Source organism: Cupriavidus sp. SZY C1 (genome assembly GCF_032190535.1).
In the GTDB taxonomy this organism is placed as follows: Bacteria; Pseudomonadota; Gammaproteobacteria; order Burkholderiales; family Burkholderiaceae; genus Cupriavidus; species Cupriavidus pauculus_C.
On record NZ_JAUANU010000002.1, the window covers coordinates 338,744 to 451,794 of the forward strand.

Sequence of the window (113,051 nt, forward strand, 5' to 3'; positions counted from 1 at the left end):
GGCGCGGTGATGATCCCGATGATGAAGCGCGAGGGCTACCACGCCGACTACGCGGTCAACGTGACCACCCACGCGGCCCTGGTGGGCGCGCTGATGCCGACCAGCCACAACATGATCATCTACACGCTGGCGGCGGGCGGCAAGGTGTCTATCGCCGCGCTGATCCTGGCGGGCGTGCTGCCGGCGCTGATCCTGACGATTTGCAACCTGGCCGCCGCGTACTTCGTGGCGCGCAGCCGCGGCTACCCGTCGGGCACGTTTCCGGGCTGGCAGATCGTGGGCCATTCGCTGGCCGCCGCGCTTCCCGGGCTGTTCGTGGTGGTGCTGATCCTGGCCGGCATCCTGTCGGGCGTGTTCACGGCCACCGAGTCGGCCGCCGTGGCCGTGCTGTACGCGCTGACGCTGACCGTGTTCCTGTACCGCTCGCTGACCCGCGAGCAGTTCATCAAGGCCGCGGCCAAGGCGGTCAAGACGACCGGCGTGGTGCTGCTGCTGATCGGCATCTCGGCGACGTTCGGCTACATGATCAGCCTCTATGGCGTGGCCGAGCTGACCGGGCAGTTCCTGAGCTCGGTGTCCACCAGCCCGTGGGTGATCTTCCTGATGGTGAACGTGATGCTGTTCATCCTCGGCACCTTCCTGGACATGGCCGCCACGATCCTGATCTGCACGCCGATCTTCCTGCCGATCTGCATGCACTACGGCATGAGCCCGGTCCAGTTCGGCATGCTGATGCTGATCAACTGCGCGCTGGGCCTGAACACCCCGCCCGTGGGCACCACCCAGTTCGTCGGCTGCGCCATCGGCGGCGTCTCGGTGGGGCAGGTCATGCGCACGATCTGGCCGTTCTACGGCGCGCTGCTGGCGGCGCTGCTGCTGGTGACGTACGTGCCGGCGTTCTCGCTGTGGCTGCCGGAGACGTTGCTGAAGTAGCATGCGCGTCGATCTGCGCGCGGGTGGCTCCCCTCTCCCACGCCGTGGGAGAGGGGCCGGGGGTGAGGGCAAGGCGGTGCAAGACGCGGTCTCGCATCCTGACGCGCCGGCCCTCACCCCCAACCCCTCTCCCGCCGTGCGGGAGAGGGGAGACCACCGACAGTGCATGATGCGGACTGGTGTCCAATCCCGCAGGAGCTCCTGACATGTTGTGGCTGCCGCACGGCCCCACCCACACCCTCACCGCCACCCCCCACACCCTCACCATCGCCCCGTCCCTCGGCGGCCGCATGGCCACCCTGCGTACGGCCCGGGCCGATGGCACGGTGATCGACTGGCTGGCGCCGCTCGATGCCACGCAGGGGTTCGATGCGCATCAGTGGCCCAAGGCGGGCAGCTATCCGCTGCTGCCGTTCTCGAACCGGATCCGCGAGGGGCGCTTTCGCTGGCAGGGGCGCGACATCGTGGTGCCGGCCCATCCGGGGCAGGCCCATGCGATGCACGGCCTTGGCCACGCGCGGCCGTGGACCGTGGCTGAAGCCGGCGCCGACCAGCTCGTCATGACGCTGGCCCATGCCGGGTGCGATGGCGGCTGGCCGTGGGCGCTCACGGCGTGGCAGACGCTGCGGCTGTCGGCCACGGGGCTCGACGCCGAGCTGGCCATCCGCAACGATGGCGACTCCGACATGCCCGTGGGCGGCGGCTTCCATCCGTTCCTGGCGCGCGTGCCGGGGCTGCGCGTGCAGTTCGATGCCGCGTACGTCTGGCCGGCCGATGCGGGCGGCGTGGCCACGGGGCGCACGGCCGTGGCCGATGGCGAGCGCTTCCTGCGCGAGCGCGACCTGCCCGAGGGCGATTTCAGCCGCTACTACGGCGGGTGGAAGCGTACGGCGACGGTCAAGCGGCCGGACGGCGCCACGCTGACGATCCGCGCCGGCGAGGGGCTGGACCACCTGGTGCTGCACGCGCCGGGCGGCTGCGCGTTCTTCTGCCTGGAGCCGGTGTCGCACGTGGCCGATGCCGTCAACCTGGCGGCGCGCGGCTGGGAAGGCACGGGGTTGCGCACGCTGGCGCCGGGTGACACCGCGCGCTGGCGGATGCAGTGGCTGCTGGCCGCCTGACGGGCCTGACCCCCCAATGAAAACAGGGCGCCGAAGCGCCCTGTGTCGTGCTGCCGGGATGGCCGCTGGTCAGCCCTTGTCGGCCTCGCGGTGGTAGCGCGTCACGCGGTCCACCTCGTTCTTCGAGCCCAGGATCACCGATACGCGCTGGTGCAGCTTGGTCGGCGTCACGTCCAGGATGCGCTCCTGGCCATTTGTGGCCGCGCCGCCGGCCTGCTCGACCAGGAACGCCATCGGGTTGGCTTCGTACATCAGGCGCAGCTTGCCCGGCTTCTCGGGCTCGCGCTTGTCCCACGGATACATGAAGATGCCGCCGCGCGTGAGGATGCGGTGCACGTCCGCCACCATCGACGCAATCCAGCGCATGTTGAAGTTCTTGCCGCGCGGGCCGTCTTCGCCCGCCAGGCATTCGTCGATGTACTGGCGCACCGGCGGGGCCCAGTGGCGCATGTTGGACATGTTGATCGCGAATTCCTTGGTGTCCTCCGGGATCTTCACGTCCGACTGCGTCAGCACGAAGCTGCCGGCCTCGCGGTCCAGCGTGAACATGTGCACGCCGTTGCCCACGGTCAGCACCAGCGTGGTCTGCGGGCCGTACACCGCGTAGCCGGCGGCCACCTGGTGCGTGCCGGGCTGCAGGAAATCGCTCTCGGTCACGGTTTCGCCCGGCTTGTGCATGTGCAGCACCGAGAAGATCGTGCCGATCGACACGTTGACGTCGATGTTCGACGAGCCGTCCAGCGGATCGAACAGCAGCAGGTACTCGCCCTTCGGGTAGCGGTTCGGGATCTCGTAGAACGAGTCCATTTCCTCGGACGCCATGGCCGCCAGGTGGCCGCCCCATTCGTTGGCGTCCAGCAGCACCTCGTTGGCGATCACGTCGAGCTTCTGCTGGGTCTCGCCCTGGACGTTGCCGGTGCCGGCCGACCCCAGCACGCCCGCGAGGGCGCCCTTGCTGACGGCGTTGGAAATGGCCTTGCAGGCGCGGGCAACCACCTCGATCAGCAGCCGTAGCTCGGGCTGGATCGTGTTGTGCTTGCGCTGCTCCTCGACCAGATAGCGGGTGAGGCTGATGCGTGTCATGGTGGGTTCTCCTTGGATGGCCGCCATTCTACAGGGCCAGCGCTGCGGACAGGCCGTTTTGGCCCGCCGCGCGCCTTAATCGGCCCATGTCCTGGTGCGGCGGCGCACCGAAGGGGGAACGGTCAGCTCGCCAGCGCCTTGCCGACGATCTCGCGCACGTCGCGCGACAGCGTGGGCGCGGCCGCCACCTGCTCCAGCGCCGCGCGCATGCGGTCGCGCAGCGGGATCTCGTATTTCTGCCAGCGGTCCATCACCCGGGCCAGCCGCGCGGCCACCTGCGGGTTGATCGCGTCCAGCGCCAGCACCTGCTCAGCCCAGAACGCGTAGCCGGAGCCGTCCTCGGCATGGAACTGGGCCGGGTTGCCCGAGCAGAAGCTGAAGATCAGCGAGCGGGCGCGGTTCGGGTTGCGCAGGTTGAACGCCGGGTGCGCCATCAGCGCGCGCACGGTGTCGATGGTGCGCTTGCCGGCGTGCGGGCCCACTTCGCCACGCTGCATGCCCTGGAGCGAGAACCACTTGTCGATCACCAGCGCGTCGCCCTCGAAGCGGCTGTAGAAGTCAGCCAGCGCGTGCTCGCGGCCCGGCGCGAAGCTGTTGACCAGCGCCGACAGCGCCGCGAAGCGGTCCGTCATGTTGTCGCTCTGCTGGTAGTGCTGGTCGGCCAGCGCCTGCATGTCGGCGTCGCCGGTGTCGGCCAGGTAGCCCAGCGCCAGGTTGCGCAGCGCGCGCCTGGCCATGGATTCGGCGTCGGGGCTGTAGGTGCCCGGCGTGGCGTTGGCGTGATAGGCGGCCAGCCATTCGGCCTTGAGCGCGCGGGCCAGGCCCTCGCGCAGGAACAGCCGGGCGCGGTGGATGGCGGCCGGGTCGGCCACGCCCATGCGCTCGGCCAGGTACGCCTCGGCCGGCAGCATCAGCGCCTGTTCGCGGAACGCCGGATTCAGCGTGCCATCGGTCAGCACGGTGCGGAAGGCCGCCACCAGCCCGGCATCGAGCTTCAGTTCGCGCCGGGCCTGGACGTCGGCCACCAGTTGCAGCAGCGCGCGCGTGGCCAGCCGCTGGCCGGCTTCCCAGCGGTTGAAGGCGTCGCTGTCGTGGGCCAGCAGGAACGTCAGCTCGGCATCGCTGTATTCGTAGTCGACGATGACCGGCGCCGAGAAATTGCGCAGCAGCGACGGCAGCGGCGCGCGGCCGCCCTTGGGCAGGCCGACGAAGCGGAAGGTCTGCTCGGCCTGCGTGAAATCGAGCACGCGCGTGGTGCCGGCCGGCTGCGGCTCGCCGTCGAGCTGCAGCGGCAGGTCGTTGCCCTCGGCGTCGATCAGGCCCAGCGCGAACGGGATGTGGAACGGCTGCTTGTCCGGGCTGCCGGCGCGGGTCTCGATGCCGACCTTCGGGCAGCGCTGCGTCAGGGTCAGCGTGAGCGCGCCGGCGGCGGCATCCCACTGGGTCCGGGCCGTCACCACCGGCGTGCCGGCCTGGCTGTACCAGAGGCCGAACTGCTTCAGGTCGCGGCCGTTGGCGTCGGCCATGGCCGCGCGGAAGTCGTCGCAGGTCACGGCCTGGCCGTCGTGGCGCTGGAAGTACAGGTCCATGCCCTTGCGGAAGCCGTCGCGGCCCAGCAGGGTCTGGTACATCCGTACCACCTCGGCGCCTTTCTCGTAGACCGTGACCGTGTAGAAGTTGTTGATTTCCTCGTAGCTGTCCGGGCGTACCGGGTGGGCCATCGGGCCGGCGTCCTCGGGAAACTGCACCTGGCGGAGCACGCGGACGTCCTCGATGCGCTTGACGGCGCGGCCCGATTCGGACCCCATCATGTCGGCCGAGAACTCCTGGTCGCGGAAGACGGTCAGCCCCTCCTTGAGCGACAACTGGAACCAGTCGCGGCAGGTCACGCGGTTGCCGGTCCAGTTGTGGAAGTACTCGTGCGCCACGACCGACTCGATATTGGCAAAGTCGACGTCGGTGGCCGTCTGCGCGTTGGCCAGCACGTACTTGGTATTGAAGATGTTGAGGCCCTTGTTCTCCATCGCGCCCATGTTGAAGTCGCCCACGGCGACGATCATGAAGCGGTCCAGGTCCAGCTCCAGCCCAAAGCGGCGCTCGTCCCAGCGGATCGAGTGGATCAGCGAATCCATCGCGTGGCGGGTCTTGTCCAGGTCCTGCGGCTCCACCCAGACCTGCAGCAGCTTTTCCTTGCCCGAGGCCGAGACGATCGTCTCCTCGATCCGCTCCAGCTTGCCCGCCACCAGCGCGAACAGGTACGACGGCTTGCGGAACGGGTCTTCCCACACCGCCTCGTGGCGGCCGTCGGGCAAGTCGCGCTGCGACAGCAGGTTGCCGTTGGACAGCAGCACCGGGTAAGCCGCGCGGTCGGCGCGCAGCGTCACGCGGTAGGTGGTCATCACGTCCGGGCGATCCAGGAAGTACGTGATGCGGCGAAAGCCCTCGGCCTCGCACTGGGTGAAGAAGTTGCCGTTGGAGACGTACAGGCCGGACAGCGTGGTATTGGCCGACGGGTCGATGGCGACGGTGATCTCCAGCGTGCCTTGCGCGGGCAGGCCGGTCAGCGTCAGCGCGCCGGCGTCGGCGCGGCAGGCCGTGAACGGCTGCCCGTCGAGCCGCACGCCCAGCAGTTCCAGCGCCTCGCCCGCCAGTGTCAGCGGCGCGTCGGCGGCGCCGGTGCGCTGCAGCTTCAGCGTGCTGGTGACGATGGTGCGCTGCGGATCGAGGTCGAGCACGAGGTCGACGTGGTCGATGGCAAACGCGGGCGGAGTATAGTCCTTGCGATAGACGGTAACGGGCGTGTCGGTACGCAGCATGGGGAGATCCTGTCGTCGGGTGACCGGGGGCGGCGGGCCGTGGCGGCCGGAGCCGGGCCCTGAAGCCCCCATTGTAGCCAAGGGGCCTGCGGCCTGCGTCGGGCCGGCAGCGGCCCAGGGAATTTGGCGCGTCCGTCCCTGTCTCAGGAAACGTGACCGGACCAATAAGAAGAGGTATCGCGATGTGGCAAGCCGTGGCAAGCATGGGAAGACGGGGCGGGATGGGATTGCTGGTGGCGCTGGGCGCCTTGTGGCTGTCGGGCTGCGCCAGCACCGTCACCACCGAGGTGACGGCGTTCCGCGATGCCGGCTGGAACAACGACCCGCCGCATACCTACGCCTTCGAGCGCACCCCGCAGCAGGAAGGCCAGCTCGACCGGCAGACCTACGAAGCGTGGCTGGCACAGACGCTGGGCGGCATCGGCTTCGAACAGGTGCCGGCCCGGCAGGCGCGCTACCTGGTGACGATGGACTATGACGCCGCGCCCGGCTTTGTCCGCGTGGCCGAGACGGTCTATCCCGACCCGTGGTACGGCCCGTGGGGTCCCTACTGGGGCCCGTATGGCTACTACCGTCCATGGGGCCCTTACGGCTGGGGGCCCGGCTACTGGCCGCCGCAGACCGTGGTGCGCGACGTGCCGGTGACGTTCTCGAACCTGCGCGTGTTCTTCAAGGACGCCGCCAGCGGCAAGCGCGTGTACCAGGTGACAGCCCGCAACACCACCGAGGGCGGCAACCTGACCGCCGTGATGCCGTACATGATCCGCAGCGCGTTTGCCGGCTTTCCGGGCGACAGCGGCCGCCCGCGGCGCGTGACGCTGGAGGTGGAGAAGGAAGCGAAATAAGCCGGCAGGCAAGGCAGCCGGCGCGGGCGCGCCGCAGCATTCGGCCCGCATGCATTCGTCGACATTCGTCCACCGGTTTGGTCCACCGGTGAGACGGACCTGAACCCTGCCGTGCGGTAAAAGGTGTTTTTCAACGCCGCACGGCAAAAACACGCGCCGGACCGCTGCAAAGCCCCGCCAGCGCGGAATGGCTGGGCTAGAATGGCTGCTCGATTTTTTTGGCCTTCTCTTCCGGACAAGCAGAATGAGCAGCAAGACCAGCGGTGATGCACCGCAACACGCCCCCAACAGCCCCGAAGCGCAACTGCGCCTGGCCGCGCTGGAATACCACCGCAGCCCGACCAAGGGGAAGATCCAGGTAACGGCCACGAAGGCGCTGTCCAACCAGCGCGACCTGTCGCTGGCCTATTCGCCGGGCGTGGCGTATGCCTGCGAGGAAATCCACAAGGACCCGTCGATGGCCGCCGAGTACACCTCGCGCGGCAACCTCGTGGCGGTCATTACCAACGGTACCGCCGTGCTGGGCCTGGGCGACATCGGCCCGCTGGCCGGCAAGCCGGTGATGGAAGGCAAGGGCTGCCTGTTCAAGAAGTTTGCCGGCATCGACGTGTTCGACATCGAGCTGGATGCCCGCGACCCGGACAAGATCGTCGAGATCGTGGCCGCGCTGGAGCCCACGCTGGGTGGCGTGAACCTGGAGGACATCAAGGCGCCCGAGTGCTTCTACATCGAGAAGCAACTGCGCGAGCGCATGAACATTCCGGTCTTCCACGATGACCAGCACGGCACGGCGATCATATCGGCCGCCGCGCTGCTGAACGGCCTGAAGGTCGTGGGCAAGGAAATCGGCAAGGTCAAGCTGGCCGTCTCGGGCGCCGGCGCCGCCGCCATTGCCTGCCTGGACACCATGGTCAGCCTGGGCGTGAAGCGCGAGAACGTCTACGTGGTCGATTCGAAGGGCGTGATCTTCCAGGGCCGCGACGCCAACATGGAAGCCAACAAGGCCCGCTACGCGCAGGACACGTCGGACCGCACGCTGGCCGATATCGTCAAGGGCGCCGACGTATTCCTGGGCTGCTCCACGGCGGGCGTGCTGACCGGCGACATGGTGAAGACCATGGCCGACCGGCCGATCATCCTGGCGCTGGCCAACCCGGAGCCGGAAATCCGCCCGGAAGTGGCCAAGGCCGCGCGCCCGGACTGCATCATCGCCACCGGCCGTTCGGACTATCCGAACCAGGTGAACAACGTGCTGTGCTTCCCGTACATCTTCCGTGGCGCGCTCGATTGCGGCGCGACGAAGATCACCGAGGAAATGAAGCTGGCCTGCGTGAAGGCCATCGCCGAGCTGGCCGAGGCCGAGCTGAACGATGCCGTGGCCGCCGCCTACGGTGGCCGCGAGCTGAAGTTCGGCCCCGACTACATCATCCCGACGCCGTTCGACCAGCGCCTGATCGAGAAGATCGCGCCGGCCGTGGCCAAGGCCGCCGAGGAGTCCGGCGTGGCCACGCGTCCGATCAAGGACCTGGAAGCCTACCGCCAGCAACTGTCGAGCTACGTCTACCACACCGGCCTGATCATGAAGCCGGTGTTCTCGGCCGCCAAGGCAGCGCCCAAGCGCGTGGCCTACGCCGAGGGCGAGGAAGAGCGCGTGCTGCGCGCCGTGCAGGGCGTGGTCGACGAGGGCCTGGCGCGTCCGATCCTGATCGGCCGCCCGCACGTGATCCAGATGCGCATTGAGAAGGCCGGCCTGCGCCTGCGTCCCGGTGTCGACTTCGAGCTGATCAATCCGGAAGACGATCCGCGCTACCGCGCCTATCACGAGGAATACCACGCGCTGCGCGGCCGCGACGGCGTGACGCCGGACATGGCCAAGGTGGCGCTGCGCCGCTCGAACACGCTGATCGGCACGATGCTGATGCACATGGGCGATGCCGACGCGCTGCTGTGCGGCACCGTGGGCCGCTTCGAGGCCCATCTGGAGCACGTGCGCGACGTGATCGGCCTGGCGCCGGACGCCAAGGTGTTCGCCGCCATGAACGCGCTGATGCTGGAAAAGCACACGCTGTTCATCACCGACACGTTCGTGAACGACGACCCGAGCGCCGAGGAACTGGCCGCCATCGCGCAGCTTGCCGCCAAGGAGATTGCGCGCTTTGGCCTGCATCCGAAGCTGGCGATGATGTCGCACTCGATGTTCGGCTCGTCGACGCGCCCGTCGGCGCGCAAGATGCGCGAGGCAGCGGCCATCCTGGCGCGCGTGGCGCCGGAGTTGGAAGTGGAAGGCGAGATGCAGGGCGACGCCGCGCTGGACGAGGACGTGCGCCGCCACTTCCTGCCCAACACCAAGCTCGTGGGCAGCGCCAACCTGCTGGTCATGCCGACGCTGGACGCGGCCAACATCGCGTTCAACCTGCTCAAGATGACGGGCGGCCAGGGCGTGACCGTGGGCCCGATCCTGCTGGGCGCGGCCAAGCCGGTGCACATCCTGAATCCGCAGGCCACCACGCGCCGCATCGTCAACATGACGGCCGTGGCCGTGGCCGAGGCGGGCGCGATCCGATAAGGCCGCGCCGGGCCTGATCTGCACGGCGTGCAGGTCTGATGGTCGCAAAACGAAACCGGGCCGCGAGGGGCAATCCTCGCGGCCCGGTTTTTTTGTCGGTGCGCTGGCACGTCTGCCGGGGTGTCAGCGCGTCGGCGGGTCAGTACGCACGGGTCGTGCGCCCTAGCCGGTGCATTGCCGCTATTGCAGCACGTTGTACTGCTCCCGCATCACCACGATGATCGAGCGGGCCGCGGCCATCTGCTGTGCCAGATCGTCGAAGGTGTCCTGGCGAAAATCGACCTCAGCGCTCCAGTTGCAACCGGTATGGTCGGGCTGGTGCACGCGCATGGCGTGCAGCTCCACCTCGCCGCATTCCGGGTTGTTGTCCAGGCACTGGCTCAGGATGGCCATCAGTTCCGATCGGGATTTCACATAGCGCCGCATGCGTCACCTCACTCGTCCTGGTTTACGTGGTCCGGCACACAGTCCGGAAGACCAATCTAGGTAGAAGAGGGGGCGGTCGCCAATTGAATCGGCCTATGAAGCGGGGGCTTCCGATCCTGCTGCAGTCGCGCGAACTTGCGCTGCGGCGCAGCATTGTGGCGGATCGGGCCGGGTTGCGCGCAAGAAATAGCCTGCCGCGCGGGCAGGCTTTTGTGACGGCGCCGAGACTGGCGGCAGACGTCAGAACTTGTGGCGCACGCCCACGCCGAAGCTGTCGCCGTGTTCCACGCCCGTGACCTTGTCGTAGAAGTAGGCCGCGTAGACGTCGGTGCGCTTCGACAGGTTGTAGTCGTAGGCCACCGCGAACGTGTTGCGCTTGATGCTGGTGACTTCGTTCAGCACGCGGCCGAACGTGTACGACGCCAGCACGTTGCCCGCGCCCACCGGCACCGAGACGCCAGCCTGGCCGTCGATATGCTTGATGTCGCCGGTGGCGCTGGTCGTGAAGTCCGTCTTGATGTACTGGCCCTGCAGGAAGGCCTTCACGAACTTGAAGTCGTACGACAGGCCGGCCTGCACGGCCGACTGCTTGTCCAGGTTGGCCAGGGCCGGGTTCTGCGGGTCGAACGGCGCCACGTCGAACTTGACCTGCTGGAACGCCACGGTGGCAGCCAGGTTGCCCGAGAAGTAGGTCATGTTGCCGCCCCACTTGTTCTTGCTGTTGCTGCCCGCCGCCTCGCCCGCGCCGTAGATCAGGTTGGCGGTCAGGCCGCCGAACGTGGGCGTGGAGTAGACGATCGAGTTGTTCCAGCCCGAATCGCCGATGATGCCCGGATCGTAGAGGCCCGTACCCGGCGTGCCGAAGTACGTGTGGAAGATCATCGGGCTGAAGACGTACGAGTCGATCAGCGGGTTGAACAGGATCGTCGAGACAAAGTACGGCGTGGTGTTGCGGCCCAGCTTCAGCGCGCCGTAGCGGTCGTTCTGCAGGCCGACGTAGGCGTTGCGGCTGAACAGCGAGTCGCCGTTGAAGCGGCCCGAGCTGCCCGAATCGGTACGGAAGAAGCCGTTCAGGTCGAAGATGGCCTTGGTGCCCATGCCCAGGTCCTCGGTACCCTTGATGCCCCAGTACGACGTCTGCATGCCGCCCGAGTTGGCCACGTAGGCGCGCTCGCCCGTGCCCGGGCTCTTGATGCCGCCGACGAACATGTCGGCCTGGCCGTACAGCGTGACGCTGGACTGGGCCAGGGCCGCGCCGGAGAAGAGGGTGGCCGCGATTGCCGCCAGCTTGATGGCCGGCTTGTACTGCTTTGTCATGTAAGACCTCCGTGGTTGTGATGCTGCTCAGAACGTTTTCGTTGTGTGCCGGAACCCTTGACTGGGCTTCTTCTGCTTTGTCCCTTGGCCGCGCACGGAAGTCTGACGGTGCAGTGGGGACCGGCGCGGCCGGGACTTTGTTGGACGGCGACGCGGGTCGCCGAACGTTCCTGAATTTCTCTCTCTTGACTGCCGTGGATTTTTTTTCAGGCGGATACTAAGTCGTTCAGGCGGAACTGCGCAATGCGGTGGATCTGGTTGATGCAAGTTTGCAACTCGACCGAGGGCTCGTTGTCGAGGCGCCTTGCAAAAGCGTCGATGATCCCGTGGCGGTCGTAGCCGCGCACGGCCAGGATGAACGGGAAGCCGAACTTGCGGTTGTAGGCCGCGTTCAGGTCCTGCAGGCGCTGGAATTCCTCCGGCGTGCACTGGTCCAGCCCGGCGCCGGCCTGCTCGCGCGTCGATTCGGCCGTCAGCTCGCCGCGCACGGCCGCCTTGCCCGCCAGCTCCGGGTGGGCGCGCACCAGCTTGAGCTGGGCGTCCTGGCCCGCTGCATCCACCGCGGCGCGCAGCGCGCCGGCCAGTTCCGCCGTGTTGGCGAACGGACGCTGCCGCGCCGCGGCCTCGGCGAACCAGGGCGAATGTTCGTAGATGCCGCCCAGCACCTTGACGAACTCGGGCTCGGGCATCGCGTTCAGCTGGGTAATCGTGTAGTGCGTCTGGCTCATGCCTGGCTCCGGTACGGGTGGGTGTCGATCCAGTGGCGGGCGATGTCCACGCGCCGCGTGATCCAGACCTTGTCGTGCGACTGGACGTAGTCCAGGAACCGCTGCAGCGCGCGGAACCGGCCCGGCCGGCCCAGCAGGCGGCAGTGCATGCCGATCGACAGCATCTTGGGCTGGTCCAGCCCGCTGGGGTCGCCCTCGGCGTACAGCACGTCGAAGGCGTCCTTGAGGTACTGGAAGAACTGCTCGCCCGTGTTGAAGCCCTGCGGCGTGGCAAAGCGCATGTCGTTGGAGTCCAGCGTGTAGGGCACCACCAGGTGGGGCTTCTTCTCGCCGCCGGCGACTTCCACCTCGGTCCAGAAGGGCAGGTCGTCGCCGTAGTAGTCCGAGTCGTACAGCAGGCCGCCGTGCTCCACCACCAGCCGGCGCGTGTTGGGGCTGTCGCGGCCCGTGTACCAGCCCAGCGGCATCTCGCCGGTCAGGTCCTTGATGATCTGCATGCCGATGCGCATGTGCTCGCGCTCGGTGGCCTCGTCGATGCCCTGGTAGTGGATCCAGCGCCAGCCGTGGCAGGCGATCTCGTGGCCCAGCTCGACGAAGGCGCGCGTCAGTTCCGGATGGCGCTGCAGTGCCATCGACACGCCGAAGATCGTCAGCGGCAGCTTGCGCTGTTCGAACTCGCGCAGGATGCGCCAGACGCCCGCGCGCGACCCGTATTCGTAGATGCCTTCCATGCTCATGTGCCGGGCGGGGTAGGCCGCGGCACCGACGATCTCGGACAGGAACTGCTCGGACGCGGCGTCGCCGTGCAGCACGCAGTTCTCGCCGCCTTCCTCGTAATTGAGCACGAACTGCAGCGCGATACGCGCGCCGCCCGGCCAGCGGGCGTGCGGCGGGCGGGCGCCGTAGCCGATGAGATCGCGTGGATAGTTATCGTGTGTCATCTGTTGTGTCTGCTTCAGGAGAGAAATCTGCAGCCTGCAGGGGTCGGTCTCGGAGCGCGCTGCATGACGCAAAGCGCGTGCCAGAGGCCGCCCGGTGCAGGCGGCAACGTACGCGGCGGGCGGGGCGGAACGCAGCGGATTGTCCGCGCCCGATTGTCGCGTGCGATTGTCAGGGGTCAATGGTCGGCGGGGTTACTCCGTGCCATGGCTGTTCGCGGCGGCGTTGCGCATGGCTTCCTCGGCCGACTGCATGCCGTTGAAGAACAGGTTCAGCACCACGGCCACGATGGTGCCCAGCACGATGCCGCTGTGCGTGAACGGGTCGGTCCACTTGGGCAGATACTGGAACAGCGTGGGCGCCAGCGTGGGGATCATGCCGAAGCCGATGGAGATCGCCACGATGAACAGGTTGTGGCGGTTGCGGTTGAAATCGCAGCTGCCCAGGATGCGGATGCCGGTGGCCGCGACCATGCCGAACATCACGATGCCGGCGCCGCCCAGCACGAACTGCGGCACCGACGCCACCACGTGGGCCATCTTCGGGAACAGGCCGAACGCGATCAGGATCAGGCCGCCGGCGGCCGCCACGTAGCGCGAGCGCACGCCGGTCACGGTGACCAGCCCCACGTTCTGCGAGAACGACGTGTACGGGAACGTGTTGAACACGCCGCCGATGACCGTGCCCAGGCCGTCGGCGCGCAGGCCGGCGGTCAGGTCCTTCGGGCTCAGCCGGCGGCCGGTGATGTCGGACAGCGCCAGGAACATGCCGGTGGACTCGACCAGCGTGATCAGCATCACGATGCACATCGACAGGATCGCGGTGAGCTGGAACGTCGGCATGCCGAAGTGCAGCGGCGTGATGACGGCCACGAAGCTGGCTTCGTGCAGGCCCTCGAACGACACCTTGCCGAACGCCATTGCCACGAACGTGCCGATGATGATGCCCAGCAGCACCGCGCAGTTGGCCACCAGGCCGCGCCCGTAGCGCGTCAGCAGCAGGATCACCAGCAGCGTCAGGCCGGCGATGGCCAGGTTGCCCAGGTCGCCGTAGGCCAGGTTCGGCACGTCCTTGACCACGCCGTCGATGACGGCCCGCGTGGTGGGCTGGCCGCCGCCGGCCCAGTTGATGCCCACGCGCATCAGCGACACCCCGATCAGCGTGATCACGGTGCCGGTCACCACGGGCGGGAACAGCCCCAGCATGCGCCCCATCATCGGCGCGATCAGGATGCCGAAGAGCCCGGACGCAATCACCGCGCCATAGATGCCCAGCAGGCCCACGTTGGGGTCGGTGCCGATGGCGATCATCGGCGCCACCGACGCGAACGTCACGCCCATCATCACGGGCATGCGGATGCCGAACTTCCAGAAGCCGATGGCCTGGATCAGCGTGGCCAGGCCGGCCGCGAACAGGTCGGCATTGATCAGGAACGCGAGCTGGTCCTTCGGCAGCTTGAGCGCCCCGCCGACGATGAGCGGAACGGCAACGGTACCGGCATACATCACCAGCACGTGCTGCAGGCCCAGCGCCAGCAACCGCCCGGAGGGCAGCCGCTCGTTTGTCTGGTCCGTGGGGACCGTGGTGCTTGCGGAATTCATGGGTGTGTCTCCTCTCCGATTGGTTTCGATGGGAACGCGCGCCGGGTTTTGCCCGTGACCGCTTTTGTCGATGCCTCTTGTGATGGGCGATTGTTGGCGGTTCTTGTCCGGCTGCCTGCCGCGCCTCTGGCGGGCGTGGATGCGGCGGGCAGCGGGTGGGCCTGCATCGGCAACAGGGGTGTGCTGTTGCCCGGCGGCGGGAACACCGTGCTAGGTGGAGCGGCCCAGCACGCTGCGAAGATCGAAGTTGCCGGGCTCGTCCGGCTGCACGCGGTCCGCGCAGGCGCCAAGGTGGTGCGCCATGCGCGACTGCGCCAGGGCGGCGTCGCCCTGTTCCAGTGCGTCAAGAATGTCGTCGTGCTCGTCGAACGAGCACGCGTTGTGGCCGGGGGCCTCCACGCTGGCGATCATCAGCGTGGTGCGCGACACCAGCCGCCGCATCATCGTTACCAGCAGCGCGTTGCCGGACAGGTCGGCCAGCGCGGTATGGAATTCGGCGGACAGGCGGATCCAGGTGGGCCGCTCGTGCGTGAGAAACGCCTGGCGCTCGTCGGCCACCATCTTGCGCAGCGGCGCGATCACCGCGCGCACGTTCGGCATGGCGGCCAGTTTTTCCAGCACGGCGCGCTCCAGCATCTGGCGCAGCTCGAACATGTCGTGCGCCTCGTCGGTCGACGGGCTGGCGATGAAGGCGCCTCGGTTGGGCTCCAGGTCGACCATGCCGTCGGCGGCCAGCCGGGACAGCACCTTGCGCACGGTGTGTCGCGCGGTGGCATAGATCTCGCACAGCGAATGCTCGGTGAGCTTGGTGCGCGGCGGCAGGCGGTGCTCCATGATCGCGTCGTAGATCTCGTGATACATGCGCTCTTCCACCGACCCCTTGCGGGCGGGCTTGTTGTCTAGGGACGCGGGCAGCGCGTCGGCGGCGATCAGCTTGAGATTCTTGGACATCCTGGACACTCGCAATGCAGGGGAGGCGATGGTCAGCGATCGTAGCGAGCCATGCACAGACCAACATCAAGCGTTTTGATATCGATCATTTGGCTGCGCCGATCTAAAAATTGTTGACAATTATTTGGATATGCAAGCACCATTGTCAACAAAACCGACCCAGGTTTTCGACAACTACGGGTAATTACCGAGTTGTCTAACGGATAGGGCAGGCGCATTGTCGCCTCGCACCAATCCAGCGCCGGGATGCGTTGAAACACGTACCGAGCGGGCACCATTTCCCACAAATGGTGCTAGTGAAGGCAGCGGCGCCCCTCACAACCCACATTCCAAAGGAAGAACAGGATGGGACGCTTGACCACTCACGTTCTCGACACTGCCGCCGGGACGCCCGGTGCCGGCATGTCGGTTACCCTGCATAAAATTGTCGACAATCGACGCGAGACCCTGAAGTCGATTCGGACCAACCACGATGGCCGTGCCGACCAGCCGCTGCTGGAAGGCGCCGACCTGCAACCGGGCGTCTACGAACTCGACTTCGGCGCTGGCGACTACTTCCGTGCCCAGGGCGTCAAGCTGCCCGAACCGGCCTTTCTCGACGTGGTGACGCTGCGCTTCGGCATTGCCGACACGGCCGCGCACTACCACGTGCCGCTGCTGGTGTCGCCATGGTCGTACTCGACCTACCGCGGCAGCTGAGACAAGGCGGACGGGAACAAGGAGACAAGTCATGGAAGGCTACATTCTCGACTGGGCCAATCTGCTCTTGCGCTGGCTGCACGTCATCACGGCGATTGCCTGGATCGGCTCGTCGTTCTACTTCGTCTGGCTCGACAACAGCCTGACGCGCCCCACGGACGCCGGGCTCAAGGACAAGGGCGTCGATGGCGAACTCTGGGCAGTGCACGGCGGCGGGTTCTACAACCCCCAGAAGTACCTGACCGCGCCGAAGTCGCTGCCCGGGAACCTGCACTGGTTCTACTGGGAGTCGTACTCCACGTGGATGAGCGGCTTCGCGCTGCTGGTGGTGCTGTACCTGTTCAACGCCAGCACCTTCCTGATCGACAAGAACGTCTACGACATGTCGCCCGGCGCGGCCGTGGGCTTCGCGGTGTCGTACCTGATCGTGGGCTGGGTGGTCTATGACGCCATCTGCCGGATCTTCGGCAAGAGCGACCGGACGGTGGGCATCCTGGTGGCGATCTACGTGGGCGTGGCCGCCTATGTGGCTTGCCATATCTTCTCGGGCCGCGCGGCGTTCCTGCTGACCGGCGCGATGATCGCCACGATCATGAGCGCGAACGTGCTGTTCTGGATCATCCCGGGGCAGCGCAAGGTGGTGGCGGCGCTCAAGGCCGGCCAGCCGGTGGACCCGATCCACGGCAAGCGCGGCAAGCAGCGCAGCGTGCACAACACGTACTTCACGTTGCCGGTGCTGTTCGCGATGCTGTCGAACCACTACAGCATGACCTACGCGGCCAAGAACAACTGGGTGGTGCTGATCCTGGTCATGCTGGCCGGCGTGCTGATCCGCCAGTTCTTCATCCTCAAGCACAAGGGCAAGATCAACATCGCGTGGCCGGCCGCCGGCGTGGCGTGCCTGGGCCTGGTGGCGTTCCTGATCGCGCCGCAGCCGCGCCCGCAGGTGGCGCAGGGCGAAGGCGCCGCCAACGCGGTGAGCTTCGTCAAGGTGCAGGAGATCATGAACTCGCGCTGCGTGCAGTGCCATGCCGCGCAGCCGAAGATGATGCCGACGGCCGCCAAGGGCATCAAGCTCGATACCGTGGACGACATCAAGTCGCACGCCCAGCTCATCTACCAGCAGGCCGTGCAGCAGAAGGCGATGCCGCTGGGCAACGTCACGCAGATCACGGACGACGAACGCGCACTGCTGGGCCAGTGGTTCGAGGGCGGCGCCAAGACGACCAACTGATTACGACCGGGCATCGGTGATCGACGGTCCGGAGGCTGCGCAGTCGGCAGCCGGCTGTACCGGACCGGCGAGGGTTTGAACGGGGCTTCGGCCCCGTTTTTTTATCAGCGTCCGACGTTGAACAGCGCCAGCAGTCCCAGCACCAGGAAGATCGCGGCGGCGATCTTGTGGACCAGGGCAATCGGCATCCGGTTCGCGAACTTTTCGCCGAGCATCACGGCCGGTGCATTGGCCAGCATCATGCCGAACGTCGTGCCGGCCACCACCGCCAGCACCTCGCCATGGAAGCGGGCCGCCAGCGCCACGGTGGCGATCTGCGTCTTGTCGCCCATCTCGGCAAAGAAGAAGGCCACGATCGTGGTGCCCAGGATGCCCAGCGCGCCCTTGGCCGGCTTCGCTTCCTCGGCCTCGTCGAGCTTGTCGGGAATCAGCATCCACGCGGCCATCGCAATAAAGCCAAGACCGAGGATCCAGCGCAGCAGGTTGGCGCCCAGGACCTGGGTGATCCAGCCACCAAGGGCGCCGGCAAAGCCGTGGTTGACCAGCGTGGCGATCAGGATGCCGAGGATGATGGGAAGGGGTTTGCGATACCGCGCGGCCAGCACGAGGGACAGCAACTGCGTCTTGTCGCCCATTTCGGCGAGCGCGACGATACCTGTGGAGACGAGGAATGATTCCATTGTTATTGGTGTAAAACCGGGCCGCCTGCGCATCTTGCGAGATGCCAATGACACACACCTTTCCCGGCCCGGCCAGAAAGGTATGGTCATCGGTCTCGCCAGGCGCTGGACACAAGGTCCAAGGCTGCGCACGCCATAACCGCTTCGCGGTCAAGTCTGTTGACGTACGCCCCTGTCCTCCGGGTGCCGCATTGCGCGGCGCGGTGGGATCAGGGCGGCTACTCCCCAATGGAGCCCGCATTGTAGCCAGACCGTCGGCGAATGTCCAACGATCTGGCGGAACTACGATCGAATTGAGAAGGGTTCTCAGGCAGGCACGGGGGCGTTCTCGCTGGTCTGGCGACCGCGGAAATCGGTCCAGCACAGGGCCTTGAAGTCGTAGAGCTTGCAGTGCCGCGCGGTACGGAAGTACCAGCGCCACGAGAACTTCTCGATGATGATCCGCCCCGGCAGCGCGTGCTCCAGCAGGGCCTGCGCGCGCTTCAGCCGGTACAGCGGCACGCTCATGTCCACGTGGTGCGCCGTGTGTTCCATGATGTGGTGCAGCGCCGCGCCGATGCCCATGCCGAAGCGCAGGTGCACGGTCGTCGAGACGAACGGCTGGGCCTTGGCCCACATCGCCTTGGTGTCGTACCACGCCACGCTGGTATGGGTGTGGTGGACATAGAGCACGAAGCCGACCGTCGTGTTCCAGACCAGGAACGGCAGCACGAAGCCGGTGCCAACCATCAGCAGCACTGACTGCCCCGTGGCGACGGCCAGCCATGCCAGCGCGCCGATCCACAGCGCGCCGAAGGCGGCCACCAGCGTGCAGTCCCACAGGAAGATCGCGCGGCGCGTGGCCATCTGGCGCTTGCTCGGGAAGAACAGCTTGAACCACCAGATCTCGATCAGGTAGTACAGGCCGGCGCCGAAGCCGTTGCGGTAGATGCGCTCCATCACGCGGCGGCGGCGCGGCAGCGCGCGGAATTCGTCGAGCGAGTAGGGCGCCCAGACGAAGTCGAAGCCCTTGAGGTTGGTATAGCCGTGGTGCACCACGTTGTGGCCCACTTCCCACAGGCTGTACGGCGTCAGCGACGGCAGGAAGGTCAGCCGGCCCAGCCACTTGTTCAGGCCGCGGTGGTCGGTCAGGCTCTGGTGGCAGGCGTCGTGGCCGATGATGAACAGCCGCGCGATGATCAGCCCGGCCAGCACGCCGAGGCCCACCTTGGCCCACCATGCCGACAGCAGCACCACGCCGGCCAGCACCGCGAAGAACAGCGCGTAGTCGAACGCGAACAGCAGCAGCGCGCGCGACGTGCTGCGGCGTCCCAGCGGGATCAGCCAGCTTCGGATGGTCTTGCGGTTGGGGAACGGGGCCTCGAACGCGATCGGCTCGGGCAGTGGCACGTCGCCGGCATGCGGGCGACGCTGGGATGCGGTGGACGGGGCGGCGGCGGGCGGCGGCGTGCCGCCGTCCGTCGGGGAAAGGGTCTGGGATCTGGCAGTCATCAAGGCTTCAGCGAGTCGGAATGCAGGGGGCGCCCATTTGCGTGGGCGCACGAATGCGACAGGCTATAAGGCTTGGATGACGATTGTGTTGATGCCGATCAAGACATTGGGCGTGAAAGGGGCTTCGGCGTCCCATGCAAAGCCGGAGCCGCTTGATCGGCAGGGCGGCAGGCCGGCGGGGTGCTCAGGCAGCCACCGGCTGCGCGGCTTCGCCCATCACGTACACGCTGTCGATGACGCGGTCGTCGCCCAGCATCGCAAACGCGAACAGCTGCTCTTCCAGCGTCTCCGAGCGGCTGCTGCGGCGCGCGATCAGCGGCGTGGCATCGGGGTCCAGCACCACGAAATCGGCCTCGCAGCCCACCTCGAAACTGCCGATGCGGTCCTGCCAGCCCAGCGCCTCGGCCGCCGCGCGCGTGGCCAGGTAGAACATGCGCAGCGCCGTCAGGTGGTAGCCGCCCATGCGCGCCACCTTGTGGGCGGCGTTCATCGTGCGGAACATCGAGAACGACGTGCCGCCGCCCACGTCGGTGGCCAGCGTCACGTTCAGGCGGTTGGCGTCGGACTGGTGGAAGTCGTAGAACCCGCTGCCCAGGAACAGGTTCGACGTGGGGCAGTGGGCCACGGCCGCGCCGCTGTCGGCCAGGCGGCGGCGGTCCTCGGGGTCCAGGTAGATCGCGTGGCCGTAGAACGCGCCCGGGCGCAGCAGGCCGTAGCGGTCGTAGACGTCCAGGTAGCTGCGCGCGTCCGGGAACAGCTCGGCCACCCATTTCACCTCGTCGCGGTTCTCGGCCACGTGCGTCTGGATGAAGACGTCGTCATGCGCGCGCGCCAGCTCGCCGCAGGCGGCAAGCTGGGCTTCGGTGGACGTGGGCGCGAAGCGCGGCGTGATGGCGTAGGCCAGCCGGTCCTTGCCGTGCCACTTCGAGATCAGGTCGGCCGATTCGCGCGCGCCGGATTCGGCCGTGTCCTGCAGGAAATCGGGACAGTTGCGGTCCATCAGCACCTTGCCGGTGATCATCCGCAGGTTGCGCGCCTGGCTGGCCGCGAACAGCGCGTCGGCCGACTGCGCGTGCACGGTGCTCCAGACCATCGCCGTGGTCGTGCCGTTGCGCAGCAGTTCGTCGGTGAAGAAGTCGGCCACGCCGCGCGCGTAGGTGGCGTCGCTGAAGCGGCGCTCCTCGGGGAACGTGTAGGTGTCCAGCCAGTGCAGCAGCCCCGGCGACGGCGACGCGATGATGTCGGTCTGCGGGTAGTGCACGTGCGTGTCGATGAAGCCCGGGACGATCAGCTTGCCGCGATGGTCGACCAGCTCGGCGCCGGCCGGCACCTCGGGCGCCAGCGTGGCGTACCGGCCCACGGCGGCCACGCGCCCGGCGGTCACGATCATCAGGCCGTCTTCCCAATACTGATAAGCGTCCTCGTGGAACTGCGGATCGCGCAGGAAATGGAGGATGCGGCCGCGGATGGCGCGGGTGACGGCACCGTTGGTGCGGGGGGCGGGGGAAGTCGTCATCGTCTTGTCTCGGGGCGGCCGGCGCCCCGCCCGTGCCTTGGCAGGCAGCGGGCGCGGCATCCGGCATTCTGGGATAGGCGTCCGCGTCAGCCCGTGGAACTCACATGGGCCGCCGCGGGCGGGGACATCGGCGGCGCCGACCAGAAATGGTCGACTTCCGCCAGGAATTCGGCCTTCTGCTTCTCCGGCAGGAAGGCCGCTTCAAAACTGTTGCGCGCCAGCTTGTGGGCGTCGGCGGCGTCCAGCGGCAGCGCGTCGAACGTGGCTTCCCAGTTGGCGTTCATGTAGCCGCCAAAGTAGGCCGGGTCATCCGAATGCAGCGTCACGGCCACGCCGGCGTCCAGTAGTTGCTTCAGCGAGTGGTCGCGCAGGTCCGGATACACCTTGAGCTTCTGGTTCGACAGCGGGCAGACCGTCAGCGCCACGCGCTCGCGCGCCAGCCGTTCAACCAGCGCCGCGTCGTCGATGGCCCGCACGCCGTGGTCGATCCGCTCCACCTTGAGGATGTCCAGCGCGTCGGTCACGTACTGCGCCGGGCCTTCCTCGCCCGCGTGGGCCACCAGGCGCAGGCCCAGCGCCTTGGCGCGGGCAAACACCCGCGCGAACTTCTCGGGCGGGTTGCCGCGCTCCGACGAATCCAGTCCCACGCCGACAAAGCGGTCGCGGTAGGGCAGCGCGGCCTCCAGCGTGGCGAACGCGTCTTCCTCGGACAGGTGGCGCAGGAAGCAGAGGATCAGGCTGCTCGAAAAATCGTACTCGGTGCGTGCCTGCGCCAGCGCGTCCGAGATGCCGTCGATCACGGTGCCGATCGGCACGCCGCGCTCGGTGTGGGTCTGCGGATCGAAGAAGATCTCGGCATGGCGGACGTTGTCGGCCACGGCGCGCTGCACGTAGGCCATTGTCATGTCGAAGAAGTCTTCCTCGGTCAGCAGCACGCTGGCGCCGGCGTAGTAGATGTCCAGGAACGACTGCAGGTCGCTGAAGGCATAGGCGGCGCTCAGCGCCTCCACGTCGGGGTAGGCCAGGCTGACGTTGTTGCGCTGGGCCAGCCGGAAGATCAGCTCGGGTTCGAGCGTGCCTTCGATATGCACGTGCAGTTCGGCCTTGGGAGTTCGGCGGATTTTGTCCGCCAGCGCGGCATCGATGGTCATGGGGCCTCTTTTCTATGCTGACAGCCGCACGGGCGGCTGTGCTGTTACGGAAGCACCGTCTCCAGCCGCTGGGCGCGCAGCGCCGCAATGCGCTGCTCGCGCACCTGCAGTAGCTGGGCGACGATGGCAACCGCAATCATAGCCGGAGCCTTGTCTGTAATGCCCGCCACACCCATCGGGCAGGTCATTTCCGGTAGCCGCGCCGGGTCCACGCCGTGCTCCACCATCCGGTGCTCGAACCTGGCCCGCTTGGTCCTGGAGCCGATCAGCCCGAAATAGGCGAAATCCGTGCGGCGGAAGATGCGCTCGCAGAGCTGCTGGTCCAGCGCGTGGCTGTGGGTCATGACGGTGAAGTACGCGCCCGGCGGCGCCTGGTCGACCACGGCCTCGGGCGTGTCGGTCGGCTCGGCCTCGATGGTGTCGGGCAGCCCGGCCGGGAACAGCGTGTCGCGCTCGTCCACCCAGTGCACGTGACAGGGCAGCGTGGACAGCACTTTTACCAGCGCATGGCCAACGTGGCCCGCGCCGAACAGCACCACGTGCATGGCGTCGGGCACCAGCGTGTCGATCCAGGTCCCGTCGCCCTGCAGCGCCGCCGTGGCCAACTGTGCACGGCTCGGCGCAAAGCCGACCGGGCCGGCGGGCGGCACCACGCGCTCGATCGCCCGGCCGGCCCGGAACGCGGCCTGCACGGCGTCCAGCCACGGCAGGTCGGCCTCGTCCAGTACTTCGAACGCCAGCTTGACCACGCCGCCGCAGCACTGGCCCAGCGTCGGCCCCAGCGCGATGCGCTCGATGCGCCGCGGCGGGTTGCCGCGCACGTGGCGGTTGGCCAGCATCGCGCGGGCGATGTCCATGCCGCGCCATTCCAGATGGCCGCCGCCGATGGTGCCGACCAGGTCGTCGGCCGTGACCAGCATGCGGATGCCGGCCTCGCGCGGCGCGGAGCCCTTGACGTCGACGATGGTGACCATCGCCACGGGTACGCCGGCGCGCACCCAGCGAGCGGCGTCGGCAAAGCGGAACGGCTTGAGCGGGGCGTCCTGCATGGTAGGTCTCCGTCGCGTCAGGCCGGCACGCCGGCGGCGGCCTGCACGGCCTCCACGGCGTCCAGGATGGCTTCGCTGGTGGCCGGGGCGCGCAGCGGCGGGTTGACCCGGTAGTCGCCCACGGCCGCGACGGCGTCGCGGATGGCGAAGAACACCGAGAACGGCAGCAGCAGCGGCGGCTCGCCCACGGCCTTCGAGCGGTGGATGCTGTCCTCGACGTTGGCGTTCTGGAACAGCCGCACGTGAAAGCCCTCGGGCACGTCGTTGATCGTCGGGATCTTGTAGGTCGACGGCGCGTGGGTCATCAGCTTGCCGTTCGGGTTCCACCACAGTTCCTCGGTGGTCAGCCAGCCCATGCCCTGCACGAACGCGCCTTCCACCTGGCCGATGTCGATGGCCGGGTTCAGCGACTTGCCGGCGTCGTGCAGCGCGTCGGCGCGCAGCAGCTTCCATTCGCCGGTCAGCGTGTCGACGATCACCTCCGAGCACGCGGCGCCGTAGGCGTAGTAGTAGAACGGCCGGCCGTGCAGCGCCTTCTGGTCCCAGTACAGCTTGGGCGTGGTGTAGAAGCCGTCTGACCAGAGCTGCACGCGGGCGATGTAGGCCTCGCGCACCAGTTCGTTGAACGGCAGCCGCAGCTCGCCGGCAATCACCAGGTCGTCGTTGAAGCGGATGTCGGCGGGCGTCACGCCGGCCTTGCGCGCGGCAAAGTCGGCCAGCCGCTCGCGGATCTGGCGCGCGGCGTCCTGGGCGGCCTTGCCGTTCAGGTCGGCGCCGGTGGACGCGGCCGTGGCCGACGTGTTGGCCACCTTGCTGGTATCGGTGGCCGTCACGCGCACGCGCTCCATGCGGATGCCCAGCTCGTGCGCCACCACCATCGCCACCTTGGTGTTCAGCCCCTGGCCCATCTCGGTGCCGCCGTGGTTCACCAGCACCGACCCGTCGTTGTAGACGTGCACCAGCGCGCCGGCCTGGTTGTAGTGCGCCACGTTGAACGAGATGCCGAACTTGACCGGCGTGATCGCGATGCCCTTCTTCAGCACCGGGCTGTTGGCGTTGAACGCGCGGGTGGCCGCGCGGCGGGCCTGGTAGGCCGACGAGGCCACCAGTTCGTCGATCAGCTCGTGGATGACGTTGTCCTCCACGGTCTGGCCGTACGGCGTGACGTTGCGCTCGCCCTTGCCGTAGAAGTTGGCGCGGCGCACGTCCAGCGAATCCTTGCCGATGTTGCGCGCCACGTTGTCCAGGATGTACTCCACCGCGAACGCGCCCTGCGGGCCGCCAAAGCCCCGGAACGCCGTGTTGCTCTGCGTGTTGGTCTTGCCGCAGTAGCCGTCGATCTGCACGTGCGGCAGCCAGTAGGCGTTGTCGAAGTGGCAGATGGCGCGGGTCATGACCGGGCCGGACAGGTCGGCGGAGAAACCCGCGCGCGACACCATCTCCACGCGCACGGCCTCCAGCCGGCCCTCGTCGTCGTGGCCGACATCGAAGTCGAACGTGAAGTCGTGGCGCTTGCCGGTGATCATCATGTCGTCGTCGCGGTCCGGACGCAGCTTGACCGGGCACAGCAGCTTCCAGGCGGCCAGCGCCGCGCAGCACGCGAACATGGCCGACTGCGATTCCTTGCCGCCGAAGCCCCCGCCCATGCGGCGGCATTCCACCAGCACCTGGTGGGCGTGCCAGCCCAGCATGTGCGCCACGGCGTGCTGCATCTCGGTCGGGTGCTGGGTGGAGCACCAGACGTGCATGCCGTCGTTCTCGCGCGGGGCGGCGTAGGCGATCTGGCCTTCCAGGTAGAACTGTTCCTGGCCGCCCAGGCGGATGTGGCCGCTGTCGCGATGGGTGGCCGCCGCCAGTTGCCGGGCTGGCTCGCCGCGCGTCAGGTGCATCGGCGGCAGCACGTAGCTGCCGGCGGCATGGGCCGCCTCGGGCGTCAGCACCGGCGGCAGGTCCTCGTAGTCGATGTCGGCCAGGCGGGCGGCGCGGCGCGCGGCGTCATGCGACGTGGCCACGACCACGAAGATCGGCTGGCCGACGAACTGCACCACGTCCCTGGCCAGGATCGGGTCGTCGTGGATGATCGGGCCGCAGTCGTTGACGCCCGGGATGTCGTCGACGGTCAGCACGGCCACCACGCCGGGCGCCTTGCGCACGCGGTCCAGCCCCACGGACTTCAGCCGCGCATGGGCCTTGGCGCTCATGCCCAGCGCCGCGTGGAGCGTGCCGGCCAGTTCGGGAATGTCGTCGGTATAGGTGGCGGTGCCGGCCACGTGCAGGTGGGCCGATTCGTGCGGGCGCGAGATGCCCACCTGGGGCGTGGACTCCGCGGCCACGCTGGCGTCGAGCAGGAAGGGTTCGGTTTGCTTGTTCATGGCGGGCGTTCCTTACGCGCTGACCGTTTCGCCGGCGCCGAGGGCGCGGACATTGACCATGGCGGCGGGCAGCGCGCCATCGCGGGTTTCCAGCCAGAAGCGGTAGAGCAGGTTGGCGGCGCCGCGCGCGCGATAGGCGGCGGTGGCGCGCATGTCGGTCAGCGGCGTGTAGTCCTGGCCCAGCGCGGCCATCGCGGCCCGCGCGGTGGCCTCGGTCCACGGCTGGCCGACCAGCGCGGCCTCGGCCTGCGCGGCCCGCCGGGGCGTGGCGGCCATGCCGCCGAACGCGATGCGGGCGTGGGTCACGATGCCGTCATCGACGCTGATGCCAAAGGCGGCGCAGACGGCCGAGATGTCCTCGTCGAAACGCTTGGACAGCTTGTAGGTCCGGAAATGGCCCGGCCCCTTCACCGGCACGCGCAGCCCGGCGACGAACTCGCCCTCGGCCATGGCCGTCTTCTGGTAGGCCAGGTACAGGTCCTCCAGCGGCAGCGTGCGGCGCACGTCGCCGTGCTGCAGCACCACCTCGGTACCCAGCGCGATCAGCGCCGGCATCGAATCGCCGATGGGGGACCCGTTGGCCACGTTGCCACCCAGCGTGCCCGCGTTGCGGATCGGCAGCGAGGCAAAGCGCTTCCACAGCTCCTCCAGCTCGGGATGGGCGGCATTGAGCGCGGCGTACGCCTTTTCCAGCGTCACGGCCGCGCCGATCTCGACGTAGCCGTCGCGCTCGGCCACGGTGTTCAGGTCTTCCACCTGGCCGACGTAGAGCAGGTTGCCCAGCTCGCGGAACTGCTTGGTGACCCACAGGCCGACGTCGGTGCTGCCGGCCAGGATGCGGATGCCGGGCTCGGCCCCCTTGATCGCGCCAAATTCGGCCGACGTGCGCGGCGCGTAGAAATGCTGGCCGCGCGCGCTGTAGTGGAATGTCTCGCCGCGCCTGAGGCTGCGCAGCGTGTCGGCAATCTGCTTCGGGTTCAGGCGGCTGGCGGCCGGGGCGGGCAGGGCCATCATGCGCTGGCCGGCGTCGACGATGGGCCGGTAGCCGGTGCAGCGGCACAGGTTGCCGGTCAGCGCGTCGCAGATCTCCTGGCGGGCCGGCGGTGCGCCGCCCGGGGTGTGCTGCTGGTACAGCGCCCAGAGCGACATCACGAAGCCCGGCGTGCAGAAGCCGCATTGCGAGCCGTGGCATTCGACCATCGCCTCCTGCACCGGGTGCAGCGTGCCGTCGGCCTGGCGCAGGTCTTCCACCGTGACCAGTGCCTTGCCGTCCAGCGTGGGCAGGAACTGGATGCAGGCGTTGACGGCCTTGAACTCGACGTCGCCGTCCGGCTTGAGCTCGCCCAGCACGACCGTGCAGGCGCCGCAGTCGCCTTCGGCGCAGCCTTCCTTGGTGCCGGTGCAGCGCACGTCCTCGCGCAGGTACTGCAGCACGGTGCGGGTCACCGGGGCGTCGGACACTTCCTGCACCTGGCCGCGGTGGTAGAAGCGGATCGTTTGCGTCTCCATGATCTTCTCTCTTTCGGGGATGGCGGAAACATAGCACCGGGTCTTTTCCTGCAATATTTGGCCCAGGTGATATGCCCCATCAAGGCGCGCGCCAATGGCCGGCGCGGCGCCGCCATCCCTGCCCCGGGGCGGCCTGGCGGGGCATCTCCGGGTCTTCCCGTAGTGCATCGGCACGCGGCGCCGTATTTGACCGTATCAGGGGTGGCTGTCTTACACTATGCGCCGTTCCCTTCCCCCACGCCACCCACGCCACCCAGAAGAGCGGGGCGGCACCTGCCATGCACGGACGCGACCATCTCGATACCTATTTGCTGCGGGTACTGCACACCCTGCTCACCGAGCAGAGCGTGACCCGCACCGCCGTCCGGCTTGGCCAGTCGCAGCCGGCCATCAGCAATACGCTCAAGCGGCTGCGCGAGATCACCGGCGACGCCATCCTGGTGCGCGGCAAGAGCGGCATGGTGCCGACCGAGCGCGGCCGGGAACTGCTGCTGCTGGCCGAGCAGAGCCTGGCGGCGATGGACCGCATCGCCCGGCCGCCGCAGCAGTTCGACCCGGCCACCACCACGCGCACGTTCCACCTGGGCGCGCCGGACTACCTGGACGCCTTCTTCCTGCCCAACATCGTCGAGCGCGTGCGCCGGCTGGCGCCGGGCGCCAAGCTGTTCGTGCATCCGATGACCCAGTCGACCGACTTTCTGGACGCTTTGGAGCAGGGCCATCTGGATATCGTGGTCGGCAACTGGCTGTCGCCGCCCGAGCACCTGCACATCTCGCCGCTGTTCGACGACGAGGTGGTCTGCATGCTCGGCGCCCAGCACCCGCTGGCGCGCCACGGTCTGACGCTGCGCCACTACCTGGAAATGCCGCACCTGGCGCCGGCGCCGTATGCGTCGATGCAGCGCAGCATGATCGACCAGGCGCTAGCCGAGCAGGGCTACAAGCGCAATATCCAGGTCACGCTGCCGTACTTCGGGCTGGTGCCGTACGTGCTGATGAAGACCGACATGGTGTTCACCACGGGCCGCCAGTTTGCCGCCCACTACGCGCAGTACCTGCCGATCCGCATGGTGCCGTCGCCGGTCACGTTCCCGCGCATGCGCTTCTACCAGCTCTGGCACGAGCGCTGCCACGCCGCGCCGGACGTGATGTGGCTGCGCCGGATGATTGCCGAGGTGGCGTCGGACCTGCCGCAGCTACCCCGCCTGGAGTCGGCGCCGGCTACCTGACGCTGTGCCCGGTATGGCGCATGATCCACTTCGATATCGGCGCTGTCCCGCCCGCGCCCGCACCGGCCGCTGGCGTTACACTCACCGGACGTTGAACGCGCCGTAACGCGAGGGAGCTGCCATGCTGGAAACCGCCGCGCTGGCCGCCGGCATGTCATGGGCCAGCGGCCTGCGCCTCTACCTGGCCGTGCTGACGGCCGGCGTGCTGGCCCGCCTGGGCTGGCTCGACCTGCCGTCCGGGCTGCAGGTGCTGTCGTCCTGGTGGGTGATCGGGGTGGCCGCCGCGCTGACCATGGCCGAATTCGTGGCCGACAAGGTGCCCGGCTTCGACACCGCCTGGGACGGCATCCAGACCTTCATCCGGATTCCCGCCGGCGCCATCCTGGCGGCCGCCGCCTTTGGCCACATGGACCCCCAGTGGACCGTGGCCGCCGGCCTGATCGGCGGCACGCTGGCCGGCACCGCCCACGCGGCCAAGGCCGGCACGCGGGCGCTGATCAACGTGTCGCCCGAACCTTTCTCGAACTGGGTGGCCTCATTCACCGAGGATGTCGGCACGATGGGCGGCCTGCTGCTGGCGTTCTTCCTGCCGGTCGTGTTCCTGGTGCTGCTGGTACTGTTCCTGATCGTCGCCGCCTGGCTCGTGCCCCGGCTCTGGCGCGGCGCGCGGCGGCTGCACGCCAGCCTGCGCGGCAAGCCCGACCATCCGCCCCATCGTCCCTGATTGCCACCCCCAAACTGCCTGCCAACCCGCCAGCCGGACATGTCGACTGCCTCCCCAACCGAAGCCCACCCCCATCGATTCTCGGCCTGGCGCCAGGCCATGCGCATGGCCCGCCGCGACTGGCTGGCCGGCGAACTGACGCTGCTGCTGTTTGCACTGGTGCTGGCCGTGGCCGCGCTGACCAGCGTGGGCTTTCTGGCCGACCGCATGCGGCTGGGGCTGGAGCGCGACGCGCGGCAGATGATCGCCGCCGATGTGCTGCTGATCTCCGACCAGCCGTTCGATGCCGCCTTTGCCGACCGCGCCCGGCGCGACGGCCTGCAGGTGGCGCAGACGGTGACCTTCCCGAGCATGGCCACGGCGCGCGCCCAGGGCGCCCCGGCGCAGGGCGACGCGCCGAGCCAGCTGGCCGCGCTGAAGGCCGCCTCTGACGGCTACCCGCTGCGCGGCCGGCTCAAGGTGGCGCAGGCGCCCGGCGGGCCCGAAGCCAACGCCGAGGGCATCCCGGCGCCCGGCACGGTCTGGGTGGACGAGGCACTGCTGATCGCGCTGGGCCTGCGCGTCGGCGACGGCCTGCAACTGGGCAGCAAGACGTTCCGCATCGACCGGATCATCACGCAGGAACTCGATCGCGGCGCCGGCTTCATGAACTTCGCGCCGCGCGTGCTGCTGCCGATGGCCGACCTGGAGGCCACCAGGCTGATCGGCTGGGGCAGCCGCGTGACCTACCGCCTGCTGGTGGCCGGCCCCGACGCGGCCGGCGAGGCGTACCGCAAGTGGGCAACGGCCGAGATCGAGCGGCGCCACCTGCGCAATACGCGCGTGGAATCGCTGGAATCGGGCCAGCCGCAGATGCGCGCCACGCTGGACCGGGCCGAGCGATTTCTGTCGCTGGTGGCGGTGCTGTCGTCGATGATCGCCGCGGTGGCCATTGCCATGTCCGCGCGGCGCTACATGCAGCGCCACACCGACGCCACGGCGGTCTACAAGTGCCTGGGGCTGTCGCGCGGGCAGATCCTGGCCGCGTTCGGCATCGAGTTCGTGATGCTGGGGCTGGCCGGCGCGCTGGTGGGCGTGGCGCTGGGCTACGCGGCCCACTACGGGCTGCTGGCGTCGCTGGGCGGCATCCTGCAGGTGTCGCTGCCGCATCCGTCGGCCGTGCCGGCGCTGGTGGGCGTGGCGGCCGGGCTGGTGCTGCTGGTGGGGTTTGCGCTCCCCCCGCTGCTGGCGCTGACGCGGATCGCGCCGCTGCGCGTGCTGCGGCGGGACATCGGGCTGCCGCCGGTATCGGCCTGGACGGCCTACGCGCTGGGCCTGGGCGCGTTCGTGGCGCTGCTGATGGTGGCCGCGCGCGACCTGAAGCTGGGCCTGACCACGGCGGGCGGCTTCGTGGGCGCTGGCGTGGTGTTCGCGCTGCTGGCGCTGGCGTTGCTGATGGCGCTGTCGCGCACCATGCGCGGCCGCGCGCGGGGCAGCGTGGGCTGGCGCTTTGCGCTGGCGGTGCTGGAACGGCGCCGCGGCGTGACCGTGCTGCAGACCGTGGCGCTGGCCGTGGGGCTGATGGCGCTGCTGCTGCTGGGCATGACGCGCAATGACCTGATCGATTCCTGGCGCAACGCCACGCCGGCCGACGCGCCCAACCGGTTCATCATCAACATCCAGCCCGACCAGCGTGAGCCGCTGCGCCAGATGCTGGCCCGGAGCGGGGTCGACGACCTGCTGTTCCCGATGGTGCGCGGCCGGCTGATCCAGATCGGCGACCGGCCGGTGCAGGCTGCTGACTACCCCGACGGCCGCGCACGCAACCTGGTCGAGCGCGAGTTCAACCTGTCGTACATGGATACGGTGCCGGACGGCAACGAGGTGGTGGCCGGCAAGTGGGACGGCGGCGCGTCGGTGGAGGAGGGCATCGCCAAGACCCTGCATATCCGGCTGGGCGATACGCTGCGCTTCGACGTGGCCGGGCAGATCGTCGAGGCGCCGGTGACGTCGCTGCGCAAGCTCGAATGGGGCTCGATGCGTGTCAACTTCTTCGTCATCCTGCCCGTGGCCAAGATGCAGGGGCTGCCGGAGACGTACATCACGTCGTTCCACCTGCCGCCCGAGCAGGCGGCGCTCGGCAACCGGCTGACGGCCACGTTTCCGAACATCACCGTGGTCAATACCGACCTGATCCTGCGCCAGATCCAGAACGTGCTGGACCAGGTGATCGCGGCCGTGGAGTTCCTGTTCGTCTTCACGCTGCTGGCCGGCGTGACCGTGCTGTACGCGGCGCTGTCCGGCGCGCGCGACGAGCGCAAGCGCGACGCGGGCCTGCTCAAGGCGCTGGGCGCCCCGGCGGCGCTGGTCCGGCAGACGCAGTACGCCGAGTTCCTGGTGGTGGGCGGGCTGGCCGGCTTCCTGGCCAGCCTGGGCGCCATTGCCGTGGGTTGGGGGCTGTCGCAGTTCGTGTTCGACTTTCCGTATCGCTTCAACGGCTGGATCGTGCCGGTGGGCGTGGTTTCTGGCATGCTGTGCGCTTTTGCCGGCGGCTGGCTGGGCCTGCGCGAAGTGCTGCGGCAGCCGGCGCTGGCCACGCTGCGGGATGTGAACTGAAGATGGTGACGAATATCGAAGAGCCCGGCGAGAAGCGCGAGGAGATCACCGCCTACGAGCTGATCGGCGGCGAGGCGCGTGTGCGCGAGCTGGTCGACCGTTTCTACGACCTGATGGACCTGGAGGCCGAGTTTGCGGGGCTGCGCGCGCTGCACCCGGCATCGCTGGACGGCTCGCGCGACAAGCTGTTCTGGTTCCTCTGCGGCTGGCTGGGCGGCCCGAACTACTTTATCGAGCGCTTTGGCCACCCGCGCCTGCGCGCCCGCCACCTGCCGTTCGAGATCGGCACCAGCGAGCGCGACCAGTGGATGCGCTGCATGGCGCTGGCGATGCAGGACGTGGGCCTGCCCGAGGACCTGCAGATGCGCCTGATGCAGGCGCTGTTCCAGACCGCCGACTGGATGCGCAATGTCCAGCGCTGACCCCCGCGACACCGTGCCCCCCGCCGCGCGCGCGGTGCTCGACTTCTGGTTCGGGCTGCCGGGATCGCCTGCGTGGAATACCTCGCGGCGCGAGTGGTTCACCAAGTCCGACGCCTTCGACGCCGACATCCGCGAGCGCTTCCTGCCGGCCTGGCAGGCCGCCCACGACGGCGCCGCGGACGACTGGTCGGTCACCCCGGCCGGCGCCTGCGCGCGCGTGGTGCTGCTGGACCAGTTCCCGCGCAACATGTTCCGCGGCGACGCCCGCAGCTTTGCCACCGACGGCCAGGCGCTGGCGCTGGCCCGGCGCATGCTGGCCGACGGCTGGGACCGCCAGCTCCCCACGCCGTGGCATCGGATGTTCTGCTACCTGCCATTCGAGCACGCCGAGTCGCTGGCCGAGCAGGACGTCTCCGTGGGCGCATTCGAGGCGCTGCGCGACGAGACCGGCGGCCAGGTCGACGTGGTCGAGTGGGCGATCAAGCACCGCGATATCGTCGCGCGCTTCGGCCGGTTCCCGCATCGCAACGCCGTGCTGGGCCGCGCCGGCACCGCCGAGGAACTGGCCTTCCTGGAGCAGCCGGGATCGCGGTTCTAGCCGCCGGGCACGGCCGGGCGACCGTCCTGTGCCGTGCACGCCGCCCGGCGGGGTCGGGCTGCCCGGTGTGCTTATAATCCCAATCCTGCCGATCGAAAGTCTTTCCGATATCCCATGGAAGCCAAACCGCAAGCCGGTCCGCGCCGTACCCGAGACCGCATCCTCGATGTGTCGCTGCGCCTGTTCAACGAACTGGGCGAGCCGAACGTCACCACGACGACCATCGCGGAGGCCATGGAAATCAGCCCTGGCAACCTCTACTACCACTTCCGCAACAAGGACGACATCATCAATTCCATCTTCGTGCGCTTCGAGCAGGAGATGGAGCGCCGCCTGAAGATGCCGGAGGACCACAAGGCCACGCTGGGCGAGAGCTGGGGCTACCTGCAGTACATGTCGGAGTTCCTGTGGAACTACCGCTTCCTGTACCGGGACATCAACGACCTGCTGGCGCGCAACCGGATGCTGGAGACCAACTTCAAGCGCATCGTCGACCAGAAGAAGCGCTTTGCGATGGAGATCTGCCGCCAGTTCCAGGAAGACGGCGACATGGAGGCCACGCCCGAGCAGGTGGACGCGGTCTGCACCAACATCGTCGTGATCGCCACCTACTGGCTGTCGTTCCAGTTCGTGCAGCACCCGCGCCAGTACAACGATCCCGAGCAGATCCGCGGCTACCTGCACGGGTCCAGCTATCACATTTTCTCGATCCTGGCGCCGTACCTGCGCGGCAAGGCGCGCGAGGCGTTCGACCAGCTGGCGCGCGAGTACGCGGCCCAGAAGGCCGCCGCCGACGCCGCCCGCGCCGAAAAGGAGCGCAAGTGAAATCGGTCTGCGTCTATTGCGGGTCCAGCCCCGGCTTCCGGCCCGAGTATGCGGCGATGGCGCAGGCGCTGGGCCAGGCCATGGCCGAACGCGGTCTGGCGCTGGTCTACGGCGGTGGCAAGGTTGGGCTGATGGGTGTCGTGGCGGACAGCGTGATGGCTGCGGGCGGCAAGGCCATCGGCATCATTCCGGACGCGCTGATGCAGAAAGAAGTGGGCCATCGCGGCCTGACCGAGCTCCACGTCGTGCGCAACATGCACGAGCGCAAGCAGATGATGGCGGACCGCGCCGACGCGTTCATCGCCATGCCCGGCGGCGTGGGGACCTTCGAGGAACTGTTCGAGACGTTCACGTGGGCCCAGCTTGGCTACCACGACAAGCCCGTGGGGCTGCTGAACGTGGCGGGCTTCTACGACGGCATGCTCGCGTTCCTGAACCACGCCGTGGGCGAGGGCTTTCTGAAGCAGGCGCACGCCGACATCCTCCACGTCTCGACGTCGCCCGCCGACCTGCTCGCCCAACTGGCCGCCGCACCGCGCGTGCGCGTGGACAAGTGGCAGGCCGGGCGGGAGAAGACCTGAACGTTTGACGTGGCCGAAGGTTTTCTCCCTTCTCGGAGCACCCCAGCCGTTCCCTTATCCCCACCATCCCCCGATCCACCGCACCACCGGCGGGCCGCCGATGGCGATCCATGTGCCGCCGCACAGGATCAGCGCCAGCATCACGGCGGCGCTGCCGAAGTCCTTGGCGCGCTTGGAAAGGCTGTGGCGTTCCAGCGAGATCCGGTCGATCGCCGCCTCGACGCTCGAATTGAGCAACTCCACGATCAGCACCAGCAGCAGCGTGCCCAGCAGCAGCACGCGCTCCACGATCGTCACCGGCAGCAGGAACGCGCACGGCGTGAGGATGACCACCAACGTCAGTTCCTGGCGGAACGCGCTCTCTTCGAGCACCGCGTAGCGCAGCCCCGACAGCGAATTGATGGCCGCATGCCACGCGCGCGTCAGCCCGCGGTTGCCCTTGTGGGGATTGTTGGCGATCGAGTATTCGGATTCCACTTCAGCCGCCACCCGGGTGGCGGTCGGCCGGTGCAGCGACGGATCGGGCGGTAGCGTGGGTTGGGGCTTGGCCATGATCGGGTGCGACGGTAGATGCCGGGTTGTCGGATCCGCCCGCCGCGCCAGGCAGCGGACGCAGATGCGCAAGGAACTGTTCGGAAGCGGCGCGCCACGAGAACTTCTCGGCGTGCTGGCGCGCGGTGGCGCGGTCGATGCGCAGCGCTTCCAGGCAGGCTTCGCGCAGGTCTTCGTGCATCACGCCGGCCGGGCTGTCGCCCAGTACGTCGATCGGACCCGTCACCGGATACGCCGCCACGGGCAGGCCGCTGGCCAGCGCTTCCAGCAGGACCAGGCCGAACGTGTCGGTCTTGCTCGGAAACACGAAAACGTCTGCCGAAGCATACACCTTTGCCAGATCTGGCTGTTTCAGCACGCCCAGGTAGTTGGCCGTCGGATAGCGCTGCTTGAGCCCGGCCAGCGCCGGGCCGTCGCCCACGATCCATTTGGAGCCGGGCAGGTCAAGCTGCAGGAACGCCTCGACGTTCTTTTCCACGGCCACGCGGCCCACGTACAGGAAGATCGGATGGGCGGTGTTTAAAACGTTGGCCCGCTGCGCGGTAAAGACGTCCAGGTCCACGCCGCGCGTCCAGAGCACGCCGTGCGTGATGCCGTAGTCCTGCAGGTCCTTGAGCACGACCGGCGTCGGGGCCATGACGGCGCGCGCCGGGCCGTGGAACCAGCGCAGGAAGCGGTAGGTCCAGGCCAGCGGAATGCCGAAGCGGGCCTGCACGTATTCCGGAAAGCGTGTGTGGTAGGCCGTGGTGAACGGCAGGCGGTGGCGGATGGCATAGGCGCGCGCGGCCAGGCCCAGCGGGCCTTCGGTGGCGATGTGCAGGGCCTCCGGGCGGAAACCGTCGATGCGCCGGCGTACCTTGGCCGACGGCAGGATCGAGAGGCGGATCTCGGGATAGGTCGGGCACGGCACCGTGCGGAATTCCAGCGGCGTGAGCAGATCCACCGTGTGACCCATGGCTTCGAGCTCGCGGCGGGTCGACTTCAGCGTGCGTACCACGCCGTTGACCTGCGGTTCCCATGCGTCGGTAACGATCATGACTCTCATTGAAGCTCCTTGGGGCGGCAGTGCCGTAGTGGTATGGCGGTCCGGGCCGGCAGCCGGCGCGGAAAAGGGGGTGGGCCCAACGCGGGGCCGGGCCGCGGCCGGCCGCGCCCCGGGGGCCGGCTCGGTCGGGTCAGGCGGCGATTTCGGCCGTGCGGCGGCGCCGGCGGGTGGCCGGGACGGGCGGGTCGATCAGCGTCGTCCAGTAGACGATCTTCAGCTCGCCCTCCATCGTCTCCACCAGCGCCGACAGGCTTTCGACCCAGTCGCCGTCGTTGCAGTAGAGCTGGCCGTCCACCTCGCGGATCTCGGCCTTGTGGATGTGGCCGCAGACCACGCCGTCGCAGCCACGGCGGCGCGCCTCGTCGACCATGGCGTGCTCGAACGAGTTGATGTAGCTGACCGCGTTCTTGACCTGGTGCTTCAGGTACTGCGACAGCGACCAGTAGTCGAAGCCCAGCCGGGCGCGGATGCGGTTGAAATGCCGGTTCAGCGCCAGGATCATCGTGTAGGCCGAATCGCCCAGGTAGGCCAGCCATTTCGCATGCTGGACCACGCCGTCGAACAGGTCGCCATGCACCACCCAGAGCCGCTTGCCGGTGGCGGTCACGTGCACGGCGTCCTCGCGCACGGTCACGTCGCCGAAGGCCAGGCCGTCGAACTGGCGCGCGCCTTCGTCGTGGTTGCCGGGGATGTAGATCACCTCGGTGCCCTTGCGCGCCTTGCGCAGCAGCTTCTGCACCACGTCGTTGTGGCTCTGCGGCCAGTACCAGCCGCGGCGGAGCTGCCAGCCGTCGATGATGTCGCCGACCAGGTAGAGCACGTCGGAATCGTTGTGCTTCAGGAAGTCGAGCAGGTAGGTGGCCTGGCAGCCCGGCGTGCCCAGGTGGATGTCGGACAGCCAGATCGCCCGGTAGCGGTGCGCGGACGGTTCGGCGGGGACGGCGGGACGGGTGCCGGCATCGGCGGCGTCGCGCAGGGGCGCGTGGCGGGCGGCGGACAGATCGGCGGGCGGGGGCATGAAGGCCGCAAACGCGGCGGTCATGGAAAGCGTGGTGTCAGGCTTGCCGCGCAGGCGCTGCGCGACCCTCGACAGACGTCCGCGTGCAAATCGGATGGCTTGAACCATGGCGGCCCCGGTATCGGCGATGGCTGCATTGGGCCAGCGCCGCATGACGGAGCCGTGACGGAAACATGAATGTCACATGAAGCTTGCGCGCCACTGGCGGCGGGTCAGCGCAGCGGGGCGGCCGTGGCCGCTGCCGGCGTCCGGCGCAGCATCGCCAGCGCCTCCAGCGTGGCCGCCACGGCGCGCGGGTCGCGCAGCAGCGAGACATGGCCGATGCCATCCAGCGCGATGTGGCCGGCACCATCCAGGCACGCCGTGCCGGGCGGCCCGGCAATCGAGTCATGCCAGCTGAAGACCGAGACGATGCGCGCGCGCATCTGGGGCGTTTCGAGCCCGGCCAGCGCCGCCAGCCACGGACTGCGCCACCGCATCTGCCGGGCATTGCGCCCGCCGCCCAAGCGCGCCAGCGCGCAGCCATGGTGCGGGCTGCCAAGCGTGACGATGCCCGCGCAGGGCGGCGGCTCCGCCGCGCGGGCGGCCAGCACCTGCGCGGCGCGCGCGGCGAGCCCGCCCATGCTGTGGCAGACCAGCAGCGGCGCGCGGCCGGTGCGCGCCTGGATATCGCGCATCCGGGCCAGCAACTGCGGCGCGTAGTCGTCTATGTCGCCCAGCACCGGCATCAGGTCGATCGCTTCGCACCGATAGCCGGCGTCCGCCAGCGCTGGCGCCATGTCGAGCCAGATCGCGTGGTTGCAGCCGTAGCCATGGACCAGCAGGACAGGCGGGGCATCGGCCAGCGGCTGCGCCGGCGCGCCGAACCGCAGCCGCGAGCGGAACGGCTGCAGCCAGTTGAACATCCGGAACACGGCGCGGTATTCGGCCAGAAAGCCACGCAGGGCGGCGCTGAGACCGAGTGGGCGGGGCGAGGGGACATCGGCAGGGACAGACGGGCGGTCGTGGCGCGGCACGCCGACCCCGGCCAGCGTGGCGCCAAAGGCCATCGCGATGCTGATGCCGAAGCCGACCAGCACGGCAGCCAGTCCACCGGCCAGCGCGGCGCCCCATGACCAGCCGTGCGCCAGCGCCAGCCATGCCGCCACCGCTGCGGCAGAAGCCGCCTGCACGACCACGGCCACGCGCCGCAGGGCGGCCGCCGACAGGCTCATGGGCGCGGCGGGCGCAGGTCGGTCAGCCGGGTGCCGGCCAGGCGGTCATGCAGGAACTGGCGGCGCGGATCCAGCCACGCCAGCGACATCCAGAGCAGCAGCGCGATCGCCAGCACGCCCAGGAACGGCCACCGCGTCAGCCCCATCGCGTGGCCCACGGCGGCGGCAGGCGGCAGCCAGAGCCACGCCAGCACATAGCGCAGCACCGCCTGCGGCCAGCGCGGCGGTTGCCCGGCCGCGTTGACCAGCCGGATGCGCCAGGTCTGCATCGCCAGCGTCTGCCCGGTGCGCTGCCAGAACCACGTGAAATAGATGCCCAGCACGACAAACATCCACGCCTGGTCGGCATAGGGGTGATCGAGCCCGACCTTGCGCAGCAGCGGCCGCGCCAGCACGTGCACCGCACTGGCCGCCATCAGCACGCCAAACAGCAACACGCCTTCGTACAACATGCAGAGCAGGCGGCGCCGCAGCGTGGGCGCGGCAGCAGGAACGGCAGCAGACAGATCGGAAGCGGCGGGCGTGGCGGCGGACATGGCGCGGGGCTGGTCGGGGGAGCGGCCATTATGCCAAATGCCCGGCACATGGTCGCCGGGTTTGCCACGCCGGGCGCGCCGGCCATCGGGCCGGGGTGCGCCCTGTTACCGCTGCGTCTCCGACGGATTGAAATCCGTGGCCGCTTCGCCCGTGACGGGCGGGGACAGTGTGGCGGGGGCCGGTGTGGCGGCGGCTGCGGGCGGGGCGGCCGGGGCGGAGGCGATCGGCGCCGGGGTGGCGGCGGAGGCGCCGGCGATGGCCTGGGTGGCGGGCGAGGACGCCGGCGTGGCATCCGGGGCGCTGGCCGGGTGCTTGCCCGGGTGATGGATCTGACGGCTGGTATCGGCCGGCGGACGCTTGCCCGACGGCAGGGCGCTCACGGCGCCGGGGCGGCGGACTTTCTCGGCGGCGGCCAGCTTTTTCTTCTGCTCTTCAGGCAGTTGCTGGTAGCGGTCCCACGCCTCGGCCTTCTTCTCGGGCGGCAGCTGGCGCGTGATCTGGTAGTTCTCGCGCGCCAGGCGGCGCTGCTGGGGCGTCATCTTGACCCACTCGGCCATGCGCTCCTGCAGCCGCTGCTGTTCCTCGGGCTTGAGCTTCGGATACAGATCGGCGATGCGCTGCCACTTGCGGCGGTTCAGTTCCGGGATCGTGTCCCACAGCGGCTGCAGCGGCGCCAGGATCTGACGATGCGTGGCCGACAGCTCGTTCCACATCGGCCGGGCGTTGATGATCGGCCGGGCAGCTGCCTGGCTGGCGGCATCGTGCTGGCCTTGCGCAAGCGCCTCATGGGCCACGGTGCCGAACAAAAGTGCGGCAAAGGTTGCGCCGGCGGCGCAGGAAGCGGCCAGCCGGCGACGGATCACGTCGGTACGGGAAGATGCGCGCGCCATGCTAGGGATTGTCGCGGTCGCGCTTCAGGAACACGTGGAAGCCCTGGTCGGCGTAGGCCGTGGGCGGCAGGTCGTCCAGCAGCATCGCGGCGTCCACGTCGGCCAGTTCCTCGACGCGCTTCTGCTGCTGCCAGTGGTAGATGCCGACCAGTCCCGTGACCAGCGCGACGAGCGTCCAGACCAGCGCCAGCTTGCGCAGCCACGCACCGGCGCGGTGCAGCGGCGTGTCGTCCGCGTCGTCGAGGTCGTGGCCGTACCCGCCCGGTGCGCCGGGCATCGCCAGCCGCGGGACGTGAGCGGTTGCTTCGGCTTTCTTCGCGGCCAGCGCCATGCGGCGCGCGGCGGCCAGCCGTTCGGCGATGTCGCGCGGCAACGCGTCGGCCGAGGCATCGAGTGCCACGCGGACCTCGCGTGCAAAGCGCCGTTCCTGGATTTCTCGTTCGTTTCTGCTCATAGTCGGACCCCCCGCGCGCGCAAGGCTTGCGCCAGCGTATGCGTGGCACGGGAACAGTGCGTCTTGACGCTGCCTTCCGAACAGCCCATCACGGCTGCCGTTTCGGCCACGTCCATATCTTCCCAGTAACGCATCAGGAAAGCCTGGCGTTGACGCGTGGGCAGGCGCTGGATTTCCTGTTCGATGATCGCCATGACCTGGGCGCGCTCCACCTTGTCGGCGCTGCTTTCGGCCATTTCGGTGCCCGATTCGGCCTCCAGCGTGTCCAGCAGGTCGCTGTCGTCGCCGTCGCGCTCGTCGCGCAGGTTCGAGAACAGCGTCACCCAGGTGTTGCGCACCTTCTGGCGGCGGAACCAGTCGTGGATCGTATTCTGCAGGATGCGCTGGAACAGCGGCGGCAATTCCGTCGGGCCCTTGTCGCCGTACTTTTCCGCCAGCTTGATCATGGCGTCCTGCACGATGTCCAGCGCCGCTTCGTCGTCACGGACGGCGAAAACGGCCTGCTTGAAGGCGCGGCGTTCGACGCTGGCGAGAAAGTCTGAGAGTTCCTTGTCGGTGGCCATGCAGGCAAAAACAGCGTATGGGCGTGGTGGGGCAGGCCAAATGTGCCGCCTCAGTCCTGCGGCAGCCGGGAAATGTCTGCGATGCTAGCAAAAAACGGCCGCTTCTTGCCACTCCTGTATGCAAATGCAGACATGGGCCCGGGCCGCCGCCCCGGCGTTGTAGCGCCGCTGCCCCCACAGGGTGCGGCCGTGCAAAAAGTTCCGGCGATTCATTTACCGCACTGGTGCATTGCAGTATCATCGGCGGTTCACGACATCAGTGGTTGTCTCATCAGACCGCTTATGAGGCGGTCTCCTCATGCAGACGCGCACCGCTTGAACCCGAGCCACAAGCCCGGCAGAGAGCATCCAAACAATTTTTTGCCGAAAATTGCAAAGGACTGAAATGAACATGCCCAGCGCGGAATTCTCCCACGCAGACAGCAATTCATCCTCCGCTCGCGAAATGATCGGAGCGGAAATCCTCGTCAATGCACTTGCCGAAGAAGGCGTCGAGTACGTCTGGGGCTACCCCGGCGGCGCAGTGCTCTATATCTACGACGAGCTCCACAAGCAAAAGAAATTCGAACACATCCTGGTGCGCCACGAGCAGGCCGCCGTGCATGCCGCCGATGGCTATGCCCGCGCGACCGGCAAGGTCGGCGTCGCCCTGGTTACCTCGGGCCCCGGCGTGACCAATGCCGTGACCGGCATCGCCACGGCCTACCTGGACTCGATCCCGATGGTGGTGATCACCGGCAACGTGCCGACCCACGCCATTGGCCAGGACGCGTTCCAGGAGTGCGATACCGTCGGCATCACGCGCCCCATCGTCAAGCACAACTTCCTGGTGAAGGACGTGCGCGACCTGGCCGCGACGATCAAGAAGGCGTTCTTCATCGCCGCCACGGGGCGTCCCGGCCCGGTGGTGGTGGACATCCCGAAGGACGTGTCGCGCAATGCCTGCCGCTTCGAGTACCCGAAGGCGGTGGACATGCGGTCGTACAACCCGGTCAACAAGGGCCACTCGGGCCAGATCCGCAAGGCCGTGGCGCTGCTGCAGGGCGCCGAGCGCCCGTACATCTACTCGGGCGGCGGCGTGGTGCTGGCCAATGCCAGCGACGAGCTGCGCGAGCTGGCGGCACTGACCGGCCACCCGGTGACCAACACGCTGATGGGCCTGGGGGCGTTCCCGGGCACGCACAAGCAGTTCGTCGGCATGCTCGGCATGCACGGCACGTATGAAGCCAACATGGCCATGCAGAACTGCGACGTGCTGATCGCCATCGGCGCCCGCTTCGACGACCGCGTGATCGGCAACCCGGCGCATTTCACGGCCCAGGCGCGCAAGATCATCCACATCGACATCGACCCGTCGTCGATCTCGAAGCGCGTCAAGGTGGACATTCCCATCGTCGGCAACGTCAAGGACGTGCTGCAGGAACTGATCGCCCAGATCAAGGCCAGCGACGTCAAGCCCAAGCGCGAGGCGCTGGCGAAGTGGTGGGACCAGATCGAGCAATGGCGCTCGGTGGACTGCCTGAAGTACGACCGCAACTCCGAGATCATCAAGCCGCAATACGTGGTGGAAAAGATCTGGGAACTGACCAAGGGCGACGCGTTCGTCTGCTCCGACGTCGGCCAGCACCAGATGTGGGCCGCGCAGTTCTACAAGTTCGACGAGCCGCGCCGCTGGATCAACTCCGGCGGCCTGGGCACGATGGGCGTGGGCCTGCCGTACGCGATGGGCATCAAGAAGGCGTTCCCGGACAAGGAAGTCGTCACGATCACGGGCGAAGGCTCGATCCAGATGTGCATCCAGGAGCTGTCGACCTGCCTGCAGTACGACACCCCGGTCAAGATCTGCTCGCTGAACAACGGCTACCTGGGCATGGTGCGCCAGTGGCAGGAGATCGAGTACGACAACCGCTACTCGCACTCCTACATGACCGCGCTGCCCGACTTCGTGAAGCTGGCGGAGTCGTATGGCCACGTGGGCATGCGCGTCGAGAAGACGTCCGACGTCGAGCCGGCGCTGCGCGAGGCGTTCCGCCTGAAGGACCGTACCGTGTTCCTGGACTTCCAGACCGACCCCACGGAAAACGTGTGGCCGATGGTGCAGGCCGGCAAGGGTATCTCCGAAATGCTGCTCGGCGTGGAGGACCTGTAATGCGTCACATCATCTCGGTCCTGCTGGAAAACGAACCCGGCGCGCTGTCGCGCGTGGTGGGCCTGTTCTCGGCCCGTGGCTACAACATCGAGACGCTCACGGTGGCCCCCACCGAGGATGCGTCGCTGTCGCGGATGACCATCGTCACCACCGGCTCGGACGACGTGATCGAACAGATCACGAAGCACCTGAACCGGCTGGTGGAGGTGGTCAAGGTGGTGGACCTGACCGAAGGCGCGCACATCGAGCGCGAGCTGATGCTGGTCAAGGTCCGCGCGGTCGGCAAGGAGCGCGAGGAAATGAAGCGCACGGCCGACATCTTCCGTGGCCGCATCATCGACGTGACCGAAAAGACGTACACCATCGAGCTGACCGGCAACGGCGGCAAGCTGGATGCGTTCCTTGATGCCATCGACCGCACCGCGATCCTGGAAACCGTCCGCACGGGCGGCTCCGGCATCGGCCGCGGCGAGCGCATCCTGAAGGTCTGACCGGCGCCCCCGGCAACAGAGCACGGCCACAAGCCGACAGCAGTATCCCGAAGCAGCGCGGCGCCCGCACGCACCCGTGGGACGCTGCGCCGCCACCCCAAATACGAAGATCTGAGAAATTGAAGGAACCATCATGAAAGTGTTTTACGACAAGGACGCCGACCTCTCCCTCATCAAGGGCAAGAATGTCACCATCATCGGTTACGGCTCGCAAGGCCACGCCCACGCGCTGAACCTGAAGGATTCGGGCGTGAACGTGACGGTGGGCCTGCGCAAGAGCGGCGCGTCGTGGAACAAGGCCGTCAACGCCGGCCTGCAGGTCAAGGAAGTGGCGGAGTCCGTGAAGGGCGCCGACGTGGTCATGATCCTGCTGCCGGACGAGCAGATCGCCGACGTGTACAAGAACGAAGTGCACGCCAACATCAAGGAAGGCGCCGCGCTGGCCTTCGCCCACGGCTTCAACGTGCACTACGGCGCCGTGATCCCGCGTGCCGACCTGGACGTGATCATGATCGCCCCGAAGGCCCCGGGCCACACCGTGCGCTCGACGTACTCGCAGGGTGGCGGCGTGCCGCACCTGATCGCCGTGCACCAGAACAAGTCCGGCGCCGCCCGTGACATCGCCCTGTCGTACGCCACCGCCAACGGCGGCGGCCGCGCCGGCATCATCGAGACCAACTTCCGCGAGGAAACCGAGACCGACCTGTTCGGCGAGCAGGCCGTGCTGTGCGGCGGTACCGTCGAGCTGATCAAGGCCGGCTTCGAGACGCTGGTGGAAGCCGGCTACGCGCCGGAAATGGCCTACTTCGAGTGCCTGCACGAACTGAAGCTGATCGTCGACCTGATCTACGAAGGCGGCATCGCCAACATGAACTACTCGATCTCGAACAACGCGGAGTATGGCGAATACGTCACCGGCCCGCGCGTCGTGACGGAAGAGACGAAGAAGGCCATGAAGCAGTGCCTGACCGACATCCAGACCGGCGAGTACGCCAAGAGCTTCCTGCTGGAAAACAAGGCAGGCGCCCCGACGCTGATCTCGCGCCGCCGCCTGACGGCCGAGCACCAGATCGAGGAAGTGGGTGCGAAGCTGCGCGCGATGATGCCGTGGATCGCCAAGAACAAGCTGGTCGACCAGTCGAAGAACTAAGCAGTACGGGCAGCGGCGGCGTGCCTGGCCAACCGGCCGGGCCTGCCGCGATTGCCACGGCCGCCCAGTCGGCCGCCGGTCTTATGCAATGCACGGGACATTTCGGCGGCGACTGGGCGGCTTTTTGTTATCCTTGTCGGACTTTTTCAGGCGCAGGCCTGATTTTTTCTTATATTTCGCTTCGACGGCCCCGCATGGCCTGCATGTGCAGCATCGTGCGCCGGGTTTGTCGACCTTACGCGACCAACAGAACAACGCTTGCATGAACTATCCTCATCCGCTGATCGCCCGTGAAGGCTGGCCGTTCCTGGCCGGCGCTTTCATCATCTCGCTGCTGGTGCATGTCAGCGCGGGTTTCTGGTGGGCGTTGCCGCTGTGGATCATCACGATTTTCGTGCTGCAGTTCTTCCGCGACCCGCCGCGCCCGATCCCGTCGGCGCCCAACGCCATCCTGGCGCCCGCCGACGGCCGCATCGTCGTGGTCGAGAAGACGCAGGACCCTTATGCCGGCCGGGAGGCGCTCAAGATCAGCGTGTTCATGAACGTGTTCAACGTGCACTCGAACCGCTCGTCGCTGGACGGCAAGGTGGAGAAGCTCGAATACTTCCCGGGCAAGTTCGTCAACGCCGACCTGGACAAGGCGTCGCTGGAGAACGAACGCAACGCCGTGGTGGTCCGCCGCGCGGCCGATGGCCAGCTGGTGACGCTGGTGCAGGTGGCCGGCCTGGTGGCGCGCCGCATTCTCTGCTACACCAAGGTGGGCGACACGCTGTCGCGCGGCCAGCGCTACGGTTTCATCCGCTTCGGCTCGCGCGTGGACGTGTACCTGCCCGTGGATGCCCGTCCGCGCGTGACGATCGGCGAGAAGGTGTCGGCCTCGTCGACCGTGCTCGCCGAGCTGGACGTGCAGCCCTGACGCCGGACCGGTCAGCGACAGGAGACCTGGCATGGGTGCCTTCAACCGACGCAACAAGCGCGTGAGCAGCGGCAATGTGACGCATCTGCGCCCGTTCCGCCACAACCAGCTTCGCAACGACGCCGGCTACGACGATGCCGACGAGCACGACATCGAGTACGTGCGTCCGCGCCGCCGCGGCATTTACCTGCTGCCGAACGCGTTCACCACGGCGGCACTGTTCGCGGGCTTTTTCGCGATCGTGCAGGCCATGAACATGCGCTTCGACGTGGCGGCCATCGCCATCTTCGCGGCCATGGTGCTCGATGGCATGGACGGCCGCGTGGCCCGCATCACCAACACCCAGAGCGCCTTCGGCGAGCAGTACGATTCGCTCTCGGACATGACGTCGTTCGGCGTGGCGCCGGCGCTGGTCATGTACGAGTGGATCCTGCACGACCTGGGCAAATGGGGCTGGATCGCGGCGTTCGTCTACTGCACGTGCGCGGCCCTGCGGCTGGCGCGCTTCAACGCCAACATCGGCGTGATCGACAAGCGGTTCTTCCAGGGCCTGCCGAGCCCGGCCGCGGCCGCGCTGGTGGCCGGCTTTGTCTGGCTGGCCATCGACAACAAGCTGCCGGTCAAGGAACTGTGGATGCCGTGGGTGGCGTTCGCGATCACGCTCTATGCGGGGCTGTCGATGGTGTCCAACGCCCCGTTCTACAGCGGCAAGGCGCTCGATGTGCGCTACCGGGTGCCGTTCGGCATGATGGTGCTGGTCCTGGTGCTGTTCGTCATCGTGTCGTCCGATCCGCCCGTGGCGCTGTTCGGGCTGTTCGTCGCCTATGCGATCTCCGGCTATGTGCTGTGGGCCTGGCGGTCCATCCACGGGCAGCGGGGCAGCGTCGGCAAGTCGCGGCCAGCCGGTGGCGGCAGCGGCGATGGCAACGGCCATTGATCTCGTCTTGTGGAAGGGCGCCCTCGTGGCGCCCTTTGTTTTGCGCGCGTTGTAGTCCGTTACACCCACCCCAAGGAGAATGACATGGGCATGTTCGACTTCATCAAGGAAGCGGGAGAGAAGCTGTTCGGCAAGGGCGAGGCCAAGGCGGCCCAGGATGCGGCCACGGCCAATCCGGGCGCGGCCGACAAGGCCGAGGCGGCGAACCGGGCGGCCGGCGACGCGATCGAGGCGTACATCGCCCAGATGGGGCTGTCCGCCACCGGGCTGACGGTGACGGTGGATGGCTCGCAGGGCAAGGTGACCGTGTTCGGCGTGGCCCCGGACCAGGCCACGCGCGAGAAGATCATCCTGTGCTGCGGCAACGTCGAGGGCGTGGCGTCGGTGGAGGACAAGATGTCGGTCAACGTGGAGACCGACGCGTCGCAGTGGCATACCGTGGTCAAGGGCGACACGCTGTGGGCGATTTCCCAGGCGGCGTACGGCAACGGCGCCGAGTACAACAAGATCTTCGAGGCCAACAAGCCCATGCTGACGCACCCGGACAAGATCTACCCAGGTCAGAAGCTGCGCATCCCGCCGAAATAACAGGGTTGCCGCCGGTTGCGCGCCGCTGGCAAACCGGCTATAGTCGCCGACATGATTTCGCGCCAGATCCTAATCGCCCGCACCACCCTAGGTGGCCTACTAGGCCATTGGGTCGGGACGCGCGCGCGCTAAAGGGATCGACGGTTCGCCCCTAGCGCGGAAATCACAAGGATTTTTCAACGCCCCGGCCTGCATCTATGCACGCCGGGGCGTTTTGCATTCCGATCCGAATGCCCGGCGTGGTGAAGGCGGGCCAGCGGTACAGCACATAAGGCACAGCCCAGGAGCTCCACAAATGTCTGACAAACTCATCATTTTCGACACCACCTTGCGCGACGGCGAGCAGTCGCCCGGTGCGTCCATGACCCGCGAAGAGAAGATTCGCATCGCGCGTCAGCTGGAACGCCTGAAGGTCGATGTGATCGAGGCCGGCTTTGCGGCCAGCTCCAACGGCGATTTCGAGGCCATCCGCTCGATCGCCCAGGTCGTCAAGGATTCGACGATCTGCTCGCTGGCCCGCGCCAACGACAAGGACATCGCCCGCGCCGCCGAGGCCCTGAAGCCGGCCAACTCGTTCCGGATCCATACGTTCATCGCCACATCGGCGCTGCACATGGAGAAGAAGCTCCGCATGACGCCGGACCAGGTCTACGAACAGGCCCGCCTGGCCGTGCGCTTTGCGCGGCAGTTCACCGACGACATCGAATTTTCGCCAGAAGACGGCAGCCGTTCGGACATGGACTTCCTGTGCCGCGTGCTGGAAGGCGTGATTGCCGAAGGCGCGACGACGATCAACCTGCCGGACACCGTCGGCTACGCCGTGCCGGAAGGCTATGCCGAGCTGATCCGCTCGGTGCGCGAGCGCATTCCGAACTCGGACAAGGCCGTCTGGTCCGTCCACTGCCATAACGACCTGGGCATGGCCGTGGCGAACTCGCTGGCTGCCGTGAAGCTGGGCGGCGCGCGCCAGATCGAATGCACGATCAACGGCCTGGGCGAGCGGGCCGGCAACACGAGCCTGGAAGAGGTGGTGATGGCCGTGAAGACGCGCCGCGACTACTTCAACATGGACGTCGGCATCGACACCACGCAGATCGTGCCGGCCTCGAAGCTCGTGTCGCAGGTGACCGGCTTCGTGGTGCAGCCGAACAAGGCCGTGGTGGGCGCCAACGCCTTCGCGCATGCCTCGGGCATCCACCAGGACGGCGTGCTCAAGGCGCGCGACACCTACGAAATCATGCGTGCGGAAGACGTGGGCTGGACGGCCAACAAGATCGTGCTGGGCAAGCTCTCGGGCCGCAACGCGTTCAAGCAGCGCCTGCAGGAGCTGGGCATCGAGCTGGAGAGCGAGGCCGAGATCAACGCCGCGTTTGCCCGCTTCAAGGAGCTGGCCGACCAGAAGGCCGAGATCTTCGACGAGGACATCATGGCCATCGTGTCCGACGAGGAGCAGGAGCACGCCAACGAACACTACCGCTTCGTGTCGCTGTCGCAGCGTTCGGAAACCGGCGAGCGCCCGCACGCCCGCGTGGTGTTCAACGCCGATGGCACCGAGCAGGTGGGCGAGGCCGAGGGCAATGGCCCGGTCGACGCCACGCTCCATGCCATCGAGGGCCGCGTGTCGAGCGGCGCCGAACTGGTGCTGTACTCGGTCAACGCGATCACGGCCGGCACCCAGGCCCAGGGCGAAGTGACCGTGCGGCTGTCGAAGGCCGGCCGCATCGTCAACGGCGTGGGCACCGATCCGGACATCGTGGCCGCCTCGGCCAAGGCCTACCTGGCCGCGCTGAACAAGCTGCACGACAAGGCCGTGCAGAAGATCAACCCGCAGATCTGACCCTTACCTGACCTGAATCCTGCGATGCGACGGCCGGCGCCCACGAAGCGCCACCCGTCATGGACCGCCCGGCCCGTTGCGTATCCCGCATGGCCGGGCGGTTTGTCGTTTACCGCCGGTCGGGACGGTCGCGCAGCGGGTCGGGCGTGATCAGCGTCCGGCGCAGCACGCCGGCATCGTCGAACATGAAGTTGAACATCGAGTACCACTGGTCCTCGTGCAGGAAGCGGTAGCTCCAGGCTTCCTGGCGCAGGCGGGGGTAGTACTCGATGGGCTCGCGCGGCGCGCCGAAATGTTCGAGCACGTCCTTCTTGGTCCAGACGTTGACCTGCGACTTGTACAGCTCGGTCGTGGTCAGCATCTGGCGGAAATTGGTCAGGCGGCCGTCGCGGTCGAAGTCGGCGGCGTAGGAATATTCGCCCAGCGGCTGCTTGGAATAGAACCAGCGCGTGGTGCCGTCGTCCAGCCGGTAGACGTCGGTGGGCCTGCCAAAGGTGGCTTCCACGGCGCTCTGCGGCTGGCCCACCAGCTTCAGGCCGGTGCTGACCGGCGCCAGCGCCGGGCCCAGGCTGGCACAGCCGGCGAGTGCGGCGGCAGCCAGAAGCGCCGCGGCCATCCAGCGGCCGGCACGGTATTTCGGGGAAAGCGTCATTTTTTCGGTGAACGACAGCGAAAGTGCGTTGATCGCCAGTGTAGCGGTGGCCGGCGGTCTGTGTGTACCATCGCGGCTTTCGCAGCGACTGGAATGACTGGAGTGGCAATGGGTGGGATCCGAATGAACCGCGTGCGGCGCTGGCTGGCTGTCGCGCTGTGCTGCGCGGCGACGGGCGCCATGGCGCAGCAGCCGTCGGGCGCGCCGATCCGGCTGGGCATGATCGACGGGCTGTCCGGTCCGTTCGCCAACGCGGGCGAGGCCGTGGTGCGCAACCTGCGGATCGCGGTGGAGCGGGTCAACGCGCGCGGCGGCGTCAAGCTGCCGGATGGCGCGCATCCGCTGGAACTGGTCACGTTCGACAGCAAGGGCAACGTCGACGAAAGCCTGATCCAGTTCCGCAGCGTGGTGGACAAGCGCATCCCGTTCGTCCTGCAGGGCAACAGCTCGGCCGTGGCCAGCGCGCTGGTGGCGGCGATCAACCGCCAGAACCAGCGCCAGCCGGACGCCCGCGTGCTGTTCCTGAACTACTCGGCCGTCGATCCGACGCTGACCAACGAGAATTGCAGTTTCTGGCATTTCCGGTTCGACGCCAGCGCCGACATGCGGATGCAGGCGCTGACCGAGGCCATCCGCGCCGAGCACGGCGTGCGCAAGGTCTACCTGATCGACCAGGACTACAGCTTCGGCCACCAGGTGGCGCGTTCGGCACGCGAGATGCTGGCGGCCAAGCGGCCGGACATCCAGATTGTCGGCGACGAATTCCATCCGATCGGCAAGATCAAGGACTTCGCGCCGTACGTGGCCAAGATCAAGGCCAGCGGCGCCGACGCCGTGGTCACGGGCAACTGGGGCAACGACCTGACGCTGATGGTCAAGGCGGCCCGCGAGGGCGGCCTGAAGGCACGGTTCTATACGTTCTACGGTAACGGCCTGGGCGCCCCGGCGGCGATGGGCGATGCCGGCGTGGGCCGGGTGCTGGCCGTGGCCGAATGGCACCCGAACGTGGGCGGCGCGGCGTCCGACGCGTTCTACCAGGCGTTTCGCACGCGCTACCCCGATCCGCGCGACGACTACGTGCACCTACGCATGCAGATGATGGTCGAGATGCTGGCGCGCGCGATCGAGCAGGCCGGATCCACCGAGGCTGCCGCCGTGGCCTACGCGCTGGAGGACATGCGGTTCACCAACGGCTTCCACGAGGCCACGGTGCGCGCCGACGACCACCAGGTCCTGCAGCCGCTGTACGTGTCGGTGATGGCCCGGCAGGGTGGGGAGGTGCGCTTCGACAACGAAGGCTCGGGCTACGGGTTCCGCACCGTGAAGAAGCTCAAGACCGCCCAGACCACGCTGCCCACCACGTGCCGGATGGAGCGCCCGCCGCGCAATTGAGCGCGGCAGGCGCGCGGATTTCGCCGCGGGAAGGAATTCGGCTATAATGCGCGGCTGTCGTCCGTTGGCCCCCGGCCATGGGGCGGCAGATGCCAAGACAAGGCACGACGCAGGCGGCGCATTCCGCGCTGCAGCGATCGCAAGTGAAAGGAAATCATCATGGCAGTTGCCAATATCAACAAGTCCGAAGTCATCCAGAAGTTCGCCCGCGGTGCCAACGACACGGGTAGCCCCGAAGTCCAGGTCGCCCTGCTGACCACCCGCATCAACGAACTGACCCCGCACTTCAAGGCCAACATGAAGGATCACCACAGCCGCCGCGGTCTGCTGCGCATGGTGAGCCGTCGTCGCCGCCTGCTGGACTACCTCAAGGCCAGCGACGCCGACCGTTACCGCGCCCTGATCGAAGCCCTGGGCCTGCGCAAGTAAGGTCTGCGGATGGCAGCACGAGTCCTGCAAGCGTTGTTCGGGCACGACTTCCCGTGAGGCCGCGATGCCTGCGCCAGCACTGCTGGGGCAGGCATTTTGCTTTTCTGGTCCGGCGTTCGGTTGCCGGATCCAGCCGTTGATGTGATGTCTGTTTCACACTTGTTCCGGGCAACTGACCCGGGCGCCGTTGCGCCACGCCGCGTGACGGAGTAAGTTACCTCGCTCTTTCTGTAGCTCTGACACACCGGAGCCGGCCTAGGAAACGGGGTTTTGTGTCATTCCATCGCGTGGCGCGCCTGTCGCCTCGCATCGCCGGGAGCACCGGGCGGTGGCGCGATGGAATGGCATAGCACTTCCCTGCGACTGCGGACCGGGAACCATCCGGCAGTTCGCCTGCCGCTGCGAGCGCAGGCGTCCGCCCGCCGAATCTGTTAACGGCGGGCAAGCATGAATCAAGGAACGCTCATGACCATGTTCAACAAGATCGTCAAGGAATTCCAGTGGGGCCAGCACACGGTCCGCATGGAAACCGGCGAAATCGCGCGCCAGGCATCCGGCGCCGTGATCGTCGACGTGGAAGACACCGTGGTGCTGGCCACCGTGGTGGCGGCCAAGAGCCCGAAGGCTGGCCAGGACTTCTTCCCGCTGACCGTCGACTACATCGAGAAGACCTACGCCGCCGGCAAGATCCCCGGTGGCTTCTTCAAGCGCGAAGGCCGTCCGTCGGAAAACGAGACGCTGACGTCGCGCCTGATCGACCGTCCGCTGCGTCCGCTCTTCCCGGAAGGCTTCTATAACGACGTGCAGGTGGTGATCCACGTGCTGTCGATCAACCCGGAAGTGCCGGCCGACATCCCGGCCCTGATCGCCTCGTCGGCCGCGCTGGCCGTGTCGGGCATCCCGTTCAGCGGCCCGGTGGGCGCCGCCCGCGTGGGTTACAAGGACGGCCAGTACCTGCTGAACCCGACCCGTTCGCAGATCGCCGCGTCGGACCTGGACCTCGTGGTGGCCGGTACCGAGCGTGCCGTGCTGATGGTGGAATCGGAAGCCAACCAGCTGTCGGAAGAAGTGATGCTGGGCGCCGTGGTCTACGGCCACGAGCAGATGCAGATCGCCATCAACGCGATCCACGACCTGGTCCGTGAAGGCGGCAAGCCGGAATGGGACTGGGCGCCGGCCGCCAGGAACGAGGCGCTGATCGCCAAGGTCAGCGAGATCGGCCTGCCGCTGCTGCAGGAAACGTATCAACTGCGCCAGAAGTCGGCCCGCAGCGCCAAGCTGAAGGAAGTCTACGCCACGGTGCAGGACAAGCTGGCCGAAGCCGGCGTGGAAGCCGACAAGGTGGAAGTGGGCAACGTCCTGTTCGACCTGGAAGCCAAGATCGTGCGTGGCCAGATCCTGGCCGGCGAGCCGCGTATCGACGGCCGCGACACGCGCACGGTGCGCCCGATCGAGATCCGCTCGTCGGTGCTGCCGCGCGCCCACGGTTCGTCGCTGTTCACGCGTGGCGAGACCCAGGCGCTGGCCGTGGCCACGCTGGGCACCAAGAGCGACGAGCAGATCATCGACGCACTGGCCGGCGAGTACCGCGACCGCTTCATGCTCCACTACAACATGCCCCCGTTCGCCACCGGCGAGACGGGCCGCGTGGGCAGCCCGAAGCGCCGTGAAATCGGCCACGGCCGCCTGGCCAAGCGCGCGCTGATCCCGGTGCTGCCGAAGGAAGACGAGTTCGCCTACACGATCCGCCTGGTCTCGGAAATCACCGAGTCGAACGGTTCGTCGTCGATGGCTTCGGTCTGCGGCGGCTGCCTGGCACTGATGGACGCCGGCGTTCCGGTCAAGGCGCACGTGGCCGGCGTGGCCATGGGCCTGATCCTGGAAGGCAACAAGTTTGCCGTGCTGACCGACATCCTGGGCGACGAGGATCACCTGGGCGACATGGACTTCAAGGTGGCCGGTACCGACACGGGTATCACGGCGCTGCAGATGGACATCAAGGTCCAGGGCATCACCAAGGAAATCATGCAGGTGGCGCTGGCGCAGGCCCGCGAAGGCCGCATGCACATCCTGGGCAAGATGCAGGAAGCGATGGGCCATGCCCGCACCGAGCTGTCGGCGCACGCACCGCGCATGATCACGATGAAGATCCATCCGGACAAGATCCGCGAGGTGATCGGCAAGGGCGGCTCGACCATCCAGGCGCTGACCAAGGAAACGGGCACGACCATCGACATCCAGGAAGACGGCACGATCACGATCGCGTCGACGTCGACCGACGGCATGGCCGAGGCCAAGCGCCGCATCGAGGGCATCACCGCGGAAGCCGAAGTGGGCAAGATCTACGCCGGTACCGTGCTGAAGCTGCTGGACTTTGGCGCCATCGTGAACATCCTGCCGGGCAAGGACGGTCTGCTCCATATCTCGGAGATCGTCAACGAGCGCGTGAAGGACATCAAGGACTGGCTGAAGGAAGGTCAGCAGGTGCGCGTGAAGCTGATCCAGGCTGACGAGAAGGGTCGCCTGCGCCTGTCGCTGAAGGCGGCGCTGGCCGAAGAGGGCGGCAGCATCAGCCCGATCGTCCAGCAGGGCGACGCCCCCGCGTCGGCCTCGCCGGAGCAGCAGCAGTAAGCTGTAGCCCCTACAGGCAGTAACGGTAAAAGCGGCTGGCAATGTCCAGCCGCTTTTTTGTTTACACTGCCGGACAGTCTTCGATCCCCCTGCGCGCAGCACACTGGCGCGCGGCGTCCCCTATTAATAAGGAGTCATCATGAAAGCCATCGAGATCCGTGAATACGGCGGCCCTGAAGTCCTGCAGGAGACCCAGCGTCCCGATCCGGAACCGAAGGCCGGTGAGATCCTGATTCGTGTCGCGGCGGCGGGCATCAACCGTCCCGACGTGTTCCAGCGCACGGGCAACTATCCCGTGCCGCCGGGTGCTTCGGACCTGCCCGGCCTGGAAGTGGCCGGCGTGGTGGTGGGCGGCGACCTGTCGAACGCGGCCAACCGCTTTGGCCTCAAGGTGGGCGATCGGGTTTGTGCGCTGGTCCAGGGCGGTGGCTACGCGGAACTGTGCACCGCGCCGATCGAGCAATGCCTGCCGGTGCCCGAGGGCCTGAGCGACATCGAGGCGGCGGCGCTGCCCGAGACGTTTTTCACCGTCTGGAGCAATGTGTTCGACCGCGGCCAGCTCGGCAAGGGTCCGCGCGGGGCGGCGGAGACGCTGCTGATCCAGGGCGGGTCGAGCGGCATCGGCACCACGGCGATCCAGATCGCCAAGGCGATGGGCTTCAAGGTCTTCGTCACGGCCGGCAGCGACGACAAGTGCAAGGCGTGCGAAGAACTGGGCGCCGACCGGGCGATCAACTACAAGACGCAGGATTTCGCGGCCGAGGTGAAGGCGCTGACCGACGGCAAGGGCGTGGACGTGATCCTGGACATGGTGGCCGGCTCGTACCTGGCGCGCGAACTGTCTTGCATCGCCGACGACGGCCGGATCGTCATCATCGCGCTGCTGGGCGGCGCCAAGGCCGAGATCCCGCTGGGCGACATCCTGCGCCGGCGCATCACCATCACCGGGTCGACGCTGCGTCCGCGCCCGGCGTCGTTCAAGGGCGCCATCGCCCAGGCGCTGCACCAGAATGTCTGGCCGCTGCTGGCGTCGGGCAAGATCAAGCCCGTGATCTACAAGGTGTTCCCGGCCGCGCAGGCCGCGGCCGCGCACCGTCTGATGGAATCGAGCGAGCACACCGGCAAGATCGTGCTGACCTGGTAAGCCACGCGCGGGCGGCCCCGACTGCATCGGCAGCGATGCAATTGTGGGCCGCCGGCCACTGGCTGTCCGCAATTGACCGTCACGCGCTGGCGGCACCCCCTTGACCACGCTACAATAGCCGGTTTGATCGAGAGGGGGCCCTTGTGAGACAAAAGCTGGTCATCGGCAACTGGAAGATGCATGGCAGTCTGGCGGCGAACGCCGGCCTGCTCGACGCCATCAAGGCAGCGCCGGCCAAGGCGAAACTGGCTGTCTGCGCGCCGTTCCCCTATCTTGCCCAGTGCCAGTCGCTGCTCACCGGTTCCCACGTCGCCTGGGGCGCCCAGGACACTTCGGCCGAGACGCGCGGTGCGTTCACCGGCGAGGTCGCCGCGCCGATGCTGGCCGAATTCGGCTGCGCCTACGTGCTGGTGGGACACTCCGAGCGCCGTACCTATCATGGCGAGACGGATGCCACCGTGGCCGCCAAGGCGCTGCGGGCGCTGGAATCGGGCATCGTGCCGGTGGTCTGCGTCGGCGAGACGCTGGCCGAGCGCGAGGCGGGCCAGACCGAGGCCGTGGTGGGTCGCCAGCTCCAGGCCGTGCTCGATGCGCTGTCTATTGAACAACTGGGTCGCATTGTCCTGGCCTATGAGCCCGTCTGGGCCATCGGCACCGGCAAGACTGCGACCAGCGAGCAGGCCCAGGCCGTGCACGCCGCGCTGCGCGCGCAGGTGGCCCGCAAGGACGCCGGCGTGGCCGGGCGCGTGGCCATCCTGTACGGCGGCAGCGTCAAGCCGGACAATGCGGCCGAACTGTTTTCGATGTCCGATATCGACGGGGGGCTGATTGGCGGCGCCTCGCTGAAGGCGGATGATTTCCTCGCGATCGGCAACGCCTGAATGCCGGCTGCGACTGTCTGATCAGGCAAGTACGAAACGAATCTAACGAAATGGCAATTTTCAAGACTCTGTTGGTCATTGTGCAGGTCCTGTCCGCGCTGGGCGTGATCGGCCTCGTCCTGCTGCAGCATGGCAAGGGCGCCGACGTCGGCGCGGCGTTCGGCTCCGGCGCATCGGGCAGCCTGTTCGGTGCCTCGGGCTCGGCGAACTTCCTGTCCCGCACGACGGCTGTGCTGGCGGCGCTGTTCTTTGCCTCGACGCTGGGCCTGACGTTGCTGGGCAACTACAAGCCCCTGGCTTCGGTGGGCGTCATGGGCGCGGCCCAGCAGCCGCAGACGGCACCGGCTTCGGCCCCCGCAGCATCGGCCGCGGCAGCGTCTGCCGCTTCCGCGCCGGCTGCCCCGGCAGTGCCGAAGTAACGCGCCGGATCGGCGCAATAATCGAACAGTGTGTTCGCGGATTCCTGAGTTAATTTGCAGTTGTGCATTGAACAATTCGGGAATCATGAGTTAGAATGCAGGGCTTGAAACGATTCCCCAGCGCGGGGCAAAAGCGGGAGGAAAGACTTCTTCTGCCAAGCTTCGTAGGGCCTGAAAACCCGGCGCAAGGCAATATTGTTTCTCCCCCAGCCGACGTGGTGAAATTGGTAGACACGCTATCTTGAGGGGGTAGTGGCGAAAGCTGTGCGAGTTCGAGTCTCGCCGTCGGCACCAAACAATTGATCGGAAGTCATTGACGCATCCCTGTCATGCATGGGCTGCAGCATGGCTCTCCGGCAGTCCGCAAGGCGGCGCCGTAGCTAAGACGGGATGGCGCCTGGGGTGGGCAACAGGTCGCCGCTAGCTGGTGCTGTTGACAACATTCCAGATAAGGCTGGCCGTACCTTGACTCTCGAAGCCTACTTCCCCGTCCTCATCTTCATCCTGTTTGGCATCGTGCTCGGTGTGGCACTGATGTCGATCGGCAGGATTCTCGGTCCCAACAAGCCTGACGCAGCGAAGCTGTCGCCGTACGAGTGCGGCTTCGAAGCATTCGAGGACGCGCGCATGAAGTTCGACGTGCGCTACTACCTCATCGCCATCCTGTTTATCCTGTTCGATCTCGAAACTGCCTTCCTGTTTCCGTGGGGCGTTGCCCTCAAGGACATCGGCTGGCCGGGATTCATCGCCATGGGCGTGTTTCTGCTGGAATTCATCGTGGGCTTCGTCTACATCTGGAAAAAGGGCGCGCTCGATTGGGAGTGATGTGAAATGGCAATCGAAGGCGTTCTCAACGAAGGCTTTGTCACGACGACCGCTGACAAGCTGATCAACTGGACCCGCACGGGTTCTCTCTGGCCCATGACGTTCGGTCTGGCCTGCTGTGCCGTGGAAATGATGCACGCCGGCGCCGCGCGTTACGACATGGACCGCTTTGGCGTGATCTTCCGCCCGTCGCCGCGTCAGTCCGACGTGATGATCGTGGCCGGCACGCTGTGCAACAAGATGGCCCCCGCGCTGCGCAAGGTCTACGACCAGATGGCCGAGCCGCGCTGGGTGATCTCGATGGGCTCGTGCGCCAACGGCGGCGGCTACTACCACTACTCGTATTCGGTGGTGCGTGGCTGCGACCGCATCGTGCCGGTCGACATCTATGTTCCGGGCTGCCCGCCGACGGCGGAAGCGCTGATCTACGGCGTGATTCAGCTCCAGAACAAGATCAAGCGTACCAACACCATTGCGCGCAAGGGCTGACATGGCGAACCTCGACACACTCAAGGCCGCCCTCGAGAAAGTACTGGGCAAGCGCGTGCAGAGCCTGATCGAGGCGACCGGCGAACTGACGCTGATCGTCAAGGCCGCCGACTACCTGGACGCCGCGCGCCTGCTGCGCGACGACCCCTCGCTGCATTTCGAGCAAGCGCTGGACCTCTGCGGCGTCGACTATTCCGACTATGCCGAAGGCACCTGGGATGGTCCCCGCTTTGCCGCCGTCACCCAGCTGCTGTCGATCAAGCACAACTGGCGCCTGCGCCTGCGCGTGTTCGCGCCGGACGACGACATGCCGGTCGTGCCGTCGCTGATCGACGTCTGGAACTCGGTGAACTGGTTCGAGCGCGAGGCGTTCGACTTCTACGGCATCGTGTTCGAAGGCCACCCGGACCTGCGCCGCATCCTGACCGACTACGGTTTCGTCGGCCATCCGTTCCGCAAGGACTTCCCGGTGTCGGGCTACGTGGAAATGCGCTACGACCCCGAGCAGAAGCGGGTCATCTACCAGCCGGTGACGATCGAGCCGCGCGAAATCACGCCGCGCGTGATTCGCGAGGAAAACTACGGCGGCACGAAGCACTGAGAACGGCGTCATGGCAGATATCAAGAACTACACCCTCAACTTCGGTCCCCAACACCCGGCGGCCCACGGCGTGCTGCGCCTGGTGCTGGAGCTGGACGGCGAAGTCATCCAGCGTGCCGATCCCCACATCGGCCTGCTGCACCGCGCCACCGAGAAGCTGGCCGAGCAGAAGAGCTGGATCCAGAGCGTTCCCTACATGGACCGTCTCGACTACGTGTCGATGATGTCCAACGAACACGCCTACGTGATGGCGATCGAGCGGCTGCTGGGCATCGAGGTGCCGATCCGCGCGCAGTACATCCGCGTGATGTTCGACGAGATCACCCGCCTGCTGAACCACCTGATGTGGATCGGCGCCCACGCGCTGGACGTGGGGGCGATGGCCGTGTTCCTGTACGCGTTCCGCGAGCGCGAGGACATGTTCGACATGTACGAGGCGGTGTCCGGCGCGCGCATGCACGCGGCGTACTACCGTCCGGGCGGCGTCTACCGCGACCTGCCGGACACGATGCCGCAGTATCGCGCGTCGAAGATCCACAACGAGCGCGCCATCAAGGTCATGAACGAGGCCCGTTCGGGCTCGCTGCTGGACTTCATCGAGGACTTCACGAACCGTTTTCCGACGTACGTGGATGAATATGAGACGCTGCTGACCGATAACCGTATCTGGAAGCAGCGCCTTGTGGATATCGGCGTGGTCACGCCGGAGCGTGCCCTGCAGCTTGGCTTCACCGGCCCGATGCTGCGTGGCTCGGGCATCGAGTGGGACCTGCGCAAGAAGCAGCCCTACGAGGTGTACGACCAGCTCGACTTCGATATCCCGGTGGGCACGGCCGGCGACTGCTACTCGCGCTACCTGGTGCGGGTGGAGGAAATGCGCCAGTCGAACCGCATCATCAAGCAGTGCATCGACTGGCTGCGCCGCAACCCGGGCCCGGTGATCACCGAGAACCACAAGGTGGCACCGCCGTCGCGCGTGGACATGAAGTCGAACATGGAAGAGCTGATCCACCACTTCAAGCTCTTCACCGAAGGCATCCACGTGCCGCCGGGCGAGGCGTATGCCGCGGTGGAGCACCCGAAGGGTGAGTTCGGCATCTACGCGATCTCGGACGGTGCGAACAAGCCGTATCGCTTGAAGATCCGCGCCCCGGGGTATGCCCACCTGGCCGCGCTGGACGAAATGGCCCGCGGCCACATGATTGCGGACGCGGTCACGATCATCGGTACGCAGGACATCGTGTTCGGCGAGATCGACCGCTAAGGGATACCGGCAGGCACGCGGTATCCCGTCACAGGCCGTTGTCCGGACGACGTTTCCGGGCGTGTTCGGCCGGCCCCGGCGGTAACGGTGGCGGCAGGCGATGCCTGCGACGGACCGGCAAGGAATGCGCTGGAGCATTCCGGGCCGGCGGAACATGGCAGCGACGGCTGCAAACCAGTGGAGCCGCGCGACAGTCGCGACGGCTCCGCCGTATTACTGCAATGACCATGCTATCAGCAGAAGCTCTCAAGGAAATCGATCGCGCGATCGCGAAGTATCCGGCCGACCAGAAGCAGTCGGCCGTGATGGCGGCCCTCGCCGTGGCACAGGGCGAGGTGGGCTGGGTTTCCCCCGAAGTCATGCAGTTCGTCGCCAGCTACCTGGAAATGCCGCCCGTGTGGGTGGAAGAGGTGGCCACGTTCTACAACATGTATGACACCAAGCCGGTGGGCAAGTACAAGCTCACCGTCTGCACCAACCTGCCGTGCGCGCTGTCGGGCGGCGAGCGGGCCGGCGAATACCTGAAGCGCAAGCTCGGGATCGACTACAACGAGACCACCGCCGACGGCTGCTTCACGTTGAAGGAAGGCGAGTGCATGGGCGCCTGCGGCGATGCACCGGTGATGATCGTCAACAACACCCGCATGTGCAGCTTCATGAGCGACCAGAAGCTCGACGCCCTGGTCGACGAGCTCAAGGCCGAAGCCGCCGCCAAGGGGGACAAGTAACATGACCTCTCTGCACGACCGTCACATCAAGCCGCTGATCCTGGCCGGCCTGGACGGCAAGAACTGGCACCTCGAGGACTACGTCGCGCGCGGTGGCTACCAGCAACTGCGCCGCATCCTCGAGCAGAAGGTAACGCCCGAGCAGGTGATTGCCGACGTCAAGGCGTCGGGCCTGCGTGGCCGCGGCGGTGCGGGCTTTCCCACCGGCCTGAAGTGGAGCTTCATGCCGCGTTCGTTCCCGGGCCAGAAGTACCTGGTCTGCAATACGGACGAAGGCGAGCCGGGCACGTTCAAGGACCGCGACATCATCCGCTACAACCCCCATGCGCTGATCGAAGGCATGGCCATCGGCGCGTACGCGATGGGCATCACCGTGGGCTACAACTACATCCACGGCGAAATCTGGAACGAGTACAAGATCTTCGAGGAAGCCCTGGAAGAAGCGCGCCGCGCCGGTTTCCTGGGTGACAACATCCTGGGTTCGGGCTTCAGCTTCCAGCTCCACGCGCACCATGGCTACGGCGCCTACATCTGCGGCGAGGAAACCGCGCTGCTGGAGTCGCTGGAAGGCAAGAAGGGCCAGCCGCGCTTCAAGCCGCCGTTCCCGGCCAGCTTTGGCCTGTACGGCAAGCCGACCACGATCAACAACACCGAGACGTTCGCCGCGGTGCCGTTCCTGCTGGCCGTGGGCCCGGAGGAATACCTGAAGATGGGCAAGCCGAACAACGGCGGCACCAAGATCTTCTCGGTATCGGGCGACGTCGAGCGTCCGGGCAACTACGAAATCCCGCTGGGCACGCCGTTCTCCACGCTGCTGGAGCTGGCGGGCGGCATGCGCGGCGGCAAGGCGCTCAAGGCGGTGATCCCCGGCGGCTCGTCGGCCCCGGTGGTGCCGGCGGACCTGATGATGGCGTCGACCATGGACTACGACTCGATCGCCAAGGCCGGCTCGATGCTGGGCTCGGGCGCCGTGATCGTCATGGACGAGACGCGCTGCATGGTGCGGTCGCTGCTGCGCCTGTCGTATTTCTACTTTGAGGAATCGTGCGGCCAGTGCACGCCGTGCCGCGAAGGCACCGGCTGGCTCTATCGCATGGTGAATCGTATTGAACACGGAGAAGGCCGCCAGGAAGACCTGGACCTGCTCAACAACGTCGCGGAAAACATCATGGGTCGCACGATTTGCGCGCTCGGCGATGCCGCGGCGATGCCGGTACGCGGCATGCTCAAGCACTACTGGAAAGAGTTCGAGTATCACGTCGAACACAAGCAGTGCATGGTCCCGGCCCATTCCTGAAGCGTGGCAGAACATGGTTGAACTCGAGATCGACGGCAAGAAGGTGGAGGTTGCGGAAGGCAGCCTCGTCATGGAAGCGGCCCGCAAGCTGGGCACTTACATCCCGCACTTCTGCTACCACCGCAAACTGTCCATCGCGGCGAACTGCCGCATGTGCCTGGTCGAAGTGGAAAAGGCGCCCAAGGCGCTGCCCGCCTGTGCCACCCCGGTGACGCCCGGCATGAAGGTCTTCACGAACTCTGAAAAGGCCGTCAAGGCCCAGAAGTCCGTGATGGAATTCCTGCTGATCAACCACCCGCTCGACTGCCCGATCTGCGATCAGGGCGGCGAATGCCAGCTGCAGGATCTGGCGGTGGGCTACGGTGCATCGGAGTCGCGCTACAAGGAAGAAAAGCGCGTGGTGTTCCACAAGAACGTGGGCCCCCTGATCTCCATGGAGGAGATGACGCGCTGCATCCACTGCACTCGCTGCGTGCGCTTTGGCCAGGAAGTGGCCGGCGTGATGGAGCTGGGCATGCTGAACCGCGGCGAGCACTCGGAAATCACGACGTTCGTCGGCCAGACCGTGGATTCGGAGCTGTCCGGCAACATGATCGACCTGTGCCCTGTTGGCGCGCTGACCAGCAAGCCGTTCCGCTATTCGGCCCGTACGTGGGAACTGGCGCGCCGCAAGTCGGTGTCGCCGCACGACGGCGTGGGCGCCAATATCGTGGTCCAGACCAAGAACCAGCGCGTGATGCGCGTGGTGCCGCTGGAAAACGAGGACGTCAACGAGTGCTGGATCTCGGACAAGGACCGCTTCTCGTACGAAGGTGTGAACAGTGCCGACCGCGTGACCCGTCCGATGCTCAAGCAGGGCGGACAGTGGATCGAAACCGACTGGCAGACCGCGCTGGAATACGTGGCGAACGGCCTGGCCGGCATCAAGCGCGAGCATGGCGCCGACCAGATCGCCGCCATCGCCAGCCCGCACAGCACGCTGGAAGAACTGTTCCTGCTGGGCAACCTGGTGCGTGGCCTGGGCAGCGACAACGTCGACTTCCGCCTGCGCCAGACCGATTTCTCGGCGGCCCTCAAGGGTGCGCCGTGGCTGGGCATGCCGATTGCCGACGTGACCACGCTGCAACGGGCGCTGGTGATTGGTGCCTCGCTGCGCAAGGATCAGCCGCTGCTGGCGTCGCGCCTGCGCCAGGCTGTCAAGAAGGGTGCTCGCGTGGCCGTGATCGGCACCGGTGGTGAAGACCTGCTGATGCCGGTGGCTGCCCGTATCGACGTGGCCCCGTCGGGCTGGACCGCCGCACTGGCCGGTGTGGCCCGTGCCGTGGCCGCCGCCAAGGGCGTGGCCGCCCCGGCCGGCACCGATGGCTTCGATGGTGGCGATGCCGCCAAGGCCGTGGCCGACGCGCTGGTGTCGGGCGAGCGCCGTGCCGTGTTCCTGGGCAACGAGGCCGTGCGCCACCCGCAATTCTCGGCGCTGCACGCGCTGGCACAGTGGATCGCCACGGAAACGGGCGCCACGCTGGGCTTCCTGACCGAAGCCGCCAACACGGTCGGCGGCTACATCGCCGGCGCGCTACCGCAGCAGGGCGGCGCCAATGCGCAGGCCATGCTCGACACGCCGCGCCGGGCCTACATCGTGCTGAACGCCGAAGTCGAATTCGATACCGCCGATGCGCGCAAGGCCCTGGCCGCGCTGCAGCAGGCCGGTACGGTGGTGGTGCTGTCGCCGTTCCGTTCGGAAGCGGCCATGCAGTATGCCGACGTGATCCTGCCGATCACGCCGTTCACCGAGACCGCCGGTACGTTCGTGAACGCCGAGGGCCGTGCCCAGAGCTTCAACGGCGTGGTCCGTGCGCTGGGCGAATCGCGTCCGGGCTGGAAGGTGCTGCGCGTGCTGGGCAACCTGCTCGACGTGCCGGGCTTCGACTTCGACACCGCCGAGTCCGTGCGCGATGCCGCGCTGGTCAAGCTGGCGCCGGAGCAGCTGAACAACGCCACCGATGCCCCGATCCGCGTGACGGCCGCTGCCGCCGGCGGTATCGAGCGCATCGCCGACGTGCCGATCTATCACGCCGACCCGATCGTGCGCCGTGCCGATTCGCTGCAGCTGACCGCCGCCGCGCGCCGCGCGATGACGGTGGGCCTGTCGCCCGAGCTGTTCGACAAGCTCGGCGTGCAGGCGGGCGATCCGGTGCGCGTGACGCAGGACGGTGCCAGCGTGGTGCTGCCCGCGGCGCTGGAAAAGACGCTGCCGGCCAACGCCGTGCGCGTGCCGGCCGCCACCGTGGCCGCCGCGACGCTGGGCCCGCTGTTCGGCAACGTCACCGTTGAGAAAGCCATCGACCTGTCGGCCGGCCAGAACGCCGCCGCGACGGCCACCGTATAAGAAGAGCGAGATAGCAACATGATCGATCTCATTACCTCGCAAGGCCAGGCCATCTTCGGCAGCGCTTGGACGCTGATCTGGATCCTGGTCCGTGCCGTGGTCATTGTGGTGCCGGTGCTGCTGTGCGTGGCCTACCTGATCCTGTGGGAGCGCAAGCTGATCGGCTGGATGCACGTCCGTATCGGCCCGAACCGCGTGGGTCCGCTGGGCCTGCTGCAGCCGATTGCCGACGTGCTGAAGCTGCTGCTCAAGGAAGTCATGTTCCCGTCGCAGGTGAACAAGGGCATGTACCTGGTGGCGCCGCTGATGGTGCTGATGCCGGCCGTGGCCGTGTGGGCCGTGATCCCGTTCCAGCCCGAAGTGGTGATGGCGGACGTGAACGCCGGCCTGCTGTACGTGATGGCCATCAGCTCGGTGGGCGTCTACGGCGTGATCCTGGCCGGCTGGGCTTCGAACTCGAAGTATGCGTTCATCGGCGCCATGCGCGCCGCCGCGCAGATGGTGTCGTACGAAATCGCCATGGGCTTCGCGCTGGTCACCGTGCTGATGGTGGCGGGCAGCCTGAACCTGTCGGCGATCGTGAACGGCCAGAACGTCGGCTACTTCGCGGACAAGGGCATCAACATCCTGTCGTGGAACTGGCTGCCGCTGCTGCCGATGTTCGCCGTGTACTTCATCTCGGGCGTGGCGGAAACGAACCGCCACCCGTTCGACGTGGTGGAAGGCGAATCGGAAATCGTGGCCGGCCACATGATCGAATACTCTGGCATGACGTTCGCGCTGTTCTTCCTGGCCGAGTACATCAACATGATCATCATCTCGACGATGACCTCGTTGCTGTTCCTGGGAGGCTGGGCGCCGCCGTTCTCCAGCTTCATCACGAACGCGATCCCGGGCTTCTTCTGGCTGGTGATCAAGGTTTTCCTGCTGCTGTCGGTGTTCATCTGGATCCGCGCCTCGTTCCCGCGTTACCGCTATGACCAGATCATGCGTCTGGGCTGGAAGATCTTCATTCCGCTGACCGTGGCGTGGCTGATCATTGTGGCGATCTGGATCAAGTCGCCGTGGAACATCTGGCACTGAGAGGCCAGGCGATGGCGCGCCGCCCGAACGGGCAGGGCGCGCCGCGCGGAAATACTTAGGAAGCAATCGTCATGCTGCTCGCCATCAAGGACTTCTTCAACAGCCTGCTCCTGAAGGAACTCTTCAAGGGCATGGCACTGACCGGCCGTTATCTCTTCGCCCGGAAAGTGACCGTCCAGTTCCCCGAAGAGAAGACGCCGATGTCGCCGCGTTTCCGCGGCCTGCACGCGCTGCGCCGCTACCCCAACGGGGAAGAGCGCTGCATCGCCTGCAAGCTGTGCGAGGCGGTGTGCCCGGCGTTGGCCATCACGATCGAGTCCGACGTGCGTAACGACGGCACGCGCCGCACCACGCGCTACGACATCGACCTGACCAAGTGCATCTTCTGCGGCTTCTGCGAGGAAGCCTGCCCGGTGGACGCCATCGTCGAGACGCACATCTTCGAATACCACGGCGAGAAGCGCGGCGACCTGTACTTCACCAAGGACATGCTGCTGGCCGTGGGCGACCGCTACGAGCCGCAGATTGCCGCGGCCAAGGCTGCCGACGCGAAGTACCGCTGAGCGCAGCAAGCTGGACGGAAGCGGGGCACACGGTGCAGCGCTTCCGGCAACGAATTTGAAGTGGCCCCTCAGGGGCACGCAACCAAGAGAAGGATGCCGCGCCAGCGGCGGGCCGCCCCCGGGCAGCCTGCGGCAGCGCGGCCCAAAGAGGATCCGATAGGGACCATGGAACTCACGACAGCCATCTTCTATGCCTTTGCCCTGGTGCTGGTGCTTTCCGCACTGAAAGTCATCACGGCAAAGAACCCGGTGCACTCCGCACTGTTCCTCGTCCTGGCGTTCTTCACCGCCGCGGCGATCTGGATGATCCTGAAGGCCGAGTTCCTCGCCATCCTGCTGGTGCTGGTCTACGTGGGCGCCGTGATGGTGCTGTTCCTCTTCGTGGTGATGATGATCGACATCGACATCGAGCACCTGCGCCGCGACTTCTGGACCTACGTGCCGATGGCGTCGATCGTCGGTGCGCTGATCATCGCCGAAATGGCCATCGTGCTCGTGCGCAACTTCATCGGCACGACCAACGCGGTGCTGCCGCCGGGCGCGCAGGACCCGAACTACTCGAACACCCATGCGCTGGGCAAGCTGATCTACACGGACTACGTGTACGCCTTCGAAGTGGCGGGCGTGATCCTGCTGGTGGCGATCATCGCCGCCGTGGCGCTGACGCTGCGCCGCCGCAAGGACGTCAAGGCCCAGGACGTGGGCGCCCAGCTTCGCGTGCGCCGCGACGAGCGCGTGCGCATGGTGAAGATGCCGGCCGAGGGCCGGGCCCAAGCGGACGCAGCCTCCGCCAACAAGAACTAAGCCCGGAGAACCCGCTGTGTTGTCTCTCGCCCATTTTCTCGTCCTCGGTGCCATCCTGTTCGCGATCAGCATCGTCGGCATCTTCCTGAACCGCAAGAACGTCATCGTGCTGCTGATGGCGCTGGAACTGATGCTGCTTGCGGTGAACATCAATTTCGTCGCCTTCTCGCACTACATGGGCGACCTGGCCGGACAGGTTTTCGTTTTCTTCATCCTTACGGTGGCCGCCGCCGAGTCGGCAATCGGTCTGGCAATCCTGGTCGTGCTGTTCCGTAACCTGGACACGATCAACGTGGACGACATGGATACCCTCAAGGGCTGACATGACCGCTCACGACATGAACCAAGACTGCATCCCGACCGCACACCAATAAGCGTCCTATGGCAACCACGCTCAACCCCAACCTGCTGCTGGCCATCGCGCTGGCACCGCTCGCCGGTGCCGCGATAGCCGGTCTGTTCGGTACCAAGTTCTTCGGCACGTTTTCCTCGGAGTCGCGCGGCGGCCGGATCGTGGCCCATTCGGCGACGATTCTCGGCGTGGCCGTGTCGTTCGTCCTGTCGGTGATGGTGCTGCTCGACGTGATGCACGGCGCCGGCTACAACGGCACCGTGTACGAGTGGATGGCCATCGGCTCGCTGAAGATGGAAGTCGGCTTCCTGGTCGATTCGCTGACCGCGATGATGATGGTCGTGGTGACCTTCGTGTCGCTGATGGTGCATATCTACACCGTCGGCTACATGGAAGGGGACCCCGGCTACAACCGCTTCTTCGCCTACATCTCGCTTTTCACCTTCTCGATGCTGATGCTGGTGATGAGCAACAACTTCCTGCAGCTGTTTTTCGGCTGGGAAGCCGTGGGCCTGGTGTCGTACCTGCTGATCGGCTTCTGGTACACGCGCCCGACCGCGATCTTCGCGAACCTGAAGGCGTTCCTGGTCAACCGCGTCGGCGACTTCGGCTTCATCCTCGGTATCGGCCTGCTGCTGGCCTACAGCGGCAGCATGAACTACACCGACGTGTTCGCGCAGCGCGAGCAACTGGCAACCGTGATCTTCCCGGGCACCGACTGGCTGATGATCACCGTGGCGTGCATCTGCCTGTTCATCGGCGCGATGGGCAAGTCGGCGCAGTTCCCGCTGCACGTGTGGCTGCCTGACTCGATGGAAGGCCCGACCCCGATCTCGGCGCTGATTCACGCGGCCACGATGGTGACCGCCGGCATCTTCATGGTGTCGCGCATGTCGCCGCTGTTCGAGCTGTCGGACACCGCACTGTCGTTCGTGCTGGTCATCGGCGCGATCACCGCGCTGTTCATGGGCTTCCTGGGCATCATCCAGAACGACATCAAGCGCGTGGTGGCCTATTCCACGCTGTCGCAGCTCGGCTACATGACCGTGGCGCTGGGCGCGTCGGCCTACTCGGTGGCCGTGTTCCACCTGATGACGCACGCGTTCTTCAAGGCGCTGCTGTTCCTGGGTGCCGGCTCGGTCATCATCGGCATGCACCACGACCAGGACATCCGCAACATGGGCGGCCTGCGCAAGTACATGCCGATCACGTGGATCACGTCGCTGGTGGGTTCGCTGGCGCTGATCGGCACGCCGTTCTTCTCGGGCTTCTATTCGAAGGACTCGATCATCGAGGCCGTGGCCGAGTCGCACCTGGCCGGCTCGGGCTTCGCGTACTTCGCGGTGCTGGCCGGCGTGTTCGTGACCGCGTTCTACTCGTTCCGCATGTACTTCCTGGTGTTCCACGGTGAAGAGCGCTTCGGCAAGGCCCATGCGCACGACCACCATGACGACCATCACGAAGAGGAAGACGGCCACGACGAGCATCATCACGGCCTGGCGCCGGGCCAGAAGCCGCACGAGTCGCCGTGGGTGGTGACGCTGCCGCTGGTGCTGCTGGCGATCCCGTCGGTCGTGATCGGCGCCATCGCCATCGAGCCGATGCTGTTTGGCGACTTCTTCAAGCATGGCCTGGCCTTCAAGGACGTGATCTTCGTCGGCGAGAACCACCACGCCATGGAAGAGCTGAAGCAAGCGTTCCACGGCTGGGTGCCGATGGCGATCCACTCGCTGACGACGCCGGTGCTGTGGCTGGCCATCGCGGGCGTGGTGCTGTCGTGGTTCTTCTACATGAAGCGCCCGGACATCCCCGAAGCCATCAAGCAACGCTTCTCGGGCCTCTACAAGCTGCTGGACAACAAGTACTACATGGATGCGATCAACCAGGCGGTGTTCGCCCGCGGTGCGCGCATGCTGGGTACGGGTCTGTGGAAGGGCGGCGACCAGAGCTTCATCGACGGCCTGTTCGTCAACGGTTCGGCCCGCGTGGTGGCGTCGTTCGCCGCGGCCAGCCGCTACCTGCAGTCCGGCTACATCTACCATTACGCTTTCGCGATGATCATCGGCATGCTGGTGCTTTTGACGCTGACGATCACTGGCGTGATAGGCACCAAGTGATAGGCACCGAGTAAGGAAAACAAACAAATGGTTCTGTCTCTCGCAATCTGGCTGCCTATCTTCTTCGGCCTGCTGGTATTGATGTTCGGCTCCGACAACAGCAAGGGCTTCGTGCGCTGGATGTCGCTGTTCGGCGCCATCGCCAGCTTCGTCGTGACGCTGCCGCTGGTCTTCCATTTCGATACGTCGACGGCTGCCATGCAGTTCGTCGTGCAGGCGCCGTGGATCGAGCGCTTCAACATCGCCTACCACCTGGGCGTCGATGGCATCTCGATGTGGTTCGTGGTGCTGACCGCGTTCATCACCGTGATCGTCGTGATCTCGGCCTGGGAAGTGATCACCGAGCGCGTGGCCGAGTACATGGCGGCGTTCCTGATCCTGTCGGGCCTGATGGTCGGCGTGTTCTGCGCGCTGGACGGCATGCTGTTCTACGTGTTCTTCGAGGCCACGCTGATCCCGATGTACATCATCATCGGCGTCTGGGGCGGCCCGAACCGCGTGTACGCCGCGTTCAAGTTCTTCCTCTACACGCTGCTGGGCTCGCTGCTGACGCTGGTTGCGCTGCTGTACCTGTACAACAAGACCGGTACCTTCGACATCCTGTCGTGGCACCAGGCCAAGCTGACGTTCGAAGAGCAGATCGCGATCTTCGTGGCGTTCTTCATGGCGTTCGCCGTGAAGGTGCCGATGTGGCCGGTGCACACCTGGCTGCCGGACGCCCACGTGGAAGCGCCGACCGGCGGCTCCGTGGTGCTGGCCGCGATCATGCTGAAGCTGGGCGCCTACGGTTTCCTGCGTTTCTCGCTGCCGATCGCGCCGGACGCCAGCCACTACATGGCCCCGTTCATCATCACGATCTCGCTGGTCGCGGTGATCTACATCGGCCTCGTGGCGCTGGTGCAGTCCGACATGAAGAAGCTGGTGGCGTATTCGTCGATCGCCCACATGGGTTTCGTCACGCTGGGCTTCTTCATCTTCAATGACCTCGGCGTCGAGGGCGGCATCATCCAGATGATCTCGCACGGCTTCGTGTCGGGCGCGATGTTCCTGGGCATCGGCGTGCTGTACGACCGTGTGCACTCGCGCCAGATTGCCGACTACGGCGGCGTGGTGAACGTGATGCCAAAGTTCGCCGCGTTCTCGGTGTTCTTTGCCATGGCCAACTGCGGCCTGCCGGCAACGTCGGGTTTCGTCGGCGAGTTCATGGTCATCCTGGCGTCGGTCAAGTTCAACTTCTGGATCGGCCTGCTGGCCGCCACCGCCCTGATCCTGGGCGCGGCTTACTCGCTGTGGATGGTCAAGCGCGTGATCTTCGGCGAGATCGTGCACCAGCACGTGCGCGAACTGGTGGACCTGAACAAGCGGGAATTCCTGATGTTCGGCCTGCTGGCCATCCTGACGCTGTACATGGGCCTGTACCCGAAACCCTTCACCGACGTGATGCACGCCTCGGTGGTGAACCTGCTGTCCCACGTGGCACAGTCCAAGCTGTAAGCGGGGGAGAGAAATATCATGCAATCGTCCTCTAGCCTGGCCCCGGTGGCGCCAATCATCTTCCTGGCGATCGCCATTGCGGCGATCAACTGGATCGACCTCGCGCGCGGCAAGGGCCGCACCAGCGTGGCCTACCCGCTCTCGCTGCTGACCACGCTGGTCCTGACCGTCTGGTTCGCGATCGATGCGGCCAACGGCCAGACGCACTACGCGTTCGCCAACCTGGTGGTCATCGACCCGATGGCCAACGTGCTGTCGGCGTTCTGCGCGCTGGGCATGTTCCTGACGCTGATCTACACGCGCACCTACCTGGGCAACCGGGACATGAACGCGGGCGAGTTCTACATGCTCGCGCTGTTCACGCTGGGCGGCCAGCTCGTGATGATCACCGGCAACAACTTCCTGACCCTGTACCTGGGCCTGGAACTGCTGTCGCTGTCGTCGTACGCGCTGGTGGCGCTGCGCCGCGATTCGCGCGTGACGTCGGAATCGGCCATCAAGTACTTCGTGTTGGGCGCGCTGGCGTCGGGCTTCCTGCTGTACGGCATGTCGATGATGTACGGCGCCACCGGTTCGCTGAACCTGGGCGAAGTCTTCCGCGTGGTGGAGTCGGGCCGCGTCAACACGACGATGCTGGCCTTCGGCGTGGTGTTCATCGTGGCCGGCGTGTCGTTCAAGCTGGGCGCCGCTCCGTTCCACATGTGGATCCCGGACATCTACCAGGGTTCGCCGACCGCGGTGACGCTGCTGATCGCAGCCGGCCCGAAGGTTGCCGCGTTCGCGCTGATCATGCGCCTGCTGGTGGAAGGGCTGCTGCCGCTGGCGTCGGACTGGCAGGTGATGCTGGTGGGCCTGTCGATCGTGTCGCTGGTGATCGGCAACCTGACCGCCATCGTCCAGACCAACCTGAAGCGGATGCTGGCGTACTCGACGATCTCGCACATGGGCTTCATCCTGCTGGGCATGCTGTCCGGCGTGGTGGCCAGCAAGGCCGATGGCGCCGCCAATGCTTACAGCGCGTCGATGTTCTACTCGATCACGTACATGCTGACCACGCTCGGCACGTTCGGCCTGATCCTGATCCGCACGCGCAAGGGCTTCGAGGCCGAGACGCTGGACGACCTGAAGGGCATGTCGCGCCGCCATCCGTGGTTCGCCTTCCTGATGCTGGTGATGATGTTCTCGATGGCCGGCATCCCGCCGACCGTCGGCTTCTACGCCAAGCTGGCCGTGCTGTCGGCCGTGGTGAAGGCCGGCATGAGCTGGCTGGCCATCCTGGCCGTGGTGTTCTCGCTGATCGGCGCGTTCTACTACCTGCGCATCGTCAAGCTGATGTACTTCGATGCCCCGGCTGGCGAAGAGCCGCTGGAAGCGTCGGCGGGCCTGCGCTCGGTGCTGAGCCTGAACGGCCTGGCGGTCATCCTGCTGGGTATTTTCCCGGCCGCGCTGATGAACCTGTGCTACCAGGCCATCCGCGCGACGCTGGCGTCGTAACGTAACAAGGTGGCGCGATGAGTTCCTCGGCGGGCGGTTGGTTTGTCATTCTGCTGGCACTGGTATGTGCCAACCTGCCGTTCGTCAACCAGCGCCTGTTCGCGGCGGTGGGGCTCAGGTGGGCCCGCAAGCCGCTGTGGCTGCGCCTGGTGGAACTCGTCGTCTGGTACGCGGTGGCTGGCGCCGCCGGCTTTGCGGTGGAATCGGGCCTTGGCAACGTGTTCCCGCAGGGCTGGCAGTTCTACGCCATCACGGCCTGCATGATGCTGGTGTTCGCCTTCCCGGGCTTCACCTGGCAATACCTGGTCAAACATCGCACGGCCTGAGGGCTTGCCTGCTCCGGCCCGTGCCACCCCCGGAGCGTTCATGACCGACAAGACTTCCGTACCCGCGTCCGACGACGCGGACGCCCATCTCCGCGAAACGCCGGTTGCCTCGGCGACCCTCCACCGCGGCAAGTTCCTTACGCTCAAGCAGGACATCGTGCGGCTGCCCGACGGCAAGCAGACCGGGCGCGAGTACGTGCTGCACCCGGGCGCGGTCATGATGATCCCGCTGTTCGACGACGGCACCGTGCTGATGGAGCGCCAGTTCCGCTATCCGGTGGGCGAGGTCATGCTCGAATTCCCCGCCGGCAAGCTCGATCCGCAAGAGGGCGCGCAGCGCTGCGGCGAGCGCGAACTGCTGGAAGAGACCGGCTACACCGCCAGGCGATGGGACTACCTGACGCGTATCCATCCCGTGATTTCCTACTCGACCGAGTTCATCGACCTGTTCCTGGCCCGCGACCTGACGGCCGGCGCGTCGAAGCTTGATGACGGCGAGTTCCTGGAAACCTTCATCACGCCGGTGGGGCAGGTAATCGACTGGGTGCGCCAGGGCCGCATCACCGACGTCAAGACGATCATCGGCGCGTTCTGGCTCGAAAAGATCGTCTCGGGCACGTGGCAGCCGGGCGAGCAGTCCGAGCCGCCGTTCCCGGCGAAGCGCGCGGCCGACTGACTGGTTGCCGGCTTCGGCCGTGACAGTTGCTGTCCGGGCAGTGTCACGTTGAAACAGGAATTTTATGTTCCTAGCATAGGGATGGCCTGCGGGTGCAATGCCTGCAGACCGGTGCGCCGCGCCGTCGTCGGCGCGGCGCATCCAAGGAGCCCCCTATGCTGATCCGGACCGTTTCCCAGATTGCCCGGCTGGTCGCGCTTGCCGTTGCCATGCTCGTCCTGGTGGTGCCGGCATCGGCACGCGCCCAGCCCTCGGACTACGCGCAGACCGACGCGCCGATCATCCTGGTCCACGGGGGGCTCGGCACCTCGCAGTATCTCGGGCTGGCCGACTACTTCTACGGCATTCCGGACGACCTGCGCAGCCACGGCGCGGAAGTCTTCGTGGTGCACCTCAGTGCCGTGAACGGCGAAGGGCCTGACCGGCGCGGCGGGCAGCTCGTCCAGTGGATGCAGGATTTCATGGTGGTCAACGGCCCCAGCCGGTTCAACCTCATCGGCCACAGCATGGGTGGGCTGAGTTCGCGCTATGCGGCCACGGTACTGCCAGAAAACGTGGTCTCCGTGACGACCATCGGCACGCCGCACAAGGGCATGGAACTGTTCGACTTCACGGGCGAACAGCCCGTGCCCGTCCAACTGGCGCTCATCGCGGCATTGAACCTGATGGGATACGCCATTGGGGTGACGTCGGGTCAGCCGCTACCGCAGGATGCGGCAGCGTTGCAGCAGCAACTGTCGACCGAGGGCTCCGCCGCCTACAACGCCATGTATCCCAGCGCCGGCCTGCCCGCAGATTGCACCGGGCCCACCGCCGAGGTGGACGTTCGCAACGGCGAGACCCAGTTACTGTATTCCTGGACCGGCAATGCGTCCGCCACCAACGTGCTCGATCCGTCGGACCTCGTGTTCGTGCCGGTGGGCCTGCTGATCGAGTCGCGCAATGGCGGCAGCCACGACGGGTTCGTCTCGGTGTGCAGCGCGCGGTTCGGCAAGGAGCTCGGCATCTACGACTGGAACCACTTCGATGAAGTGAACCAGATCCTCGGGCTGCGGGGGCTCTGGTCGGCGGATCCCGTGGCCGTGATCCGGCAGCACGCCAATCGCCTGAAGCTGGCCGGCCTGTGAATCGGCCCGGGCTGAGATGGGCGGCCGGTGCGGTAGGGCTTGCCGCAGCCATCGCCATCGCGGCCTTCTACCGTGCCGATGAGATCACGCGTGGCGACGCCGCACCCTCGACAGGCGCCGGTGTCGGGGTGCCGGCAAGGATCGAGGCGGCCGGCAACGTCCCTGATCGCGGTGCCGAAGCGGCGCGCGATGACACCGTTGCCCCGGATGGGCTCCACACCGATGCGAAGGGACGGTTGCGCGTCACGCGCCAGACCCGTGACCTGTTCGAATACTTCCTGGCCAGCGCGCCCAGGGCCAACCGGGAGCGCCAGATTGCCCTGTTGACTGCCCACATCAACAAGACGCTGGGCGCCGCCGCACCGGTCGCGCGCAACGAGGCGCTGGACCTCGCCAGACGTTTCGTGTCCTACATGGACGCTCACGACGCCATGCTGCGGACGTATGGATTTGCCCGCAATGCCAACCTGGCCGATACCGCCGAGCTGCCGCGCATCGCGGAATTCCTGCGCAAGCGATCCGATCTGCGGCGGCAGCATCTGGGTGCCAATGTTGCGCGGCTCTGGTACGGCGACGAGGAAGATCGCGAGCAACAGTTGCTCGCCCGGCTACGGTCGGGGCAGGGCGCCCCGGAGCCGGCACCGGTGCCCCGGGCGCAGGCGCTGACCCAGCAGTTGCAGGACCTGCGCGCCAAGGGGGCGAGCCCCGAGGCATTGCGCGAATTCCTGCGCGCCAATGTCGGCGAGGACGCCGTGCAACGGTTCGACGCCCAGCGCCGCGCCGATGCCGCATGGGCCGCCAAGTACGCGAGCTACCGCGCCGACGTGGCCGCGGTTGCCAGCCATGGCGGGCTCGATGCCGACGAAGTCCGCCGCCAGTCGGACGCCATCCGGACGCGGCACTTTCCCGATGCCCGGGACGCGGCACGCGCCGCGATGCTCGACGGGCAGCCGCCCCCGGCACCCCGCGCCCCATAGCATCCGCCGGGCGCCGTCAAATCCGACGCCAATCCTGTAAGCTTGCTTCCCCGCCGGTCGGGGTTTTCCCTCGGTCCGGCGCGGCCTGGCTACGCCGCCACGGCAATTGTGTTTTGCGCGTATCCTGCCAGGTGGAAAACGGTCCGAAAAAAATTAGCACGACCGTTCACAAAATTTCGATTCACGGCTAACATTGCCCGACGGGCTGGAAAGATCATGAAGGTGCTCGACCTGCGCTGTGCGCAAGACCATCGATTCGAGGGCTGGTTTGCCTCGGCGGAAGACGCGCAGTCGCAGATGTCACGCAACCTCGTCCAATGCCCGGTCTGTGGCGACCATGCGGTCAGCCGCCTGCCCAGCGCGCCGCGCCTGAATCTTTCGGGTGCCACCGCCAGGCCGGCGCCGACGCAGGCCCGCGCGGAACCAGGCAACGCCGAGGCGCAGCAACTGATGCAGGCGCTGCAGGCGCGCTACCTGAAGGCCGTGCGGCAGGTGCTGGCGCAGACCGAGGACGTGGGCGAGCGCTTCGTCGAGGAAGCGCGGCGCATGCATTACGAGGAGGCGCCCGAACGCGGCATCCGCGGTTCGGCCACCCCCGAGGACGTGCAGGCGCTGGCCGAAGAGGGCATCGACACCTTTCCGCTCATCGTGCCGGACGCCTTGAAGCAGACGGCCCACTGAACAAGCATCCTGTGCCCGGTTTTTCCGCGCAGCGATGCGCAGGGAAAACAATCGGCCGGCGCCCGCCGGCACCACCAATGGAGACGGGCATGGATCTCAACTACTCGGCGGCCGACAACGCCTTCCGTCAGGAAGTGCGTAGCTGGCTCGAAGCCAACCTGCCGGCGGATATCCGCGACAAGGTTCTCAATCACCGCCGTCCCAACCGCGACGACCTCGTGCGCTGGCACAAGACGCTGGCCGGCAAGGGCTGGTCGGCGCCGCACTGGCCGGTGGAATTCGGCGGCACGGGCTGGAACGCCACGCAGCGCCATATCTGGGACGAGGAAAACGCCCGCGTCGGCGCGCCCGGCGTGCTGCCGTTCGGCGTGGCCATGGTGGCGCCGGTGATCATGAAGTACGGCAATGCCGAGCAGAAGTCGTACTACCTGCCGCGTATCCTCGACTGCACCGACTGGTGGTGCCAGGGCTATTCCGAGCCGGGCTCGGGTTCCGACCTGGCGTCGCTGAAAACGCGCGCCGAACTGACGACGGACGGCAAGCACTACATCGTGAACGGCCAGAAGACGTGGACCACGCTGGGCCAGCACGCCGACATGATCTTCTGCCTGGTGCGCACCGATCCGGAAGCCAAGAAGCAGGAAGGCATCTCGTTCCTGCTGATCGACATGAAGACGCCGGGCATCACCGTGCGGCCGATCATCATGCTCGACGAAGAGCACGAGGTGAACGAGGTGTTCTTCGACAACGTGAAGGTGCCGGTGGAAAACCGCGTTGGCGAGGAAAACCGCGGCTGGACCTACGCCAAGTACCTGCTGGGCCACGAGCGGACCGGCATTGCCCGCGTAGGCGCGTCCAAGCGCGAGCTGGGCTTCCTGAAGCGCGTGGCGCGCCAGCAGCAGAAGAACGGCAAGCCGCTGCTGGAGGACCCGGTGTTCGGCGCCAAGGTGGCCGCGCTGGAGATCGAGCTGATGGCGCTGGAGATCACCGTGCTGCGCGTGGTGTCGAGCGAGGCGGCCGGCAAGGGCCCCGGCCCCGAGGCATCGATGCTCAAGATCAAGGGCACCGAGATCCAGCAGATGCTCACCGAACTGATGGTAGAGGCCGTGGGCCCGTACGCGCAGCCGTTCGACACACCGTACCTGGAGTGCGAGACGGAGCACGCCGTGACCGGCTACGACGACGCCGCACCGCTGGCCGCGTACTACTTCAACTACCGCAAGACGTCGATCTACGGTGGTTCCAACGAAATCCAAAAGAACATCATCAGCCAGATGATTCTGGGGCTGTGAGGAGACACGCGACATGAACTTCAATCTCAGCGACGAACAGAAGCAACTGTCCGATGCCATCCGCCGCTTCGTCGAGAAAAGCTACGACTTCGAATCGCGCAAGAAGAACATCAAGACCGATGCCGGCTTTGGCGAGCAGGCCTGGGGCGCCCTGGTGGAACTGGGCCTGACGGCGCTGCCGGTGCCGGAGGCGCAGGGCGGGTTCTCGGGCACGGCCGTCGACATGATGGTGGTGCAGGAACAACTGGGCCGTGGCCTGGTGGTCGAGCCGTACTTTGCCACCGTGGTGGCCACGCAGGCACTGAAGCTGGCCGGCCGGCAGGACGCGCTGCTGGAACAGGTGGCCGGCGGCGAACTGAAGCTGGCCACGGCGTTCAACGAGCCGCAGGCGCGCTACGAGCTGAACAACGTGACCGTGACGGCCAAGGGCGGCAAGCTCAACGGCCGCAAGGTCGTGGTGATCCACGGCGCGCAGGCTGACAAGCTGGTGGTGTCGGCCCGTACGGCCGGCGGCCAGTCTGACCGCGATGGCATCTCGCTGTTCCTGGTCGACACGCAGGGCGCGGGCGTCAGCGTCAAGGACTACCGCACGATCGACAACCTGCGCGCGGCCGACGTGACGTTCACCGACGCCCCCGCCACGCTGCTGGGCGCCGAAGGCAAGGGCTGGGACGTGCTGGAGGCCACGGCCGACTACGCCGCCGTGCTGCTCTGCGCCGAGGCCGTTGGCGTGATGGATACGCTGAACGCCGCCACGCTCGAATACGCCAAGACGCGCCAGCAGTTTGGCGTGCCCATCGCCCGCTTCCAGGCGCTGCAGCACCGCATGGTCGAGATGTTCATCCATGCCGAGCAGTCGCGCTCGATCACGCTGCTGGCCGCGGCGCGCTTCGAGGAGGCGTCGCCCGAGGAGCGCCGCCGCTACGTGTCCGCCGCCAAGGCGCGCGTGGGCCAGGCGGCCCGCTCGGTCGGCCAGGAGGCGGTGCAGATCCACGGCGGCATGGGCGTGACCGACGAACTGCCGGCCGCGCACATGTTCAAGCGGCTGACGCTGATCAACACGACCTTCGGCGACGTGGACCACCACCTGGGACGCTTTGCCAGCCAGCCCGGCTTCCAGGAAGCCGCCTGACCGCATCGATTGACCCGAACCGCGCCGGCCACCCCGAGCGCGGTTTTTTGCTTTGGAGCCCCCGATGTCCAGCAAGATGTATTTCGAAGACTACGTCGTCGGCAGCGAGATCCCGCTCGGCAGCTACCACGTGACCGAAGAGGAAATCGTCGCGTTCGCCAGGCAGTACGACCCCCAGCCGTTCCACATCGACAAGGCCGCCGCCGAGCAGAGCATCTACGGCGGGCTGATCTCCAGCGGCTGGATGACCTGCGGCATCATCATGCGGCTGCTGGTACAGTCGATGGGCGACCGTTCCACCAGCATGGGCTCGCCCGGCGTGGACGAAGTCCGCTGGATCAAGCCGGTCTATGCCGGCGACACGCTGACCGCGTCGCTGAAGATCCTGGACGCCCGGCCGTCCAGCTCCAAGCCTGACCGGGGCGTGGTGATGACCCAGTGGGTCGGCACGAACCAGAAGGGCGAGGTGGTCTGCACGGTCAAGGGCATGGGCATGTACAAGCGGCGCCCGGCGTAAGGCAACGGCCGGCAGCAGGGCATCCGGCCGACAGGAACACAGCACCACAGCACCACAGCAGCACCTACCACAGCACGACAGGAGACAACGCATATGCGCACCATCGCATCGCTGGAAGAACTGGAATCCCTCCAGGGCCAGGAAGTGGCCGTCAGCGACTGGTTCGAGATCACCCAGCAGCAGGTGAACCTGTTCGCCGAGGCGACCGGCGACCACCAGTGGATCCACGTGGACGTCGAGCGGGCCCGGCGCGAGTCGCCGTTCGGCGCCCCGGTGGCGCACGGCTTCCTGACGCTGTCGCTGCTGCCGCAGTTCATGCACAGCGCCATCCACATGGAAGGCGTCAAGATGGGCGTCAACTATGGCCTGAACCGGGTGCGATTCACCGCCCCGGTGCCGGTGGGCAGCCGCCTGCGCGCGCGCGTGAAACTGCTCAAGGTGGAGCGGCTGGACCCGGCGCCCAACGGGCTGGCCGGGGCGCAGTCCACCTGGGAGGTCACGGTCGAGCGGGAAGGCAGCGACCGGCCGGTCTGCGTGGCAGAATCGATCACCCGCCGCTACTCCTGAGCGCGCCGTCAGCGCAGCGCCAGCGGGGCCGCTAGAACGCGGCCCCTTTCTTTTGTCCAGCAGATTCGCGTCGTCCATCGCTTCATGACATGATCTGTTTCCTTTGTGCGACAGCTGAAACATTGTCCGATTAAAAGAACAGTGTTTCCGTTGTGTTTGGGTTTACCCGCAATGTTGCGTTGCGGTACATTCGCGGCCAACGATGTTTTAGGTAATGCGATATCCGCTCGGAGACCGTTCTCGCTGCGCTGGCGAGGCGGTCAAATGCAGGCGGATACCGCGTAGGCATCGTTGCACAACGCTTGTCCCGGTGGCTGCTCCGAACCGGGACCGATCGCAGTAGGCAGTCGGTTACCTCAGCGCACGCTTGGCGCCCCCCCGCGTTTCGCGCACGCAGTCGTCAGTTGCTGTCCAGCCGCGCTCATGGCGTTGCCCGGCCGCATGGTCCGCCGGCGCTTGCACGCCCCATTTTCCGCACGCGCCAGCTTAGGACACGTCCCCGGTTTTCCCCAGCCCAGCCAGCCCGTTGCCCCGTGCAGCAGGCGGCAGTGCCTCGCTTGTGCACAGGCGTGGCGCAACCAGACCGTCGTGACATGAAGACACCAACAATGCCGCGCCTGATGCGGTACCTGCCTTGCCTTGGCCTGCTCCTGCTGGCCGGCTGCGACTTTGCGCTGATGAACCCGAAAGGGCAGGTCGGCGTGGACATCAAGGGCATCATCCTGATCGCCACCTGGCTGATGCTGCTGGTCGTCGTGCCAGTCATCATCCTGACGCTCGTGTTCGCGTGGAAGTACCGCGCCAGCAACACGTCGGCCACCTACGACCCCGACTGGTCGCACTCGACGAAGATCGAAGTGGTGGTCTGGCTGATCCCGTGCCTGATCATCATCGCGCTGGGCATCATTACGTGGAAGTCTTCCCACGACCTCGATCCGTACAAGCCGCTGGAATCCAGCGTCAAGCCCGTGCAGGTGGAAGCCGTGGCGATGAACTGGAAATGGCTGTTCATCTATCCGGAACTGAAGATCGCGACGGTCAATCAGCTGGCGCTGCCGGTGAACACGCCGGTGAACTTCAAGATCACGTCGGATTCGATCATGAATTCGTTCTTCATCCCGCAACTGGGCAGCCAGGTGTACGCCATGGCCGGGATGGAGACCAAGCTGCACCTCATCGCCAATGAAGCCGGCACGTACGACGGCATGTCCGCCAACTACAGCGGCGGCGGCTTCTCGGGCATGAAGTTCAAGACCATCGCCATGTCGAACTTCGAGTTCGACAAGTGGGTGGAGCAGGTGCGCGCGTCCAGCAAGCAGCTCGCCGCCGCGGACTACAAGGTCCTGGCCAAGCCGAGCGAGGCAGAACCGGTGACGTACTTCGGCAAGGTCGAGGACAACCTGTTCACCGGCATCCTGCATCAGTACATGGGGCACGACGGCCGTGCAATCGCCCGCGAAGGTTTCGATGGCGGTCCGGTCTGCACGTCGCGTAACACGCTCGGCGAAGAGCGTGTGTCCCTGACCACGCCGGCCACCCCGGCCGTGGGCGCGCAAATCTAGGAGCAATGATGTTTGGCAAATTGAGTTTGTCGGCGATTCCGTTTCATGAGCCGATCATCATGATCACGCTGAGCTGCGTGGCCCTTGGCGGGCTGGCGCTGCTCGGCGCGATCACGTATTTCAAGAAGTGGGACTACCTGTGGACCGAGTGGATTACCTCGGTCGACCACAAGCGCATCGGCGTGATGTACTCGCTGGTGGCGCTGATCATGCTGCTGCGCGGCTTTGCCGACGCCATCATGATGCGTACCCAGCTTGCCGTGGCCACCAACGGTGCCACCGGCTTCCTGCCGCCCGAGCACTACGACCAGGTGTTCACGGCCCACGGCGTGATCATGATCTTCTTCGTGGCCATGCCGCTGATGACGGGCTTGATGAACCTCGTGGTGCCGCTGCAGATTGGCGCGCGCGACGTGGCATTCCCGTTCCTGAACACGCTGAGCTTCTGGCTGTTCGTGGCCGGCGCGATGCTGGTGAACGTGTCGCTGGGCGTTGGCGAGTTCGCGCGCACCGGCTGGCTGGCCTACCCGCCGCTGTCGGGCCTGGACTACAGCCCTGGCGTGGGGGTGGACTACTACCTCTGGTCGCTGCAGATTTCAGGGTTGGGCACGCTGCTTACCGGCGTGAACTTCCTGGTGACGATCCTGAAGATGCGCGCCCCGGGCATGACGCTGATGCGCATGCCGGTGTTCACCTGGACGGCCCTGTGCACCAACGTGCTGATCGTGGCCGCCTTCCCGGTGCTGACCGTGTCGCTGGCGCTGCTGGGCCTGGACCGCTACTTCGACATGCACTTCTTCACGAACGATGGCGGCGGTAACGCCATGATGTACGTGAACCTGATCTGGATCTGGGGCCACCCCGAGGTGTACATCCTGATCCTGCCGGCCTTCGGCATCTTCTCGGAAATCATCTCGACGTTCTCGGGCAAGAAGCTGTTCGGCTACAAGGGCATGGTCTACGCCACGGCCGCGATCATGGTCCTGTCGTTCATCGTGTGGCTGCACCACTTCTTCACGATGGGTTCCGGTGCCAACGTCAACGCGTTCTTTGGCATCACGACGATGATCATCTCGATCCCGACGGGCGTGAAGATCTTCAACTGGCTGTTCACGATGTACCGTGGTCGCGTGCAGTTCACGTCGCCGGTGCTGTGGACGCTGGGCTTCATGATCACGTTCGTGATCGGCGGCATGACCGGCGTGCTGATGGCCGTGCCGGCAGCCGACTTCGTGCTGCACAACTCGCTGTTCCTGATTGCCCACTTCCACAACGTGATCATCGGCGGCGTGCTGTTCGGCTACCTGGCCGGCGTCACCTACTGGTGGCCGAAGGCATTCGGCTTCAAGCTGAACGAGCGCCTGGGCAAGTGCGCCTTCTGGTGCTGGCTGGTGGGCTTCTACTTCGCGTTCATGCCGCTGTACGTGCTGGGCCTGATGGGCATGACGCGCCGCCTGAACCATACCGACAACCCGGAATGGACGCCGTGGCTGCACCTGGCCGTGGTGGGCGTGGTGTTCGTGGCGATGGGCATCGGCTTCCAGGTGCTGCAGATCGTCGTGTCGATCCGCGACCGCAAGAAGCTGGCCGACGTGACCGGCGACCCGTGGGGTGGCCGCACGCTGGAATGGGCCACGTCGTCGCCGCCCGCGTTCTACAACTTCGCGCACACCCCGGTGGTGCGTGACCTGGACGCGTTTGCCGACATGAAGGCCCGTGGCGAGAAGATGCCGACCAGCGGGTTCGAGCAGATCCACATGCCGAAGAACACGGCAGCCGGCTTCTACATGGGTGCCTGGAGCCTGGCGCTGGGCTTTGCGCTGACCTGGCACATCTGGTGGCTGGCCGCCGTGGGCCTGGTCGGCATGGTCGTGGCGTTCATCCGCCGCGCCAACGATGACCACATCGACTACTACGTGCCGGCCGCCGAGGTTGAGCAGATCGAAACCCGCTACCAGCAGCGTGTGGCTGCCCAGGGCTGATAACCATGTCGACAGAAGTTCTTGACCGCTTCGGGGCGCAAGCCCCCGCGCATGCGCACTCGCACGACGAGGCGCACGACCACGCGCATCACGACACCAGCGAGAACACGATCTTCGGGTTCTGGCTGTACCTGATGAGCGACTGCATCCTGTTCGCGTGCCTGTTCGCCGCGTTCGCCGTCCTGCGCGGCGAAGTGGCGGGCGGCCCGTCGGGCAAGGAGCTGTTCGAGCTCAACTACGTGCTCGTGGAAACCGCCATCCTGCTGTTCTCGTCGATCACCTACGGCTTTGCCATGGTGTCGATGCAGAACCAGCAGCGTGGCCGCGTGATGTTCTGGCTGGCCGTGACGTTCCTGCTTGGCGCGGGCTTCATGGCGATGGAAATCAACGAGTTCGCCCACCTGATCCACGAAGGCGCCGGCCCCAGCCGCAGCGCGTTCCTGTCATCGTTCTTCACGCTGGTCGGCACGCACGGCCTGCACGTGGCAAGCGGCATGGTGTGGATGCTGGTACTGATGTACCAGTTGTCGAAGAAGGGCCTGACGCCGGTGGTGGCCAAGCGCCTGAACTGTCTCAGCCTGTTCTGGCACTTCCTGGACGTGGTCTGGATCGGCGTGTTCACGGTCGTCTACCTGATGGGAGCAATGTAAATGGCACAGCAACACGCTACGAGCGCCCACGGCGCCTCGCACGGCCACAGCAGCGTCAAGTCGTACGTCATCGGCTTCGTGCTAGCCGTGATCCTGACCGTGATCCCGTTCAAGATCGTGATGGACGGCTCGATGGACCGCGCCACCACGCTCTGGATCATCCTGGGCATGGCCGTCGTGCAGATCGTCGTCCACCTGAAGTACTTCCTGCACCTGGACGGCTCTGATGGCCAGAAGTGGAACGTGATGGCGCTGCTGTTCACGGTCCTGATCCTGTTCATCGTGCTGGCCGGTTCGCTCTGGATCATGCACAACATGAACGCAAACATGATGCCGTGGATGAGCAAGTAACCGCCATCGCCGGTATCTGACGAAACGGGGCCTTCGGGCCCCGTTTTTTATTGCCCGCGGTGCGCCATGCACCGGCGGCGCACGGTCCTGCACCGTGCCGCATCGATGCACGGCATCGGTGCATCCTCCTGCCGCCTGCCGCGCGCGGCACGCGCACCGTCCTGGTGCGCCGCGATTCCCTTTCCGCCGATTTGTCGCGTCGCCGATGCCTGGCAACGGTTTGCGGGCGATGCGCCCGATGGCACGCTAGTTGCAGAAGCATCACCCGGGGTGCGTAGTCCCTACCAAACACGACAAACTGGGAGCTGCAATGAAACGACGTGACATGCTGAAGCTGTCGGCGGTGGCCGCCGCGGCGATGATCGGTACCAGCCCGCTGATGGCGCAGACCAAGGAGCCGATCAAGGTCGGCATCCTGCACTCGCTGTCCGGCACGATGGCCATTTCCGAGACGTCGCTGAAGGACGTGGCGCTCATGACGATCGACGAGATCAACAAGAGCGGCGGCCTGCTGGGCCGCAAGCTTGAGCCCGTGGTGGTAGACCCCGCCTCGAACTGGCCGCTGTTCGCCGAGAAGGCCCGCCAGCTCGTCACCAAGGACAAGGTCGCGGTCACGTTCGGCTGCTGGACGTCGGTGTCGCGCAAGTCCGTGCTGCCGGTCTACGAGGAACTGAACTCGCTGCTGTTCTACCCGGTGCAGTACGAGGGCGAGGAAATGTCCAAGAACGTGTTCTACACGGGCGCCGCGCCGAACCAGCAGGCCATCCCGGCGGTGGAATACCTGATGAGCAAGGAAGGCGGCGGCGCCAAGCGCTTCTTCCTGCTGGGCACCGACTACGTCTACCCGCGCACCACCAACAAGATCCTGCGCGCGTTCCTGAAGAGCAAGGGCGTGGCCGACAAGGACATCGAGGAGGTCTACACCCCGTTCGGCCACAGCGACTACCAGACCATCGTCGCCAACATCAAGAAGTTCTCGCAGGGCGGCAAGACCGCCGTGATCTCCACGATCAACGGCGACTCCAACGTGCCGTTCTACAAGGAACTGGGCAACGCCGGCCTGAAGGCCAAGGACGTGCCGGTGGTGGCGTTCTCCGTGGGCGAGGAAGAACTGCGCGGCATCGACACCAAGCCGCTGGTGGGCCACCTGGCCGCGTGGAACTACTTCATGTCGGTCAAGAACCCGCAGAACGATGCGTTCAAGAAGCAGTGGGCGGCATGGGTCAAGGCCAACAACCTGCCCGGCGGCGACAAGCGCGTGACCAACGACCCGATGGAAGCCACCTACGTGGGCATCCACGTGTGGGCCCAGGCCGTCAAGAAGGCCGGCACCACCGACGTGGACAAGGTGCGCGCCGCCATGTACGGCCAGACCTTCAAGGCCCCGGACGGCTTCACGCTGACCATGGGTGACAACCACCACCTCTACAAGCCCGTGATGATCGGCGAGGTGAAGGGCGACGGCCAGTTCAACGTGGTGTGGAAGACGGCCAAGCCGGTCCGCGCCCAGCCGTGGAGCCCGTTCATCGCCGGCAACGAAGGCAAGGCCGACAAGGTCAACTAAGCCGGCCCCGGCTTGGTCATGCATCCCCTTTCCCGCCCGGCGGGAGAGGGGGCGCCCGCAGGTCATCCGAACGAACAAAAGACGCGATCCATCGCGCTACACCAGACTCCTGAATGCACCGACCACATGCGTCATGGCTGGCATGGCTGCGCGCCGTGCTTGCCGCCTTGCTGCTGGCCGCCGCCCCGCTCTGGGCCGCCACGCCGCTGACCCAGGCGGACCTGAAGCCGCTGGCCGAAGACGACTTCGATGCGAAGACCGCCGCGCTGACCCGCATCACGCAGGCGCCGCCCGCCCAGGCCGAGCCGATCCTGAAGGCGCTGCAGGACGATGCGCTGCAGTACGCGCCGTCCGTGGGCATGGTGCGCACCGACGGCGACAAGACGCTCGACGCGATCACCGGCCAGCCGGTCACCGTGCCGGCCGATTCGCTGGAATCGCTGACGCTGAACAACAGCCTGCGCGCCATCGTCGACAGTGCCGCCAGCAGCCTGCTGCTGCAGTCGGCCGACATCGCCGTCCGCACGCAGGCCATCGCCACGCTGCTGGACCAGCCCGAAAGCGCGTCGCGCCCGGCGGTGGAGGCAGCCCGCAAGGCCGAGGCCGACGCCGGCCTGCGCGCCCGGCTCGACGTGATCTGGGCCAGCACGGTGCTGGCCGAGGGTACCGACGCGGCGCGCGGCGACCGCATCGAGGCCATCCGCATCCTGGCCAGCGACAGCAACCCGCAGTCGCGCCAGAAGCTGGCACCGCTGATGGAAAAGGACGACGCCGGCAAGTACCGCGAGCCCGACGAGGGCGTGCGCGTGGCCGCCCAGCAGGCCATCGACCAGTTGCGCAGCGGCGAGCGCCGCGCCGAGGTGGTCGGCAACCTGTTCGCGGGCCTGAGCCTGGGCAGCGTGCTGCTGCTGGCCGCGCTGGGCCTGGCCATCACGTACGGCCTGATCGGCGTCATCAACATGGCGCACGGCGAATTCCTGATGATCGGCGCCTATGCCACCTACGTGGTGCAGACGCTGTTCCGCGCCTACGCGCCGCCCGAGGCGTTCGGCTGGTACCTGCTGGCCGCGCTGCCGGCATCGTTCCTGGCCGCCGGCCTGGTCGGCTTCGCAATCGAGCGCATCGTGCTGCGCCACCTGTACGGCCGTCCGCTGGAAACGCTGCTGGCCACGTTCGGTATCAGCCTGCTGCTGATGCAGGCCGTGCGCACCATCTTCGGCGCGCAGAACGTGGAGGTGGCCAACCCGGCGTGGATGAGCGGCGGCTTTACCGCGATGGCCGGGCTCGTGATCCCGTACAACCGCGTGGTCATCATCCTGTTCGCGCTGGGCGTGGTGGCCGTGGCCTGGGCCGTGCTGAACCGCACGCGGCTGGGCCTGTTCGTGCGCGCCACGACGCAGAACCGCACGATGGCCGCCTGCGTGGGCGTGCGCACCTGGAAGGTGGACAGCTACGCGTTCGCGTTCGGCGCCGGCATTGCCGGGCTGGGCGGCTGCGCGCTGTCGCAGATCGGCAACGTGGGCCCGGACCTGGGCCAGGCGTACATCATCGACTCGTTCATGGTCGTGGTGCTCGGCGGCGTGGGCCAGCTGGCCGGGACGATCGTCGGCGCCTTCGGCCTGGGCATCATCAACAAGTTCATCGAGCCGTTCTACGGCGCGGTGCTGGCCAAGATCTTCGTCCTCGTGCTGATCGTGCTGTTCATCCAGAAACGGCCACAGGGACTTTTCGCGCTCAAGGGGCGCAGCGCGGAGGCCTGACATGCGCAGTTTTTCCTCTGAATCCGGCAAGACGTTCCGCCTGGCCGTGCCCGAGCGCCCGCCGCTGTTCTCGGGCCGCGTCTGGACCCTGCTGGTGGCGCTGACCGCCATCGTCGGCATCGGCGTGCCGGTCTGCGCGCTGCTGCTGCCCGAGGGGCATCCGCTGCACCTGTCGGCTTACGCGCTGACGCTGGTCGGCAAGATCATGTGCTTTGCGCTGGCCGCCATCGCGCTGGACCTGGTCTGGGGCTACTGCGGCATCCTGAGCCTGGGCCACGGGCTGTTCTTCGCGCTGGGTGGCTACGCGATGGGCATGTACCTGATGCGGTCCATCGGCCGCGAGGGCGTCTACAAGAGCGACCTGCCCGACTTCATGGTGTTCCTTGACTGGAAGGAACTGCCCTGGTTCTGGCAGGGCACCGAGCACCTGCCGTACGCGCTGCTGCTGGTGGTGCTGGTGCCGGGCGTGCTGGCTTGGCTGTTCGGGTACTTCGCGTTCCGCTCGCGCATCAAGGGCGTCTACCTGTCGATCATCACGCAGGCCATGACCTACGCGGCGATGCTGCTGTTCTTCCGCAACGAGACCGGCTTCGGCGGCAACAACGGCTTCACGGACTTCAAGCGCATCGCCGGCTACGCCGTGGCCGCGCCGGAGACGCGCACCGCGCTGTTCGTGCTGACGTTCCTGGCGCTGGTCGGCGGGTTCGTCGCGTGCCGCTACATCGTCACGTCCAAGCTCGGACGCGTGGTTACCGCCGTGCGCGACGCCGAGATGCGCGTGATGTTCTCCGGCTACAACCCGCTCGGCTACAAGCTGTTCGTCTGGACGTTCTCGGCCGTGCTGTGCGGCATTGCCGGCGCGCTGTACGTGCCGCAGGTGGGCATCATCAACCCGGGCGAGATGTCGCCGGCCAACTCGATCGAGATGGCCGTCTGGGTGGCCGTGGGCGGGCGCGGCACGCTGATTGGCCCGATCGTCGGCGCGTTCCTGGTCAACGGTGCCAAGACGATGTTCACGGCCTACTTTGCCGAGTACTGGCTGTTCCTGCTCGGTGCGATGTTCGTGCTGGTAACGCTGTACCTGCCCGACGGCGTGGTCGGCCTGGTGCGCCGCCTGCGCGGCCGGCGCACCGCCGCGCAGAAGATCGACGCCGCGGCGGCCGAGGAACCGGTGGCCGCGCCGCAACAAGGGAGCAACGCATGAACGCCGCACTGGGAGTGGAGCATGCCGAAAGCGGCGACGCCACGGGCCTGGGCCGCATCGTCGAGCCGGGCGTCATCGACACCACGCACGGCCCGATCCTCTACATCGAGGACCTGACCGTGCAGTTCGACGGCTTTCGCGCGCTGAACAAGCTGTCGCTGTCGATCGACCACGGCGAGCTGCGCTGCGTGATCGGCCCCAACGGCGCCGGCAAGACGACGATGATGGACGTGATTACCGGCAAGACCGGCCCGCGCAACGCCAACGTCACGGGCCGCGTGTTCCTGGGCCAGACCATCGACCTGATGCGCATGACCGAGCCGAAGATCGCCCAGACCGGCATCGGGCGCAAGTTCCAGAAGCCCACGGTCTTCGAGCAGCACGAAGTCTGGGAAAACCTGGAACTGGCGATGAAGGCCGACAAGCGCTGGTGGTCGTCGCTGCGCGCGCGGCTGACCGGCGACGGCCACCGCCGCATCGAGGAAACGCTGGCGCTGACCGGGCTGGAGGACGAAGCCTACCGCCCGGCGGGCCTGCTGTCGCACGGGCAGAAGCAGCGGCTGGAGATCGGCATGCTGCTGATGCAGCAGCCGCAGCTGCTGCTGCTCGACGAGCCGGTGGCCGGCATGACCGACGAGGAAACGATGCAGTTGGCCGGCCTGCTGAACAGCCTGCGCGGCACCTGCTCGATGATGGTGGTGGAGCACGACATGGAATTCGTGGCCGCGCTGGCCGGCGACGCCGGTAAGGTCACCGTGCTCGCCGAAGGCAGCCTGCTGGCCGAGGGCACGCTCGACGCCGTGAAGCGCGACGAGCGCGTGATCGAATCCTACCTGGGAAGATAACGATGCTGCAGGTCAATGCACTGAACCAGTTCTACGGCGGCAGCCACATCCTGCGCGACGTCTCGTTCGACGTGCCGCAGGGCCGGCTGACCACGCTGCTGGGCCGCAACGGCGTGGGCAAGAGCACGCTGCTGAAGTGCCTGATGGGCGTGGTCCCCACGCGCAGCGGCACGGTCCACTGGGACGGCAAGGCGCTGGAGAAGAAGGCGCCGTACGAGCGCGTGTCGGCCGGGCTGGCCTATGTGCCGCAGGGGCGCGAGATCTTTCCGCGCCTGACGGTCGAGGAAAACCTGCTGATCGGCGCCGCCAGCCGCGGCAAGCCGGCCGGCGTGCCGGACCGCATCTACCAGTTGTTCCCGGTGCTGCGCACCATGCGCCAGCGGCGCGGCGGCGACCTGTCGGGCGGCCAGCAGCAGCAACTGGCCATCGGCCGCGCGCTGATGAGCGAGCCCAGCCTGCTGATCCTGGACGAGCCCACCGAGGGCATCCAGCCGTCGATTATCCAGGACATCGGCCGGGCGCTGCGGCTGCTGGTCGACGAGTACGGCATGACCGTGCTGCTGGTGGAGCAGTACTACGAGTTCGCGCGCCACCTGGCCGACCACTACGTGGTGATGAGCCGCGGCGAGGTGGTGGCCAAGGGCGCGGGCGCGACGATGGAGCAGGACGGCGTGCGCGAGCTGATCGCCGTCTGACGCCGCGCCGCCTGCGCCGGCCGCCGTGCCGCCTTCCGGTGGAGGCGGCCGCGCGCTATGATCGCCGCCAACGCCCCCGCGCCCCCGCGCCCCCTGAACCCGCCGAATCCGTTTCGATGCGTCACCCCGATTTCCCTTCGTCGCTTGCCGCCCCGTCCACATGGCACGCCAGCCTGCGCCTGCGCTTTGCCGTGCGCGCGGGCCGCACCGCCATGGTCGAGCGCCGCCACGAAGGCCCGCTGCGCGTGCAGAAGCCGCTCTATCCCGAGGGCGACATCTGCCACGGCGTGGTGCTGCACCCGCCGGCCGGCGTGGCTGGAGGCGACCGGCTGGACATCGACATCGCCGTGGCGCCGGGCGCCCATGCGGTGCTGGCCACGCCGGGCGCCACCAAGTGGTACAAGTCGCTCGGCCGCGACGCCGCGCAGCATGTGCGCATCGACGTGGCCGAAGGCGCACGGCTGGACTGGCTGCCGCAGGAGAACATCGTGTTCGACGATGCCCGCGCGCGGATCGGCACCGACGTCGACGTGGCGCCCGGCGGCAGTGCCATCGGCTGGGACGCCGTCGTGCTGGGCCGGCTGGCCTCGGGCGAGCGCTGGGCCAGCGGATCGCTGTGGCTCGACACGCGCATTGCCTGCGCCGGCCGCGCGCTGTGGATCGAGCAGTCGCATTTCGACGCCGCGTCGCCGTTGCGCGGCGCGGTGGCCGGCCTGGACGGCCTGCCCATCCTCGGCACGCTTTGGGCCGTGGGGCAGGGCGCCACACAGGAGCTGGCCGAGGCACTGGCTGCGTCGCTGCCGTACCGGCCCGACCTGCGCGCCGGCGTGACCTGCCTGGCCGCCGCCGGGCCGGCATCGATGCCGATGCTGCTGATGCGCGTGCTGGGCCGCGACATGGAGGCCGTGCGACACCTGATGATCGACGGCTGGCAGGCCCTGCGCCAGCCCCTGCACGGCGTGCCGGCCCGCCCGCTGCGGCTCTGGGCCACCTGAACAACCACGAAGAACTGGATCCGACACATGGAACTGACACCGCGCGAGAAAGACAAGCTGCTGATCTTCACCGCCGCGCTGCTGGCCGAACGCCGCCGCGCGCGCGGGCTCAAGCTCAACTACCCCGAGGCCGTGGCGCTGATCACGGCCGCCATCATGGAAGGCGCGCGCGATGGCCGCACCGTGGCCGAACTGATGCACGAAGGCACCACCGTGCTGGCGCGCGAGGACGTCATGGACGGCGTGGCCGAGATGATCCCCGAGATCCAGGTCGAGGCCACCTTCCCGGACGGCACCAAGCTCGTGACCGTCCACCACCCGATCGTCTGACGCGCCCATGCCGCGCCAGCCCCGCCCATCCGACATGCACAACAAGAGGAACCACCCGATGCGCCATTCCGCCCATTCCCTCGATACCGTCCGCCGCCGCCTGCGTACGCTGGCGCCGCGCGTGGCCACCGGCGCCGCGCTGTCGCTGGCCGCCGCGTCGGCCCTGGCCCATCCGGGTCACGACGCCGCCACCGTCGGCGCCAGCCTGTTCGCCGGGCTGGCCCACCCGTTCACGGGCGCCGACCACCTGCTGGCCATGGCCGCCGTGGGCGTCTGGAGCGCGCTGGCCGCGCCGCCCCAAGGCGCGTTCGGGCAGGGCGATGCGAAGCGCGCGCTGCTGCGCCTGCCGTTCGCGTTCGTGGCGATGATGCTGGTGGGCGCGGTGCTGGGCCTGGCGGGCCTGTCGCTGCCGGCCGTGGAGCCGATGATCGCCGCCTCGCTGCTCGTGATCGGGCTGCTGGTGGCCGCGCGCGCCCGGCTGTCGGCGCCGGCCGGCATGGCCATCGTCGGCGGCTTCGCGCTGTTCCACGGCTACGCGCACGGCGCCGAGCTGCCCACCACGGCCGCCGCGCTGCCGGCCGTGCTGGCCTACGTCGGCGGCTTTGCCGCGAGCACGATGGCGCTGCACGTGATGGGCATCGGCGCCGGCACGTTCCTGCGCCGCCATGCGGGCTGGATCGCGCGCGTGGCCGGGGCGGGCGTGGCGTTGTACGGCGCCGGCCTGCTGGTGGCCTGACCCATCCCAAGGAGCCAGGCGATGATTCCCGGGGAACTGATGCCGCTGGACGGCGAGATCGAACTGAACGCGGGCCGGCCGACGGTCAGCGTGACCGTGGCCAACACGGGCGACCGCCCGGTGCAGGTGGGCTCGCACTTCCATTTCTACGAGACGAACGCGGCGCTGTCGTTCGACCGCGAGGCCGCACGCGGCTTCCGGCTGGACATCGCGGCGGGCACGGCCGTGCGCTTCGAGCCCGGCCAGTCGCGCACGGTGCAGCTCGTGGCGCTGGACGGCGACCGCATCGTCTACGGCTTCAACGGCAAGATCATGGGAGCGCTGTGATGAGCGTGAAGATTTCGCGGCAGGCGTATGCCGAGATGTTCGGCCCCACCACGGGCGACCGCCTGCGGCTGGCCGACACGGGGCTGGTGATCGAGGTCGAGCGCGACTTCACGATCTACGGCGAGGAGGTCAAGTTCGGCGGCGGCAAGGTGATCCGCGACGGCATGGGGCAGAGCCAGCGCATGTCGCAGGACTGCGTCGACACGGTCATCACCAACGCGCTGATCGTCGACCACTGGGGCATCGTCAAGGCCGACATCGGGCTCAAGCACGGCCGCATCGCCGGCATCGGCAAGGCCGGCAACCCGGACATCCAGCCGGGCGTGACCATCGTCGTGGGCCCCGGCACCGAGGTCATTGCCGGCGAGGGCATGATCGTCACGGCCGGCGGCATCGACACCCACATCCACTTCATCTGCCCGCAGCAGATCGAAGAGGCGCTGATGAGCGGCGTGACGACGATGATCGGCGGCGGCACGGGGCCGGCCACGGGTACCTACGCCACCACCGTGACGCCCGGCCCGTGGTACATGGAGCGGATGCTGCAGGCCGCCGACGCCTACCCGATGAACATCGGCTTCCTGGGCAAGGGCAACGCCAGCCAGACCGGCCCGCTGACCGAACAGGTGCAGGCCGGCGCCATCGGGCTGAAGCTGCACGAGGACTGGGGCACCACGCCGCAGGCCATCGACACCTGCCTGACCGTGGCCGACGACACCGACACCCAGGTGGCCATCCACACCGACACGCTGAACGAGGGCGGCTTCGTCGAGGCCACCATCGCCGCGTTCAAGGGCCGCACGATCCACACGTACCACACCGAGGGCGCCGGCGGCGGCCACGCGCCCGACATCATCAAGGTCTGCGGCGAGGCCAACGTGCTGCCGTCGTCGACCAACCCCACGCGGCCGTACACCGTGAACACGCTGGACGAGCACCTGGACATGCTGATGGTCTGCCATCACCTGGACCCGTCGATCGCCGAGGACATCGCCTTTGCCGAGTCGCGCATCCGGCGCGAGACCATCGCCGCCGAGGACATCCTGCACGACCTGGGCGCGTTCTCGATGATCTCCAGCGATTCGCAGGCCATGGGCCGCGTGGGCGAGGTGATCCTGCGCACCTGGCAGACCGCGCACAAGATGGCGGCGCAGCGCGGCAAGCTGCCGGGCGACCCGCACGACGCGCGCGGCGGGCACGACAACTTCCGCGTGCGGCGCTACATCGCCAAGTACACGATCAACCCGGCGCTGACGCACGGCATCGCGCACGAGGTGGGGTCGATCGAGGTGGGCAAGTGGGCCGACCTGGTGCTCTGGAAGCCGGCGTTCTTTGGCGTGAAGCCGAGCCTGATCCTGAAGGGCGGCATGATCGCCGCGGCGGCCATGGGCGACCCCAACGCGTCGATCCCGACGCCCCAGCCGGTGCACTACCGCCCGATGTTCGCATCGGCCGGCGGCGCGCTGCCCAGGTCGTCGCTGACGTTCGTCTCGCAGGCCGCGCTGGCGGCCGACGTGGGCGGGCGCTACGGGCTGGCCAAGACGCTGGCCGCCGTGCGCGGCTGCCGCACCGTCAGCAAGCGCGACATGGTGCACAATGACTGGCAGCCCCACGTCACCGTCGATCCCGAGACGTACCAGGTGGTGGCCGACGGCCAGTTGCTGACGTGCGAGCCCGCCACCGTGCTGCCGATGGCGCAGCGCTACTTCCTGTTCTGACCCGTGATCAAGATCGACAAAGTCCTGCCCGCGCCGCATGGCATCGCACCGGTACTGGTGCGCCGCGCCCCCAAGCTGGTGCTGCCATTCGGCGACCGCAGCAAGAGCCGCCTGCGCGCGGTGCTCGATAACGGCACCGAGGCCGCGCTGTTCCTGCCGCGCGGCACCGTGCTGCGCGGCGGCGACCTGCTGGTGGCCGAGGACGGCACCTTCGTGGAAGTCCAGGCCGCCGCGGAATCGGTGCTCGAAGTCAGCGCCACCGATCCCCAGGCGCTGATGCGCGCCGCCTACCACCTGGGCAACCGCCACACCCCCGTGGAAGTGGGCCGCGACTACCTGCGGCTGGAATACGACCCCGTGCTGGCCGACATGCTGGCCCGCCTGGGCGTCCAGGCATCCCGCGCCAACGCCCCCTTCGAACCCGAAGCCGGCGCCTACGGCGGCGGCCACAAACACGGCCACGACGCCACGTTCGCCGAAGACTACGCCACGGCGCAGGCGGTGTTCCACGAGCACCATGGGCATGATCATGGGCATGGGCATTCGCATGGGCATGGGGGACACTGTGGGCATGAGCATTGACGGGATGTGATCAATGGTTGAACGGCTGGCCCTCTCCCCCAACCCCTCTCCCGCTAGCGGGAGAGGGGAGACCACCAACGGAACTGACAACGCCCCCGCCAGCACCGGCAAGGCTGCTGGTTTGCTTACCCCCACCAGCGCTGGCGAGGCTGCTGGTTTGCTCCCCTCTCCCGCTGGCGGGAGAGGGGCCGGGGGAGAGGGCCGGCGCCTGAGTCGCTACGCGTTCGCAAAGTCCCTCCGCACCCGCCAGACCAATGCCGAAGAACGCCTCTGGTACTTCCTTCGGGCTCACCGATTACTCGGGCTGAAGTTCAAGCGGCAGGTGCCACTGGGACCCTACGTCGCGGACTTCGTCTGCATGCAGTACCACCTCATCATCGAAGCCGACGGCAGCCAGCACGGCACGCCGGCAGACATGGCCCGCGATCGCTGGCTGCAGGCGCAGGGCTACACGGTCCTGCGCTTCTGGAACAACCAGATCGACCACGAGATCGACGGCGTGCTGGAATCGATCCGCCTGGCCGTGCTGGCACGCGGTTTCGTAGAGCCGCCGTCCCCGGTCACCGACCATGCGGTCCCCCGTCCCGCCGGCGGACAGGGCCGGCGCATCCAGGGCGCCCCATGACAACCCTCCCACAGCTCATCTCCCTGCTGCACCTGGCCTCGCCGGCGCTGCCGATTGGCGGGTTCAGCTATTCGCAGGGGCTGGAGGCGGCCATCGACTGCGGGCTGGTGGCCGATGCCGGCACGGCGGAGCGGTGGATTCACGACAACCTTTCGCACGTGCAGGCCCAGTGCGAGGCGCCGGTCTGGCTGTTGCTGCATCGCGCGTGGCGGGCTGGCGATCACGGCGCGGTGGCGCACTGGAACGGCTGGTTCCATGCCACGCGCGAGACGGCCGAGCTGCGGCTGGAGACCGAGCAGATGGGATGGTCGCTGGCGAAGCTCGTCGCGCAGATGGGCTGGGGCGACGACGCCATGCGCGGCGTGCTGCGCGACCTGTCGCCGCTGTGCCTGCCCACGGCGTTCACGGCGGCCTGCGTGGCGCTGGGCATCGACGGGCGCGACGGCCTGGCGGCCTATGCGTTCAACTGGGCCGAGAACCAGGTGGCCGCCGCGATCAAGGCCGTGCCGCTGGGGCAGGTGGCCGGCCAGCGCATCCTGCTTGGGCTGCATGGCGCCGTGCAGGCGACCGTCGACGAAGCCGTACGCCGCGCCGATGCCGAGCCGCCGCGGCTCTCCACGTTCTCGCCCATGCTCGGGCTGCTGTCGGCCCGGCACGAGACCCAGTATTCCCGGCTGTTCCGCTCGTAGGCGGCCGGCCCAACTCCTGAAGCTTTCGATCATGACCCGTACCAAGAAGAATCCTCCCCTGCGCGTCGGCGTGGGTGGCCCGGTGGGCTCCGGCAAGACCACGCTGCTGGAAATGCTCTGCAAGGCCATGCGCGACCGCTATGACCTCGTGGCGATCACCAACGACATCTACACGAAGGAAGACCAGCGCCTGCTGACCATCTCGGGCGCGCTGCCGGCCGAGCGGATCATGGGCGTGGAGACGGGCGGCTGCCCGCACACGGCGATCCGAGAGGATGCGTCGATCAACCTGGAGGCCGTGGACCGCATGCTGGCGAAGTTTCCCGACGCCGACGTGGTGTTCATCGAGTCGGGCGGCGACAACCTCGCCGCCACGTTCAGTCCCGAGCTGTCGGACCTGACGATCTACGTGATCGACGTGGCCGGCGGCGAGAAGATCCCGCGCAAGGGCGGGCCGGGTATCACCAAGTCAGACCTGCTGGTGGTCAACAAGACCGACCTGGCGCCGTACGTGGGGGCGTCGCTGGAAATCATGGAAAGCGACACGCGCAAGATGCGCGGCGAGCGTCCGTTCGTGATGGGCAGCGTGAAGTCGGGGCAGGGGCTGGACCAGGTCATCGCCTTCATCGAGCAGCAGGGCATGCTGAACGTCTGAGCGCGCGCGGCGCGGCTGGCGAAGGGCGCCCGGCCTGGGCGCCGGGGTGGTGCTTCAGCGCGTGTGGCGCCGGGCCAGCGCGCGGGCCACGCCGGCCACGACGTCGCGGTCCACGTCGTTCAGTTCCGCCATGTACCGCAGCGTGGCCTGCACCGACGGCGACTGCTCGGCGTCGAACGGCGACCGGGGCGCGTCCTGGCTCTCCTCGGCACGATGCTTGGAAAAGTCAAGCATCTCGGTTGGCGCAACACCGAGCGTATCCGCGAGGGTACATATGTTGTATAGCGCAACATTGCGCGTGCCGCGTTCGATGCCGCTGAGGTACGATCGGGCCAGGCCGCTTTCCAGCGACAGCGCTTCCTGTGACCAGCCGCGCTGCTTGCGCAACCAGGTCAGGTGCCGCCCGAACAGCTTGAGTGGGTCTGCTGTCATATGCTGCTGTGTGGATACTAAGTCGCTAAGTCGATCGAGCCTAAGGGTTCGACCTATGCACAACGACAACTTATAGTTCGTCGTTCTATCGGTGCCAGATCGCAATCCTAAGCGCGCTGACTATCGCGATGGCGGCACAGATGCCGGCCTGTCCGTCGAACACAGGGGCATCGAAAACGGCCCCGCCCGGCATGGGCGGCGGGGCGGAAAACCGCGCCACGCCGTCCATTGCGGATACCGGGGCGCCGGGCACACCCGGCCTGCCTGGCGGGTTCCGCAAGGCCGTGCAGCCGGCCCCCTTGCCACCCCGCAGCCAACCTCCGTCACACCCCGCCGGCCGAAACCGAGGCCGGCATCGGTTGACGGGGATGTGTCATTCCGGCAACGGCCGGCGGCGCTCAGCGGCGCTGATATTGCGTGGCCCCGAACAGGATCTCGCGTTCCTTGTCCGATTGCAGCGGCTTGCGCTCCTTGGCCAGCACCTCCACGCCGCGCTTGACGGCCGGGCGCTCGGCAATCTCGTTGAACCAGCGCTTCAGGTGCGGGTAGTCGTCCAGCTCCACGCCCTGGTTCTGCCAGCTGCGCAGCCACGGGAAGGTGGCGATGTCCGCGATGGTGTAGCTGTCGCCGGCCAGCCAGGCGTGGCGGGACAGCTGCTTGTCGATCACGCCATACAGGCGCCGGGCCTCGTTGGTGTAGCGGTTGACCGCGTATTCGATCTTTTCGGGCGCGTAGATGCGGAAATGGTGCGCCTGGCCCAGCATCGGGCCCACGCCGCCCATCTGGAACATCAGCCACTGCAGCGCGTCGTACTTGCCGCGCACGTCATCGGGCAGGAATTTGCCGGTCTTGCCGGCCAGGTAGAGCAGGATCGCGCCCGATTCGAACAGCGAGATCGGCGCGCCGTCGGGGCCGTCACTGTCGACGATCGCCGGGATCTTGTTGTTGGGGCTGATCTTGAGGAAGTCGTCGCCGAACTGGTCGCCGGCGCCGATGTTGATCGGATGCACCTTGTACTCGAGACCGCATTCCTCGAGCATGATGTGGACCTTGTGGCCGTTCGGGGTGGCCCACGAATAGACGTCGATCATTTTGCAACGCGCTCCATGGTGAATTGGCGGAGGCATTACAGCACAGAGTGAAAAACCCTGCTGACGGGAGATCTAACGCGCCGGGCCGGGCCCCCTGGAGTGGGGGCGCCGGCCCGGGCGGCAGGTCAGGTCAGGGCGGGGCAGGTCAGGAACCGCGCGTGACCGGCATCTGGATGCTGTCTGCGCTGACGTTCATGTGCTTGGCCAGTTCCAGCTTGGCGATGGCGTTGCGGTGCACCTCGTCCGGACCGTCGGCCAGGCGCAGCGTGCGCTGGTGGGCCCACCAGTTGGCCAGCGGGAAGTCGCTGGACACGCCGGCGGCGCCATGCACCTGGATGGCCCAGTCGATCACGCGCAGGGCCACGTTGGGCGCCACCACCTTGATCATCGCGATCTCGGCCTTGGCCACCTTGTTGCCCACGGTATCCATCATGTATGCGGCCTTCAGCGTCAGCAGGCGCGCCATCTCGATATCGCAGCGGGCCTCGGCGATGCGCTCCTGCGTGACGCCATGGCGGGCAATCTGCTTGCCAAAGGCCACGCGCTCCAGGCTGCGCTTGCACATCAGTTCCAGCGCGCGCTCGGCCACGCCGATGCTGCGCATGCAGTGGTGGATGCGGCCCGGGCCCAGGCGGCCCTGCGCGATCTCGAAGCCGCGGCCTTCGCCCAGCAGGATGTTCTCGGCCGGCACGCGCACGTCCTTCAGCTCGATCTCCATGTGGCCGTGCGGCGCGTCGTCATAGCCAAACACCGGCAGGAAGCGCTTGATCGTGATGCCCGGCGTGTCGGCCGGCACGACGATCATCGACTGCTGCTCGTGGCGGCCCGCCTCGGGGTCGGTCTTGCCCATCACGATGTACACCTTGCAGCGCGGGTCGCCGGCGCCCGACGACCACCACTTGGTGCCGTTGATCACGTAGTGGTCGCCGTCGCGCTCGATGCGGCAGGCGATGTTGGTGGCGTCCGACGACGCCACGGCCGGCTCGGTCATCAGGAACGCCGAGCGGATCTCGCCGCGCAGCAGCGGCTCCAGCCACTGGTCCTTGAGCGCCTCGGACGCGTAGCGTTCCAGCGTCTCCATGTTGCCGGTGTCCGGCGCGGCGCAGTTGAAGACCTCGGCCGACCAGGGCACGCGGCCCATGATCTCGCACATCGGCGCGTATTCGAGGTTGGACAGCCCCTCCGGCGCCCGCTTGGAACGCGGCAGGAACAGGTTCCACAGGCCGGCCTCGCGCGCCAGCGGCTTCAGTTCCTCCACTACCTTGGTGGGCACCCATGCATTGCCGGCCTCGCGGTTGGCCTGCACTTCGGCATAGAAGCGCTTTTCGTTCGGATAGATGTGCTTGTCGAAGAAGGCCAGCAGCCTGGCCTGCATCTCCTTGACCTTGGGCGAGTATTCGAATTGCATGAGGTCTCCTCGGGGGTTTGGTGGGCACGCGCGTGCCGACTGTGGCTACTCTAGCGGAACGATTCAAATTAGAAAAATGAATTTTCTGGATTGGTCAGTATCAATGTGCTGCATTCCGTGCCAGAATGCGCGACATCGGCGCCGGGGTGTCGCGCCAGTCCATTGTTCGTGCAGGAAGGTGCCATGCAACTGAGCCGGATCGACCTTAATCTGTTCGTCGTCTTCGACGCCATCTACAGCGAAGGCAGCATCACCGCCGCAGCCCGCCAGCTCAACCTGACCCAGCCGGCCGTGAGCCACGCGCTGGGCCGGCTGCGCACGCTGTTCGACGACCCGCTGTTCGAGCGGCGCGGGCAGGGCATGGCGCCCACGCCTCTGGCGCGCTCGCTGGCCGGCGAGGTGCGCGGCGCGCTGCAATCGTTTGCCCGCACGCTGCAGGACACGCCGCACTTCGACCCCGCCAACACCACGCGCCGCTTCACCATCGGCATGCGCGACGCGCTGGAAAGCACGCTGCTGCCGCCGCTGATGGCCCGCGTGACGGCCATGGCGCCGCACGTGGAAATCGCCGCCATCCGCTTCGACCGCCGCGAGATGGAGTCCGAGCTGCTTGCGGGCACGCTGGACACCGCCATCGACATCCTGCTGCCGGTCTCGCCGGCGATCCACCATGTCGCGTTCATGTCCGATCCGATGGTCGTGCTGGCCCGGCGCGACCACCCGCTGGTCAAGAAGGAACTGACGCTGGAACGCTACCTGGCTGCCGAGCACGTCCACGTCTCGTCACGCCGGCGCGGCGCGGGGCTCGAAGACCAGGCGCTGCACCGGATGGGCCTGACGCGCCGCGTGCGGCTGCGCTGCCAGCACTATGCGGCGGCCTGCCGCGTGGTGAGCTGTACCGATCTGCTGGCCACGCTGCCGCTGCGCTACGCGCGCATCGCCAACGAGCCGTACGCCAACCGGCTGCTGTCGCTGCCGTTCAAGGTGCCGTCGCTGGAGCTGCACCTGTACTGGCACGCCGGCGGCGAGAACGACGGCGCCAACCGCTGGCTGCGCGAGCAGTTGATGGCGGTCATGACGTCGCTGGGCAACGGCATGGCCGATGTGGCCGGCGAGGCGCCTCCGTCCGCCTGAAGCGCCGGCCGGGCCGCCACGTGCAGCGCGCCCGGATCACACCGTAAGAAAATGTTCGCAGGCTGGACGGGTCCGGGATGCCTCCCTACCATCACCCCGTTCCATCTGCCCCGGACGCCTCCCATCGCGGCGCTGCCGCGCCCTGGTTGGCGTTGTGACGGCCCGCGCGGCCGCCATGCGGGCAGTTTCCCCATTCCTAGATTGCCATGCACCGAGACGATTCCATGTCAGGGAAACCCTTGCCCTTTGCCTTTCTGAAGCTGCGCCCGCTGGCCTGCGGCGCCATGGCCGCCGGCGCGGCGCTGACGTTGGCCGCCTGCGGTGGCGGCGATGGCGGCAGCAGCAGCACGGCGGCGTCGGGCAGCCCGGCGCAATCGGCCGCGCAGCCCGCGACGGGCACCGGCACGCAGCCGTCGACGGGCACGGGCGCCACGGCCACCGCGCCCACGGCCGGCGGCACCGACCGGGGCTGCTACACCGTGTCCGGCAGCGCGCCGGCCCCGGTCACCGGATCGGTCGCGCTGCTGCCCGCGCGCGGCACCGGCGTGTCTGGCTATCGCGTGCTGGCCGATGCCCGCAGCGCGGGCCTGTGCTACGCCAACTATCGCCGCGAGCAGGTGGGCCTGGCGCCGCTGACCGCGCGCGATGCGCTGAACACCGTCGCGCAGAACCACACGGCCTACATGCTGGCCAACAACACGCTCACCCACGACGAGCAGTCGGGCAAGACCGGCTACACCGGCGCGGCGCCCAACGACCGCATCCAGGCCGCCTATCCGACCAACGCCACGGCCGAAGTGGTGGCCGGCGCCAACCGCTGGACGTCGCAGTCGGGCGCCAGCCTGTCGATGACGCCGAAGGACCAGCTTGTGGTGGATCTGGTGGACGCGCCGTTCCATCGCGCCGCGCTGCTGGGCAGCTACGGCTCGGCCGGCAGCGGGTTTGCCGAGAGCGTGGGCGCCGGCAGCAGCGGCGGCACGCAGGCGTACTACTACCAGACGATCGACCTGGCCGACCGCAGCCAGGGCGGTGCCGACAACCAGATGGTGGCCTACCCCTACAACGGCCAGGCCGACGTGCCGGCAAGCTGGGTCAACAACGAAAGCCCGAACCCGGCACCGGCCTACGCGGGCCAGACCATGGGCTATCCGGTGACCGTGCAGGCCGTGAACACCAATCTGGCCTTCAACGCCGACACCTTCACGATCACCGACGCGGCCGGCAACGGCGTGCCGTGCGAGAAGGTGGACGCGCGCACCGCGGGCATGTCGGGCGCCGCGCGCGGCCTGGCGATCTGCACGCCGCGCGCGCCGCTGGCCGCCGGCACGCGCTACAACGTCACCGTCAGCGGCACGCTGAACGGGCAGGGCGTGAACCTGAGCTGGGCGTTCACCACGCGCTGACGCGGTCGTCGGAAGTCGACACAAAGCAAGGACGGGAGGCATGGGCCTCCCGTTTTGCCATGTGACGGCTGGGCTGGCTGGGGGATTGGCGGCAGGACTGGCGGCCGGACTGGCGGCTCCAGCCGCGGTGGCCGCCCGGGTGCCGTTTTCAGACTATTCGCAAGTCCGGGCGCTCCGTTCGCCGCTACAATCGCCGAAGCCTTCCCCCAGGAGACACCGCATGACTGACGACGTTGCAGCAACTTCCCAGGTTTCCGGTTTCCAATCGCCGCGCTGGCGCGCCACGCTGGCCGTGGCGCTGACGGCGCTGCTTGCCGCGTGCGGCACGACCGCCAAGGACGCCGGCAAGCCGGCTGCCGCCCAGGGCCCGGCCTCGGCGCCGGCCGCCCAGGCGGCCATGCCGCCCGCACCCGAGGTGTCGTCGGGCTACCGGCCCGGCATGACCACCACCTACGCGCAGAAGCACATGGCGGCCGCGGCCAACCCGCTGGCCACCGAGGCCGGGCGCGAGATCCTGCGGGCCGGCGGCTCGGCCATCGACGCGGCCGTGGCCATGCAGGCCGTGCTGACGCTGGTGGAGCCGCAGGCCACCGGCATCGGCGGCGGCGCGTTCATCATGTACTGGGACGGCAAGCGCGTGCAGGCGTACGACGGCCGCGAGACCGCGCCGTCCGGCGCCACCGAGAACCTGTTCATGCGGCCCGACGGCAAGCCGATGGAGTTCTCCGAAGGCCAGATCGGCGGACGCTCGGTGGGCGTGCCGGGCGTGCTGCGCGCGCTGGAAATGGCGCATCGCGAGCATGGCCGGCTGCCGTGGGCGCGGCTGTTCCAGCCCGCCATCCGGCTGGCCGAGAAGGGCTTTCCGATGTCGCAGCGTCTCTACACGCAGGTCGCGGCGGACAAGTTCATGGGCGGCTCGCCCGAGATGACCGCGTACTTCCTTGACGCGCAGGGCAAGGCCAAGCCGGTCGGCACGCTGATCCGCAATCCGCAACTGGCGCAGACGCTGCGCGAGATTGCCCGCAACGGCCCGAACGTGTTCTACAACGGCCCGATCGCGCGCGACATCGCCGCCAAGGTCAACGCGCATCCGAACCCCGGCAGCCTCTCGGTGGCCGACCTCAAGGGCTACAAGGCCAAGGTGCGCGTGCCGGTCTGCACCGACTACCGGCAGTGGAAGGTCTGCGGCATGCCGCCGCCGTCGTCGGGCGGCATTGCCATCGCGCAGATCCTGGGCACGCTGGAGGCGCTGGAAAAGCGCGACCCGCGCTATGCGCTGGCCAGCCTGAAGCCGTCGCGCGTCGACCTGCCGTCGCTGATGGAGCCGAACCCGCTGGCGGTGCATGCCATCGCCGAGGCCGACCGGCTGGCCTATGCCGACCGGGGGCTCTACGTGGCCGATGCCGACTTCGTGCCCGTGGACGTGGCCGCGATGGTCAATCCGAACTACCTGGCCGAGCGCGCGCAACTGATCGGCGACAAGAGCATGGGCAAGGCCCAGCCCGGCACGCCGCCCGGCGTGAAGGTGGCGTTCGCGCCGGACCGCTCGCCGCCGCGCATTTCCACGTCGCAGATCGTGGCCGTCGACAACCGGGGCGGGGCGTTGTCGATGACGACGACGATCGAGTCGTACTTCGGCTCGCACATCATGGTGCGCGGCTTCATGCTCAACAACCAGCTTACCGATTTCTCGTTCACCCCGACCGAGAACGGCAAGCCCGTGGCCAACCGCGTGCAGGCCGGCAAGCGGCCGCGCTCGTCGATGGCGCCGACGCTGGTGTTCGACCGGCAGTCCGGCAAGCTGGTGGCCGCGCTGGGGTCGCCGGGCGGGTCGCAGATCATCGAGTACGTGTCGAAGACGCTGGTCGGCCTGCTCGACTGGGACATGGACGTGCAGCAGGCCGTGGGCATGGCCAACTTCGGCAGCCGCAACGGCCCGACCGAGGTGGAGCGCGGACTGGTGACGCCGCGGCTGGTGGATGCGCTGCGCCAGCAGGGCCATCAGGTGGCCGAGATCGAGATGACCAGCGGCACGCAGGCCATCATGCGCAAGACCGTGGACGGCAAGGCCGTCTGGGCCGGCGGCGCCGATCCGCGCCGCGAAGGCGTGGCGCTGGGCGACTGACCGTGGCCCATCGCGGCGGCGCGCGGGCATAAAAAAACGGGCGCGAAGATCGCGCCCGTTCCAGTGCTGCATGTTGTTGGTCTGGACTCAGGCGTCCAGCTTGACCCCTGCCGCTTTCACGACTTGTGCCCAGCGCTTCTCCTCGGCCTGGAACCACTTGTTGGTCTCGGCCGGCGACATCGTCACCACTTCCGCCCCCTGGCCGGCCAGGTTGGCGCGGATTTCAGGCGTGCGGATGATCTTGACCAGCTCGGTGTTGATGCGCTGGACCAGCGCGTCAGGCATGCCGGCCGGCGCCATCACGCCCTGCCACGTGCCCGATTCGAAGTTCGGCACGCCGCTTTCGGCAATCGTCGGCGTCTGGCCGACCAGCGCCATACGCGTGCGCTTGGATACGGCCAGCAGCTTCAGCTTGCCCGACTGCACGTGCGGATAGGTCGCCAGCATGCCGTTCATCAGCACCTGGGCGGTACCCCCGACCGTGTCGGCAATCGCCTGCGCGCCGCCCTTGTACGGCACGTACTGCCACGCGGCCTTGGTGGCCTGCTGCACGGCCACGCCGGCCAGGTGCGGGGCGCTGCCGATGGCCGTCACGGCGAAGTTCAGCGACTGCTTGTGCGACAGCTCGACCAGTTCCTTGAGGTTGTTGGCCGGCACAGAGGGGTGCACGACCAGCAGGTGCGGCGAGTAGGCCAGCATCGCCACGCCCTTGAGGTCCTTGTCCGGATTGAACGTCAGCTTGGTGTAGACCGACGGGGTGATTGCCAGCGCGCCGACGTCGCACAGCAGCAGCGTGTGGTTCTCGGATCCGGCCTGCGCCACCATGGCGGCGCCGATATTGCCGTTGGCGCCCGGGCGGTTGTCCACCACGATCGGCTGGCCCAGCGCTTCGCCCAGCTGCTTGCTGATCAGGCGCGCGATGATGTCCGACGATCCGCCGGCGGGGTAGGGCACCACGAGCCGGATCGGCTTGGTCGGCCATTTGTCCTGCGCCCACGAGGTGGCCGGGGCAATGATGCCGGACGTGCCCACGGCACCGAGAGCCGCAAGGCCCGGAAGCTGGCCAAGGAATTGGCGGCGGGAAGAGGTCATGCTGTGTCTCCAGTCAACACTTATCATCAGTCGTCGTACAACGATGGATGGGAGTGTAGGCTGGGATCGCGGCCGGGTCTATCGGGAAAACACGTAGAAGGGAGGGGGTGAATGTTGGGACATTAGGGTGGGGGCGGGTGTTGGGGTGGGGCGTTCAATGTCTCGGCGCAGGCGGAGCCATGTGGATCGGCGTGCTCAGTTGTCTGATGACTTGAGCCTGGGTTTGCTCCCTTCTGCCGCGCGCCTGTGTAGGGGCCGGGGATGAGGGCAGGCCGTCGGGCACTGACAAGCGTTCTTCGCAGGCGACCCGCTTGGCCCTCACCCCCAACCCCTCTCCCGCAGGCGGGAGAGGGGAGCCAACCGGTGGCAATCGACCGCCAACGCCGCAACGTGGCCTCGACGACAGCTCTCCGGCGTCACGCCCCACCACCTCAGCCCTACGCCCCCGACTTCTTCGCGTACTCCCAGCCCATTTCCGCCATCGGGCGGGCGCGCTTGCCGGCGTCCAGGGCCTGGGCGGACGATGCCGTGCCGTCCACCACGCGCTTCATGATGCCCTGCAGGATGCCGGCGATGCGGAACATGCTGAAGGCCAGGTAGAAGTTCCAGTCGCCGGTGATCTGGCGGCCGGTGCGTTGTTCGTACAGGCGGCGGTACGCGGCTTCGTCGGGGATGCCGAGCGCCTGGTGGTCCAAGCCGGCGATGCCGCGGAACTGGCCGGGCTGGATGTGCCAGCTCATGCAGTGGTAGCCAAAGTCGGCCATCGGATGGCCCAGCGTGGACAGCTCCCAGTCCAGCACGGCCAGCACCTTTGGCTCGGTCGGGTGGAACATCAGGTTGTCGAGCCGGTAGTCGCCGTGGACGATGCTGGTCAGATCCACGTCTTCCTGCGGGATGTGATCGGGCAGCCACGCCATGAGCTGGTCCATGGCCGGGATCGATTCGGTTTCGGACAGCTTGTACTGCTTGCTCCAGCGCTCGATCTGGCGCTGGAAGTAGTTGCCGGGCTTGCCGTAGTCGGCCAGCCCGATGGCCTGGTAGTCGACCGTGTGCAGCGCGGCGATGACACGGTTCATCTCGTCGTAGATCGCGCCGCGCTGGGCGGGGGTCATGTCCGGCAGCGACTGGTCCCACAGCACGCGGCCGCTGACGAATTCCATGATGTAGAAGGCGCGGCCGATGATGGCCTCGTCCTCGCAGAGCGCGAACATGTGCGCGACCGGCACGTCGGTGCCGGCCAGCGCCTTCATGACGCGGTATTCGCGCTCGATGGCGTGGGCCGACGGCAGCAGCTTGGCCTTGGGGCCCGGCTTGGCGCGCATCACGTAGGTCTGGCCCGGCGTGACCAGCTTGAAGGTGGGATTGGACTGGCCGCCCTTGAACTGCTCGACGCTCAGCGGCCCGGCAAAGCCGGCCACGTGCTGGCGCATCCAGTCCTCCAGCGCGCCGACGTCAAAGCGCTGCTGGTCGGCCACAGGGCGCGTGCCTTCGAAATGCGAAACGTTGCTGCTGCTCATGTGTGTCTCTCTCCGCAATGTGTTTTGTCGTCGTTGTCGGAATTGTCGCCGCCGGATATGCCCGGGCGTCAGCGATAGTTCGGCTTGCGCTTTTCCAGGAAGGCCGTGATGCCCTCGCCCCCGTCGCGGTGGTGCAGCGCGGCCACGAAGCTGTCGCGCTCGGCGGCCAGGTGTTCGGTCAGCGTGGCGGTGCCGGCATGGTTGATCAGCGATTTCATGCCGCGCACGGCGTTCGGCGATTCCTTGGCCAGGTTGTCGGCAATCCGCAGCGCCTCGGTCAGCGCGTGGCCCGGCTGGACCACGCGGTTGACGATGCCGAAGTGTGCCAGCCGCGCCGGGTCCACCGGTTTGCCTTCCATCAGGATCTCGCTGGCCAGCTGGCGCGGCAGCATGCGGGCAATCTCGTACGAGCCGCCGCCGTCCGGCGTCAGCCCGACCTTGACGTAGGCCATCACGAACTTGGCGTCGCTGGCGGCCACCACGAAATCGCAGGCCAGCACCAGCGAGAAGCCGGCGCCGGCGGCCGGGCCTTCCACGGCGGCGATGATCGGCTTGGGAAACGCGTGGAACGATTCGATCCAGTGGTGCAGCGTCTCGATGCTCTCGGCCTGCACCGCCGGCGGCTGCGAGCGGTTGCCAAGCAGCCGGTTCAGGTTGCCGCCGGCGCAGAACACGCCGTTGGCGCCGGTCAGCACCACGGTGCGGATCGAGTCATCGCGCGCGGCCACTTCCAGCGCCTCCTGCGAGGCGGCGTAGATGTCCGGATGCAGCGCGTTGCGCGCCTCGGGGTTCGAGATGGTCAGGACGAGCGTCGCGTCGACGCGTTCGGAAAGTAGCTGGGCGGTCATGGCGGCCTCTGTTCTGATAAGGATTGCCGGGGGATACGAAACGGGCGCCCCGTGTCTCGTCGGGGCGCCCGTGCGGGGGTCAGGCTTCTTCGGTCAGCAGCGACAGGCCCAGGCCCGCGCGGCGCCACAGCCACGGGCTCGGGCGGTAGCGCATGTCGCCGGTCAGGCGGTTCATGTTGCGCAGCACTTCCAGGATCACGCCGGGGCCGATCGTGTCGCCCAGCGCCAGCGGGCCCTTGGGGTAGCCCAGGCCCAGGTTCACGGCCAGGTCGATGTCGGTCGGCGTGGCAATGCGCTGCTGGGCGATGTCGCTGGCGATGTTGACGATGCAGCCGATGATGCGCTGGGCGATGAAGCCGGCCGAGTCGCGGATCACGGTCACCGGCACGCCGTCGCTGGCCAGCAGGCCGTGCGCGGCGTCGCGGGCGGCGGCGCTGGTGGCCGGCGTGGTCATCAGCGTGCGGCGCTTGGTGGCTTCGAACGGCAGCAGCGTGTCGATGGCGACCACGCGCGTGGCGTCCAGCCCTTCCTCCAGCGCGGCGGTGGTGGCGTCCAGGCCCAGCGGCGTCACCACGATCAGCGCGTCGGCCGACGGGGCGTTGCCGCCTTCGACCGTCGCGCCCAGCGCGCCCAGCAGCTTCACGGTCATCGCGTGGCCGCGCGCGTTGGCGCGGCTGACCCAGACGCTGGCCGGGCGGGCGTCGGGCACGGGCTGGGCGGCCGGCACCTGCTTCTGGCCGTCCGGATAGGCGTAGAAGCCCGCGCCGGTCTTGCGGCCCAGCAGGCCGCCGGTGTAGCGCAGCTGCGTGATCGGCGACGGGCGGTAGCGCGCTTCCTGGTAGAACTGGTTGTAGATCGACTCCATCACCGGGTGCGACACGTCGAGCCCGGTCAGGTCCATCAGCTCGAACGGGCCCATGCGGAAGCCGGCCTGCTCGCGCATGATGTTGTCGATGTCGACGAACGCGGCCACGCCTTCCTGCGCGGCCTTCAGGCCCTCGATGTTCATGCCGCGGCCGGCATGGTTGACGATGAAGCCCGGCATGTCCTTGCAGCGCACCGGCGTATGGCCCATGCGGCGCGACAGCTCCATCAGGCGGTCGCCGACGGCCGGGTCGCCAGAGAGGCCGTCGATCACTTCCACGACCTTCATCAGCGGCACCGGGTTGAAGAAGTGATAGCCGACGATGCGGCCCGGCTGGCGGGCGCCCACGGCGATGGCGGTGATCGACAGCGACGACGTGTTCGACGCAATCACCGCGTCGTCCGGCAGGATCGCCTCTAGCCGGGCCACGAGGTCGCGCTTGACGTCGAGCTTTTCCACGATGGCTTCCACGACCATGTCGCAGCCGGCCAGGTCTTCCAGCGCGGTGCACGCCTTCACGCGGGCCAGCGCGGCCTCGCTGTCGGCGGCGCTGATCTTGCCCTTGTCGGCCAGCTTGGCAAAGGTATCCTGCAGGTACTGGCGCGCAGCGGCCACGGCCTGGGCGTTGGTATCGAACAGGCTGACGGCAAGGCCCGCCTGCGCGGCGACCTGGGCGATGCCGCGGCCCATGGCTCCGGTGCCAACGATGCCGAGCGATTGGATAGTGGAATTGCGCATTGTCGGTCCAAAAAAGTTGTGGCTAAATTAGCACGATCGTACGTTTTCTGCACCTTCAGCGACAGAGGCGCCGCGCATGCGGCGTGCGCTGATCGGCCATGCAAGGCGGGGCAGACGGCGGCGGTGCGGCCTGGGGTCGACACCGGCGATTCCACCTACCTGGAGAGACACACACATGCTGAAGCTCTGCGGATTTTCCGCCAGCAACTACTACAACAAGGTCAAGCTGGCCCTGCTGGAAAAGAACCTGCCGTTCGAGGAAGTGCTGGCCTGGATTGGCGAGACCGACCTGGCGGCGTCCCCGCTGGGCAAGGTGCCCTACATCATCACCGATGCCGGCCCGCTGTGCGAGTCCGAGGCGATTGCCGAGTACATCGAAACCACCTACATCCAGGCCCCGCTGCTGCCAAAGGACCCGTACCAGGCCGGCAAGGTGCGCGAACTCGTCACGTTCATGGAGCTGTACCTGGAACTGACCGCCCGCGAGCTGTACCCGGAGGCGTTCTTCGGCGGCAAGGTCAGCGACCGCGTGAAGGAACGCCAGCGCGCGCTGCTGGACAAGTTCATCCCCGCCTTCGGCAAGCTGGCGAAGTTCTCGCCGTATGTCGCCGGCGACACCTTCACGCTAGCCGACTGCGCCGCCGTCTGCCACCTGCCGCTGGTGTCGTCGTGCACCAAGATCATCTACGGCGAGGACCTGCTGGCCGGCCTGCCGGTGAAGGACTACCTGAAGCGGATGGCCGAACGGCCGAGCGTGCAGAAGGTCAATGCCGACCGGAAGGCCAACACCGAGCTGATGCTGAGTCGGAATCGGTAACCATCGTTTTCCGCTTGTTTGCTCCTCTCTCCGTCGTGCGGAGAGGGGCCGGGGGTGAGGGCGTTGAGGTTCTGCTTGCCGACGGGTGGCAATTTGCACCGCTGGCCCTCACCCCCGACCCCTCTCCCGCAGGCGGGAGAGGGGAGCTACAACCGTCAGCGATTCACACCCCTCACTGTTGCACTCCCCATCACAGCTTTGCCAGCCGCTCCAGCGCCAGCTTCAGCGTCTCTTCCTTCTTGGCGAAGCAGAATCGCACCACGCCGGACTCGCGCGGGGCCGAGTAGAAGGCGGAGACCGGGATCGCGGCCACGCCGATTTCGCGCGTCAGCCACATCGAGAAATCGGCCTCGCTCATGTCGGAGATGGCCGAGTAGTCCACGCACTGGAAGTACGTGCCGTCCGAGGGCAGCAGCTTGAAGCGCGTGCCGGATAGTCCGGCGCGGAAATAGTCGCGCTTCTTCTGGTAGAAGGCGGCCAGGTCCAGGTACGGCGCGGGATCGGCCATGTAGTCGGCCAGGCCGTGCTGCACCGGGGTGTTCACCGTGAACACGTTGAACTGGTGCACCTTGCGGAATTCGTTCATCAGCGCGGCCGGCGCGGCCACGTAGCCAACCTTCCAGCCCGTCACGTGGTAGGTCTTGCCGAAGCTCGACACGACGAAGCTGCGGCGCGCCAGCTCGGGGTGGCGCGATACCGACGCGTGCGGCTGGCCGTCGTAGACCATGTGCTCGTAGACCTCGTCGGACAGCAGCAGGATGTCGGTGCCGGCCAGCAGGTCGGCCAGCTGCTGCATGTCCTCGGCGCGCCAGATCGTGCCGGTCGGGTTGTGCGGCGTGTTGATCATGATCATGCGCGTCCTGGGCGTGATCGCGGTGGCCAGCTTGTCGAACGGAATGCGGAACAGCGGCGCCTCCAGCCGCACGGGCACGGCCGTGGCGCCGGCCAGCTCGATCGACGGCAGGTAGCTGTCGTAGCACGGCTCCAGCACGATGACCTCGTCGCCCGGGTGCACCGCGCACAGGATCGACGTCAGCAGGCCCTGCGTGGCGCCGGCCGTGACCGTGATCTCGGTGTTCCAGTCGTACTGGTGGCCGTACAGCGTGGCGATCTTGGCGGCGATGGCTTGGCGCAGCCGCGGCACGCCTGCCATCGGCGGGTACTGGTTGTGGCCAGCGCGCATGGCGGCCGCCACGGCGTCGACGATGCGCGGGTCGCAGTCGAAGTCCGGAAAGCCCTGGCCCAGGTTCACGGCGTTCTTCTCGGCGGCCAGCGCCGACATCACGGTGAAGATCGTGGTGCCCACGTTGGGCAGGCGGGACAGCGGCGGATTCAGCGGGGCAAGGGTCGATTCGGACATGTGGGACGAAGGCGGAAAAGGTCTCGGGCAGGCAGGCAGAGCGTCATTCTAGCGGGGTTCCGGCGGCGGCTGCGGGCGCCCGCCCGCTGGCCTGCCAGCCGCCGAGCCAGCCGGCAAAGGCCAGCGGCGGCAGCACGTCCACGCCGCTGGTGCGGCGCAGGCGGCTCCTGAGCTTCAGCACGGCCTTGTCCTTCGACACCAGCAGCACGGCGCGCGCGAAGTGCGCCAGTTCGATGAACTTCTGGTCGTCGGTGTCGCGGCACTTCGGCAGGCGGACGGCGTCGGCCTCGGCGGCCGGCGGCAGGGGTTCGAGCGTGGCCAGGCGGTCTACCTCGGCCAGCGCCGCGTCGATGTCGACCGCGAACCGCGCAAACTGCGGATAGGCCAGCACGCGGCGCAGTTCCTCGCGGCAGTCGGCCCGGATCACCGGCGCGATGGCGCCCGCGGCCAGCGCGGCGCGGATCGGCTCGACGTGGGGGTCCCGGAAGACCAGCAGGTCCACCCAGACGTTGGAATCAAGCACCACGCGCGGCGCGCCGGCGGGGGTGTCGGAGGTGGCGCCGGGGGCAGGCGCGGGGGTGCGGGGCAGGGCGCCGGCGGTGGCTTCGGTGGGCATTCGCTACAATCTCAGCTTTGTTTCTGCCCGCGATTTTGCCATGCTCATCGTCCTGTCTCCCGCCAAGTCCCTGGACTACGAGACACCGCCGCGCGTCAAGACCCACACGATGCCGCGTTTCATCGACCGTTCGGCCACGCTGATCGACCGCCTGCGCAAGCTGGCGCCGCAGGACGTGGCGTCGCTGATGGACATCTCCGACAAGCTCGCCGTGCTCAACGTGACCCGCTACGCCGACTGGTCGCCCGAGTTCACGGCCGCCAACAGCAAGCAGGCGGTGCTGGCGTTCAACGGCGACGTCTACGACGGGCTGGACGCGAAATCGCTGTCCACCGACGACCTGGCGTTCGCGCAGAAGCACCTGCGCATCCTGTCCGGGCTGTACGGCCTGCTGCGGCCGATGGACTGGATGCAGCCCTACCGGCTGGAAATGGGCACCCGGCTGGACAACGCCGCCGGGCGCGACCTGTACGCGTTCTGGGGCGACGACGTCACCCAGCTGCTCAACAAGGACATGGCCGCGCTCAAGCACGAGGGCGCGCCGACGCTGGTGAACCTGGCGTCCGAGGAATATTTCAAGGTGGTGCGTCCGAAGGTGCTCGACGCGCGGGTCATCACGCCCGTGTTCGAGGACTGGAAGGGCGGCCGCTACAAGATCATCTCGTTCCATGCCAAGCGGGCGCGCGGTACGATGGCACGCTACGCGGTCACGCACCGCGTGACCGACGCCACCCGGCTCAAGCGCTTCAACGAGGACGGCTACGCTTTCGACAAGGCCGCCTCGGACGACGCGCGCTGGGTGTTCCGCCGCCGCCTGGAAGACTGACCCGAGACAAACAGGACCCTATCCCCATGACCTCGGCACTCCATATCTCGTCAATGTTCGATTCCGGCGCGATCGAAGTCGAATCGATCGACCGCGCCGACGACATCCGCCTGCGCATCCGCGCCGATTCCCACGCCGACTTTCGCCAGTGGTTCCACTTCCGGCTGCAGGGCGCGGCCGGGCAGGCCTGCCGGCTGCGGTTCCTGAACGCGGGCGAGTGCACGTACCCGGACGGCTGGCGCGACTATCGCGCCGTGGCGTCGTACGACCGCGCGCACTGGTTCCGCGTGCCGACCCAGTACGACGGCCAGACCATGACCGTCGACTTCACGCCGGCGCACGACAGCGTCTGGTTGGCCTATTTCGAGCCGTATTCCGATGAGCGGCACCTGGCGCTGCTGGCGTCGTGCCAGCGCTCGCCGGTGGCCAGGCTGTCGCACCTGGGCAGCACCGTGGACGGCCGCGACCTGACCTGCGTGACGCTGGGCGAGCCCGGGCCGGGCAAGAAGACCATCTGGATGATTGCGCGCCAGCACCCGGGCGAGAGCATGGCCGAATGGTTCTGCGAAGGCGTGCTGCAGCGCCTGACCGGCACCGGCGCGTGGCACGGCGACCCGGTGGCGCGCAAGCTGCTGGAGCGCGCGGTGTTCCACATCGTGCCGAACATGAACCCGGACGGGTCGTCGCGCGGCAACCTGCGGACCAACGCGGCCGGCGCGAACCTGAATCGTGAATGGATGCAGCCGAGCCTGGAGACCAGCCCCGAGGTCTACCACGTGCGCCGCGCCATCGAACGGACCGGCGTGGACCTGTTCTTCGACATCCAC

106 protein-coding genes, 1 tRNA gene and 1 riboswitch (2 of these 108 running past the window's edge) are annotated in these 113,051 nt (G+C 67.2%); of the genes, 74 read left to right on the forward strand and 33 right to left on the reverse strand.

The features are described from left to right. Together QTN24_RS05720 and QTN24_RS05725 are read left to right on the forward strand one after the other, a co-directional pair. Positions 1–933: the 3' portion of a TRAP transporter large permease gene (locus tag QTN24_RS05720; RefSeq protein WP_124684917.1), read on the forward strand. 351 nt of this gene lie to the left of the window's left edge; 933 of the gene's 1,284 nt are visible here — the last part of the coding sequence; its start codon lies off the left edge, out of view; its stop codon occupies positions 931–933. A gap of 206 nt (positions 934–1,139) precedes the next feature. Further along, positions 1,140–2,054, forward strand: coding sequence for an aldose 1-epimerase (locus QTN24_RS05725; protein ID WP_313835740.1), 915 nt, complete (start codon positions 1,140–1,142; stop codon positions 2,052–2,054). A 69-nt stretch (positions 2,055–2,123) separates the two neighbouring features. Here QTN24_RS05725 and QTN24_RS05730 read toward each other — a convergent pair whose 3' ends face one another. Further along, positions 2,124–3,137: a class 1 fructose-bisphosphatase gene (locus QTN24_RS05730; protein ID WP_124684915.1), complete on the reverse strand. Its 1,014-nt coding sequence runs from the start codon at positions 3,135–3,137 to the stop codon at positions 2,124–2,126. 122 nt (positions 3,138–3,259) lie between these two features. Then, on the reverse strand, positions 3,260–5,953 hold the full coding sequence (gene pepN, locus QTN24_RS05735; RefSeq protein WP_313835744.1) for an aminopeptidase N: 2,694 nt from the start codon (positions 5,951–5,953) through the stop codon (positions 3,260–3,262). A gap of 203 nt (positions 5,954–6,156) precedes the next feature. Here pepN and QTN24_RS05740 point away from each other — a divergent pair, with 203 nt between their 5' ends. Further along, on the forward strand, positions 6,157–6,798 hold the full coding sequence (locus QTN24_RS05740; protein ID WP_253699924.1) for a DUF4136 domain-containing protein: 642 nt from the start codon (positions 6,157–6,159) through the stop codon (positions 6,796–6,798). A gap of 244 nt (positions 6,799–7,042) precedes the next feature. Next, positions 7,043–9,364 carry an NADP-dependent malic enzyme gene (locus QTN24_RS05745; protein ID WP_124684913.1) on the forward strand — a complete coding sequence of 774 codons (2,322 nt, stop codon included), beginning with the start codon at positions 7,043–7,045 and terminating at the stop codon, positions 9,362–9,364. A 180-nt stretch (positions 9,365–9,544) separates the two neighbouring features. Here the strand turns inward: QTN24_RS05745 and QTN24_RS05750 are convergent, their stop codons facing one another. The 6 genes from QTN24_RS05750 to QTN24_RS05775 form a co-directional block, all read right to left on the reverse strand. Next, a complete protein-coding gene (locus tag QTN24_RS05750; protein ID WP_019448091.1) occupies positions 9,545–9,790 on the reverse strand; it encodes a hypothetical protein in 246 nt (81 codons plus the stop codon). 240 nt (positions 9,791–10,030) lie between these two features. Then, positions 10,031–11,107: a porin gene (locus QTN24_RS05755; RefSeq protein ID WP_124684912.1), complete on the reverse strand. Its 1,077-nt coding sequence runs from the start codon at positions 11,105–11,107 to the stop codon at positions 10,031–10,033. Between the two features lie 206 nt (positions 11,108–11,313). Then, positions 11,314–11,835 carry a 2-oxo-4-hydroxy-4-carboxy-5-ureidoimidazoline decarboxylase gene (uraD, locus tag QTN24_RS05760; protein WP_313835749.1) on the reverse strand — a complete coding sequence of 174 codons (522 nt, stop codon included), beginning with the start codon at positions 11,833–11,835 and terminating at the stop codon, positions 11,314–11,316. Next, positions 11,832–12,776 (reverse strand): allantoinase PuuE, encoded by a 945-nt coding sequence (gene puuE / locus QTN24_RS05765; protein ID WP_124684910.1) that lies wholly within the window; start codon positions 12,774–12,776, stop codon positions 11,832–11,834. Before puuE ends, uraD begins: the two co-directional genes overlap by 4 nt. 192 nt (positions 12,777–12,968) lie before the next feature. Then, positions 12,969–14,375, reverse strand: a complete 1,407-nt coding sequence (locus QTN24_RS05770; RefSeq protein ID WP_124684909.1) for a nucleobase:cation symporter-2 family protein — start codon at positions 14,373–14,375, stop codon at positions 12,969–12,971. A gap of 210 nt (positions 14,376–14,585) precedes the next feature. Next, positions 14,586–15,326, reverse strand: a complete 741-nt coding sequence (locus QTN24_RS05775; RefSeq protein ID WP_124684908.1) for a GntR family transcriptional regulator — start codon at positions 15,324–15,326, stop codon at positions 14,586–14,588. Positions 15,327–15,671: 345 nt separating this feature from the next. On the opposite strand from QTN24_RS05775, the gene uraH reads away from it, so the two are divergent. Together uraH and QTN24_RS05785 are read left to right on the forward strand one after the other, a co-directional pair. Then, complete coding sequence (gene uraH, locus QTN24_RS05780; RefSeq protein WP_124684907.1) at positions 15,672–16,025, forward strand: hydroxyisourate hydrolase; 354 nt, start codon at positions 15,672–15,674, stop codon at positions 16,023–16,025. 31 nt (positions 16,026–16,056) lie between these two features. Continuing rightward, positions 16,057–17,259 carry a urate hydroxylase PuuD gene (locus QTN24_RS05785; RefSeq protein WP_313835753.1) on the forward strand — a complete coding sequence of 401 codons (1,203 nt, stop codon included), beginning with the start codon at positions 16,057–16,059 and terminating at the stop codon, positions 17,257–17,259. 104 nt (positions 17,260–17,363) lie between these two features. On the opposite strand, the gene QTN24_RS05790 is transcribed toward QTN24_RS05785, so the two are convergent. From QTN24_RS05790 to xdhA, 7 genes are all read right to left on the reverse strand, one after another. Continuing rightward, positions 17,364–17,939, reverse strand: coding sequence for a TMEM165/GDT1 family protein (locus QTN24_RS05790; RefSeq protein WP_313835755.1), 576 nt, complete (start codon positions 17,937–17,939; stop codon positions 17,364–17,366). 56 nt (positions 17,940–17,995) lie between these two features. Beyond that, positions 17,996–18,181: riboswitch (yybP-ykoY riboswitch) on the reverse strand. A 64-nt stretch (positions 18,182–18,245) separates the two neighbouring features. Next, the gene (locus QTN24_RS05795) at positions 18,246–19,430 is read right to left on the reverse strand and encodes a fatty acid desaturase (RefSeq protein WP_313835756.1); all 1,185 of its coding nucleotides are present in this window, start codon (positions 19,428–19,430) and stop codon (positions 18,246–18,248) included. 184 nt (positions 19,431–19,614) lie between these two features. Beyond that, positions 19,615–20,946, reverse strand: a complete 1,332-nt coding sequence (gene guaD, locus QTN24_RS05800) for a guanine deaminase (RefSeq protein ID WP_313835757.1) — start codon at positions 20,944–20,946, stop codon at positions 19,615–19,617. A gap of 86 nt (positions 20,947–21,032) precedes the next feature. Beyond that, positions 21,033–22,097, reverse strand: a complete 1,065-nt coding sequence (locus QTN24_RS05805; RefSeq protein ID WP_313835758.1) for an adenosine deaminase — start codon at positions 22,095–22,097, stop codon at positions 21,033–21,035. 44 nt (positions 22,098–22,141) lie between these two features. Beyond that, positions 22,142–23,146, reverse strand: a complete 1,005-nt coding sequence (gene xdhC / locus QTN24_RS05810) for a xanthine dehydrogenase accessory protein XdhC (RefSeq protein ID WP_313835760.1) — start codon at positions 23,144–23,146, stop codon at positions 22,142–22,144. A gap of 17 nt (positions 23,147–23,163) precedes the next feature. Continuing rightward, positions 23,164–25,518: a xanthine dehydrogenase molybdopterin binding subunit gene (xdhB, locus tag QTN24_RS05815; RefSeq protein WP_313835762.1), complete on the reverse strand. Its 2,355-nt coding sequence runs from the start codon at positions 25,516–25,518 to the stop codon at positions 23,164–23,166. Between the two features lie 12 nt (positions 25,519–25,530). Next, positions 25,531–27,027 (reverse strand): xanthine dehydrogenase small subunit, encoded by a 1,497-nt coding sequence (xdhA, locus tag QTN24_RS05820; protein ID WP_313835764.1) that lies wholly within the window; start codon positions 27,025–27,027, stop codon positions 25,531–25,533. Positions 27,028–27,305: 278 nt separating this feature from the next. Between xdhA and QTN24_RS05825 the strand changes: the two genes are divergently transcribed. The 7 genes from QTN24_RS05825 (at position 27,306) to QTN24_RS05855 (ending at position 34,001) form a co-directional block, all read left to right on the forward strand. Further along, positions 27,306–28,256: a LysR substrate-binding domain-containing protein gene (locus QTN24_RS05825; protein ID WP_124684898.1), complete on the forward strand. Its 951-nt coding sequence runs from the start codon at positions 27,306–27,308 to the stop codon at positions 28,254–28,256. A 121-nt stretch (positions 28,257–28,377) separates the two neighbouring features. Beyond that, entirely contained in the window at positions 28,378–28,980 is a 603-nt protein-coding gene (locus QTN24_RS05830) for a DUF4126 domain-containing protein (protein ID WP_313835766.1), read from the forward strand. Between the two features lie 39 nt (positions 28,981–29,019). Further along, positions 29,020–31,575, forward strand: a complete 2,556-nt coding sequence (locus QTN24_RS05835) for an ABC transporter permease (RefSeq protein WP_124684896.1) — start codon at positions 29,020–29,022, stop codon at positions 31,573–31,575. Between the two features lie 2 nt (positions 31,576–31,577). After that, a complete protein-coding gene (locus QTN24_RS05840) occupies positions 31,578–31,997 on the forward strand; it encodes a group II truncated hemoglobin (protein ID WP_124684895.1) in 420 nt (139 codons plus the stop codon). Then, positions 31,984–32,595, forward strand: coding sequence for a DUF924 family protein (locus tag QTN24_RS05845; RefSeq protein ID WP_124684894.1), 612 nt, complete (start codon positions 31,984–31,986; stop codon positions 32,593–32,595). Before QTN24_RS05840 ends, QTN24_RS05845 begins: the two co-directional genes overlap by 14 nt. 114 nt (positions 32,596–32,709) lie before the next feature. Beyond that, positions 32,710–33,420, forward strand: a complete 711-nt coding sequence (locus QTN24_RS05850) for a TetR/AcrR family transcriptional regulator (protein ID WP_313835770.1) — start codon at positions 32,710–32,712, stop codon at positions 33,418–33,420. Further along, on the forward strand, positions 33,417–34,001 hold the full coding sequence (locus QTN24_RS05855) for a TIGR00730 family Rossman fold protein (protein ID WP_313835772.1): 585 nt from the start codon (positions 33,417–33,419) through the stop codon (positions 33,999–34,001). The genes QTN24_RS05850 and QTN24_RS05855 overlap by 4 nt, the downstream gene beginning before the upstream one ends. 54 nt (positions 34,002–34,055) lie before the next feature. Here the strand turns inward: QTN24_RS05855 and QTN24_RS05860 are convergent, their stop codons facing one another. The 8 genes from QTN24_RS05860 to QTN24_RS05895 form a co-directional block, all read right to left on the reverse strand. Continuing rightward, on the reverse strand, positions 34,056–34,553 hold the full coding sequence (locus tag QTN24_RS05860; RefSeq protein WP_124684891.1) for a diacylglycerol kinase: 498 nt from the start codon (positions 34,551–34,553) through the stop codon (positions 34,056–34,058). Beyond that, positions 34,480–35,598 (reverse strand): glycosyltransferase family 4 protein, encoded by a 1,119-nt coding sequence (locus QTN24_RS05865; RefSeq protein WP_124684890.1) that lies wholly within the window; start codon positions 35,596–35,598, stop codon positions 34,480–34,482. Before QTN24_RS05865 ends, QTN24_RS05860 begins: the two co-directional genes overlap by 74 nt. Positions 35,599–35,728: 130 nt before the next feature. Then, entirely contained in the window at positions 35,729–36,724 is a 996-nt protein-coding gene (locus QTN24_RS05870; RefSeq protein ID WP_313835775.1) for a UDP-2,3-diacylglucosamine diphosphatase, read from the reverse strand. A gap of 104 nt (positions 36,725–36,828) precedes the next feature. Then, positions 36,829–37,830, reverse strand: coding sequence for an esterase/lipase family protein (locus QTN24_RS05875; protein ID WP_313835776.1), 1,002 nt, complete (start codon positions 37,828–37,830; stop codon positions 36,829–36,831). Beyond that, positions 37,827–38,366, reverse strand: a complete 540-nt coding sequence (locus QTN24_RS05880; RefSeq protein WP_124684887.1) for an RDD family protein — start codon at positions 38,364–38,366, stop codon at positions 37,827–37,829. Before QTN24_RS05880 ends, QTN24_RS05875 begins: the two co-directional genes overlap by 4 nt. 105 nt (positions 38,367–38,471) lie before the next feature. Beyond that, positions 38,472–39,257 carry a DUF3106 domain-containing protein gene (locus QTN24_RS05885; RefSeq protein ID WP_313835778.1) on the reverse strand — a complete coding sequence of 262 codons (786 nt, stop codon included), beginning with the start codon at positions 39,255–39,257 and terminating at the stop codon, positions 38,472–38,474. Between the two features lies 1 nt (position 39,258). Next, on the reverse strand, positions 39,259–39,711 hold the full coding sequence (locus tag QTN24_RS05890) for a DUF3619 family protein (RefSeq protein WP_313835780.1): 453 nt from the start codon (positions 39,709–39,711) through the stop codon (positions 39,259–39,261). Further along, positions 39,708–40,274, reverse strand: a complete 567-nt coding sequence (locus QTN24_RS05895; protein ID WP_124684884.1) for an RNA polymerase sigma factor — start codon at positions 40,272–40,274, stop codon at positions 39,708–39,710. The genes QTN24_RS05890 and QTN24_RS05895 overlap by 4 nt, the downstream gene beginning before the upstream one ends. A gap of 385 nt (positions 40,275–40,659) precedes the next feature. On the opposite strand from QTN24_RS05895, the gene QTN24_RS05900 reads away from it, so the two are divergent. From QTN24_RS05900 to QTN24_RS05930, 7 genes are all read left to right on the forward strand, one after another. Then, entirely contained in the window at positions 40,660–42,423 is a 1,764-nt protein-coding gene (locus QTN24_RS05900; RefSeq protein ID WP_124684883.1) for an acetolactate synthase 3 catalytic subunit, read from the forward strand. Beyond that, positions 42,423–42,914: an acetolactate synthase small subunit gene (gene ilvN, locus QTN24_RS05905; protein ID WP_008643328.1), complete on the forward strand. Its 492-nt coding sequence runs from the start codon at positions 42,423–42,425 to the stop codon at positions 42,912–42,914. Before QTN24_RS05900 ends, ilvN begins: the two co-directional genes overlap by 1 nt. A gap of 133 nt (positions 42,915–43,047) precedes the next feature. Continuing rightward, positions 43,048–44,064, forward strand: coding sequence for a ketol-acid reductoisomerase (gene ilvC / locus QTN24_RS05910; protein WP_124684882.1), 1,017 nt, complete (start codon positions 43,048–43,050; stop codon positions 44,062–44,064). A 262-nt stretch (positions 44,065–44,326) separates the two neighbouring features. Continuing rightward, positions 44,327–44,980 (forward strand): phosphatidylserine decarboxylase, encoded by a 654-nt coding sequence (locus tag QTN24_RS05915; protein ID WP_124684881.1) that lies wholly within the window; start codon positions 44,327–44,329, stop codon positions 44,978–44,980. Between the two features lie 31 nt (positions 44,981–45,011). Beyond that, positions 45,012–45,917 (forward strand): CDP-diacylglycerol--serine O-phosphatidyltransferase, encoded by a 906-nt coding sequence (gene pssA / locus QTN24_RS05920; RefSeq protein WP_124684880.1) that lies wholly within the window; start codon positions 45,012–45,014, stop codon positions 45,915–45,917. Between the two features lie 84 nt (positions 45,918–46,001). Next, positions 46,002–46,505: a peptidoglycan-binding protein LysM gene (gene lysM, locus QTN24_RS05925; RefSeq protein ID WP_313835786.1), complete on the forward strand. Its 504-nt coding sequence runs from the start codon at positions 46,002–46,004 to the stop codon at positions 46,503–46,505. Between the two features lie 295 nt (positions 46,506–46,800). Next, positions 46,801–48,342: a 2-isopropylmalate synthase gene (locus QTN24_RS05930; RefSeq protein WP_124684878.1), complete on the forward strand. Its 1,542-nt coding sequence runs from the start codon at positions 46,801–46,803 to the stop codon at positions 48,340–48,342. Between the two features lie 109 nt (positions 48,343–48,451). On the opposite strand, the gene QTN24_RS05935 is transcribed toward QTN24_RS05930, so the two are convergent. After that, on the reverse strand, positions 48,452–48,994 hold the full coding sequence (locus tag QTN24_RS05935; protein ID WP_313835788.1) for a hypothetical protein: 543 nt from the start codon (positions 48,992–48,994) through the stop codon (positions 48,452–48,454). A gap of 108 nt (positions 48,995–49,102) precedes the next feature. Here QTN24_RS05935 and QTN24_RS05940 point away from each other — a divergent pair, with 108 nt between their 5' ends. The 48 genes from QTN24_RS05940 to ureG all read left to right on the forward strand — a co-directional run bounded on the left by QTN24_RS05940 (position 49,103) and on the right by ureG (position 95,952). Further along, positions 49,103–50,386, forward strand: coding sequence for a branched-chain amino acid ABC transporter substrate-binding protein (locus QTN24_RS05940; RefSeq protein ID WP_313835789.1), 1,284 nt, complete (start codon positions 49,103–49,105; stop codon positions 50,384–50,386). A gap of 159 nt (positions 50,387–50,545) precedes the next feature. Continuing rightward, positions 50,546–50,815, forward strand: coding sequence for a 30S ribosomal protein S15 (gene rpsO / locus QTN24_RS05945; protein WP_124684877.1), 270 nt, complete (start codon positions 50,546–50,548; stop codon positions 50,813–50,815). A gap of 465 nt (positions 50,816–51,280) precedes the next feature. Next, positions 51,281–53,446 carry a polyribonucleotide nucleotidyltransferase gene (gene pnp, locus QTN24_RS05950; protein WP_124684876.1) on the forward strand — a complete coding sequence of 722 codons (2,166 nt, stop codon included), beginning with the start codon at positions 51,281–51,283 and terminating at the stop codon, positions 53,444–53,446. Between the two features lie 139 nt (positions 53,447–53,585). Continuing rightward, positions 53,586–54,590 carry an NAD(P)H-quinone oxidoreductase gene (locus tag QTN24_RS05955; protein WP_313835792.1) on the forward strand — a complete coding sequence of 335 codons (1,005 nt, stop codon included), beginning with the start codon at positions 53,586–53,588 and terminating at the stop codon, positions 54,588–54,590. Positions 54,591–54,733: 143 nt separating this feature from the next. Continuing rightward, on the forward strand, positions 54,734–55,471 hold the full coding sequence (gene tpiA / locus QTN24_RS05960; protein WP_313835793.1) for a triose-phosphate isomerase: 738 nt from the start codon (positions 54,734–54,736) through the stop codon (positions 55,469–55,471). A gap of 50 nt (positions 55,472–55,521) precedes the next feature. Continuing rightward, complete coding sequence (secG, locus tag QTN24_RS05965) at positions 55,522–55,890, forward strand: preprotein translocase subunit SecG (protein ID WP_313835795.1); 369 nt, start codon at positions 55,522–55,524, stop codon at positions 55,888–55,890. A 209-nt stretch (positions 55,891–56,099) separates the two neighbouring features. Further along, a tRNA-Leu gene (locus QTN24_RS05970) sits at positions 56,100–56,184 on the forward strand. A 171-nt stretch (positions 56,185–56,355) separates the two neighbouring features. Further along, entirely contained in the window at positions 56,356–56,715 is a 360-nt protein-coding gene (locus tag QTN24_RS05975; protein WP_124684872.1) for an NADH-quinone oxidoreductase subunit A, read from the forward strand. A gap of 6 nt (positions 56,716–56,721) precedes the next feature. Continuing rightward, positions 56,722–57,204: a NuoB/complex I 20 kDa subunit family protein gene (locus tag QTN24_RS05980; protein ID WP_008643342.1), complete on the forward strand. Its 483-nt coding sequence runs from the start codon at positions 56,722–56,724 to the stop codon at positions 57,202–57,204. A gap of 1 nt (position 57,205) precedes the next feature. Continuing rightward, a complete protein-coding gene (locus QTN24_RS05985; RefSeq protein ID WP_124684871.1) occupies positions 57,206–57,805 on the forward strand; it encodes an NADH-quinone oxidoreductase subunit C in 600 nt (199 codons plus the stop codon). 10 nt (positions 57,806–57,815) lie between these two features. Continuing rightward, positions 57,816–59,069, forward strand: a complete 1,254-nt coding sequence (locus QTN24_RS05990; protein ID WP_124684870.1) for an NADH-quinone oxidoreductase subunit D — start codon at positions 57,816–57,818, stop codon at positions 59,067–59,069. A 227-nt stretch (positions 59,070–59,296) separates the two neighbouring features. Beyond that, positions 59,297–59,797 carry an NADH-quinone oxidoreductase subunit NuoE gene (nuoE, locus tag QTN24_RS05995; protein WP_061957852.1) on the forward strand — a complete coding sequence of 167 codons (501 nt, stop codon included), beginning with the start codon at positions 59,297–59,299 and terminating at the stop codon, positions 59,795–59,797. A 1-nt stretch (position 59,798) separates the two neighbouring features. Next, positions 59,799–61,094: an NADH-quinone oxidoreductase subunit NuoF gene (gene nuoF, locus QTN24_RS06000; protein ID WP_313835799.1), complete on the forward strand. Its 1,296-nt coding sequence runs from the start codon at positions 59,799–59,801 to the stop codon at positions 61,092–61,094. A gap of 13 nt (positions 61,095–61,107) precedes the next feature. After that, positions 61,108–63,480, forward strand: a complete 2,373-nt coding sequence (gene nuoG / locus QTN24_RS06005) for an NADH-quinone oxidoreductase subunit NuoG (protein ID WP_313835802.1) — start codon at positions 61,108–61,110, stop codon at positions 63,478–63,480. An 18-nt stretch (positions 63,481–63,498) separates the two neighbouring features. Next, the gene (gene nuoH, locus QTN24_RS06010) at positions 63,499–64,563 is read left to right on the forward strand and encodes an NADH-quinone oxidoreductase subunit NuoH (protein ID WP_124684867.1); all 1,065 of its coding nucleotides are present in this window, start codon (positions 63,499–63,501) and stop codon (positions 64,561–64,563) included. A gap of 71 nt (positions 64,564–64,634) precedes the next feature. Then, the gene (gene nuoI, locus QTN24_RS06015; protein WP_124684866.1) at positions 64,635–65,126 is read left to right on the forward strand and encodes an NADH-quinone oxidoreductase subunit NuoI; all 492 of its coding nucleotides are present in this window, start codon (positions 64,635–64,637) and stop codon (positions 65,124–65,126) included. 165 nt (positions 65,127–65,291) lie between these two features. Then, positions 65,292–65,930, forward strand: a complete 639-nt coding sequence (locus QTN24_RS06020; RefSeq protein WP_124684865.1) for an NADH-quinone oxidoreductase subunit J — start codon at positions 65,292–65,294, stop codon at positions 65,928–65,930. A gap of 16 nt (positions 65,931–65,946) precedes the next feature. After that, positions 65,947–66,252 (forward strand): NADH-quinone oxidoreductase subunit NuoK, encoded by a 306-nt coding sequence (gene nuoK / locus QTN24_RS06025; RefSeq protein WP_092138821.1) that lies wholly within the window; start codon positions 65,947–65,949, stop codon positions 66,250–66,252. Positions 66,253–66,311: 59 nt separating this feature from the next. Then, positions 66,312–68,399, forward strand: coding sequence for an NADH-quinone oxidoreductase subunit L (gene nuoL, locus QTN24_RS06030; RefSeq protein ID WP_124684864.1), 2,088 nt, complete (start codon positions 66,312–66,314; stop codon positions 68,397–68,399). A 27-nt stretch (positions 68,400–68,426) separates the two neighbouring features. Then, complete coding sequence (locus QTN24_RS06035; protein WP_313835813.1) at positions 68,427–69,893, forward strand: NADH-quinone oxidoreductase subunit M; 1,467 nt, start codon at positions 68,427–68,429, stop codon at positions 69,891–69,893. 18 nt (positions 69,894–69,911) lie between these two features. Further along, a complete protein-coding gene (nuoN, locus tag QTN24_RS06040) occupies positions 69,912–71,387 on the forward strand; it encodes an NADH-quinone oxidoreductase subunit NuoN (RefSeq protein WP_124684862.1) in 1,476 nt (491 codons plus the stop codon). Positions 71,388–71,404: 17 nt separating this feature from the next. Then, positions 71,405–71,713 carry a DUF2818 family protein gene (locus QTN24_RS06045; protein WP_124684861.1) on the forward strand — a complete coding sequence of 103 codons (309 nt, stop codon included), beginning with the start codon at positions 71,405–71,407 and terminating at the stop codon, positions 71,711–71,713. Positions 71,714–71,753: 40 nt separating this feature from the next. Then, entirely contained in the window at positions 71,754–72,389 is a 636-nt protein-coding gene (locus tag QTN24_RS06050) for an NUDIX hydrolase (protein ID WP_313835816.1), read from the forward strand. Positions 72,390–72,544: 155 nt separating this feature from the next. Further along, positions 72,545–73,516: an esterase/lipase family protein gene (locus tag QTN24_RS06055; RefSeq protein ID WP_124684859.1), complete on the forward strand. Its 972-nt coding sequence runs from the start codon at positions 72,545–72,547 to the stop codon at positions 73,514–73,516. Further along, positions 73,513–74,493, forward strand: coding sequence for a lipase secretion chaperone (locus QTN24_RS06060; RefSeq protein WP_313835820.1), 981 nt, complete (start codon positions 73,513–73,515; stop codon positions 74,491–74,493). Before QTN24_RS06055 ends, QTN24_RS06060 begins: the two co-directional genes overlap by 4 nt. Before the next feature lie 216 nt (positions 74,494–74,709). Further along, positions 74,710–75,174 (forward strand): DUF1178 family protein, encoded by a 465-nt coding sequence (locus QTN24_RS06065; RefSeq protein ID WP_124684857.1) that lies wholly within the window; start codon positions 74,710–74,712, stop codon positions 75,172–75,174. Positions 75,175–75,263: 89 nt separating this feature from the next. Beyond that, complete coding sequence (locus tag QTN24_RS06070) at positions 75,264–76,466, forward strand: acyl-CoA dehydrogenase family protein (RefSeq protein ID WP_313835823.1); 1,203 nt, start codon at positions 75,264–75,266, stop codon at positions 76,464–76,466. A gap of 13 nt (positions 76,467–76,479) precedes the next feature. Further along, positions 76,480–77,598, forward strand: coding sequence for an acyl-CoA dehydrogenase (locus QTN24_RS06075; RefSeq protein ID WP_313835825.1), 1,119 nt, complete (start codon positions 76,480–76,482; stop codon positions 77,596–77,598). Positions 77,599–77,662: 64 nt separating this feature from the next. Next, positions 77,663–78,115, forward strand: coding sequence for a MaoC family dehydratase (locus QTN24_RS06080; RefSeq protein WP_124684854.1), 453 nt, complete (start codon positions 77,663–77,665; stop codon positions 78,113–78,115). A 93-nt stretch (positions 78,116–78,208) separates the two neighbouring features. After that, positions 78,209–78,682, forward strand: coding sequence for a MaoC family dehydratase (locus QTN24_RS06085; RefSeq protein WP_313835826.1), 474 nt, complete (start codon positions 78,209–78,211; stop codon positions 78,680–78,682). Between the two features lie 593 nt (positions 78,683–79,275). Beyond that, positions 79,276–80,244 (forward strand): ubiquinol oxidase subunit II, encoded by a 969-nt coding sequence (gene cyoA, locus QTN24_RS06090; protein WP_124684852.1) that lies wholly within the window; start codon positions 79,276–79,278, stop codon positions 80,242–80,244. Positions 80,245–80,252: 8 nt separating this feature from the next. Continuing rightward, on the forward strand, positions 80,253–82,226 hold the full coding sequence (cyoB, locus tag QTN24_RS06095; RefSeq protein ID WP_124685162.1) for a cytochrome o ubiquinol oxidase subunit I: 1,974 nt from the start codon (positions 80,253–80,255) through the stop codon (positions 82,224–82,226). Positions 82,227–82,231: 5 nt separating this feature from the next. Next, positions 82,232–82,876 (forward strand): cytochrome o ubiquinol oxidase subunit III, encoded by a 645-nt coding sequence (gene cyoC, locus QTN24_RS06100; RefSeq protein ID WP_124684851.1) that lies wholly within the window; start codon positions 82,232–82,234, stop codon positions 82,874–82,876. Continuing rightward, positions 82,877–83,227 carry a cytochrome o ubiquinol oxidase subunit IV gene (cyoD, locus tag QTN24_RS06105; RefSeq protein ID WP_124684850.1) on the forward strand — a complete coding sequence of 117 codons (351 nt, stop codon included), beginning with the start codon at positions 82,877–82,879 and terminating at the stop codon, positions 83,225–83,227. 310 nt (positions 83,228–83,537) lie between these two features. Next, a complete protein-coding gene (gene urtA, locus QTN24_RS06110) occupies positions 83,538–84,791 on the forward strand; it encodes an urea ABC transporter substrate-binding protein (protein WP_313835830.1) in 1,254 nt (417 codons plus the stop codon). 113 nt (positions 84,792–84,904) lie between these two features. Beyond that, positions 84,905–86,551, forward strand: a complete 1,647-nt coding sequence (gene urtB, locus QTN24_RS06115; RefSeq protein ID WP_313835831.1) for an urea ABC transporter permease subunit UrtB — start codon at positions 84,905–84,907, stop codon at positions 86,549–86,551. Between the two features lies 1 nt (position 86,552). Beyond that, positions 86,553–87,755, forward strand: coding sequence for an urea ABC transporter permease subunit UrtC (gene urtC / locus QTN24_RS06120; protein ID WP_313835832.1), 1,203 nt, complete (start codon positions 86,553–86,555; stop codon positions 87,753–87,755). Beyond that, a complete protein-coding gene (gene urtD, locus QTN24_RS06125; protein ID WP_313835834.1) occupies positions 87,752–88,600 on the forward strand; it encodes an urea ABC transporter ATP-binding protein UrtD in 849 nt (282 codons plus the stop codon). The genes urtC and urtD overlap by 4 nt, the downstream gene beginning before the upstream one ends. Before the next feature lie 2 nt (positions 88,601–88,602). Continuing rightward, entirely contained in the window at positions 88,603–89,295 is a 693-nt protein-coding gene (gene urtE / locus QTN24_RS06130) for an urea ABC transporter ATP-binding subunit UrtE (RefSeq protein ID WP_313835836.1), read from the forward strand. Between the two features lie 116 nt (positions 89,296–89,411). Beyond that, a complete protein-coding gene (locus tag QTN24_RS06135) occupies positions 89,412–90,290 on the forward strand; it encodes an urease accessory protein UreD (protein WP_313835838.1) in 879 nt (292 codons plus the stop codon). A 27-nt stretch (positions 90,291–90,317) separates the two neighbouring features. After that, on the forward strand, positions 90,318–90,620 hold the full coding sequence (locus QTN24_RS06140) for an urease subunit gamma (RefSeq protein WP_011515766.1): 303 nt from the start codon (positions 90,318–90,320) through the stop codon (positions 90,618–90,620). 58 nt (positions 90,621–90,678) lie between these two features. Continuing rightward, positions 90,679–91,356 carry a HupE/UreJ family protein gene (locus QTN24_RS06145; protein WP_313835841.1) on the forward strand — a complete coding sequence of 226 codons (678 nt, stop codon included), beginning with the start codon at positions 90,679–90,681 and terminating at the stop codon, positions 91,354–91,356. 21 nt (positions 91,357–91,377) lie between these two features. Beyond that, positions 91,378–91,683: an urease subunit beta gene (locus QTN24_RS06150; RefSeq protein ID WP_124684841.1), complete on the forward strand. Its 306-nt coding sequence runs from the start codon at positions 91,378–91,380 to the stop codon at positions 91,681–91,683. Further along, positions 91,683–93,401, forward strand: a complete 1,719-nt coding sequence (ureC, locus tag QTN24_RS06155; RefSeq protein WP_124684840.1) for an urease subunit alpha — start codon at positions 91,683–91,685, stop codon at positions 93,399–93,401. The genes QTN24_RS06150 and ureC overlap by 1 nt, the downstream gene beginning before the upstream one ends. A gap of 3 nt (positions 93,402–93,404) precedes the next feature. Continuing rightward, positions 93,405–93,983, forward strand: coding sequence for an urease accessory protein UreE (gene ureE, locus QTN24_RS06160; RefSeq protein WP_313835845.1), 579 nt, complete (start codon positions 93,405–93,407; stop codon positions 93,981–93,983). A gap of 13 nt (positions 93,984–93,996) precedes the next feature. Beyond that, entirely contained in the window at positions 93,997–94,608 is a 612-nt protein-coding gene (locus tag QTN24_RS06165) for an endonuclease domain-containing protein (protein ID WP_313835847.1), read from the forward strand. After that, positions 94,605–95,297 (forward strand): urease accessory protein UreF, encoded by a 693-nt coding sequence (locus tag QTN24_RS06170; protein WP_313835849.1) that lies wholly within the window; start codon positions 94,605–94,607, stop codon positions 95,295–95,297. The genes QTN24_RS06165 and QTN24_RS06170 overlap by 4 nt, the downstream gene beginning before the upstream one ends. Before the next feature lie 31 nt (positions 95,298–95,328). Beyond that, entirely contained in the window at positions 95,329–95,952 is a 624-nt protein-coding gene (gene ureG / locus QTN24_RS06175; RefSeq protein ID WP_124684836.1) for an urease accessory protein UreG, read from the forward strand. Between the two features lie 54 nt (positions 95,953–96,006). Here ureG and QTN24_RS06180 read toward each other — a convergent pair whose 3' ends face one another. The 3 genes from QTN24_RS06180 to QTN24_RS06190 all read right to left on the reverse strand — a co-directional run bounded on the left by QTN24_RS06180 (position 96,007) and on the right by QTN24_RS06190 (position 98,883). Then, positions 96,007–96,384, reverse strand: a complete 378-nt coding sequence (locus QTN24_RS06180; RefSeq protein WP_124684835.1) for a helix-turn-helix domain-containing protein — start codon at positions 96,382–96,384, stop codon at positions 96,007–96,009. A gap of 398 nt (positions 96,385–96,782) precedes the next feature. After that, positions 96,783–97,475, reverse strand: a complete 693-nt coding sequence (locus tag QTN24_RS06185) for a glutathione binding-like protein (RefSeq protein WP_313835850.1) — start codon at positions 97,473–97,475, stop codon at positions 96,783–96,785. Positions 97,476–97,620: 145 nt separating this feature from the next. Continuing rightward, positions 97,621–98,883 carry an acyl-CoA dehydrogenase family protein gene (locus QTN24_RS06190; RefSeq protein WP_124684833.1) on the reverse strand — a complete coding sequence of 421 codons (1,263 nt, stop codon included), beginning with the start codon at positions 98,881–98,883 and terminating at the stop codon, positions 97,621–97,623. A 183-nt stretch (positions 98,884–99,066) separates the two neighbouring features. Here QTN24_RS06190 and QTN24_RS06195 point away from each other — a divergent pair, with 183 nt between their 5' ends. From QTN24_RS06195 to ggt, 3 genes are all read left to right on the forward strand, one after another. Further along, the gene (locus QTN24_RS06195; RefSeq protein WP_313835852.1) at positions 99,067–100,017 is read left to right on the forward strand and encodes a LysR family transcriptional regulator; all 951 of its coding nucleotides are present in this window, start codon (positions 99,067–99,069) and stop codon (positions 100,015–100,017) included. 224 nt (positions 100,018–100,241) lie between these two features. Beyond that, a complete protein-coding gene (locus QTN24_RS06200; RefSeq protein WP_313835853.1) occupies positions 100,242–101,420 on the forward strand; it encodes a CAP domain-containing protein in 1,179 nt (392 codons plus the stop codon). A 220-nt stretch (positions 101,421–101,640) separates the two neighbouring features. Next, complete coding sequence (ggt, locus tag QTN24_RS06205) at positions 101,641–103,545, forward strand: gamma-glutamyltransferase (RefSeq protein ID WP_313835855.1); 1,905 nt, start codon at positions 101,641–101,643, stop codon at positions 103,543–103,545. An 87-nt stretch (positions 103,546–103,632) separates the two neighbouring features. Here the strand turns inward: ggt and QTN24_RS06210 are convergent, their stop codons facing one another. The 4 genes from QTN24_RS06210 to QTN24_RS06225 form a co-directional block, all read right to left on the reverse strand. Continuing rightward, complete coding sequence (locus QTN24_RS06210) at positions 103,633–104,637, reverse strand: Bug family tripartite tricarboxylate transporter substrate binding protein (protein WP_124684829.1); 1,005 nt, start codon at positions 104,635–104,637, stop codon at positions 103,633–103,635. A 437-nt stretch (positions 104,638–105,074) separates the two neighbouring features. Further along, positions 105,075–106,154 carry a phosphotransferase gene (locus QTN24_RS06215; RefSeq protein WP_313835856.1) on the reverse strand — a complete coding sequence of 360 codons (1,080 nt, stop codon included), beginning with the start codon at positions 106,152–106,154 and terminating at the stop codon, positions 105,075–105,077. A gap of 68 nt (positions 106,155–106,222) precedes the next feature. Beyond that, on the reverse strand, positions 106,223–107,002 hold the full coding sequence (locus tag QTN24_RS06220; protein WP_313835857.1) for an oxepin-CoA hydrolase, alternative type: 780 nt from the start codon (positions 107,000–107,002) through the stop codon (positions 106,223–106,225). Between the two features lie 79 nt (positions 107,003–107,081). After that, positions 107,082–108,605: a 3-hydroxyacyl-CoA dehydrogenase gene (locus tag QTN24_RS06225; RefSeq protein WP_313835858.1), complete on the reverse strand. Its 1,524-nt coding sequence runs from the start codon at positions 108,603–108,605 to the stop codon at positions 107,082–107,084. A gap of 175 nt (positions 108,606–108,780) precedes the next feature. Between QTN24_RS06225 and QTN24_RS06230 the strand changes: the two genes are divergently transcribed. Further along, entirely contained in the window at positions 108,781–109,422 is a 642-nt protein-coding gene (locus tag QTN24_RS06230; RefSeq protein WP_124684825.1) for a glutathione S-transferase, read from the forward strand. 190 nt (positions 109,423–109,612) lie between these two features. On the opposite strand, the gene QTN24_RS06235 is transcribed toward QTN24_RS06230, so the two are convergent. Both QTN24_RS06235 and QTN24_RS06240 read right to left on the reverse strand, forming a co-directional pair. Then, positions 109,613–110,782, reverse strand: coding sequence for a pyridoxal phosphate-dependent aminotransferase (locus QTN24_RS06235; protein WP_313835859.1), 1,170 nt, complete (start codon positions 110,780–110,782; stop codon positions 109,613–109,615). 43 nt (positions 110,783–110,825) lie between these two features. Next, the gene (locus QTN24_RS06240; protein ID WP_313835860.1) at positions 110,826–111,398 is read right to left on the reverse strand and encodes a putative toxin-antitoxin system toxin component, PIN family; all 573 of its coding nucleotides are present in this window, start codon (positions 111,396–111,398) and stop codon (positions 110,826–110,828) included. A 40-nt stretch (positions 111,399–111,438) separates the two neighbouring features. On the opposite strand from QTN24_RS06240, the gene yaaA reads away from it, so the two are divergent. Beyond that, positions 111,439–112,224 (forward strand): peroxide stress protein YaaA, encoded by a 786-nt coding sequence (yaaA, locus tag QTN24_RS06245; protein WP_124684822.1) that lies wholly within the window; start codon positions 111,439–111,441, stop codon positions 112,222–112,224. 26 nt (positions 112,225–112,250) lie between these two features. Continuing rightward, a protein-coding gene (locus QTN24_RS06250; RefSeq protein ID WP_313835861.1) for a M14-type cytosolic carboxypeptidase crosses the window boundary here: on the forward strand, positions 112,251–113,051 show its 5' portion. It continues 342 nt past the right edge of the window; 801 of the gene's 1,143 nt are visible here — the first part of the coding sequence; its start codon is at positions 112,251–112,253; the stop codon falls past the right edge of the window.

What these genes read in the sequence shown, in the direction of transcription:
- QTN24_RS05725 (WP_313835740.1), top strand. Translation starts at nt 1,140, where the DNA reads ATGTTGTGGCTGCCGCACGGCCCCACCCACACCCTCACCGCCACCCCC.
- QTN24_RS05730 (WP_124684915.1), bottom strand. Translation starts at nt 3,137, where the DNA reads ATGACACGCATCAGCCTCACCCGCTATCTGGTCGAGGAGCAGCGCAAG.
- pepN (WP_313835744.1), bottom strand. Translation starts at nt 5,953, where the DNA reads ATGCTGCGTACCGACACGCCCGTTACCGTCTATCGCAAGGACTATACT.
- QTN24_RS05740 (WP_253699924.1), top strand. Translation starts at nt 6,157, where the DNA reads ATGGGAAGACGGGGCGGGATGGGATTGCTGGTGGCGCTGGGCGCCTTG.
- QTN24_RS05745 (WP_124684913.1), top strand. Translation starts at nt 7,043, where the DNA reads ATGAGCAGCAAGACCAGCGGTGATGCACCGCAACACGCCCCCAACAGC.
- QTN24_RS05750 (WP_019448091.1), bottom strand. Translation starts at nt 9,790, where the DNA reads ATGCGGCGCTATGTGAAATCCCGATCGGAACTGATGGCCATCCTGAGC.
- QTN24_RS05755 (WP_124684912.1), bottom strand. Translation starts at nt 11,107, where the DNA reads ATGACAAAGCAGTACAAGCCGGCCATCAAGCTGGCGGCAATCGCGGCC.
- uraD (WP_313835749.1), bottom strand. Translation starts at nt 11,835, where the DNA reads ATGAGCCAGACGCACTACACGATTACCCAGCTGAACGCGATGCCCGAG.
- puuE (WP_124684910.1), bottom strand. Translation starts at nt 12,776, where the DNA reads ATGACACACGATAACTATCCACGCGATCTCATCGGCTACGGCGCCCGC.
- QTN24_RS05770 (WP_124684909.1), bottom strand. Translation starts at nt 14,375, where the DNA reads ATGAATTCCGCAAGCACCACGGTCCCCACGGACCAGACAAACGAGCGG.
- QTN24_RS05775 (WP_124684908.1), bottom strand. Translation starts at nt 15,326, where the DNA reads ATGTCCAAGAATCTCAAGCTGATCGCCGCCGACGCGCTGCCCGCGTCC.
- uraH (WP_124684907.1), top strand. Translation starts at nt 15,672, where the DNA reads ATGGGACGCTTGACCACTCACGTTCTCGACACTGCCGCCGGGACGCCC.
- QTN24_RS05785 (WP_313835753.1), top strand. Translation starts at nt 16,057, where the DNA reads ATGGAAGGCTACATTCTCGACTGGGCCAATCTGCTCTTGCGCTGGCTG.
- QTN24_RS05790 (WP_313835755.1), bottom strand. Translation starts at nt 17,939, where the DNA reads ATGGAATCATTCCTCGTCTCCACAGGTATCGTCGCGCTCGCCGAAATG.
- QTN24_RS05795 (WP_313835756.1), bottom strand. Translation starts at nt 19,430, where the DNA reads ATGACTGCCAGATCCCAGACCCTTTCCCCGACGGACGGCGGCACGCCG.
- guaD (WP_313835757.1), bottom strand. Translation starts at nt 20,946, where the DNA reads ATGACGACTTCCCCCGCCCCCCGCACCAACGGTGCCGTCACCCGCGCC.
- QTN24_RS05805 (WP_313835758.1), bottom strand. Translation starts at nt 22,097, where the DNA reads ATGACCATCGATGCCGCGCTGGCGGACAAAATCCGCCGAACTCCCAAG.
- xdhC (WP_313835760.1), bottom strand. Translation starts at nt 23,146, where the DNA reads ATGCAGGACGCCCCGCTCAAGCCGTTCCGCTTTGCCGACGCCGCTCGC.
- xdhB (WP_313835762.1), bottom strand. Translation starts at nt 25,518, where the DNA reads ATGAACAAGCAAACCGAACCCTTCCTGCTCGACGCCAGCGTGGCCGCG.
- xdhA (WP_313835764.1), bottom strand. Translation starts at nt 27,027, where the DNA reads ATGGAGACGCAAACGATCCGCTTCTACCACCGCGGCCAGGTGCAGGAA.
- QTN24_RS05825 (WP_124684898.1), top strand. Translation starts at nt 27,306, where the DNA reads ATGCACGGACGCGACCATCTCGATACCTATTTGCTGCGGGTACTGCAC.
- QTN24_RS05830 (WP_313835766.1), top strand. Translation starts at nt 28,378, where the DNA reads ATGCTGGAAACCGCCGCGCTGGCCGCCGGCATGTCATGGGCCAGCGGC.
- QTN24_RS05835 (WP_124684896.1), top strand. Translation starts at nt 29,020, where the DNA reads ATGTCGACTGCCTCCCCAACCGAAGCCCACCCCCATCGATTCTCGGCC.
- QTN24_RS05840 (WP_124684895.1), top strand. Translation starts at nt 31,578, where the DNA reads ATGGTGACGAATATCGAAGAGCCCGGCGAGAAGCGCGAGGAGATCACC.
- QTN24_RS05845 (WP_124684894.1), top strand. Translation starts at nt 31,984, where the DNA reads ATGTCCAGCGCTGACCCCCGCGACACCGTGCCCCCCGCCGCGCGCGCG.
- QTN24_RS05850 (WP_313835770.1), top strand. Translation starts at nt 32,710, where the DNA reads ATGGAAGCCAAACCGCAAGCCGGTCCGCGCCGTACCCGAGACCGCATC.
- QTN24_RS05860 (WP_124684891.1), bottom strand. Translation starts at nt 34,553, where the DNA reads ATGGCCAAGCCCCAACCCACGCTACCGCCCGATCCGTCGCTGCACCGG.
- QTN24_RS05865 (WP_124684890.1), bottom strand. Translation starts at nt 35,598, where the DNA reads ATGAGAGTCATGATCGTTACCGACGCATGGGAACCGCAGGTCAACGGC.
- QTN24_RS05870 (WP_313835775.1), bottom strand. Translation starts at nt 36,724, where the DNA reads ATGGTTCAAGCCATCCGATTTGCACGCGGACGTCTGTCGAGGGTCGCG.
- QTN24_RS05875 (WP_313835776.1), bottom strand. Translation starts at nt 37,830, where the DNA reads ATGAGCCTGTCGGCGGCCGCCCTGCGGCGCGTGGCCGTGGTCGTGCAG.
- QTN24_RS05880 (WP_124684887.1), bottom strand. Translation starts at nt 38,366, where the DNA reads ATGTCCGCCGCCACGCCCGCCGCTTCCGATCTGTCTGCTGCCGTTCCT.
- QTN24_RS05885 (WP_313835778.1), bottom strand. Translation starts at nt 39,257, where the DNA reads ATGGCGCGCGCATCTTCCCGTACCGACGTGATCCGTCGCCGGCTGGCC.
- QTN24_RS05890 (WP_313835780.1), bottom strand. Translation starts at nt 39,711, where the DNA reads ATGAGCAGAAACGAACGAGAAATCCAGGAACGGCGCTTTGCACGCGAG.
- QTN24_RS05895 (WP_124684884.1), bottom strand. Translation starts at nt 40,274, where the DNA reads ATGGCCACCGACAAGGAACTCTCAGACTTTCTCGCCAGCGTCGAACGC.
- QTN24_RS05900 (WP_124684883.1), top strand. Translation starts at nt 40,660, where the DNA reads ATGAACATGCCCAGCGCGGAATTCTCCCACGCAGACAGCAATTCATCC.
- ilvN (WP_008643328.1), top strand. Translation starts at nt 42,423, where the DNA reads ATGCGTCACATCATCTCGGTCCTGCTGGAAAACGAACCCGGCGCGCTG.
- ilvC (WP_124684882.1), top strand. Translation starts at nt 43,048, where the DNA reads ATGAAAGTGTTTTACGACAAGGACGCCGACCTCTCCCTCATCAAGGGC.
- QTN24_RS05915 (WP_124684881.1), top strand. Translation starts at nt 44,327, where the DNA reads ATGAACTATCCTCATCCGCTGATCGCCCGTGAAGGCTGGCCGTTCCTG.
- pssA (WP_124684880.1), top strand. Translation starts at nt 45,012, where the DNA reads ATGGGTGCCTTCAACCGACGCAACAAGCGCGTGAGCAGCGGCAATGTG.
- lysM (WP_313835786.1), top strand. Translation starts at nt 46,002, where the DNA reads ATGGGCATGTTCGACTTCATCAAGGAAGCGGGAGAGAAGCTGTTCGGC.
- QTN24_RS05930 (WP_124684878.1), top strand. Translation starts at nt 46,801, where the DNA reads ATGTCTGACAAACTCATCATTTTCGACACCACCTTGCGCGACGGCGAG.
- QTN24_RS05935 (WP_313835788.1), bottom strand. Translation starts at nt 48,994, where the DNA reads ATGACGCTTTCCCCGAAATACCGTGCCGGCCGCTGGATGGCCGCGGCG.
- QTN24_RS05940 (WP_313835789.1), top strand. Translation starts at nt 49,103, where the DNA reads ATGGGTGGGATCCGAATGAACCGCGTGCGGCGCTGGCTGGCTGTCGCG.
- rpsO (WP_124684877.1), top strand. Translation starts at nt 50,546, where the DNA reads ATGGCAGTTGCCAATATCAACAAGTCCGAAGTCATCCAGAAGTTCGCC.
- pnp (WP_124684876.1), top strand. Translation starts at nt 51,281, where the DNA reads ATGACCATGTTCAACAAGATCGTCAAGGAATTCCAGTGGGGCCAGCAC.
- QTN24_RS05955 (WP_313835792.1), top strand. Translation starts at nt 53,586, where the DNA reads ATGAAAGCCATCGAGATCCGTGAATACGGCGGCCCTGAAGTCCTGCAG.
- secG (WP_313835795.1), top strand. Translation starts at nt 55,522, where the DNA reads ATGGCAATTTTCAAGACTCTGTTGGTCATTGTGCAGGTCCTGTCCGCG.
- QTN24_RS05980 (WP_008643342.1), top strand. Translation starts at nt 56,722, where the DNA reads ATGGCAATCGAAGGCGTTCTCAACGAAGGCTTTGTCACGACGACCGCT.
- QTN24_RS05985 (WP_124684871.1), top strand. Translation starts at nt 57,206, where the DNA reads ATGGCGAACCTCGACACACTCAAGGCCGCCCTCGAGAAAGTACTGGGC.
- QTN24_RS05990 (WP_124684870.1), top strand. Translation starts at nt 57,816, where the DNA reads ATGGCAGATATCAAGAACTACACCCTCAACTTCGGTCCCCAACACCCG.
- nuoE (WP_061957852.1), top strand. Translation starts at nt 59,297, where the DNA reads ATGCTATCAGCAGAAGCTCTCAAGGAAATCGATCGCGCGATCGCGAAG.
- nuoF (WP_313835799.1), top strand. Translation starts at nt 59,799, where the DNA reads ATGACCTCTCTGCACGACCGTCACATCAAGCCGCTGATCCTGGCCGGC.
- nuoG (WP_313835802.1), top strand. Translation starts at nt 61,108, where the DNA reads ATGGTTGAACTCGAGATCGACGGCAAGAAGGTGGAGGTTGCGGAAGGC.
- nuoH (WP_124684867.1), top strand. Translation starts at nt 63,499, where the DNA reads ATGATCGATCTCATTACCTCGCAAGGCCAGGCCATCTTCGGCAGCGCT.
- nuoI (WP_124684866.1), top strand. Translation starts at nt 64,635, where the DNA reads ATGCTGCTCGCCATCAAGGACTTCTTCAACAGCCTGCTCCTGAAGGAA.
- QTN24_RS06020 (WP_124684865.1), top strand. Translation starts at nt 65,292, where the DNA reads ATGGAACTCACGACAGCCATCTTCTATGCCTTTGCCCTGGTGCTGGTG.
- nuoL (WP_124684864.1), top strand. Translation starts at nt 66,312, where the DNA reads ATGGCAACCACGCTCAACCCCAACCTGCTGCTGGCCATCGCGCTGGCA.
- QTN24_RS06035 (WP_313835813.1), top strand. Translation starts at nt 68,427, where the DNA reads ATGGTTCTGTCTCTCGCAATCTGGCTGCCTATCTTCTTCGGCCTGCTG.
- nuoN (WP_124684862.1), top strand. Translation starts at nt 69,912, where the DNA reads ATGCAATCGTCCTCTAGCCTGGCCCCGGTGGCGCCAATCATCTTCCTG.
- QTN24_RS06045 (WP_124684861.1), top strand. Translation starts at nt 71,405, where the DNA reads ATGAGTTCCTCGGCGGGCGGTTGGTTTGTCATTCTGCTGGCACTGGTA.
- QTN24_RS06050 (WP_313835816.1), top strand. Translation starts at nt 71,754, where the DNA reads ATGACCGACAAGACTTCCGTACCCGCGTCCGACGACGCGGACGCCCAT.
- QTN24_RS06055 (WP_124684859.1), top strand. Translation starts at nt 72,545, where the DNA reads ATGCTGATCCGGACCGTTTCCCAGATTGCCCGGCTGGTCGCGCTTGCC.
- QTN24_RS06065 (WP_124684857.1), top strand. Translation starts at nt 74,710, where the DNA reads ATGAAGGTGCTCGACCTGCGCTGTGCGCAAGACCATCGATTCGAGGGC.
- QTN24_RS06070 (WP_313835823.1), top strand. Translation starts at nt 75,264, where the DNA reads ATGGATCTCAACTACTCGGCGGCCGACAACGCCTTCCGTCAGGAAGTG.
- QTN24_RS06075 (WP_313835825.1), top strand. Translation starts at nt 76,480, where the DNA reads ATGAACTTCAATCTCAGCGACGAACAGAAGCAACTGTCCGATGCCATC.
- QTN24_RS06080 (WP_124684854.1), top strand. Translation starts at nt 77,663, where the DNA reads ATGTCCAGCAAGATGTATTTCGAAGACTACGTCGTCGGCAGCGAGATC.
- QTN24_RS06085 (WP_313835826.1), top strand. Translation starts at nt 78,209, where the DNA reads ATGCGCACCATCGCATCGCTGGAAGAACTGGAATCCCTCCAGGGCCAG.
- cyoA (WP_124684852.1), top strand. Translation starts at nt 79,276, where the DNA reads ATGAAGACACCAACAATGCCGCGCCTGATGCGGTACCTGCCTTGCCTT.
- cyoB (WP_124685162.1), top strand. Translation starts at nt 80,253, where the DNA reads ATGTTTGGCAAATTGAGTTTGTCGGCGATTCCGTTTCATGAGCCGATC.
- cyoC (WP_124684851.1), top strand. Translation starts at nt 82,232, where the DNA reads ATGTCGACAGAAGTTCTTGACCGCTTCGGGGCGCAAGCCCCCGCGCAT.
- cyoD (WP_124684850.1), top strand. Translation starts at nt 82,877, where the DNA reads ATGGCACAGCAACACGCTACGAGCGCCCACGGCGCCTCGCACGGCCAC.
- urtA (WP_313835830.1), top strand. Translation starts at nt 83,538, where the DNA reads ATGAAACGACGTGACATGCTGAAGCTGTCGGCGGTGGCCGCCGCGGCG.
- urtB (WP_313835831.1), top strand. Translation starts at nt 84,905, where the DNA reads ATGCACCGACCACATGCGTCATGGCTGGCATGGCTGCGCGCCGTGCTT.
- urtC (WP_313835832.1), top strand. Translation starts at nt 86,553, where the DNA reads ATGCGCAGTTTTTCCTCTGAATCCGGCAAGACGTTCCGCCTGGCCGTG.
- urtD (WP_313835834.1), top strand. Translation starts at nt 87,752, where the DNA reads ATGAACGCCGCACTGGGAGTGGAGCATGCCGAAAGCGGCGACGCCACG.
- urtE (WP_313835836.1), top strand. Translation starts at nt 88,603, where the DNA reads ATGCTGCAGGTCAATGCACTGAACCAGTTCTACGGCGGCAGCCACATC.
- QTN24_RS06135 (WP_313835838.1), top strand. Translation starts at nt 89,412, where the DNA reads ATGCGTCACCCCGATTTCCCTTCGTCGCTTGCCGCCCCGTCCACATGG.
- QTN24_RS06140 (WP_011515766.1), top strand. Translation starts at nt 90,318, where the DNA reads ATGGAACTGACACCGCGCGAGAAAGACAAGCTGCTGATCTTCACCGCC.
- QTN24_RS06145 (WP_313835841.1), top strand. Translation starts at nt 90,679, where the DNA reads ATGCGCCATTCCGCCCATTCCCTCGATACCGTCCGCCGCCGCCTGCGT.
- QTN24_RS06150 (WP_124684841.1), top strand. Translation starts at nt 91,378, where the DNA reads ATGATTCCCGGGGAACTGATGCCGCTGGACGGCGAGATCGAACTGAAC.
- ureC (WP_124684840.1), top strand. Translation starts at nt 91,683, where the DNA reads ATGAGCGTGAAGATTTCGCGGCAGGCGTATGCCGAGATGTTCGGCCCC.
- QTN24_RS06165 (WP_313835847.1), top strand. Translation starts at nt 93,997, where the DNA reads ATGGTTGAACGGCTGGCCCTCTCCCCCAACCCCTCTCCCGCTAGCGGG.
- QTN24_RS06170 (WP_313835849.1), top strand. Translation starts at nt 94,605, where the DNA reads ATGACAACCCTCCCACAGCTCATCTCCCTGCTGCACCTGGCCTCGCCG.
- ureG (WP_124684836.1), top strand. Translation starts at nt 95,329, where the DNA reads ATGACCCGTACCAAGAAGAATCCTCCCCTGCGCGTCGGCGTGGGTGGC.
- QTN24_RS06180 (WP_124684835.1), bottom strand. Translation starts at nt 96,384, where the DNA reads ATGACAGCAGACCCACTCAAGCTGTTCGGGCGGCACCTGACCTGGTTG.
- QTN24_RS06185 (WP_313835850.1), bottom strand. Translation starts at nt 97,475, where the DNA reads ATGATCGACGTCTATTCGTGGGCCACCCCGAACGGCCACAAGGTCCAC.
- QTN24_RS06190 (WP_124684833.1), bottom strand. Translation starts at nt 98,883, where the DNA reads ATGCAATTCGAATACTCGCCCAAGGTCAAGGAGATGCAGGCCAGGCTG.
- QTN24_RS06195 (WP_313835852.1), top strand. Translation starts at nt 99,067, where the DNA reads ATGCAACTGAGCCGGATCGACCTTAATCTGTTCGTCGTCTTCGACGCC.
- QTN24_RS06200 (WP_313835853.1), top strand. Translation starts at nt 100,242, where the DNA reads ATGTCAGGGAAACCCTTGCCCTTTGCCTTTCTGAAGCTGCGCCCGCTG.
- ggt (WP_313835855.1), top strand. Translation starts at nt 101,641, where the DNA reads ATGACTGACGACGTTGCAGCAACTTCCCAGGTTTCCGGTTTCCAATCG.
- QTN24_RS06210 (WP_124684829.1), bottom strand. Translation starts at nt 104,637, where the DNA reads ATGACCTCTTCCCGCCGCCAATTCCTTGGCCAGCTTCCGGGCCTTGCG.
- QTN24_RS06215 (WP_313835856.1), bottom strand. Translation starts at nt 106,154, where the DNA reads ATGAGCAGCAGCAACGTTTCGCATTTCGAAGGCACGCGCCCTGTGGCC.
- QTN24_RS06220 (WP_313835857.1), bottom strand. Translation starts at nt 107,002, where the DNA reads ATGACCGCCCAGCTACTTTCCGAACGCGTCGACGCGACGCTCGTCCTG.
- QTN24_RS06225 (WP_313835858.1), bottom strand. Translation starts at nt 108,605, where the DNA reads ATGCGCAATTCCACTATCCAATCGCTCGGCATCGTTGGCACCGGAGCC.
- QTN24_RS06230 (WP_124684825.1), top strand. Translation starts at nt 108,781, where the DNA reads ATGCTGAAGCTCTGCGGATTTTCCGCCAGCAACTACTACAACAAGGTC.
- QTN24_RS06235 (WP_313835859.1), bottom strand. Translation starts at nt 110,782, where the DNA reads ATGTCCGAATCGACCCTTGCCCCGCTGAATCCGCCGCTGTCCCGCCTG.
- QTN24_RS06240 (WP_313835860.1), bottom strand. Translation starts at nt 111,398, where the DNA reads ATGCCCACCGAAGCCACCGCCGGCGCCCTGCCCCGCACCCCCGCGCCT.
- yaaA (WP_124684822.1), top strand. Translation starts at nt 111,439, where the DNA reads ATGCTCATCGTCCTGTCTCCCGCCAAGTCCCTGGACTACGAGACACCG.